The sequence below is a fragment of the Sphingobium sp. WR1 genome (genome assembly GCF_059693745.1).
Map to the genome: position 1 here is coordinate 1 of NZ_JCATID010000003.1, position 109,889 is coordinate 109,889.

Sequence of the window (109,889 nt, forward strand, 5' to 3'; positions counted from 1 at the left end):
GCGGGCGGCCTGGAACAAGCACACTGCTCTGTAATCTTTCCTATCGAAGGACACTCTGGAAACATGACCTAACATGGCGGTGCGGGTGATATTCTCGTCGAGGCTGATCTCGGCCGGGTCGTTCTCGGTATCGAGCCAGCAGCGCACAGGGTGACTTTTCTTGATCTGCCGGCGCTTGGCCCGCAGCAGCATCGCTTGCCTGCGGCCCTCGCCAGCGGTGACGAGATAGTAGCCGGTCGGCGCGCCGTCCTTCATCTCGGGTTCCACGACGAGGTTCTGGATCAGCCCCTTGTGATGGATGGAGGCGGCCAGCGCCTCGATGGCGGCCTCGCCATGTGGCACCTTGCGGGCATTCTTGGGCGACTTCTTGAGTCTGTTCAGGGCGACGAAGATTTCCACGCCGGTGACGGCTTCGGTCTGCACGGTGTCGGTCATGTTGCTTACTCCATGGGTTTCCGCGCAGCGGGAGCGCCGCGCTGAAACCCTGCCCGTCGGCGAGACCGGGGGTGCAACCGGAGGGGCGGCTTCGCGGGGAACCGGCTGCACGGAGCCGCAGGCGGAGGAAGCTGGGCGGAAGACGATCCGAAGGGCGCCAGGGGCAGCGCCCCAAGCATTCGCGCCGCGCCCGCGGCGCCCACGAACGACGCACCCTTGCGGCACCCGGCCGGCGCGGCGGCGTGCGCGCGGGCCTGGGGGCCAGCCGTCGCCGTGNGAACGACGCACCCTTGCGGCACCCGGCCGGCGCGGCGGCGTGCGCGCGGGCCTGGGGGCCAGCCGTCGCCGTGCCCTTCGGGCAGAGCAAGTGTGCAACGCGGCCCTATATGACGCGCGAACCCTGACCGGCTTCGCCAGAAGGCGGCAGTGTGCGCTCGTTTGATCCCGCGTTCTGATCGGGGCGTTGCGGGGGCGGAGCCCTCGCAGAAGGGGTACGGACGGACTCTGGCCGGCCGTCAGGGGAAGGCTTCCCCTCCCGACGATTGTCGACCGAGGGCGTAAGAACCAAATATGGGGATCGGCGAACATTTCCGGACGGGATAGTCGCTCTAACGTCCGTATCCCTGGAGAGTGAGCTTGAGCTATATCGACAATCTGATCGCCGACGGCACCAACTTCCGCGTCGAGCGAAAGGATGGTTCGGCCTCGTTTCGCCCCGCCGGCGGTTCCGACGCTGATCTCGATGCATTCCAATCGGTCGTGCGCTCACTCCATGCGAACGATGGCGACGGCTACAGCATCCACCTCGCCCATCCGGTGAGCGATCGTGGCCATGGCCTGATCGACCTCGTCCTAGTCACGCTCGACGATTAAGATCGTCAACTGGGGAATGGTCTCGCCGCAGCCATTTCCTTGAGCATCGCATATTGCTCCGCAGCCACACGCTTCGCAAACCGCTTGTCGGCCCCCTCGGCCCGAAGCTTCTTGGCGAAATAGGCGAGACAGATCTTTTCCCAACGTGGCCCGAAGCCGGTGTCAGGAACTTCCATGATGACCCTGGGCTGGTCGAGCGTGTTGCGGATGCGGTCGCCGTCAGCTCCGGCCTGGAGGTAAAGTCCGCCTGAGCGGAGGACGCCTTCGACGAGAATCGAATGCGCCTTATGCAGCTCGAATGCGATGGTGAAGCCGAATTCGATTGGGCGTTGAAACTTCAGCATCAGGGTGACGGTATCGTTGCGGGTGAGCAGCTTTCCCCACGTCACCAGCACGTCGCCCGGACCCGAATATTGATGGATCCGCATATATTCGACGATGTCGGGTCGGTTGCTGGTGTCGAGGATGACCACCGGGATCATCCTGCCTTCCCCGACCCCATGCATGCCGATGGCGCCATCGCCGACGATTCGTAGGGGGCTGACCCGCACCGTCTTTTGTCTGGAGATCAACATTAGCTGGGCTCGCTGGCCGGTCGCTGGATGATACGGGGTGCGATGCTCGAGACCAAGGCGTGAGTGTCGTGGAACTCGACCTCGTAGCGCTCGACCGCCTTTTCGCCGACCAGGTCGGTGAGGAGTTCAAAAGCGCACCAGCCGGTCACGATGTTGTGCGCGCCGACCTTGACCGGAACGGCGAGCGGCTCTCCGAGTTCGGTCGGAAAGGCTCCCGGTGCAACCTGGTCGATCTTCGCGACCAGCTCCATGCCATCGGCCATGCTGAAGACGACACGAAACTCGATCAGCGAGATCGCATTGTCGGTGTCCGTGGGGTTCCGAACGCGTACCTGGAAGCAGTAAAGCTTGCCGCGTGGCGACTTCATAATCTGGGAGTTCAGGAGGTCGACGCTAAGTGCGGGCTTGCGGCGGTTTTCCTGGGCCTCCGCCCGCAGATGGTTACGCCAAGTGAACCAAAGGCTGATCAGCGATGCCGTCAGGGCAACCAGCGAGATGCACAAGGTCGTGATGCTCAAGAGGGTCCAGGCTGACGGCTGCATACGGATTCGTATCATGGTCGGTATCGAGGGCAAGCGGGTGTGTTGAAGGGCGGGGCAGCAACGAATGTTCGACCCGATGGCTTTTTTGGGGGTATCGGGATTCACACCGGGCGAGGGGCGTGTTACGATTCGCCTAAGGGCGAAGGGGTGTGCGTAGGATTAGATGGCCAGAAGTGATCTCCTTGTTTCGTTGGTGAAGGCAGGGGCGTCTGGCGATCGTTCGACATTGACCACGACCGTCGAGGCGCTGGTCGCCGAAGAACGCGCCAAAAGTCACCATGTCCTTGCCGACAAGCTCCATCGGGCGCTCGCTTCGGTGCCCGTCACCGCGTCAAGCGAGTTGCGCCGTACCGGCCTGCCGGGCCGTGATTTCGTCATTGAATCTGAACCGCGCGTCGGACTCAGCAGCTTGATCCTGACGCTGCCTGCCGAGCACCTGACTCGCCAACTCGTCGAAGAGCATCACCGCGCCGATCTGCTGCGCGCGCAGGGGATGCAGCCGCGCCATCGCGTCCTGCTTTCTGGGCCGCCGGGCAATGGTAAGACCTCGCTCGCCGAGGCGATTGCCGAATCGATCGCGGTGCCGCTCCTCACCGTTCGCTATGACGCTTTGGTCGGTGCCTATCTTGGCGAAACCAATGCGCGGCTCGCTCGGCTGTTTGACTATGTCCGGGCGACGCCCTGCGTGCTGTTCTTCGACGAGTTTGATGCGGTCGGCAAAGAGCGCGGCGACATTCACGAGACCGGCGAGATCAAGCGGGTCGTATCGTTCCTGTTGATGCAGCTCGACCAGCTCCCGAGCTATGTCGTCGTCGTTGCCGCCACTAATCATGCCGAATTGCTTGATCGCGCGGTTTGGCGCCGCTTCCAGCTCCGTGTCGACATGCCGCTCCCCTCGCGCGACGCGGCGGCGGTCCTTATTGACCGCTTTTTCGATGCATGGCCCGAGCCGGCTGGGCTGTCTGCGACGCAGGTTGCGACGCAGATGGGGCCATCGAGCTTTGCCGACATCTTCGAATTTTGCCAAAATATCCGGCGGCGGCACATCTTGTCCCAGGGGGGAGAGACGCTGAAAGGTATCCTCGCGCAGGAACTACGCCTCTGGAAAACGCGCATAAAGCCGGAGAGCGATGGCCATCCCACCGAATCAGCCGCTGCTGCGCCTAGGCGCCCCCGCAGCCGTCCCAAGGCGAACAAGACGGGGACTGCCGAATCCGCGTAAGCTCACTCCGGCTGAGCAGGCCGGAACACCCGCCGGCCAGAAGCTTGCCGGCCTCGCTGGCCTCCTCGACGCCAATACCCCAGCGCTTCAGCTTCGGGCGGATCCGGAAGCGTTAGCGCCGGAGCGCTTGCTTGTTTTCGAGCTGACCGGCGGGGTGATGCAGTTCTCCGCGGCGGTTCGCCTCGTGCCCGGCCTCGAATTTCTTGGCGCCGAAGACCTCGAAGGGGATGAGGTCGACAAAGACCCGGTCGTCTACCTCATGGTCCCAAGTGAAGCGGCGCTTCGCAACATCGTTACCCTGTGGCGTGGATGGCAGCAAAACGGGACGGTGCCTCCCAATTTCAGCGCATGGAAGGCGCTGCTCGCCCAGCTGCGTGATATTCGCCCTTGGGGGCCGCAGGACCGCGTCACCGCCGCCGATCGCGCGATCCTCGCCGAGGAATATGAACGCAACGCAGCCCTCAACCGGGTCGAAGTTGAGCTGGTGTTTCGCCGCAACGGCGATGCCACCGAGGCCGAAGCGCGCGCCGCGATCCTCGCCGTTGGCGGTGCTGTCGTATCGCAGTCGCGGATCGCCGGCGCCGGTTATCACGCCTTGCTCGCCGACCTGCCAGGGCCGGCGCTCGCCGACGTGGTGGCCCGCAACCCGGCTGGCCTCGCGGGTGTCGAGGCCGTGCTCCAAATTCGACCCCAAAGCATCTTTCAGCTCGTGCCGTCCGAAGAGATCAATGGTCTGCCAGCTGGCGCGGCCCCGCCACTCGATGGCGATCCGATCGCTGCGATCTTTGATGCGGTCCCGCTCTCCCAGCACCCGCGTCTCGCCGGCACGCTCAGCATTGACGACCCGTTCGATTTGGAAGGCCAGGCGGTCGGCATGCGTAAGCATGGCACGGCGATGGCGAGCGCGGTCGTCCATGGTGACATCAATGCGACCTGGGACCGGCCGCTTGAGCGCCGCGTCCACTTCGTCAACATGCTCTACGCGCCAGCGGAAGCCGACCAGCCTGAGCGCTTCCCAGACCTACTGCCAGCCGACATGTTCGAACGCGCTATCCTCGCAATGCGTACCGGCGACGCGCCAACTGCACAGCATGTTCTGATCATCAATGCTTCCCTGGGCGATCCCAACAAGCCCTTCGCGGGCCGGCTTTCAGGCTGGGCGCGCGTCGTCGACCATCTTGCCGCTACATACGGCATCCTGTTCGTGATCAGCGCCGGCAACCATCACGCGCCGCTCGAAACGCAGGACATGACCGCAGGCGCATTCGAGGCGCTCGATCCAGCTGAGCAGGTTCGCGTCGCGCTGCGCGCTAGCGCCAAGCAAATGGCGTCCCGCCGGGTACTTGCGCCCGCCGAGGCGATGAACGCGATCACCGTCGGCGCGCTGCATGCGGACCAATTTGTCTTTCCGAACCCTTTGCCTGCCTACAATTTCGATGTTTGGGCCAATACCGGGCTCTGCTCGGTATCGAGCGGCCTCGGACCGGGTCACAATGGCGCGACCAAGCCTGAGATCCTGGCTCCCGGCGGTCGCCATCATGTCCGCTTGTCGCCGCAAGGCGACCATCATCACCTGGTCCCGCTGACCACCAACGCCGCAACCTTTGGCGGGATCGCAGTCGCCGCACCCCCGTCGCCAACCTCGCTTGGCCTCGACATCGTCGCGCGCTCGATCGGCACCAGCGTCGCCGCAGCGCTGGCGACGGGGGTAGCGGCGCGCGCGCATGAAGCGCTCGAAGCGGCATATCCAGACTTCGGGACGCTGCCTAGCGCACAGCGGGCATGTCTTTTGAAAGCCCTTCTCGTCCATGGCGCGCGTTGGGGAGATGCCCGCGATCTGCTCGTCGAGGTGCTGGGGCCACCTGAGGGCAAATTTCATGTCCGCCAGAAGGACAATGTCCGCCGCTATATCGGCTATGGTGCCTTCGATCCGGAGCTAATCATCAACTGCGCCGACGATCGCGCGACGTTATGGGCGGTGGGGACGCTCGCGGCCGATCAAGGCAAGCGCTTCCGAATCCCTTGGCCGGCGGCGATGACCGCCAAGGCGCAGCCGCACGGTTTGGCGGCAACGCTCGCATGGTTCTCGCCGCCGCGCCCTGGGGCAGTCGCCTATCGGGCGGTACGCATGAAGATCGTCGAGCCGAGCCAACTCGGCACCGCAGGGATTAAAGCAAGTGGCGTCCAGCCCGATCCCAACCAAGCCCACAAGGGCACGGTCGTGCATCGACGCTGGGACGGCGACAAGGCTGCAGCAATGGCCGCCGACGGCTTCTTCGATCTTGACGTTCAGCGTGAAGCCGATGACGGCGACGCCCCCGCCAGTTTCGCGATCGTCGTAACTCTCGAAATGCCAGGTGAGGTCGAGATTTATAATCAAGTGCTCAACCGCGTCGCCCTCAAGCCACAGGTGCCTGTCGCGATCTGACTAAGCTACCAGCTTCAACTCCGAGCGAGCAGCGGGATCGATGTCGACATCCCTCCACGCTGCGAGTGAGTCCTGAGAATAGACCACGCGTCGACCTATTTTGGTAAACTCCGGCCCGGTCCCCATCCACCGGTAGGTTTGCAGCGTTCCGACGGTTTTTCCTAGGAACGCGGCGGCCGCGCGCGTGTCGAGCCATTTGGTGCGGATCGCCTTGCCGAGAACGGGATCGGGTCGAGCTTCCGGCTCATCGGCAACCGGAGCGACGCTGAGGACGGCCACCCCTGCCGCCTCGGCCGTATCCGCATCCGGCGAGACGTCGAGATAATCGGCGATCCGGGTCGCGATGCGATCGGCGGCGGAGCGGACGGGGTGGTCGGCGAGGTGCGCGTAGCGCTGGGTCGTCTTGGTGGAGCGATGCCCAAGCAAAGCCCCGATCACCGGCAAGCTGTCGCCGTTGTTGGCACCCATCGACGCGAAGCTGTGACGCAGATCGTGAATGCGAACATTCGCCAGCTCCGCACTCCTGCTGAGCCGGCGCCAGACTTTGTCGAGATTGGTGACATGCGTGCCCTCGCCACGTCCAGGCAACAGGTGAGGGTTTCCCTCGACCGGTGCGAGAGATGCGATGAGCCTGAGGGCGGGTTCGCCGAGATGCACGACCTTGGCGCCAGTCTTGCTGTCGGGGAGGCGCAGGCATCGGTGATAGGTATCGATCCACTCCCGCTTGAGCTTGAGGATCTCGTTCTTGCGGCATCCCGTCAGGATCAGCAGACGCACGGCGGCAATCGCATAGGGATTCTCGACGCCGATCGCCTCAGCGGCCGTCAGCACCCCTCCGAGTCGGACCAGTTCCTCCGGAGACAAGAAGCGTTCCAGCTTCTTGCCCGGATATTTCTTCACCTTCATCGCCGGATTGTCGGGGCGCAGGCCATCATCGACTGCAAGCGTCAGCGCGGCGGACAGCGTGTTGACGGCGCGATTGGCAGTGCCTTTGCCTCCGCGCACTCGCGATACCGAACGCGGGCCGAGCTTCTCGACCTTCGCCGTCTTGCCTGCGGCGATATCGCGCATCATGGCTTGGATCTCGGAACGCGTCAGTCGCGTAACCAACGTCTTCCCGAGCAGCGGCTTTATATGATTCTCGATGTTAGCTTTGGCCTGCTTGACCGAGCCTTCCTTCGCGGTCGCGAGACCTTCGGTCAGATACCGATCGCAGATTCCGGCAACCGTCAGCGACGCGCGCAATTCGTCATCGACAGGGTCTTCCCCATTGGCAACCTTGCCGAGCAGGATCTTCGCTTCCGTCCGTGCGGTTTCGACGGTCCAGACGCCGTGCGATCCGATCGTCTTGCGGCGGGTCCGTTCGCCGACTCGGTATTGGATCAGGTAGCTACGCTTCCCTGACGTGAAAACGCGAACGCCGAAGCCTGAAATCTCGTCGTCCCACAGGAAAACGTCCTTCACGGAAGCGGACGCGGCCTCGACGACGCGCTTGGTGAGCCGTACCATGTTGCTACTCCACGCTTTTACGCTGCTTTCGCGGAAGCGCTACGGAAGCACGCGAACCGAAAAAGTGGCTAAAAGGAGAGTAGTAGGCTCGCGCTAAAAAGACAAGAAAATCTCTTTAGTTCCGTCACTTATGGTACAATCTACAAGGCTGGCGAATGATCGAAAAGTGCCTGCGAGTTTTTGGTAAGGCTGAGGTCGCGAGTTCAATCCTCGCCGGCAGCACCATTTCTCCCCTTTTTCGATATTTGCGGGTTTGAACCATTCCTTCGGGATGGTGATACGTGTTCGGTATAACCGAAACACACCCGCAATCCGTTCGCTTCGAGCGAAGTCGAGAAGCCAATAGCGCAATGCGTGCGTTCAGCTTTGCGGAACTTGGCTCTGTCTCGTTTCTCGACACGCTCGAAACGAACGGATGTGGCGTTAATCCGTTAAACCTACACCAGCCCCAGCCGCGTGAGTTCGCCCAGCAGTTTGGGCGGCATCGCGTCCAGATCACCGGCATCGCCGCCGTTCAGGTCCGGCGGTGCATCCTTCTCCTCCAGATAGCGCCAGCCCTGATGCGCGCGCTTGGGCATGGCGCGCACGGGGATCAGCATCGGCGCCAGCCTGATCCAGTAGCGTCCCTGTCCCGTCTCCTGAAAACCGAGCAGCGGGCTGCGTCCGACCAGCGCATGGGCGTGGATCCAGTAGAGCGACCCGCCGCTCATCTCCTCCACCCGCTTGGGCAGGTAACGGGTGGTGAGGCGCGCTTCGCCGTCATGGCTTTCGAGCCAGGCGCGCAGGGAAGCGGGGCCTTCGCTCTGGAAGGCGATCTTAGTGAGGTTCAGCGGCATGGAAGGCCCTAGATGGGCGTTCGCGTCAGCCGGTCAATCCCGCCGCCGTCGCAAGGCCGAGGAAAGCGAAGAAACCCATCGAATCGGTGATCATGGTGACGAAGATGGAGGAAGCGACCGCCGGGTCCAGGTTCATCCGGTCGAACGCCAGCGGCACGGCCGCCCCCGCGAGGCCCGCCGTCACGATATTGGTGATCATCGCGGCGGCAATCACCCCGCCCAGCGCCATATTCTGGAATACCAGCCCCACGCCGATCCCCAGCACCACCGCCACCGTCGATCCGTTGAGCAGCGCCACGCGAAGCTCGCGGATGATGGTGCGGCGGGCGTTCGACCCGGTGATCTGGTTGGTGGCGAGCGCGCGCACCGTGACCGCCATGGTCTGGCTGCCGGCATTGCCGCCCACGCCCGCGACGATCGGCATCAAGGTGGCGAGCGCGACCATCTTCTCGATCGTGCCTTCGAAAATGCCGATGATGGTGGAGGCGACCAGCGCCGTCAGCAAATTGGTGAGCAGCCAGCGCACGCGCGCGCGATAGCTGTCCATCACCGGTTCGTTGATGTCGCCTTCGCCCGCGCCCGACAGGCGCAATATATCCTCGCCCGCTTCCTCGGAAATGATGTGGACGATGTCGTCGACCGTGATCATGCCGACCAGCCGGCCCGATGCATCGATGACCGCGGCGGAGATCAGCGCATATTTCTGGAAGCGCAGCGCGACTTCCTCCTGGTCCATGTCGACCGGAATCAGCGTCTGCTCACGCTTCATCAGGTCGGCCATGGCGATGCCGCGCGGGCAGGTCAGCACCCAGCTCAGCTGGCAGGTGCCGATCGGCCTGTGCCCGGCATCGACGACGAAGATTTCCCAGAAGTCGCGGGTCAGATCCTGATTGTCGCGCAGATAGTCGATCACCTGCCCGACCGTCATATGTTCGGGCACCGCGACCAGGTCGCGCTGCATCAGGCGGCCGGCGGATTCTTCGGGGTAGGAGAGGGCGGATTCGATCGCGGCGCGATCTTCCGGCTCCATCGCCTCGAGGACGGCCTGCTGGTCGGCCTCCTCCATATCCTCGATGATCGCGACCGCGTCGTCGGTGTCCAGTTCCGACGCGAACTCGGCCACCTGCTCGGGCGCGAGCGCGCCGATCAGGTCGTCGCGGACATAATCGTTCAGCTCGGACAGCACTTCCGCGCCGACCAGGTCGCCCAGCGCGGCGGCGACGTCCGCGCGCTGGTCCGACGGGGTCAGTTCCAGCAGGTCGGCGATGTCGGCGGGGTGCAGCGGCGAAACGAGGTCGCGCGCCTTTTCGTCGTCGCCATCCTCCACCGCGTCGAGCACGGCGGTCAGATATTCGGGTTTCAGCCGGTCATCCTCGTCGTGGCTGGCCTCGGCCGCCTCGGTCAGGACGTCTTCAAATTCGTCCTCGTGCGAATAGGATTCGAAGGGGGGTTCGGCGGAATCGCCGCGCTTGCTCATGGCGCCCCCTACTGTCCGGTTCCTGTAACATTCCGCCGCTTTCGCCGATGCTCACGCTAAATGCAATGGGGAGAGAGCGCTTCCATCGTCTTCAATAGCCTTTATATGGGCAGCTCTTATTCCTTCCCCGGCAAGAGAGGATCGACCATGGCCGACGAAACCCTTACCCTCACCCTCGACAGCGGCGGCGATGTCGTCATCAAGCTGCGCCCGGACCTTGCGCCCGGTCATGTCGAACGCATCACGACGCTGGCCAAGGAAGGCTTCTATGACGGCGTGGTCTTCCACCGCGTCATCCCCGGATTCATGGCGCAGGGCGGCGATCCGACCGGCACCGGCATGGGCGGATCGAAGCTGCCCGACATCAAGGCGGAATTCAGCCGCGAGCCGCATGTCCGCGGCGTCTGCTCGATGGCGCGCGCGACGAACCCGAACAGTGCGAACAGCCAGTTCTTCATCTGCTTCGACGACGCGACCTTCCTTGACGGCCAATATACGGTGTGGGGCGAAGTGACGTCGGGCATGGAGCATGTCGACGCGCTGCCCAAGGGCGAGCCGCCGCGCACGCCCGGCAAGATCGTCAAAGCGGCCGTCGCCTGATCTGACGGCAAAAATAAGACGCCCGGCCCCTGAAAAGGCCGGGCGGTTTGCGTCAGGGCCTGCGCGCCATGCCGTCGGTCATGGAAATGGTCCTGGCCGGTTCCACGCCATTGTCCGCATTGTCCGTTTCGGGTGGCGGCACATAGGCGCCGATCGATTCGATATGCCAGCGGCGCGCTTCCTCGGTCGATCCGGGGACGTCATTGACCCGACGCAAGATGACCTGCCGCAGCGTGTAGAAGGGCTTGCCGTTGGCCGCGATCCGGCCATAGACCTGCACCGGCACCGTCACATAGACCGAACCCGCTGCGCCTTCCGGTTCGGTCGGCGTGCCGATATTGGCGTGGATCTCGCTGAAGCCGCGGAAGCGCGCCTCGAAATGCGCATCGTCCTGCGCGCCGATCGCGCCTTGCGGATTCCACAGGTCCTGGGCGTCCTCGAACCGCTTTTCCTCCAGCAGTCCATAATAGCCCTGCACCACCTGGGCGGCGCCCTGAGCGCTGTCCGGCTCGATCGATCCTTCTGCGACCGGCGCGGGATCGACCGGCAAGCCGCCGGGCGTGCCGGGGGCGGGCGGGTTCAGCGGCTCCATCAGCGCCATCGCTTCGGCGCGGACATTATTTTCGACCTGCGTCGCATTGGCGCCATTGGCCAGATTATCGATCGCGCTCTCCTCCCGCCCGTCGCAGGCGGCGACGAGCAGGAGTGGGAGCAGGGCGGAGGCTTTGATCGCTCCCCGCATCAGTCCGGGCGCACCCGTGCCGCCGGGCCGCGACCGCCGCCCGACCGCATGGGGCGATCGGCGCGGATGCCGGGGGAGGGGCGGGCGCCCCATTCGCGCTGCGGGCGCGGCTGGCTCATCTGTGGACGTCCTTCCTGCGGTGGGCGGAAATTGGGTTGCGATCCGGCTGACGGCGTCGGGCGCGCGCCGTCATTGCCGCGCCAGCGTCCGGGGCCACGATCGCCTCCGCGCGGCGCGGTCGGCCGGGTCCAGTTGCCATTCTCGTCCCGGCGCGGCGGGGCCCAGTTGCCCGTGCCCGGCCGGTTGCGATCGCGATCCCGCCAGTTGCCGTCCCGACCCTGGCCGCGCCAGCGGCCGTCATCTGGACGGGTCCCGCGCCAGCGGCCGTCATCTGGACGAGTCCCGCGCCAGCGATCGTCCCGCCGCTCGGCGCGACGGCCCTCCCAATAGCGCCGCTGGCCATCGTTCCACCGATGACGCCTGCCGCCCCGGTCATAGACATAATAGCCGTTGCCCGGATAATAAAAGCCGTCATACCAGCCATAGCCGCCGGGATAATAGCCCGAGCTGTAATAGGGGTCATAATAGCCGCCGCCATAATAGCCGCTGCCCACGCTCACCCCGCCATAGCCATAGCCGTCGTCATAGGCGCAGCCCGCCAGGGCCAGCGCACCGGCAAGGCCCATGGCGGCAAGAAACCTTCGCACGGTTCCAGTCATCGCCTGTCTCCTTCAACAGTCCTTCTGATGACGGGATAACGTCCTCAGTTTGAATTGGTTGTGAATGGTTAAAGGGGCGGCGCGCAAGCATTTATTCCCCATTCAGAAAAGTCGGTTCCCGTTCATCGGGCTGACAGAAACCGTGTTCTTTCCGTCACATAAACGGCTTTCGCGCGATTTTTCCGATCCGTTCAGGAAACCTTCGGGGGCGCTCGGTCATTTCTTCCCTGTCGCCCGGACGCTTGCAGCGCCGACCATGCGACCCGGCGGGTCCACACCGCCGCAAAATTTCCACAGACAAAAAGGGTCACACCCATGAAGACACTGCTTTTCACGGCAGCCGCTGCCGCGTCGCTGATTCCCGCCGCCGCCATGGCGCAGGACGAGGCCGGCTCCACCCGTCGCATCGAACCCTATGTGGGCGTCATGGGCGGCGTGCATAATTTCGACAGCGAAACCGGCAAGGAAGGCATCCCGCCCGCAGGCTATAAGGGCCGCATGGTGGAGGGCGTCGCCGGCGTGAACTATAATGTCGCCGGTCCGATCGTGCTGGGTGTCGAAGGCACCGCGTCCAAGGGCGTGTCGGGCGACATCGATTGGGAATATGGCGTGGCGGGCCGCGCCGGGATCAAGGCGGGCAAGGATAGTCTGATCTTTGGCAAGGTCGGCTATAAATGGGTCAATTTCGACGCGCTCGGTCCCGACAGCCCCGATTTCCACGGCACCACCTATGGCGCGGGCGTCGAATTGTCGCCGGCGGACATGGGGGGATCGGCCGAGCGCAGCAATATCCGCCTGCGCGTCCAGGCGGACACGTTGGGCAATTTCCGCTCGATCCGCCCGATGGCGGGCGTCGTCGCGAAATTCTAAAAGTTAAGGGCCGGTGCGGGTTCATAAGACCCGCTCCATCCTGAACGGTCATCTCCCGTGGCGGGAGTTGGGGTGCGGAACGGTATTTGGACTGCTGCCGTTCCGCATTCCCGCCGCCGCTCGCTGGCCGGAGCGGGTTGCCAATCCACCGTCGCCCCGCCATCAGGTCCCACATGACCTGGCATTTCTGGATCGATCGCGGCGGCACCTTCACGGACGTGGTGGCGCGCGACCCCGATGGCCGGCTGCACACCGCCAAACTCCTTTCCAGCGACCCGGAACGCTATGCCGACGCCGCCGTCGAGGCGGTCCGTCGCCTGACCGGCGTGGGCGATGGCCCGATCCCGGCCTGCTCGCTGCGCATCGGCACCACCATCGCCACCAACGCGCTGCTGGAACGCAAGGGCGAGCCGGTGCTGCTCGCGGTTACGCGCGGTTTCCGCGACGCGCTGCGCATCGGCACGCAGGAGCGGCCCGACCTGTTCGCCCGGCAGATCATCCTGCCCGACCCGCTTCATGCCGATGTGGTCGAAATCGACGAGCGGCTGATGGCCGATGGCAGCGTCCGCACCCCAATGGACGAAGCCGCCGCCCGCGCCGCGCTGCAAACCGCCTATGACAAGGGCTTGCGCGCGGTCGCGATCCTGCTGATGCACGGCTATCGCTATCCTGCGCATGAGCGGCGTCTGGTCGGGATCGCGGCCGAGATCGGCTTCACCCAGATCAGCGCCAGCCATGACGTCGCCCCGCTCATCAAGCTGGTCGGGCGCGGCGACACGACGCTGGCCGACGCCTATCTCTCCCCCGTGCTGCGCGCCTATGTCGACGGCCTGCGCGCCGCGTTGGGCGAAGACAGCGACATGCTGTTCATGCAGTCCAACGGCGGCCTGACGCCGGGCGACCTGTTCCGGGGCAAGGACGCCGTCCTGTCCGGCCCGGCCGGCGGCATCGTCGGCCTCGCCCGCACCGCGCAGCAGGCGGGTTTCCGGGAAGTCATCGGCTTCGACATGGGGGGCACCTCGACCGACGTGTCGCATTATGCCGGCGCCTATGAGCGCGACAATGAAGCGCGGGTGGCGGGCGTCCGCCTGCGCGCGCCGATGATGCGCATCCACACCATCGCGGCGGGCGGTGGCTCCATCTGCGCCTTCGTCGACGGCCGCTTCCGCGTCGGTCCCGAATCGGCGGGCGCGGTGCCGGGACCGGCCTGCTACCGGCGCGGCGGCCCGCTCACCATCACCGACTGCAATGTCATGCTGGGCAAGATCCAGCCGGATTTCTTCCCCAGCCTGTTCGGCCCCAACGGCGACCAGCCGCTCGACCGCGACGCCGTCGCGCAGCGCTTCGCCGCCCTCTGCGCGCAGGTGCAGGCGGAAACCGGCCGCAGCATGACGCCGCGGGAGGCCGCGCAGGGCTTCATTGCCGTCGCCGTCGCCAACATGGCCAATGCGATCAAGCGCATTTCGGTCGCGCGCGGCCATGATGTCGGCCGCTACACGCTGGCCAGCTTCGGCGGGGCAGGGGGGCAACATGCCTGCCTGGTCGCCGATGCGCTGGGCATGGACCGGGTGATGATCCACCCGCTGGGCGGCGTCCTCTCCGCCTATGGCATGGGCCTCGCCGATCGCCGCTCGGTGCGGGAGCGTACGCTTTCCCTGCCGCTCGGCCCGGAGGCAATGGCCGAGCTTCACGCCGCCGTCGACGCGCTAACCGCCGACGCCCGCGCCGACCTGCCGCAGGCCAACCGGACCGATACGCTGCTGCGCCTGCGCTATGACCGCACCGACAGCCTGTTCGACGTGGCGCTCGCCGACCAGCAAGCGATGCGCGCCGACTTCCTCACCCAGCATCGCGCGCGATTCGGTTTCGAGGGGCAGGGTCGTATCCTGATCGACATGGCGCGGGTCGAGGCGATCGCCGCGACGCAGGAGGCGATGGACGGCATCGTCGCGATCGCCGCGCAGGCCGCGCCCCCCATGGCGCAGGTCGATTATGCCGGCGCGCCCGCGCCCGTGCACGATCGCGCGGGCCTGTCCGCCGACAGCGAAATAGACGGTCCCGCGCTGATCATCGATCCCGTCTCCACCACCGCCGTCGAGCCGGGCTGGCGCGCGCGGATCGACGCGATCGGCAATCTGATCCTCACCCGCCACCTGCCGCGTCCCGCGCCCGCAACCGGCGAGGCCGGCGTGGTCGATCCGGTGCGGCTGGAGGTGATGGGCGGCCTGTTCATGGCGATCGCCGAGGAAATGGGCGCCGCGCTCCAGCACAGCGCCTCCTCGGTCAACATCCGGGAACGGCTCGATTTCTCCTGCGCCCTGTTCGATTGGGAGGGCAATCTGGTCGCCAACGCGCCGCATATGCCGGTGCATCTGGGCAGCATGGGCGAAAGCATCCGCGCCATCATGCGCCGACGGGGCGCGGGGCCGGACGGCTTGGCTGTAGACGGGCGCGGTATGCAGCCGGGTGACGTCTATGCGCTCAATGCCCCCTATGACGGCGGCACCCATCTGCCCGACGTCACGGTGGTCATGCCGGTCTTCGTCGACGGGCGCGAGATGCCGTCCTTCTATGTCGCCGCGCGCGGCCATCATGCCGATATCGGCGGCATCACCCCCGGCTCCATGCCGCCGGGCAGTCGGTCGGTGGAGGAGGAAGGCGTCATCCTCGACAATCTGCTGGCGGTCGACCGCGGCGATTTCCGCGAGGGCGCGATTCGCGCATTGCTCGCCTCCGGCCCTTATCCCGCGCGCAACATCGACCAGAATATCGCCGACCTCTCTGCCCAGATCGCGGCCTGCGCCCGGGGCGCCGCCGAATTATTACGGATAAGCAATGATTATGGCGTCGACACCGTCTCCGCCTATATGGCCCATGTCCAGGACCAGGCCGAAGCCGCCGTCCGCCGCCTGATCGGCCGCCTGTCCGATGGCTGTTTCTCCTATCCGATGGACAATGGTGCGATTGTCCAGGTCGTAGTCGCGATCGATGCGGTGACGCGCTCCGCCACGATCGACTTTACCGGCTCCTCCGCCCAGTTGCCCGGCAATTTCAACGCCCCCCTCTCGGTCGTCCGCGCCGCCGTCCTCTATGTCGTGCGCACCCTGATCGACGAAGCGGTGCCGATGAACGACGGCTGTTTGAAGCCCATCACCATCCTCGTGCCCGAAGGATCGATGCTGCGCCCGCGCCACCCCGCCGCCGTGGTCGCGGGCAATGTCGAAACCAGCCAGGTCGTGACCGATGCGCTGTTCGGCGCGCTCGGCGTCATGGCGGGCGCGCAGGGAACGATGAACAATTTCACCTTCGGCAACGACCGCCATCAATATTATGAGACGATCGCCGGCGGATCGGGCGCCGGTCCCGATTTCGACGGGGCGGACGTGGTCCAGACCCACATGACCAACAGCCGCCTCACCGACCCCGAAATCCTCGAAACCCGATTCCCCGTGCTGCTGGAGGAATTTTCGATCCAGCCCGATTCGGGGGGTGCGGGGCGGCATTGCGGCGGCCATGGCGGGCTACGCCGCATCCGCTTCCTGGAAGATATGACCGCCGGTATCCTCGCCAATCGTCGCATCGTCCCGCCCTTCGGCCTCCACGGCGGCGCACCGGGCGCGCCGGGCCGCAACTGGGTGGAGCGCGCCGACGGCACGGTCGAACCGCTGGGCAGCACCGCCGCGGCGGATTTGCGGGCGGGCGACGCCTTCGTCATCGAAACGCCGGGTGGGGGCGGGTTCGGAAAACCATGATCCGTTCGCTTCGAGCATGGCCGAGAAGCGGCTAGCGCATCCCTCCCGTTTCTCGACTTCGCTCGAAACGAACGGATGTCGCTCCTACCGCTGCCAGCTCGGATCGATCCGGTCGATCGCCCGCACCATCGCCTGGAAATCGGGCACGCCCGGCCCGACCGGCAATTGCATCCCCGCCAGGTCGCGCTGGTGCAACGCAATCACCTCGGGCGGGATGTCGATCGGTGTTCCCGCTGCGCCCGCCGCCACCTGGATTTCGCAGGCGCGTTGCAACGCCCAATGTTTCTGGAAGGCTTCAGGCAAAGCCGGCGCCATCACCAGCGTGCCATGGTTGCGCAGCATCATGACCCGCTTGTCGCCCAGATGCGCGATCAGCCGCTCGCCCTCCTCGGGCCGAATCGTGACGCCCTCGAAATCATGATAGGCGATCTGTCCGATGAAGGCGGCGGCGTAGAAGCTGATCGGCCGTAGCCCTTCCCTGGTCGCGCTCACCGCCATGCCCGCTGTCGTATGGGTATGAATGATGCAATGGGCGTCGGGCAGATGCCGGTGGAACACGCTATGCTGGGTGAAACCGGCGCGGTTGACCGGATAGGCACTGCCGTCCAGCACCTGACCGTCAATATCGATCTTGACCAGGTTGGACGCTGTCACTTCCTGATAGCCAAGGCCGAAGGGGTTGATGAGGAAGGCGTTGTCCTCCCCCGGCACCCGCAGCGTGATGTGGTTGTAGATGAGTTCCGACCATCCCAGATGATCGAAGATGCGATAGCAGGCGGCGAGCTGCTGGCGCGCCTCCCATTCTTCCGGTGACATGCTGGGCTTGTGCGCGGCTGTTGCCATGGCGATCCTCCTGTGTCTTTTGTCGCGCCACTATCCGCCCGCTCGTCGCAAATGTCGAGATTGGGGCCTTTAGGGTTGAATTTGCGTGGCTCGACTGGTAGGGCGCCGCCCACATGGCGCAGGGTGACCTGCGACGACTCACTGGCTTTGCTATTCGGTCGGGCCGTCGGGAAGGATTTCATGTCCCGGCGAACCGCCCGTTTTTGATTGGAGATTGACGGACTTATGCAGATCATCGTTCGCGACAATAATGTCGACCAGGCCCTCCGCGCGCTCAAGAAGAAGCTGCAGCGTGAAGGCGTGTATCGCGAAATGAAGCTGCGTCGTCACTATGAGAAGCCGTCGGAAAAGCGCGCCCGTGAAAAGGCCGCTGCGGTCCGCCGCGCGCGCAAGATGGAGCGCAAGCGCGCCGAGCGCGACGGCGTCCGTTAAGACGCTGTTCTGACGGCGGCGGCATCCGGCCGCCCCGTTTGCCGACGACTTTCCTGCCCTGAATTAGCGAGCCCACGCCCATGTCCACGACGGCCGTTCCCCTTCGTCCTATCGCCAAGGGGTCGCTGACGCGGCTCTGGATCGGCATTGCCGCGGTCGCGCTCGCCGCGGGCGGCCTTGCCTGGGCGGGGCAGCAGGGTGTTGCGGCATCGCCGGCGGCCTTCCTGTCGCAGAATGCGCATGAAGCCGGCGTGGTGACGACCGAATCGGGCCTCCAGTATAAGGTGCTGGAAGAAGGCGCGGGCGCCAGCCCGACCGTCGCGGACGTCGCGCTGGTCGGCTACAAGGGCACTTTGCTCGACGGCACGGTCTTCGACGAAAATCCGCAGGCGCCGATGCCGATCGACGGCGTCGTGCCCGGCTTTTCCGAAGGCCTGCAGAAGATGAAGAAGGGCGGCAAATATCGCCTGTGGATCCCGCCGCAGCTTGGCTATGGCGACGCCGACAACGGCCCGATCCCCGGCGGTTCGGTGCTGGTGTTCGACGTGTCGCTGCACGACTTCAAGTCGAAGGCGGAACTGATGCAGTTGCAGCAGCAGATGATGCAGCAGGGCGGTATGCCGCAGCCAGGCGCGACGCCGCCGTCGGGTCATTGACCCGAACAGCCGGATGAGTCGAGGAAGGGGCCGCCAGTCGGCCCCTTTTCTTTTGGCGGCTCAGATCTTTTGACGACTCAGATCTTTTGACGACTCAGGGCTGATCGCTGCAGGCGCTGTCCGCGGTCTTGCCGAAGGCGAGCGCGTCCGCACTGCCTATCCTCATCTCGCCCGAAAAGAGCTGGTCCAGCCGCCCCTTGATATCCTGCCGATAGGCGGCCGTCGCGACGGAACGGGGCGCCGACACCTCGATATCGCAGGCGATGGCGCCCTTGATCCGGTCGATCGCTGCCTCGTCCAATATGCCGGCGTTCTTCAACTCCAGGCAGAGTTGCAACAGGCCCACGGCGGTCGCCTGCGCGCGCATACCGACATTGGTGAGATCGAAATGCAGCTTTTTCTGCTTGTCCAGGCCGACGGTCATCGCGTGTATCCTCTCCTATGATCATTCAGACTATCATGGAGAAAAAGCACGGAACAGGCAGGACGTTCCCTTATCGCACCTGTGCTATTGTCGCGCTTCGCGCTTCGCCGCCATGGCCTTGGACCGTTCCTCCAGATAGACCTTGATCATCGCCACGATCGGATCGGCCAGGAACAGCCCCATGATCCCGAACAGCGCGCCGAACAATATCTGCGCCGCCAGCACCAGCGCCGGGGCCAGGTCGGTGGCGCGCTTGGCCACCATCGGCACGATCAGATAGCCGTCGACGATCTGCACCGCCAGATAGACGCCGAAGGCATAGAGACCCGTGTTCATCCCGCCCGAAAAGCCGACCAGGATGATGAGAACGCCGGATATGATCGACCCGATATTGGGCAGGAAGGCGAAGAGGCCGGTGAGGATGCCCAGCAATCCCGCCATCGGCACGCCGCCCGCCCAGAGCAACAGCCAGGTGCCCACGCCCTCCACCGTCATGCCGATGATCCGCCCGAACATCAGCCGCCGCAGCGTCCAGCCCATCTTGTCGGCGATGGTGTAGAAATGGGCGCGCTTCTCCATCGGCAGCATCCAGGCGACGCCGCGTTCGTAGAGCTTGGGTTCGACCGCGATGAAGATGGCGAGCACCAGCATCATCACCCCGCTGGTGATCGCGCCGACCGCCGTGCCGACCGCCGCCGTCACGCGGCCCATGCTGCTCATCGCCTGTTGCGCCAGGCTTTTCAGGTCGTCGGGCGTCGTGGTGATGCCCAGCTGCTCCATCCAGCCGCCGATCCGCGCCACCTGGGCCTCGACGATGCCGCGCATCGCCTGCGCCTGCGCGGCGAGGCTCGATCCGGTGAGGTAGAAAGTATAGGCGAGGAAGGCGACCGCCCCCAGCAGCACGATCGCCAGCCGCCAGCCGCGCCCGATGGGCAGCACGCGCCCCAGCAGCCGCGTGCCGCCGTCCATCATCGTCGCCAGCACCAGTGCGCCCATCACCAGCATCAGCGGCTGCGCCAGCAGCACGACCAGCGCGACGGCGATGGCGAGCGCGAACCACACGCCCGCGCGTTTCAATTCCTGCTGGACAAGGGGGCTGCGGACTTCGCTGGGGCCGGGTTCCTCGACATGGACATGCTTGTCGTTCAAACCCGAACCCCCTTGTGAGCCAAATTCTATTTCGGCGGTGCAACGCTTTCGGGACGCAGGCTGTTCCCCGCGCGCCCGCTGCGGAAGGCATGGACCCAGGTCATCGGGTTCCAGCTCGAATCGCCGTCGAGGCTGAAGGTGATGAATTCCGCCCGGCCGCCGATCGCCTCCCACGGCACCGGCCCGCCCAGGCCGTTTTCCTCCAGCGGCGCACGACTGTCGGCGCTGTTGTCGCGATTGTCGCCCATCAGGAAGACATGGTCCCTGGGCACCCGCACCGGCCCGTACCAGTCGAGCGCGCTCGGTCCCATGTCGATGGTGACGTAGGTCTTGCCGTTGGGCAGGATTTCCTGCCGCACCGGCAACTCGCAATAGTCGCGACCATCCTTGCCGGTGACGCGCGCGCCGGGGAATTGCAGCGGCGAGCAAGGCGCATTGCCGTCGACCGGCAGGCGGATCGGCTTCAGCACCTTCTGCGGCACCGCGACGCCGTTCAAAATCACCTGGCCGCCGCGCACCTCGATAATGTCGCCGGGCAGGCCGATGACGCGCTTGATATAATCCTCGCGCCGGTTCTGGGGCGACACGATGACGATGTCGCCGCGCTCGGGCAGGCGGCCCAGGATGCGTCCCTTCAGGAAGGGCAGAGGATGGAAGCTGGGCGAGACATAGGACCAGCCGTAGGGGAATTTGCTGACCACCAGCCGGTCGCCGGTCAGCAGCACCGGCATCATCGATTCGGACGGGATGTAGAAGGGCTTGGCCACGAAGCTGTGGAAGGCCAGCACGGCCAGGATGAGGAGCGCGATGCTCTTCACTTCATGCCACCAGTTGACCGACGAGGCCTTCTCCTCGCTTTCCTGCGTTTCGGGGGCGGGATTCTCGGGAAGGTCGATGGCCGTCACGGGCTGGCTTTCGTTGGTATCGGTGGCGTCGGGGTCGTCGGAATGGGGCGTCACAGGGGCAGGGCCTCGATGATGACGAAGGCCTGCGCCCATGGATGATCGTCGGTGAGCGTCAGATGAATGACCGGCTTGTGACCGGCGGGAACCATCGATTCCAGCCGGGCCAGCGCGCCGCCGGTCAGCTTGAGCGTTGGCGCCCCCGATGGCGCGTTGACCACGCCGATATCCTTCATGAACACCCCGGCCTTGAAGCCGGTGCCGACCGCCTTGGAAAAGGCCTCCTTGGCGGCGAAGCGCTTGGCCAGCGTTCCCGCTTTGGTGAAGGGGCGGCGATTGGCCTTGGCCTGCTCGACATCGGTGAAGACGCGGCGCTCGAACCGTGCGCCGAAGCGGTCGAGCGAAGTCTGAATCCGCTCGATATTGCAGAGGTCGGAGCCAAGGCCGATGATCACGGCTGCATCACCTTCACCGCGCCAGATCCATCTGCCGCCGCATTTCGCGGATGCTGCTTTCCAGCCCGCCGAAGATCGCCTCGCCAATCAGGAAATGGCCGATATTGAGTTCGGCGACCTGCGGGATGGCGGCGATCGGCGCGACATTGTCGAAGGTCAGGCCGTGACCGGCATGGGGTTCGATGCCGTTCTTGGCCGCGAGCGCCGCCGCGTCGGCGATCCGCCGCAGCTCGACCGCGCGCGCTTCCCCGGTCAGATGCGCATAGGCGCCGGTATGAAATTCCACGACGGGCGCGCCGAGCGTGATCGCCGCCTCGATCTGCGCCGCGTCCGCCTCGATGAACAGGCTGACGCGGATGCCCGCATCGTTCAGCGCGGAAACAACGGGCGTCAGCGCCCCGATCTGTCCGGCGGCGTCGAGTCCGCCCTCGGTCGTGCGCTCCTCGCGCTTTTCGGGGACGATGCAGGCGGCGTGCGGCTTGTGGCGCAGCGCGATGTCCAGCATCTCCTGGGTCGCAGCCATCTCCAGGTTCAGCGGCACGTCCAGCGCCGCCATCAGCATGGCGATATCCTCGTCGCGGATATGGCGGCGATCCTCGCGCAGATGCGCGGTGATGCCGTCCGCACCCGCCTTCACCGCCAGCAGCGCTGCCTTGACCGGATCGGGATGCGCGCCCCCGCGCGCGTTGCGGATGGTCGCCACATGGTCGATATTGACGCCAAGGCGAAGGGGGGCGCTCATCGCCTTACTGGTTCCGGCTGCCGGGCTTGATCGCCGGGATCGCCGCCAGTTCGGGCGGGATCGCGTCGGCTTCATAGACCGGGAAGTTGATGGAAACGAGCGGGTAGAAGGGGACGCCCAGGTCCACTTCGCCGGCCGAACGGTCGACCAGCGCGACTTCGGCGACGACGATGCCGCCTTCGGCCTCGACCGCCTCGATCGCCTGGCGCGAGGAGAGGCCCGTGGTGACGACATCTTCGACCATCAGCACCTTCTGGCCCGGCGTGATCGCGAAGCCGCGGCGCAGCTCGAACCTGCCTTCGGGACGCTCAAGGAACACGGCGTCCTTGTCCAGCGCGCGGCCGACCTCATGGCCGATGATGAGCCCACCCATGGCCGGCGACACGACGAGGTCGATCTCCTGCCGCAGTTCGCGGGGCAGTTGCTGCACCGTGGCGCGCGCCAGCCTGCCGGCCCGCTCGGCGTTCATCAATACGCGCGCGCACTGGAGATAATTGGCGCTGCGGCGGCCCGACGACAGGATGAAATGCCCTTCGAGCAGCGCCCCCGCCGCCCGGAATTCCGCCAATACTTCCTCGTCAGTCATGCCGTTCACTAATCCTGTCGCGCGGCCCCGGCGTCTGTTCGCGTTCCGGCCCGCCGCCTTATATCAAAAGGGGCGCATCAAAGCGTCCCTTCCGCGCCCCTGTGCGCGGACCTGCGAGATAGGCGGGTGGGGAGTGCGTTGCAACAGCGAAGAAAATCTGCTCCATCTGTGCTTGAGGCTGGCGGAAAGCCTGCCTATAAGCCGCGGCAGAAACGGACGGGCGAAGTCCACGCATGAAAAGTGCGGCTTCGTTGCAGCGGCGCCAAGGGGTTAGGGGTATGAAGAGGCTATGAAAAAGGTGAAGTCACTCGTTCTCGCCGGGTTATTGGCCTTTGCGCCCGCCATGGCGATGAACGGTCCTGCTCTTGCGCAAGCGAATGCCGCCGTCGCCGCACCGGCCGCGGACAATGCCGCCGCTCCCGCCGAATCGGGGGCCAACGCCAGCGCGCCGGCCGCGGAGGCCGCACCCGCCGCCAAGGTCGCGGCCCCGCCCCGGATGAAGCCGACCGAAGGCATCGGTATGCCCCGCCCCGGGGAAATCACCCTCCAGCAACAGTTCACCGACACCGGCAGGACTGCGCGCTGGCTGCATGACGTGATGCTGCTGCCGATCATCACCATCATCTCCATCTTCGTGCTGGCGCTGATGCTCTGGGTCATGTGGCGCTATCGCCGCGCCGCCAATCCGGTGCCGTCCAAGACCTCGCACAACACGCTGATCGAGGTGTTGTGGACCGTCGTTCCGGTGCTGATCCTGCTGGCGATCGCGGTGCCCTCGATCGGCCTGCTTGCCGACCAGTATAAGCCCGCGCCCAAGGATGCGCTGACCGTCAAAGTCACCGGCTATCAATGGTATTGGGGTTATGAATATCCCGACGCCGGCATCCCCGAATTCGTCTCCAACCTGCTGCCCGAAGACAAGGCGAAGGCCAATGGCGAGCCCTATCTGCTCGCGCCCGACAATCGTCTGATCCTGCCCGCCGGTCGCCCGGTCAAGCTCATCATCACCGCCGCCGACGTCATCCACAGCTTCGCCGTGCCCTCGCTCTGGGTGAAGATGGACGCCGTGCCCGGCCGCCTGAACGAGAAGAGCTTCACCATCGATAAGCCGGGCGTCTATTACGGCCAATGCTCCGAACTGTGCGGCGCGCGCCACGGCTTCATGCCGATCGCGATCGAGGCGCTGCCGCCCGAACAGTTCGACCAGTGGGTGCTCTCGCAGGGCGGTTCGCTGAAAAAGGAAGGGGCGGCAACGACCGCCCAGGCCGCTCCGGCCAGTGGCGCAGAAAAGATTTGATGCAGGGGTAGAACGCCATGACCACCATCACAGCCGATCATCATAGCGGCGCCTCTGACCATGGGGCTCACGAGCATCATGATGCCGATCACAAGCCGGCCTTCTTCCAGCGCTGGTTCATGTCCACCAACCACAAGGACATCGGCACCCTCTATCTGATCTTCGCGATCGTCGCCGGCATCATCGGCGGCGGCATTTCGGGCCTGATGCGCGCGGAACTGGCGCATCCGGGCATCCAGTATCTGCATTATTGGGCGCAGTGGAGCGATGGTCCGACGGCCACGCTGGACCAGGCCTATCACCTGTGGAACGTTCTGATCACCGCCCACGGCCTCATCATGGTCTTCTTCATGGTGATGCCCGCGATGATCGGCGGTTTCGGCAACTGGTTCGTGCCGATCATGATCGGCGCGCCGGACATGGCCTTCCCGCGGATGAACAATATCAGCTTCTGGCTGCTCATCCCCGCCTTCGCCCTGCTGCTCGGGAGCACTTTCGTCCCCGGCGGCACTGGCAATGGCGCGGGCACCGGCTGGACCGTCTACGCCCCGCTTTCGACCAGCGGGTCAGCCGGGCCTGCCGTCGACATGGCGATCCTGTCGCTCCACATTGCGGGCGCCAGCTCGATCCTGGGCGCGATCAATTTCATCACGACCATTTTGAACATGCGCGCGCCGGGCATGACCCTGCACAAGATGCCGCTGTTCGTCTGGTCGGTGCTCGTCACCGCCTTCCTGCTGCTGCTCGCGCTGCCGGTGCTGGCCGCGGCGATCACCATGTTGCTGACCGACCGCAATTTCGGCACGACCTTCTATGATGCGGCCGGCGGCGGCGATCCCGAACTTTACCAGCATCTCTTCTGGTTCTTCGGCCACCCCGAAGTCTATATCATGATCCTGCCGGGCTTCGGCATCGTCAGCCAGATCGTCTCGACCTTCAGCCGCAAGCCGGTCTTCGGCTATCTCGGCATGGCCTACGCCATGGTCGCGATCGGCGTCGTCGGCTTCGTCGTCTGGGCGCACCATATGTTCACCACCGGCATGTCGGTGAATGTGAAAATGTATTTCACCGCCGCGACGATGGTCATCGCGGTGCCCACGGGCATCAAGATCTTCTCCTGGATCGCGACCATCTGGGGTGGATCGATCAGCTTCAAGACGCCCATGATGTGGGCGCTGGGCTTCATCTTCCTCTTCACCGTGGGCGGCGTCACCGGCGTCGTGCTGGCCAATGGCGGCGTGGACGACGTGCTGCACGACACCTATTATGTCGTCGCGCACTTCCACTACGTCCTTTCGCTGGGCGCGGTTTTCGGCCTGTTCGCCGGTTTCTACTACTGGTTCCCGAAAATGTCGGGGCGGATGTATAACGAGTTCCTCGGCCACCTGCATTTCTGGGTGTTCTTCATCGGCGTGAACGTGCTGTTCTTCCCGATGCATTTCCTGGGCCTCAGCGGTATGCCGCGCCGCTATCCTGACTATCCGGAAGCCTTCGCCTATTGGAACAAGATCGCCAGCCACGGCTATGAGATCATGGCTGTCGGCATGGTCATCTTCTTCGTCAACCTGATATGGTCGCTCGTCGCGGGCAAGCGCGCGGAGGGCAATCCCTGGGGCGAAGGCGCCACGACGCTGGAATGGACCCTGTCCAGCCCGCCGCCCTTCCACCAGTTCGAAACGCTGCCGGTCGTCGACTGACGGGCCGGGGGCGAGTGTGTCCGGTTTCGGCCGGGCGCACGGCGCATCGGACAGGCTCCGGGGGTAGGACCGTCTGTCCATTGCGGGAATCGGCCCGCGCCTCTATGGCGCGCGGCTGATTGAATGAGGAGTTTATGGCAAGTTCGCCGATCATGTCCGGGACCAGTGCGTCCACGATGCCCGCCCATTGGCGGGATTTCGTGGCGCTGACCAAGCCGCGCGTCATGACCCTGGTCGTGTTCACGGGGCTGTGCGGGCTGCTCGCCGCGCCGGGGCATATCCATCCGGTGCTGGCTTTCACCGCCATCCTCTGCATCGCCTTGGGTGCGGGGGCGGCAGCCACGCTCAACCAGTGGTGGGAAGCGGATATCGACGCGAAGATGAAGCGCACGGCCAACCGGCCGCTGCCCGCCGGCCGGATGGATCGGCAGTCCGCGCTGCATTTCGGTGTCGGCCTCTCGGTCTTCTCGGTCCTGCTGATGGGTATGGCGACCAACTGGCTCGCCGCGGCGGTGCTGGCCGTTTCGATCCTCTTCTACGTCTTCATCTATACCATCTGGCTCAAGCCCCGGACGGCGCAGAATATCGTCATCGGCGGCGCGGCCGGCGCCTTCCCGCCGGTCATCGGCTGGGCGGCGGTGACAGGCGACATCGGCGCGCTGCCGGTTGCGCTGTTCATGCTGACCTTCTTCTGGACGCCGCCCCATTTCTGGTCGCTGGCCCTGTTCGTGCGCCCCGATTATGCCGCGGCGGGCATCCCGATGCTGCCGGTGGTCGCGGGCGAGCGGGCGACCCGTCGCCAGATCTGGCTCTACACCGCGATCATGGCCGCCGCCGCCCTGGCGCCGGTGCTGATGCGCCTGACCGGGGTGATCTATGGCGCCACGGCGCTGCTCGGCACGGCGCTGTTCGCATTCTTCGCCTTCCAGGTCTATCGCAGCCGGGAAACAGACCCCACGCGCATGAAGCCGGAGCGGCGGCTGTTCAAATATTCGATCTTCTATCTCTTCCTGCTGTTCGGGGCGGTGGTCGTCGACCGCTGGCTGCTGCCGTGACGCCGGACGAGCAGGATCAGATTCGCGCCCGGCAAAAGTCGCGCGCGCTTGTCACCGGGCTGATCCTGGGCTTCCTTGCCATCCTCTTCTTCGCCATCACCCTGGCGAAGATCGGCGCGAGCCATAATATCTGATGGCCTCGCTGCCCCCTTCGCCCTTCGACCGGGACCGGCGCAATCGCCGGACCATGGTGACGATGGCAGGCGTGGGCCTGGCGATGCTGGGCCTGGGCTTTGCGTCGGTACCGCTCTACCGCATCTTCTGCGAGCGCACCGGCTTCGGCGGCACGACGCAGCGAGCGGAAGCCTCGACCCATGTGCGGGTCGCGACCGGCCACACCATGTCGATCCGGTTCGATTCGAATGTCCAGCCGGGTATGCCGTGGACATTCCATCCAGAGCATCCGACCGACACCGTGACCGTCGGCGCGAAGGACATGGCGATCTTCATCGCGAAAAACATGTCGGACAGGCCCGTCACCGGCACCGCCAGCTTCAACGTCACCCCGACGCAGGCTGGCGCCTATTTCACCAAGATCCAGTGTTTCTGCTTCACCGAGCAGACGCTGCAACCGGGTGAGGAGGTGCGGATGCCCGTTCTCTATTATGTCGATCCGAAGATTCTGGACGATCCGGATAACAAGGATACGCAACAGATAACGCTCAGCTACACTTTCTACCCTGTTGAGCAGGGGAAGAAGGCAAGCTAAGAGAACGGCCAAGAACAGGAGCAGGGAAGAGAAGGTCATGGCAGGCGCGAAGAATCACGATTATCATATCCTTCCACCCAGCATCTGGCCGTTGTTCGGGTCGATGTCCGCCCTCGTCATGGCGATGGGCGCGATCATGTGGATGCACCCGGATGCGATGCCCGCCGGCGGCGGCTGGATTTTCCTGATCGGCGTGGCGGGCGTGCTTTTCACCATGTTCAGCTGGTGGGGCAACGTCATCGGCGAAGCCCATGCCGGCGACCATACGCCGGTGGTGCAACTGCACCTTCGCTACGGCATGATCCTGTTCATCGCGTCGGAAGTGATGTTCTTCGTCGGCTGGTTCTGGGCCTTTTTCGATTTCTCGCTCTTTCCCAGCCAGCTCGCGCCGATCGAGGGGCTGTTCCCGTCCAAGGGCGTGGAGGTGATGAATGCGTTCGAGCTGCCGCTGCTCAACACGCTGATCCTGCTCTGCTCGGGCACCACCGTCACCTGGGCGCATCATGCGCTGATCCATGGCGATCGTGAGGGCCTGATCAAGGGGCTGTGGTGCACGATCATCCTGGGCGCGCTGTTCAGCAGCATCCAGGCCTATGAATATGCCCATGCGCCGTTCGCCTTCGGCGGCAATCCCTATAGCTCGGCCTTCTACATGGCGACCGGCTTCCACGGCTTCCACGTTCTGGTCGGCACCATCTTCCTGATCGTGAATCTGGTCCGCGCCTATCAGGGCCATTTCACCCCGCGCCAGCATTTCGGTTTCGAAGCCGCCGCCTGGTACTGGCACTTCGTCGACGTGGTGTGGCTGTTCCTCTTCGTCGCCATCTATGTCTGGGGCGGCTGGGGCGCGCCGGTCCATGGCGGCTGAGACGCGCGCGCCGAACTGACATGATATCGGCCGGGGCGTGCACGCCCCGGCCGTTTTCCTTTGCATTGAGTCTTTTGTTATCCGTGATTTCCGAGCCGTGAAATGTTCCATTTCACTCGAAATCACTCCAGCCGACGGCTATCAAGGACCGGCCATGACCGATCAGCCCGCCAAAGCCCGCATCCCCCTGATCCCGACCATCCTCGTCGCGCTGGCGGTGCTGGTCATGATCGGCCTGGGGGTCTGGCAGCTCCAGCGGCGCGCGGAAAAGGCCGAGGCGCTGGCGCTCGCCGCCGCCAATCCCGGCCGTCCCGCCGTGTCCTTCCCGAAGCTGCCACCGGTCGAATCCGCTATTCTCTTCCGCCCCTCGTCGGTCCATTGCCTCGCCGTGGAAAGCTGGCAGGTGGAAGCTGGCCGCGCCGCCGATGGATCGACCGGCTATCGCCATATCGCCCATTGTTCGACCGGGGCCGAGGGGCCGGGCGTGCTGGTGGCGGTCGGCGTCGGCCAGAAGCCCGACGAAAAGCCGGTTTGGACCGGGGGCCAGGTCGAAGGCTGGATCAGCGAGGAACCGGACCATCGCCCATTGCTGAGCCGTCTGGGCGGCAAGGTCGCGCCGCTGCGCCCGATGCTGATCGCCCGGCAGGCGCCCGCCGGCCTCAAGCCGGTCGCGCCGCCCAGCGCGAGCGACCTGCCCAACAATCATCTGGCCTATGCCGTGCAATGGTTCTTCTTCGCGGGCGTGGCGGTCATCATCTATATTCTCGCCCTGCGCCGTCGGAACATGGGTGGGGGCGGGGGCAAAACCGCCTAAACGCTTGCTCCCCGGCGCTGCTGCCGCTACCGCGCTTTCCCATTATGCAATATCAGAGCACCAGGGGGAGCGCGCCCGCGCTCGGGTTTGAGGATGTGACGCTGGCCGGGCTGGCGTCCGATGGCGGCCTGTATCTGCCGAGCAGCTGGCCGGCCTTCACCGCGGACCAGATTCGCGCCCTTGCCGGCCTTTCCTATGTCGAAACCGCCGTCCGGGTGATGGCGCCCTTCGTCGCCGGTTCGCTTACGGAAGAGGAACTGCGCGAACTCTGCACCGCCGCCTATGGCCGCTTCAGCCATCAGGCCGTGACCCCGCTGGCCCAGCTCGATCATCAGCATTGGGTATTGGAACTGTTCCACGGTCCGACGCTCGCCTTCAAGGATGTCGCGCTCCAGTTGCTGGGCCAGCTGTTCGAGCGGTTCCTGTCGCGTCGCGACGATCATCTGACCATCGTCGGCGCCACGTCGGGCGACACCGGCTCTGCGGCGATCGACGCGGTGGCGGGCCGGTCGAAGATCGACATCTTCATGCTCCATCCCGATGGCCGCGTCTCCGACGTGCAGCGTCGGCAGATGACTACGGTGCGTGCGCCCAACGTCCACAATATCGCCATCGACGGCAGCTTCGACGATGCGCAGGCCTTGGTGAAGGCGATGTTCAACGACGCCGACTTCAAGAGCCGCTTCAACCTGTCGGCCGTGAACAGCATCAACTGGGCGCGGCTGATGGCGCAGGTCGTCTATTATTTCTACGCCGCCGTGCGCCTGGGTGCGCCGGAGCGGGACGTCGCCTTCTCGGTTCCCACCGGCAATTTCGGCGATGTCTTCGCCGGTTATGTCGCGGCGCGGATGGGCCTGCCGGTCGCCAGGCTGATCGTCGCCACCAATGTCAATGACATCCTCCACCGCGCGCTGGCCGAGGGCGATTACAGCCAGGGTCAGGTGGTGCCGACTGCGACCCCCAGCATGGACATCCAGGTCAGCTCCAACTTCGAGCGGCTGCTGTTCGACGCCGGCGGCCGCGACGGCCTGGCGCTCGCGGAACAGATGCGCGGCTTCGAAACGAGCAAGGCGATGCGCCTCACCAATGCCCAAAGGGAAGGCGCCTCGCGCCTCTTCACGTCGGCGCGGATCGATGCCGACGGCATGACCATGGCGATGCGCTGGGCCTATGACGCCGCCGGGCAGGTGATCGATCCGCACAGCGCGATCGGCCTCGCCGCCGCGCGCGAAGCGGGTGTCGATGCGTCCATCCCCGTGGTGACGCTGGCGACCGCCCATGCGGCGAAGTTCCCCGACGCGGTCGAGCGCGCCACCGGCACCCGCCCGCCGCTGCCGCCTCGGGTGGGCGATCTCTTCGCGCGCGAGGAAAGCTATGCCAAGCTACCCGGCACGTTCGAGGCGATCACCGCCTATGTCGCCGAACGCGCGACGCCGCGCGGCTAAGTAAAGGATCCGTTCGGTTCGAGCTTGTCGAGAACCGGGCGCGTGACGGTTCTCGACAAGCTCGAACCGAACGGGATTGTTATGGAACTCAAGACCCTCATCGGCGAACCCTGGTCGGATTACGGCCTGCTCGATTCGGGCGATGGCCGCAAGCTGGAGCGCTATGGCCGCTTCCGCTTCATCCGGCCCGAGCCGCAGGCGATGTGGAAGCCGGCGACGGTGGACTGGCGCGCGGACGGCGAATTCATTCCCGGTTCGGACGAGGATGGCGGTGGCCGCTGGTATTATGAAAAGCCCGTGCCGGCCGAAGGATGGCCGCTGCACTGGAAGGAAGTGACCTTCCAGTCGAGCTGCACGCCCTTTCGTCATCTCGGCTTCTTCCCCGACATGGCGCCGATCTGGGATAGTCTCCGTTCCGCGATCGCCGACAAGCCCGATGCCGAGGTCATGAACCTGTTCGGCTATACCGGTGTCGGCACGCTGGCCCTGTCGGCCGGTGGCGCGCGCATGGTGCATGTCGACGCATCGAAGAAATCGGTGGCACAGGCCCGCGCCAATGCCGCCCTGTCGGCTATGGAGGAGCGCCCGGTCCGCTGGATCGTCGAGGATGCCGCCAAATTCGTCGCCCGCGAAGTGCGGCGCGGCCGCCGCTATGACGGCATCCTGCTCGACCCGCCCAAATATGGTCGGGGTCCCGATGGCGAGGTGTGGCGGCTGGAGGAGGATCTCCCCGGTCTGATCGCCAATTGCCGCGCGCTGCTCGACGCCGACAGCCGCTTCCTGTTCCTGACCGTCTATGCCGTGCGCATGTCCGCGCTGGCGATCGGCGAATTGCTGCGCCAGGCCTTCGCCGACCTGCCGGGCACAGTCGAGGCGGGCGAACTGGCGGTGCGGGAGGAAGCGCGCGGCATCGCCTTGCCCACCGCCATCTGGGCGCGCTGGCGGCGCTGAGCATCGCCTTGCCCTTTTCGGGTTGAGCGGCCCGGCATGGTCCGGCATGACAGCGTTCATGCGTTTTCCATCCGCCCTTGCGGCTGCTTCGTCCCTGATGCTTCTTCTGGCCTCGTGCGTCGGTCCGCCGAGCCGATCGCCGGCGCCCGCCCGCCCATTGCCCGCTCGCCCCGCGCCCGCCCCGCGTCCGACGACACCCGCACCTGCGCCGCCGTCCCCTGCCACGCCTGCGCCACCCGCAGCCAATTGGGAGGATCGCGTGCTGACGCCGGGGAACTGGAGCTATCGACAGGACGCCAATGGCAGCGCCGCCCTGTTCGGCGCTTCGGTCCAGCCCCTGTTCACGCTGCGCTGCGATCGCACCGCGCGCCGCATCGTCGCCCTGCGCGCCGGCGCGGGACAGGGGGCGATGGTGATCCGCACCAGCTATGGTGCGGTCAGTTGGCCTGCGACGCCCGACGCCGCTACGCCGCCGCAAACCGTCGCCGCGCGGACGGCCACGGACACCGTGCTTGACCAGATGGCCTATAGTCGCGGCAAGATCGGCGTCGAGGTGCCGGGACTGGCCCCGATCCTCCTGCCCGCCTGGGCGGAAGTCGCGCGGGTGATCGAGGATTGCCGGACCTGACGGAGGAGTAACGGGGCGTCAGGCGCGACGCACGGACGGACAATTATGATTCCAAAAAAGAAAAATACAAGGCTTGAAGATGGAGTCCGTCTGATTCACATTTCGGTTCATGGCCGGATCAAGGTTTGTCCAGCCCCGGCCATACGGGCTCAACATAGCGAAAGGAGGTGATCCGATGTCTCATGGTTCAGCAATGGGGTCGGTCAAGTCCATTCGGGGAATGCGCCGCTGAGCGACGCCATAGCGTCGATCCTCCATCACAGACTCTGAGCGCCGATATACAGGCTCCTATCTCAGACCCAGTCTGCTGACGGGCGATAGCGCGACACACATTTCCCTTGGGCGGTGCTTCTGGCCGCTGACCATGTCAATGATGGGCCGTCGGGCTGGTCCCGGCGGCCCCTCTCATGTCGAGTTCAGGAGGCGAGGATGTTCGGAACGGCTGTGCTGTGGATGGCGTTGGCGTCGTCTCCGGCCATTCCTACCACCGCTAGGCCGGCGGACGACTGTTACGACGTGAAGGTGCTGGCGCGTGTCGTCCAGCAAATTCCCTCCGAAATTCCCGACTGCGGCGATGATTGCATCATCATGTCATGGCCATGGTTCTTGCAACTGAAAGTCAGGCGGGTGCTGGATGGTCAACTGGCCGGGGACCGGGTTGATGTGCTCACCGTGCAGCACACCTATCTGCAATCGAAATACGGCGTCTGGTTCCTACGGAGGAACGGCGCGGGCGGCTACAACGCACCCCGTTTCCCTGAAGATGGCAAGACTTCGCGTTGTGCCGCCGACGCGCCTCTCGCGCGGCCCTATCTCGGCACCGGCAATGCGCAGGAACAGGATGCACTGCGCGAAGCCGGGCGGCGGCGTTACGGGGATCATTCCAACTGAAAAATGGCGGGCCTGCGTGTGCGCGGCGCAGACCCGCCGGGCATGATGCGGTATGGGACCGGGCGAGGGGAGCGCCGGTGCCCATCTCCTACCCCCGCATCGTGCCTGTCTCGATATAGCGCTGGTGCCAGGCAAGCGCTTCGCCCGGCAGCATCGGCGATTGCAGGCCGAAGCTGCCCTTCAGCGCCCGCGCATAATAGTCCGCCAGCATCGGCCGGAAATCGGGATGGGCGCAGTTGGCGATGATGATCTCGGCACGCTGGCGCGGGGCCAGGCCGCGCAGGTCCGCAAGGCCCTGTTCGGTCACGATCACCTGCACATCCTGGTTGATATGGTCGACATGGCTGCAATGGGGCATGATCGCCGAGATCGCGCCGCCCTTCGCGGTGGACGGCGTCATGAAGACCGACAGATAGGCATTGCGGGCGAAATCGCCCGAACCGCCAATGCCGTTCTGGATGCGCGATCCCATCAAATGGGTGCTGTTGACGTTGCCGTAAATGTCCGCCTCGATCAGGCCGTTCATGGCGATGCAGCCCAGCCGCCGGATCAGTTCGGGATGGTTGCTGATTTCCTGCGGGCGCAGGATCATCCTGTCGCGAAAGCGGTCCATATCGGCATTGAGACGCGCGGCGGCTTCGGGTGACAGGGAAAAGGCGGTGGCGCTCGCCATGCGCAACTTGCCCGATTCCAGCAGGTCCAGCATTCCGTCCTGGATCACTTCGGTATAGGCGACCATATCCTCGAACGGCGCGTCGATCAGGCCGGTCAGCACCGCATTGGCGATATTGCCGACGCCCGATTGCAGGGGCAGCAGCGAGGCGGGCAGGCGGCCCTTGCGCACTTCATGGCTCAGGAAGTCGAGCAGATGGCCCGCGATCGCATGGGCGGTCGCGTCCGGCGGAGAAAAGGGGGCGTTGCGGTCCGGCGCGTCGGTCTCCACCACCGCGATCACCTTGTCCGGATCGCAGCGGAAGGTCGGCTGGCCGATGCGCTGGTCGGCGCGGACCAGCGGGATGGGCACGCGATGCGGGGGCAGCGCGGTACCATAATAAATATCGTGCATTCCCTCCAGCGCGGGGTTCTGCCAGCGATTGACCTCCAGGATAACGCCCCGGGCGCGGTCGATCCAACTTTTGTTGTTGCCGACCGAGGCGGAGGGGATGAGGTCGCCGTCGGCGGTGATGCCGGTGACTTCGATCACCGCGACGTCGAGATCGCCGAGGAAACCCTGCCACGCCATCGGTGCGACTTGGCTCAAATGCATGTCGAAATAATTCATTTCGCCGCGATTGATGCGTTCGCGGGCGACGGGATCGCTGTTGTAGGGCAGTCGGAATTCGACCCCGTCGGCCTTGGCCAATGCACCGTCCAGTTCCGGCCCGGTCGACGCGCCGGTCCAGATTTTCACGCGAAAGGGATCGCCCGCCTCATGCGCGGCGGTCATGCGCCCGGCCAGCGCCAGCGGCACCGCCTTGGGATAGCCCGAGCCGGTGAAGCCGCTCATGCCGACGGTCATTCCATCGTGAATATGGGCAGCCGCTTCCTCTGCGGAACGGCGCTTCGACGCCAGGCCGGCGTGGGCGATACGATCGGTCATGTTCCTCTCCATGCCAGCGGTCAACCGGGCCGCTACACCCTTTTCCGTCTGGCTTTTCGGGTTGCGAGACAATAGGGATTGCTCGCACAATCTTTGTGCAAGGATCGTGCAGATGTCCGATCTGTTGATCGCGATGCGGACATTCGTCCGTCTCCATGAAGTGCCCAATTTCTCGCGCGTGGCGCAGGAAATGCACGCCAGCCACACGACCATCGCCCGGCGACTGGATCAGGTGGAAGCGCATTTCGGCGTGCCGCTCTTCCATCGCACGACGCGCCGGCTGGTTCCCACGGCGGAGGCGGACCGGCTGCTAATTCACGCCCGCGCCATGCTCGACGCGCTGGAGGCGGCGGAAGCGGATTTCGGCCCGGCCAGGGACCAGCCGCGCGGACTGGTGCGGGTCGGGCTGACGACTGCGCTGGGGCTGCATTATGTCGAGCGGCTGGGGGAACTGACGGCGCGCCATCCCGGCCTCCAGATCGACTGCGCCATGACCGACTGGCAGCGCGACGTGGTGGAGGACCGGCTGGATCTGGCGCTGCGGGTCGGGCCGGTTGGCGACGACAGCCTGGTGGTCCATCCGCTGGGGCGGCTGGCGCGGCGACTGGTGGCGCATCCCGGCTATCTGGCGCGCCGGGGCGCGCCGATGTCGGCGGATGAGCTGACCGATCATCAGTGCATTGCCTATGGCTATGGCGACAGGCCCGCGCGCTGGGCGATCGACGGGCGGGAACGGCTGGTGGCGGGGGTCTTTCGCTCCGACAATAGCGAGGCGGTGCATCGCGCAGTGCTGAGCGGCCTCGGCATCGCGCTGTTGCCGGGAATCCGGGTAGCGGCGGACATGGCGGCGGGGCGTCTGACCGCGGTCCTGCCCGACAGCGTCATCGCCCCGCTCGACATTTTCGCCGCGCACCCCTCGCATCGCCGTCTGACTCCGCGTGCCCGACTGGTGCTCGACTTCATGAAGGCGCATTTTCCGGCGGATGGAAGCAAGGCGCGATAGCCTCGATTGCATCGATCGGCCGCGTTGCCGCTGCGCCGTCCGCCCTGCCTATCGCTCGATCCCCTTCGCCTTGCCCCAGGCGCGGGCGGCGGTATAGCCCAGATAGCCCGTGCCGAAGAGCGCATAAAGCGGTTCGGGCAGGGCGTTCAGATAGGCGCGCATTCCCGCTATGATCGCCGCGGCCATTTCCGGTCGCGCGCCCGCGATCAGGCCCATGGGAATCGACCAGAGCAACAGCGCATAGATGACGTAGAGAAAGGCGGGACGCGCGCGCATCGTCCAGAGGTCCGCCTCCTCCTCATTCTGCTGGGTCATGCTTCGCTTCCTTAGCCAATCCGGTTTGCCAGCCAGCCATAGAGGAATGCCTCGTTGGCCGGACGGCTTTCCGCGAGCGCGATATAGCGCTCGCCTTGCAGCGCCTCGACCGCCTTGAGCAGCACCCGGTCGCCGGCGCTCCCCCGCAGCGCCCGGAAGGCGCGGAGCGCCGATAGGGTGCGCGCGCCGAGCAGGCGATCGAGCTTGAGATCGGGATAATCCTGCTGATTGCGGTTGAGGGCGTTGAGCGCACGCTGGAGAAAGCCCGTCGCGGTGGCGACGCCCATATTGACGGCCGTGTCGAACAGTTCCGCCGCGACCGGCCAACTCATCTCCGCGACGAAGGCGTAGCCGGGCTGGTCCCAGTAAAGCCGGCGATAGATATTTTCCGCCACGCTTCGCGGCAATGCCCTCATGTCGCCGGCATAGCCATTGGCGCGGGCTACGGCCTGAGTGATGCCCATATTGGTCGGGCCGCCGCGATCGGCGGGGTGATCGCTATAGCCGCCCTCGCGGGCGATGACGTCGTCGATCAGATCCGAAATATCCATATGTCGCCTCCTTGTCGAAAGAGGCGGTCTATTTATCCCATATGGTTCGTTGTAGGACAGCGAAAAAATGGCGCGGATCCCCGAAACGAAAACCGCCGCCCCCTGCGACGCAGAAGGCGGCGGTTTTCCTTGGTCGGCCTTCGCGTTGTCCTATAGAACTTTTTGCGCGGCTCCAAGTGGCGATTTCCGGGTTCGAATGGAGGAAATCCGGCGCGATGAGCATGGCTGGCTGAAGGCAGCATGAGCTCAAGGCCACCGAAACGGAAGGCGTTGCTCGTCCGATGGCAAGAAGGAACGACACGGCAAGTGCTGGGACGAAATGCTCCAAATAATGTTGGGGCAATCTCCGCGAACCATGGCAATCCTGGTGGTGCAGCGAGATTGGCAAATGGCGTATCTCAAATTTCGGGGAGTTCGGCGGCGAACAGGATGTCGGCCTCCGGAATTGCTTCCACCCAGCCCTGCAGTGCATCGGTAAAGCCCGACAGGGCTATGGTCAGATGGTCGAGGATTACTCCGTCGAGCTTTGACAGTGGCGCACCGAAAACGGCCGCGACTTCGGCATATTGTGCGAGAAGTCCTTTGACTCGGTGCCAGCGCTCGGTGAGGGCGAGTAGTGGTTCGCCCTTGAACGCAAGACGGCGGGCGAGGGCGGATTCTGGTGCAAACTCGGCCACGCGCGCGGCAAGGAGGCTGCGCAGGGTGAAGAACATCGAAGCGGAATAAAAGAACCACAGAGGGCCGAGCAGGATGCGACCTCCCTCACTGAGCGGGGCGCCTTCGAATATGTCGTCGCGCCAGCCCCAACTGCACGCGAATAAGCGGAAACCGATAAGGTCGGCCGCCTGCTCTAGGGCTTGGTCGATGGCAAAATCGGGATTGATCGCGTGAAGGACCCGATGCGCGAGCTCGTGGGATAGTGCATAGTCCAGCGCCGAGTAGGAAAGATGGCTTTCCAATGTGTAGGGCTCGTAAGGGTTGCCGTCGGGACACAGGATTTCGCTTCGTGCCATGAGCGCATCAGTAGGATTGTCACCAGGCTCTGCGGGATGGAAGGCATGATCGGTCAGGAGGCGAGCGAAGAGTCGACGCATCGCTGGCGGCATTGATGGCGCGATGCCAGTGTCGGAGTTTGCAAGCGCGGACCATGCTTTGTCCTCGCCGCGTCCAAGCGCTTCATCGAAAGCACGGGCGGAGAGCATCAGCAGCTCTTGGTAGACATAGGGCACGATTACGAAATGAACCGGTGCGACGATGATGTGTTGAGGTGTAGCGAATCCGTAGCTTGTGCCGAAGCTTGTGCGAACTACGACGTCTTGGAGCAACGCTGCATCCTGCGGATTAACCTTCCACCAGCTGCTGAGTTGTTGCAGACATCGGGCTTGAAGCGTCGCTTCGTTGGCACGGGTCCAGAGCAGGGGGTCGGCCGCGAAGTCGTACCCGAGCGCCTGGATCGCACCGCCCATCGTTCGGTCTACCAGCCCCATATGGACGATGGCCGCCTCAATCCCCGGAGATTCGGCCTCGGGGTTGCGTAACAAGGCATCAGCCTCGGCGTCCTGATGCACTGGGTCGAGCAAATGGGCGATGGTAGCCCATGCTGCCTCGATGGATGCTCTGTCGATCAAGCGGGTAGGTTCGAGCAGAAATTGCGGGCACCAAGACGAACGACGAGGACAGCGGCAAGCGCCGCATTGAGCCCAATTCCTGCCGAACCGATGATGCTTGCGATTACCGCAGCGAGCGCGATAGCATCTCCGCTTTGCTGCGAGGTGATGAGAGCCTGCGCCCAGGGCTCTTGGAGGCGCGGGCAGATGGCTCTCTGAATACCGCCTCGGGCATTGCGAAACGCGGCACGTCCTTTTTCGATGAGGTCGCTGCCAAAGGCTTCATGGCCGGGGAGGCCCCCTGCGAGGCCGGCATAGAGCGCGTCCTCAGACGTGAGCGTTTCGTCGAGCAACGTCGCGACGAAAGCGCGCAGGGGTTCGTTGGCGTCTGGCGTTGGCGTCATCGTTTTCATCAGGCTACGTTCCAGTCAGCAAAGAGATAATATGATTCGTTGCGGAATCTGCTGATCATCGCGCGTCTAGCTAGAGACAACAAATGCGAAACAGCGGCGTCGAACCACCCGATGTAAAAAAATTCTTTGCCAAATTTCCCTGCTGAAGTGTCTTCAATGATAGGGCAGAATAGACGTCCAGATTGCTTCCGTATCGGTTCTGTGGGGCATTTCCAAATCAGTTGATCGACGGATGGCATAAACTGTAGGGGGGCTTCGATGGGAGTTTGTTCAGACCGTTCGGTTAACTACCTCAAATCGTTGAATCTAAACGTAATACTGCATCCTCTCGAAGATTTGGCGCCTCTGGCCCTGCTCGGCGAATATAAGGGTGCTCGCGGAATTATTGGGACTCTGAGCCAGCTTGCCGAAGAACAAGGTGGCAACCTTCCGCAGATTACGTCGGGCGAAGCCGCCAACATTAACGGCCAGAAGAGCAGTAAGCTGCCTATCGAGCTTGGCCTCGATATACTCGGCAACATCATTGGCGCCATGGGCGGTAATCTAGGCGTGAAAGCGGCCTATGAGCGCGCCAGCAAAGTCGAGTTCAGCTACACCGGGGTGACGCGCCACCGAGCCAATACGATCGAGATCGGCGACTACCTAGAGGCGTCCAAGGTGCGGTGGGATCACCCGATCTTGAAGAAGTATCTGTTCGGTAAGGGGCGCCTTTACATACTCACAGAGATTGTGGCTTCGAAGAAGCTGGGTGTCACGGCTTACAATCGCGATAATAGCAGCATCAAACTTGAGGTGCCCGTGATCAAGGAGTTGGTCGGTGGCTCGCTATCGGTTGGCAAGGACACAGAGACGACCACGACCGTCACATACGAAGGCGATAAGAATCTGGCCTTCGGTTTCGTGGCGATCGAGCTTTCCGCCGGCGACCGGGGTGACGATGGAGAGTTTGATCTCGTTTTCCGCCCGGTAAAAGCGGGTACGGTCAGCTTCGGCGTCGGTGCGGGGCAAGGTGTCGTGTTCGCTGATTTTGAAGGCGCGCTTGCGGAACTCAAGACGGTCGATCCAGCGGAGCTTGGCGAGGGTGAACTATTCGCCTGATTAAGCAAGAAGCGGGATAGCCAGAAAATGACTCAATTGGTGTTTGTGCACGGCGTCGCTACAAGGCAGACTCCAGCATATACAGCCGAAATTCAGCTTCGAGATGAGCGGTTCCGCAAACTTGCGATCGGAGCAGAGGCGGGCATCCACAATCCGTTCTGGGGGGATCTCGGCGCTGCCTTCGCTTTTGGGGAGCAATGCCTGCCGCGCAGCGGTGACGTGCCCACGCCATTCAGCCTCGCCGGAGGCAGTGCGTCAGTCGGCGCAACTGGCGGTGTGTCGATCTCAGAGATTGCGGCCGTGGATTTCCCTGCTGCAGTGGACACGCTCTACACGGTGCTCATCGAGACCGCAGCGACGCAGAATCGGCAGCTTGATCCTGAGGAATTTTCTGAAATGCAGGCCGCCGCCGCCTACGCCGAGGTCAATCCCGCCCCGGCTTGGATCAAGCCCGACATGACCGACGCGGCATTCATCGACGCCTTGCGAGAGCGCCTCCAACGCGAAACTCCTGCCGCCTACGGCCTGCTCGATCGCCTGAAGGCAGCCGCCGGCACCGTTCTGGATCGCGGCAGGAATCTGGTTTCGTCGGGCGTTGTCGGCCTTACCCGTGACAAGCTTAACCCGGTGGTTGCCAGGTTCGTCGGCGACGTGTTCGTTTATCTGCGCGCCGGCGCTGCACGGACTGATATTCGTCAGCGGGTGGTAACGGAGTTGCTCGCAGCACGCACCGATGCAACCGCGAAGGCTGAGCCGCTGGTTGTTGTAGGCCATAGCCTTGGCGGGGTCATCCTGTACGATCTCCTGACCGATCCCGTTGGTGCTGGATTACCGCCGGGTTTCAGCATCGACGTTCTGCTGACCGTGGGCTCGCAACCGGGTTTCTTCGAGGAACTCAAGCTGTTTGCAGCAAGCGATGAGTCGATTCCGTCGCTTGATCATCCGCTGGCAGAAAAGCCGGCGTCGGTTGCGAATTGGTGGAATGTCTATGACCCGGTCGATGTCCTGAGCTTCCGCTGCCAAGGGATATTCGAAGGCGTCGAGGATTTCATGTTCAGTTCGATGGCGGGCGTGATTGACGCCCATACCAGCTATTTCATGCGCCCCCGCTTCTTCGAGCGCCTGCGGTCGCGGCTGCAGGCGCTAGCATGACGCTTATCTATCAACGACAGGTCAACGGCGCGGCAACTCATGCCTTGATCATCGGCGTCGGTGCCTATCCAGACGCCAAGATGGACAAGTTCGTGCCAGGCACTACACCCGAATTGCTTAAAGACGTGCGCGACCTTCCCAGTGCCTCCGCAGGCGCGGCCGCTTTTTGCGATTGGCTTATCGGCGAGGCCGCGCTTGATCAGCCGCTTGCTTCCATCGCAATGCTGTCCAACGGTCCTGCACCAGCTCATGGTCAATATACTTGGCACGCTCGTGTCCAGCCAGCCCAGTTGAACGGCAACGCGCCCTCAGACCCGCGCGGAAATCCTGCGGTCGGTGTGCCGAACACGGCCAACGTAACCTCAGCAGGCACCCAATGGCTCTCGCGGCTTAATTCCGTGGCTGGAAATGTCGGGATTGTATTCATTTGCGGTCACGGCGTCGCCGTGACCTCGCAGCCCTTCGTGCTGCTGGCCGATCTTAATCAGAATCCGGTCAATCCTTGGGGGGCATTCCTCAACATGTACGACCTGGGTGTCGGCCTCAAGCAGGCACCCAATGTGTCGGCCGCGTATCTTTTCGTCGATGCCTGCGGTGAGATGGTGACGGATTTGTATGTCCAAAACCCCGGTGTCGGGGCGAAGTTTATTCGTTCCGATCCATTTGTGGGGGGAACTGAAAAAGTCACATTGATGGCGGCGGCTGCGAGCAGCTATTTCACCTACGAAGACAGTCCGACGACTGGAGGTCGCTTTACGCAGACCTTATTGCGCGCTCTTCGCGGAAAATCCGCCCGCAATCCGTCAGGAACCGCGCAATGGGGAGCATATCCTATTGCGATTCATGAGGATTTGAAGAGCCTCTATTCACTGGAGCAGCGCTGGCAGCGGCAACCGTTCGAGCCTGTGTCACCGATGCTGCCGACCACGACTGCGGCGATTGTGACCTATCCTGAGCCACCCGATGTGACTGTAAATGTCGTGCTCGATCCGACCCAGGCGCTTTCGATCGGGACAGTGAGTATCCGCGACCCGCAAGGCGCAATTCTGCACACCTGTCCTGGGATTGCTGCCGACAGTTGGCCGCAGCCGATGCGAGCGAGCATCTATCCGCATTTCGTCAGCGCGTCGTTCACAAACGGTAGCGGTTATCGCGATGTCGAGCAGGTGTTCTGCCCCAATCGGTCGCTCTATCATCATCTGGTCAATGTCCGATGAGTGGAGGCAGCGCTTGAAAACTGTGTCCTTCTTGGCCCCCCCCGACGCTGTCGCGGCCCGAATTCGGATTCTGGGACCGCAAGGTGAGATGCAACTCGAAAGACGAGGCGTTGGCTCGGAGAGTATGACCACGCCTTCGAATCGCGAGGTGATGATCCAGGACGTGGTTCCCGGCGCCTATGCCGCTGTCATCGAGCCGCTGGGTGAAGCGCCGACCTTTTATTCCTTCGTTGTCGATGACCTTACCGACAGAATAGACGCGCCAGCGCTGTCGGAATTGTCCGGATCATCGGTTTCCAAGGACTGGCTGGAGCAGTTTTCCGGCAGCGTGTGGTCGAAGCCGACGGAGGGTTTTTCTACGACAGGACCGCAAGTACGGGAGATGGGTGCGGCCTCATCCGCAAGCGATGACGATTCTGACGGCGAGGCTGGCTTCGACGACATTGACGACCATGTCGATTTGGGCCTCCCGCCCGGACATGCGAACAAGTCGGCGTTGGTGGACGACAGCGGCTCGTTTACTGGGCGTGAAGAGTTAAGTGCGCCTATTGATGCACGCCGTTTTTCGATTGGCCTCTCGGTCGATACCAGGCCCATGGGTTATGGTGGCTGGCGGCCCTATGTGGGTCCTTGGCCGACCTCCTTCTCGAAAGCGCGCGATCGCGCTGACGCTTTTGATCATGGCGCCGTGCTTGAAAATGTGAAGAGTGCGCGGCTGCACATCCAGCGCGACCACATCACGCTCATCTCCAGCAAGGGTGATGCGAGAGGAATGCCCTTGCCCGCAGACGGCGCACGGCTGAGGCTGTCCGTTTCTATCGAAGGGCTAAGGGTCGAGCGGACGCTGGTGCCACTGTTCGCCGGTGGTGTGACCGTCGAATTTGCGTTGGACCCGTCAGGAGGGTTGCTCCTCGACGTCGCGCCGGTCGATCTGGAGAAACAATCGCTATCCAGGGCCTTGTCCTCGGCGGTTGGATCCGAGGGACAGGGGATTTGGAGCGACTTTACGCGCCGCACGCCGGTCACCGACTATATTTCGGGGGACATTCCCGAAGATCCGTGGACGACGATCCTGGCGATGCTGTGTGCAGTTCGCTTCCCTGCCATCGAGGAGCGCGAGGCCCTGCAATGGGCGCCGAAGCTTGCCGGACAATTCGGTTGGATTCCCGACAGCCATGTTCTTCTGGCCCGCAGCCTTTTGATAGGAACTGCGCCGGACGACCGGGTGGCGGCGGCGGCGGAAGCTTTGCGCGCGTTGTCGATGGCGCGGAGATTGGGCGCCCCTTATTTTGCTTATACGAATACATTGCTGGGAGATATGCTGACCGCGTTACGCGATGGCGCTCCAGAGGCGGAACAAAGAGCCCAAGCCACCAAAGAAATGGGATATTGGTCCCGGCACCTACCGCATCAGCGCGCTGCCGGCTCTTCGTTTAGTTGGGTCATGTCGAGCGGTGCGCGGTCCCGCGGAGGACTGGATGAACGTTATTCGAGCATTCTCGCATTCGGCTCCGTGAATGCAACTGCTCTCACTGTCACGCCAGTCGTCAAATCCGTCGATTAGAATGCGTTGTGCGGTCCGATCCGAACCATAAGGAGAGCCGCCGCGCTTGCTATTATTGCGCCAGTCTTAAGGCGCGCTGCCGTTCAGCTTGGCGCATAAGTGCGGGATCGATTTCTGGTTTTTTCCAGCGCGCTGCAGGCCCCAGCGTCGCGAGGTCCTCTGGATAAGTCAGGAACGTAAACACTTTGTTGGTGATCTCGATCATCAACTGTTTCATCTCAGCGTCGGAGATACGAGAGAGTTGAGTCCAGGCAATCTCCCCAAAGGGCGTTACGACTTTTACGTCGCCATAGTCACCGGTGGCGCTGTCGGGCACTGTGCCAGAGTGTAGCGTTTCCAAAAAGGTGTTGCGTACACATTTCTCGACAAGCGCGAGAGTAAAACGGGTCTTTTCAGTATCGGTTAGGGTGTCATTGGACATTATCTTCTCCCGTACTGCCACGGTGCTTTCGAAAACGATTCTGCGAATGGACCGATAATGATGAGTGTATCGGAATATATCACTTCCAAATATCTTATATAAGATCAAGAGAATGCCGTTTCTCTAGCTCGGAAGAACGGCTGTCAGCTTTGTGGCACGTTTCAGGCTGGAGGTCGTTGTCGCGAGCCGTTTGACCTTTCTCCGCCATGCGGCGATGTTCTTCTGGACGCCGCCCTGACGGACTGGCCCGAATGTGGTGATCCGTGCGGGCTTGAAGCCGCAGAAACCCAGAATCTGGCCACGCCAGCGGCGCACGACCGGGTTTCCGTAGGCGAGCCAAAGAAAGAAGGCAGGCGTATCCGTGGTAATCAGGACATCCGCCGAGCGTCCCGCCAGCAGCCGGTTCCAGAAGGGATCGTCGTTGTGATATCGAAAAGCGAAGCCGGGCAGCAAAACCCGGTCGATCAACCCCTTAAGCTGCGCTGGCTCGCTGCCCCACCACATCGGAAAGCCTACCACCAGATGATCGCAGGCCGCAATGGCGGCGCCGATCCGTTCCAGATCGGGCTCCCAACCCTGAACCTCTTTATAGCCGCGCCGCAGGTTCGGTTCGAAAGCAAGATCGCGCACCGCGATACGCTCGATCTCGACCTCTTGGCCAAGCGCGGCCTGATAGGTATCGAGGAGATGGCTGACAAACCGGCCTGGGTCGGGATGGCCGTCGAGGATGAGTACGCGCATCGCAGTCTCCGTCAAAGGTCGATTTCCGCCCACAAAGCGGCATGATCCGACCCTGCATCGGCCGACCTGCCGACTTCGGGATAGGCCTCCCAGCGCCTGGGCCGCGAGCCTGGCCACATGCCGGTGCGGAACACGCCCCCAGATCGCACACGCTCAAACAGCGAAGGCGACAGCAGCATATAGTCGATCTTATTGGCCGCGTTGCACAGTCCATAGGTGCCAGGATAACCACCATCATCGAACGCAGGATGCGTGAAAATGTCCGCAAGCTCGGTGTGATGGAGCAGCGGGGCGAGTGGGGTGCTCGACGGTGTGTCGTTGAAATCGCCGATGATCGCGACATGGCGCGCACCGTTGTCGAACAGTCCTTTATAGATTTCCGCAATCCGTTCGGCCTGCGCCTTGCGCTTGGCGTCGGACGCAGCCTTGCCGCCATAACCCTTACTCTTGAGGTGGTTGACCAACACCAGCAGCGTCTCGCCGGTCGGTGTCGTCACCTCGAACTGCGGGCAGTCGCGCGAGAAGACTGGCTTGCCGTTCGGCAGCCGGTCGTCGACGCGGCTGCACATGGTTCCAATCGGAAAGCCCTCGCGGCTCATCAGTCCGACATCGATGCCCCGATCATCATTGCCGTCGATCAACATGACATGGCGAAACGGCGTGCCGCCGAGCGCTGGGAGAATCTCGGTGTTGAACGCTGACAGAACCGGGCGACTTTCCGCCTCGATGACGCCGAGCACGTCGGCCTGAAGATCCATGATAACCCGCGCGGTGTTGCGCATCGCATGTTCATTGACTGGTTCGTCGCGAAGCTCCAGCGAGCCCACCCAATCGGCGCGTCCGTCTGCCTCGATCACGACGCCACCATCCTTGGGCCGTCGCAACAAACCGCCGCGGTTACGTCGCAAGATGACGAACGGGCCGGTGTCGGATTTCTCAAGGCCGAGGTCGTGCATCAACTCGACCATCCGGGTTTTTTCGGCAGGAGAATAGGTGATCTGACCTAGAAGTCCGTTGAGTGTAGCGAACTTCTCCAGAACTGGGCGGCCTTCTTCCCAGCTATCGAGATTCATCGCCTTGGCGCGATCAAACAGGTTTTCAACGTTATAGACAGCGAGCTTCATGGGCTTTCTCCATTTTCTTCAGCTATATACCCAATTACTGTTGCGGGCCCGCGACGAACATGGGTTCCAATATTGAACAGCTATCGCTGACATGTTCGTTATCCGCGTTCCGATGCGGGAATAGCTAAATCGGCAACGGGGTTTCCCCGCCAAAAGGCGGATTGACCCAATAATAATTCGAGCCATGATCGGGTGATTAAATTCCGTTTCGACGATGCCGGGGGGCAAACAACCGAGCGGTCCGCGTCAATTTCTGCGGCGACCCGCGAAATGGGACGGAGAATATCACCCATGCAGTATCAACGCCGAATTGAATCCATGTTGGAAGAGGGCGGTCAACTGGCCGTTTTTTCGACTCTTTGTAAGTCAATCATCACAAGCAGGACGCAACTGGCGGGATTGTTTGGCTCACTCTGCTCGGACCCAGGTGGCGAGATGCTTCTTGATCTTTATTGGCGTGACAGCCAAGATCTGAAAACCTCGCTGACGAGTTTATGGCGTGCTTCAAAGGCCTCAGAAATGACAGCCCGGCACTGTCTGGCTGAAATGGAGGCACAAGCCATTGTCGAACGCTTGCCTGATCCTCTCGACAAGCGTCGCACCTATGTTCGGTTAACCAGCTCTGGCCGAGAGAAAATGGATGCCTGTTTCCGAACTCTCTTGACCGGATTTGCTCAAGCCTTCCTAGATTGCACTATTCCGTGCACAGACACCACTCGGCCCCAGGATCATTGCCCCTGGAGTGGTAGTTCGTTCGCAGCCTCATCAGCGGCTGCCCGCCACCGGTCTCGCTCCTCAGGTCAAAGAAAAACATCAAACCACGCAAATAGACGGGCCTGAAAAGACGTCCGGCGCGCGAGACATGGCCGGCGAGTACTCCATAGAATCGCAGTTTTCCGGGACAGGGATGCTTGTCGAACAACGTTGAACCGCCAGCGCGATACCAAAGAGGTCATACCGGCAACGTTTCCTTGCCTGACGAGACCCTACAATCCCATCGATGAGGTCTGGTGGGAAAAAAACGTCGGAAGAGAAGGGGGCTTTGGTTTGGGAAGCAAGCTCAAACCGGAGTGTTTCCCATGGCTCTTTCACGAACCAGCGCTGACCCTCGCCTGCATGCCGCCGCTGCGCGGATCGTCAAATCGCTCGGCAGCGAGTGGAAGCCGTCAGGCGTGATGTGCCGTTGCCCGGCGCACAACGATCACAAGCCAAGCCTGTCGGTTCGGGTCGGCGAACGTAGCGTTCTCTTCAGATGTTTTGCCGGTTGCTCGACCATTGACGTCATCCGTGCGCTTCGCGCCGGTCGACAGCCTATCCCGACTGCTGATGCCGAAGTCGAATTGGCGTATGCCCACGGCCGCGAGCGACAACTTGCTGGCCGTATTCGTTCACTTTGGAAAGAGGCGCGTCCAATTACCGACACGCCGGCGAGCCGATATGCGGCAATGCGCGGTTTCACCGGGCCACATTCGGCGTTGCGTTATCATGACGGAGTACCACTTGGCCGCGGCGCTGACGTCTGCTTCCGACCCGCGTTGCTCGCTGCGCTCGAAGCTGACGTTGGGGTGATCGCAGTGGAGCGGCTATTTGTCGATCCCCATACCGGATTGCCGGCCAACGATCTCGATCCGCCGAAGCTTCTGCTTGGTCGCCCGCTCGGCGGCTCGGTTCGTTTCGGGGCGACGACCAATATTCTGGGTCTCGCAGAAGGCTGGGAGACGGCCTGGTCTGCACACATCCTGCTCGGCATTCCGGTCTGGGCTTCACTCGGCGCGGATCGGCTACCGCTGGTGACAGTACCGGAACGGGTCGAGCATTTGATCCTGCTCCCGGATGATGACGCGGCAGGCCGTCATGGCGCGCGGCGAGCGAATGAGGTCCATGCACTGCCCGGACGAAAGATCGAGACGCTGTTTCCGGATGGAGGCTTCAACGACTGGAACGACCGTTACCGGTCAGGAGAGGGAGGGGGAAGGGGATGGGTGTCGCAAGTGGCCTGAGGGTCAGCTGCGCTCCGCACATTCTACCAGGAGATCAGCCTTGAATGCACCACAGACACGGTGGCCCACCACGCTGCCGCTCTCCAGAATCGTCAAAGGGGACAACCCTCGCCGATATTTCGACCGAAAAAAGCACGAGGAAATGGTAGCTTCGGTACGGCTGCGCGGCATAATCCAGCCGATATTGCTTCGTCCGCGGGGTGACGTCTTTGCCATTGTCGCCGGCGAGCGCCGTTACAGGGCGGGGCTGGAGGTTTACGGCGCCAGCGGCGAAGTGCCGGTCATCATCCGCGAGATGACCGACCGGGAAGCGCTCGAAGCCGCGATCGCCGAGAACGACGACCGTGACGACCCGTCCGAGACGGAGCAGGCGGATGCCGCCGTCCGCTACCTCGCGGCGTGCCAGGGCGACCGGGCCGAGGCAATACGGCGGCTCGGATGGTCGCGGGACAAGTTCGATCGACGCCTGGCGCTCGCCAATCTCTCCGAGGTGGTCAAGACCGCGCTCGACGAACGCCGGATCAAGCTCGGCCATGCCGAACTGCTCGCCGCGGTTCCCGGCGACAAGCAGGACAAGGCCCTCGAAACGATCCTGAAAGCCGGTCTCGACGTGAACAAGACGCGTGAACTGCTGATGCGTGTCACGCAGCATCTCGGCAGCGCGTGCTTCGACAAGAGTGAATGCACGACCTGCCCATTCAACTCGGCCACGCAGCGCACGCTTTTCGAAACCCATGTCGAAGACGGCTATTGCACCAACGCGGCGTGCTTCGAACTCAAGGCCGAAGCGGCTGAGGTGATCCGCTTCGAGCAGGAGGAGCGCGCCGCGAAGGCGGCAAGGGCGGCATCTCCGCCGATCGAGGCGGTCGAAGACGACGACCACGATGATGCGATCGAGGAAACCGTAGCATCGACCGACGCTCAGCCGCGCTCGGAATACACCACCTCGAACCTGGATGGCAGCGGAACGCGTGACACGACGCCCGCCGCCCCCGTAAAACCAGCAACCAGCGCCAGTACGGTGGACAAGCCAGCCGTCAACGGCAAATCCCTCGCGGCCCGCACCGCCGAGCTTCGCGAGGCGACGTGGCGAACCGCGCTTGCCCGGGCGCTCGCCGGCAATGCCGAGCACGCTCGCACGACCATCCTTGTCGCGGCGATGTCGGGCACGCTCTCACAAATCAAGTCCGATACGCTGACGTCGCGCGCCGGCCTGCTGGTCGGCCCCGCGTTTCCGGACCACGAATATAGCGCCAAGATCGCAGCGATCCGCGCGCTGCCCGACGCCAGGGCGGCGAACGTGCTGTCCGTCATCGGCGCCGCCTACGCCAAGGATGTGGTCAGTTTCGGCCATGTCGCCGATCTCGCCAAGATGTTCGAGGTCGACCTGCGCGATAGCTGGAAGGTCGATCAGGCATTCCTCGAGCGATACACCAAGGGCGAGCTCAAATTCATCGCCCAGGAATGCGGCCTGATCGCGCATGTCGGCGAGAAGCGGTTCGCGAAGATGCTTGGCTCAAAGAAGCCCGAGCTCATCACCGGCATGCTCAATCGCATCGGCTTCGATTGGGCCGGGCACCTGCCGAGCGCCATGACCCTCGACGGCACTTATGGTCCGCCCCCGGACCGCGCTGCCCGCCAGACCGAACCGCCGATCGCGGAACTTGCTGCCTGACCTGCTTCCCTACACTTCCAGATAAAGGACTACCGATATGCTTGTTACAAGCCTGCTCCCGCTGCTCGCCCGCTATTCGCTCGGCTTCGATCTGGTCGCCGGCCCCGACGAGACCGTCACCCTGACTATCATTCCGCGCAAGGCGGACCCCAAGTCTGCTGCGCTTGAATCCAGCGAGACCCGGCCGATCTCGATCACCGCGAGCGCCGCCGAGATCGATGCGGAATTGGCCCGTGGCTCGGACGGTGCGCTCGGCCAGCTCATCGCCACGCGCAGGACGCTCGCCGATCAGATCGCCGAGCAGCGGCAGGCGGACGAGGATGCCAAGGCCGCCGCCGCGGAAGCCGCGAAGGTAAAGGTAGCCAAGGCTACGGCGAGCAAGCCCCCGGCGCCGACCACTCCGCCGAAAATCCAGACGCCGACCAGCCCGCCGACCGACGCCAAGGCGGATGAGCCCGCCACCCTCTTCTGAGCGACGCCGCTCACTCCCCATCATCATTTTTCTGGAGGATTCCTATGCAGATCAGCCAACTCGCGCGCGCGTATCGCTATGACGGCATCGACCTTCCGGTGCCGCCGCATCTTGCGGGCGACCGGGATGCCCTGCGCGCCTACCACGCCACGCTGTACCCGGCGATCCTCAACGCCGAGATGATCGACGCCGGCGTCACCGGCGGCGCACATGTCACCGAATATCGCCGGGCCGTCGGCACCAAGGGCTGACCCATGCCGCACCGCAAGCGCGTGGCCATCCCGGCCGCATCCCGCAAAAGCCTCATCGAATGGATCGAGAACGATGGCAACTCGACCGATATCTCCCAGCCTGCCTGCAGCAGCCAGGCCCAGGCGCTCCATGCGCGGTTCCTCGCGGACCCCTATGACGGGAACCGCGAACCCCCCGAACCGTTTGCATCTCCCTCCGCCTTGCGCCTCCCGCCGCTCGGCTGACCTTGCGGGGCGTGCCGTCGCGATCTCGGCGGATATCCCCGTTATATTCGATGCGCCCCTGCCGCCCCATCACAAGCTGATCGGCCGCTGGGTCGCCACGCGGGAAACGTCGGCGAGGATGTTCACGCGCCCGGCTGCCCGTCGGCATATCGAAGGCGTTTTCAATGCCGCCGTGCTGGAGGTCCTCGATCCCATCGAACTCGCCGACTTCAGGGTCGCCGTCATTCTCAAGGAGGAGGACGGCACGCCGGCGATTGCCGTGATCTGCCAGAGCCTGGGCCAGATCGACCTCGGGTGGATCGAAACGGGGGATGCCCCGATTCCCTGGCGCGCCGCCGCTTACAGGGCGCTTGAACAATGCCTTGGTCGTGTCCTTCCGATTTTCGGATACGAGGATCTCTTCAACGAGATCTCGATGTATTATTGGGACGGTGAGATCGACGACCAAGCCGCGCGTCAAAGCCTGATAGCCTATCACGGCGCGGACGCGGAAGAGCTCGACGAACTCACGCTCCCGTCCGAGATGAACGCGCGCCGGCCCGATTGGATGATCAAGGAAAACGCGGCGCCATCGGCGCGGCTCCCGGCTGGTCTGCGCCGGACGCTGAAGAGATTTCACGCCGCGCACAAAGCCGTCGGCGCTCTTCAGCCAGAACGCAACGCATGGAACTTCGATTTGCAGGAAGCGTACGACTATGTCCCCGGCATCGAGGAATCCTCGTCCCTCCCTCCACTGACGCTCGTTCCCTTCGACCACTTCGCGCGCGAACTCGACGACGTTGGCCGTATCGGCATGGAGATGGGCTTCATGGAGGTCGCCGGTCTTTGCCCGCTGCCCGATGCCGATGCAGGCCGCATAGACGACTGGTTCGCGTCGCTGCGGCTCGGCGCGGAATTCCTGCTCGCGGCGCAAGAGCTGATCCAGCTTGATCCAACCCAGCTTTGAGGTGACTCATGTCCGACCATTCAACCCAGTTCGAAGCCGCTGGCGGCGGTTTGGTCCTGAGGGGCGCGATCCTGCTCTATCGCAGCGAAGGTCCGCGCAATTTCAGTTCCCATGGCCCCCATCGCGGGGACACGGCGGCATTCGCCAGCATGCACGCCGTCGAGCATGACGAGGAGGGCCGGTCGGTGATCGCTGCGGGCGTCCCGTTGTCACGCGCACACCTGCGGCAATGGACCGAAGCCCTCGGGCGAACAGTCCGGCCGGAGCTGCTCCCGGAAAACGTGCTGGTCGCTCACCCCGACATGCTCGCCTGGTGGGTGCCGGAACAGGTGCGCCCGGCCTATTTCAACCTGTCGACACGCCTGGCGGGGCTTCGGGTCCTGACGCAACGAACCGTGGTGCCCGTTCCCTATCCGGCACATCTGTTCATCGCCACCCGGTCACGTCTCGGCGTCTATGCGCTCCCTGCAAATGAGCGCCCCGTCGCCGAGACGCGCCTGCTCCACTCACCGATCCTCAATGTCTTCGTCAATGGCGCGCTTTGCTGGGGCAATATCCCGATACCGCGCGCGCTTGCCGCTTCCTCCATCCCCGAGTTCGAACGGGCGGTGTTCGACAGCTGGTCGACGCACCCCAATCCCGGCCAGGAGTTCACCGTCAGCGGCAAGGGCGGCCTTGTCCGGCTCTGGGACGATCTTGCCGCCCGCCGGGCGAGGCGCTTTCCGGTCAAGCGTCTCAAGCCGTTCGGCGCGGGCGACAGGCGACAGGGACGGCGCGCATCGACCGAGCCGATAACAGTCGGAATGCTGACAGGAGGCTCGAGATGACCGTCTCACTCGCCGACGAGCCCACGGCGGCCGCGCTGCTTGCCGATGTGCCCTGCTATCCGGTCCCGCTTCACGGAGGATCGCCCGCCCTCGATGCGCTTCGCGCCGCTCGCGTCGGACGCGGCCTCGCCGTGGGCAAGGACGGCGTCCTGCTGATCCTGCGCCGTCCGTGGCTCGCGCTCGACATCCCCGTCACGCCGCCGATCGCCGCGCACCTTCCTTATGGCAGCGTCGGCGGGCCCAAGGCAGACCTGCGCTGCGGATTCATCCCCGGCGCACATCTCGGATCGATCCTCGACCATCTGCGGGCCGCGCTGCCCAATGAGGCAGCGGCATTCGTTCTCTGGAACGAGGCTACGCGAGGGTTCGCCGTCGAGTTCCCCGTCATCGACGAAGCCACGCCCTCGCGCCTCGTCTATCGCACGCCGGTCCTGCCGCCCGATTGGCACATCGTCTGCGATATCCATAGCCATGGCACCGGAGCGGCCTTTTTCAGCGCCACCGACGATGCCGACGACGCGCACGCGACCAAGATATCGCTTGTGTTCGGCCGGTTGGATCAGCCTGACGGCCCCACGAGAGCGTCGCGTCTCTGCGCCGGCGGCATGTTTCTTCCGCTGCCGCGCAGCCCATTCGCAGGAGATCCTCATGCCCCCTGACACCAGCGACCGCCATTATCTTCCCGCCGAATTCGGCGACCGCGCACTCAAGGTTCTGCTCGTAGGCTGCGGCGGCAACGGCGCGCAGATGCTGATGGGGCTAGCTTCGCTCGACACCGCATTGCGCGCGATCTCCTCGCGATCGCTTCATGTCACCGTGGTCGACGACGATATTGTCACCGAAGCCAACCTCGGCCGCCAGCCCTTCTTTCGCTGCGACATCGGCAATTCGAAGGCGCGCACGCTGACCGAGCGGATCAACCTCGCGCACGGCCTCGCCTGGAAGGCGGTTCACGGGCGCGCGCCCGGGAAGGTCGGTGTCGAAGGCGCCGATATCCTCATCACCTGTGTCGACACGGCGTCTGCCCGCCGCGCGATCGGAGCGGCGCTGGCCGAGGAACGGAACAGTCCCGCCTACTGGATGGATCTCGGCAATCGTGCGAGCGACGGTCAGTATCTGATCGGCTGTCCCGGCAGGGCCGCGAGCAGGGATCGCCGGCGCCTCCCGACCGTGCTCGAATATTTCCCCGAACTCGCCGACGACAGCGTGCCGGACGACGATACGCCATCCTGCTCGGTCGCGGAGGCGCTCGAACGCCAGTCGCTGTTCGTCAACCGCGTCATGGCGAGCCACGCTCTTGCGCTGCTGTTCGAGCTGCTCGGTCGAGGCTCCATCGGCCACGCGGGCGGCTTCATCAATCTCGCGAGCGGCCAGTCCGTTCCGATCCCGTTGCCGCAGGGCAGCGCGAACGAACCCCTGGAAGGACAATGCGCATGACCTCGATCACCCAGAACCAGTGGACTCTTCACTATACGATTGGCCGCGTTCTCGCCGCCAAGGTCAAACCCGGCGACGTGGTTCACATGCCGGGCGGGGGCGGCGACCTGATCGTGCTGGATGGCCGCGCTCCGCTACGGGCCAACGACCGCGGCAGCATTACCGTCCGTCATGCCATTGCCGAAGACGGAAAGCAGTTCGAGACGCAGCCCGGCGCGCTGGGCATGGTCTGGATCAGTGCCGCCGGTGGCTGGTCGGAGCTGCCAGCATGAAACCGCACCTTGTCCATGTGTATACGACGATCAGGGTGAAAGTCGCGGTGACCGCTGAGGATCACGCAGGCGCCATGCGCCAGGCGGAAGCGATCGTCGGGAGCGGGATCTTCCCTGTTCACCTCCTTCCCAACACCGCCGCGGTGCTGGAAGCGGAGCCCGCCGAGGAGATCACCGGCTTTCTGGTCGACGAAGCGGACGATCCCGAGTTTGAGAATAGCTGCTCCTACGACGCGGAATGCCGACGGCACGAGGATAGCCCCGCCTGATCGCAAGAAGGGGAGGAGGAAGGGAAAGGCGCTCCGTTTGGTGGAGCAGTCTGGAGCTTCCCCATGAACATAGAACTACGGCGCGTCTCCTACAACGCCGCGCTCTCGCAGGAAACGAGCGCCTTTACCGCCGAGGTCTGGATCGATGGCGAGCTTGCTTTTCACGCTCGCAACCAGGGAACGGGCGGGGCGGACTTCTATCGTCAGGTCGGCCGCTGGACCGAGGCTGAGGTCAATGCCTGGCTCACGGCCAATAGACTCCCGCGCAGCCTTGGCGAAGACCTTGCCTGCGACCATGATCTCGAGATCGAGGTGAGCGATCTTCTTTCTCGCGCCGTCGAGGGAAAACGCCTCAAACGCCTTCTCCGCACCAATCTGATTGCGATCGAACACGATCAGATCCTGCAGTATCCGCTGCGCAAGCGTCCGCTCGCGATCATCGCTCGTGCCGTGCGTGCCACCAATCCCGATGCTGTCATCGTCAACGACGCCGGCGACGATGTGTTCGCGCGCGCCCTCGACGTGCTGCTCGCCAGCCGCTGACACTCCGGATCGGAAGTGCCCATGACCAACGACTTCGATCCCGCCGATGCGGGATGCTGGATGGCGCACGGCCGTCCGGCCCACCATGCGCATGCGCTCGCCGACGCCTGGCGCCGCTTTCCCGATCTGCCGAACGACGCGCCGCTGGACGAGCGCATGGCGCGTGGCCGCGAGCGCGTCCAGGCGCTTCGCCCGCTCAACGAGGCGATAGGGCTGGAGACCGAACGGCAGCGCCAGTCCGCGAACTTCGCCTGCGTCGAGCGCCAGATCGCCGAGGGGAGCACCGACGGCCGCAAGGCCTTCATCCTCCATGCTCGCGACGTCCATGGCTATGACTGGGACGCCGCGTATGCCTATGCGGATGGTCGCTATGCAGCCGAGGCTGGATGGGAATCGCGTCCACCGTCACCATACCGCGCAGGGGAACAGGAGGTCCGCCGCCTCGCCTACCAACAGGGGTTTCTGGATGGCGGCGGTCAGCCCGACGACATCTTCGATGCCGCACGGCGATCATTTACGGCCTCTCGGGCCGAGATCGCGCACCTTGAATGGCCGCGCGCCACGCGGCCGCTTCCCAGCCAATGGCCAAGCCCGACTGACATCCCGGCACCCGCGTCCTGGCATCGGCGCTTGCTGTTGCTCGGCACCTCGGAACGCGAGACAGGCGCGATTGGCATCCTCGCGATGCTGCACGAGCGGCCTGGCCATGAGGCTACGGCCCAGTTTATGGTCAGCGCCGACACCGGGCTGCATCGGCTATCGGGTTTGCCGGCCCCACCGCCTGGCGATGCCACCGCGCTCCGCCAGATGCTGCGCCAGGGCGACTATAGCGATATCCTGATCGTCGCGGGCGATGCGGAACTCGGCCGGCTCGATGCCGAAGCCGATATCCTGCCGCTCGCGCGAACGATGGAGCGAACCCGCAATTCGGTGCTCCAGCAGCGCGCGCAATTCCGGCTCTGGCTCGCTCGCGGTCGCGCGCCCGGTGACCAGTTCGCCGCCGGCCATATCCGGTGGAGCAAAATGGCCGCCGGGCTGTCCGGACGCCTTGGCGATTTCACCGCCCGCTACGCCGGTCCGGCACAACCGCGCGGCCACCGCATCGTCGTCATTGAGGATAGAAGCGGCGATCTCGCCCATGGCTATCGTACGCCGTTCGGTGAGGAACTCCATCCCGAGATCGTGATCGGCAACAAGGCGCATGCCCGAACCGCGATGGCCGACCTGCTGCGGAAATATGCCGCTTCGCTTCGCCTGGGCTGATCCTGGGTTACCGGCCCGGCGGAACGCGCAGATGGGCCCTGTCGAGCAGGCGCGTCTTGGGTGGGAAGGGGGAAAGGATTGGTGGAAATTCTGACGAAGGACTTCTGCCAATGAATTCTGCCCTTACCAATGAACTTGCCGCTCGGGCCGCCGAAGGCTGGCATCCGGTCACTCTCAGCCAAATCAAGCAGCAGTTGCGCGATCTGGGATACGCCCTCGACCGCACCCTCGACTGCCGCTCAAGTGCCCGCATCATGACAGGTCCTCGCGCCGGACAGACCTACCCCAGTCTTTCGACCGGCATCAAGGAAACGGACACCGGGCGTAGCGCTTTCCACGTCGATGCCCGGCGCGACACCAGGTTCCGAACACTTCAGAATCTTCGATTTGAGGTCGGCCTCTACACCGTCCTCAATGGCGCGATCCTCGACCTCTGATCGAAGGGGCTGCGCTTCATTCCATCCATGGCTTGGCGCGAAATGACCGGCCAAGCCTTTGCCGCCCGCGCACGAAACCAGCCCACCTGAACTGACGCTCGGCGTGAGGCTCCCGGATTCCTGACATCCCACCGGGCCGCCGCCGCGCTCGCAAGACCACCGAAAAGGAAGCATTCCATGCGAAACAGTGCATCCGCGCTGGCTCTCCAGCTGTGCCTCGACTTCGACCAGCTGATCGCGCCTGCCAAGCCAGTCATACCCGTCGCCCCGCAGCCGACACTCTTTACAACGACTATCGTTGATGCCGCGCAACCGCCGCGCGAGGCGCCTGTCGATTTCTCTTTCGCCGCAGGCCGGACCCTGGCGCGCTCATGGAAGGACCGCGCACGAGACAATGTTGAGGCGATCAGACTGCTGAACCTGCTCGACCGCGAGCAGCGATCCGCCTCGCCGGCAGAGCAGGACACGATTTCCAGATTCATCGGCTTCGGCGCGTCGGAACTTGCCAACACCATGTTCGTGCGACGCGGCGATGAGTTCCGCGAGGGCTGGGGCGAGTTGGGGCAAGCCCTGGTCGCGGAAACGACCGATGTCGAGCTCCAATCGCTCAAGCGCGCAACGCAATATGCCCATTACACCCCCGAATACATTGTCCGCGCCATATGGGACGCCGCCCGCATCCTCGGCTTCACCGGCGGGCAGGTTCTGGAGCCGGGATGTGGCAGCGGCCTATTCATGGGGCTCCGGCCGGAGACGCTGTCCGACGACACGCTGTTCGTCGGTATCGAAAACGATCCCATCACTGCGCGGGTCGCAAGCGCACTCTATCCCAACCAGGTCATCCGCTGCGTTGACTTCGATAAGGCGCCGCTGCCCGCCGATTTCGACCTCGCCATCGGGAACCCTCCATTTTCCAACCTCACCGTTCAAAACCGGACCGAACTCGGCAAGCTTGGCCTGTCGCTTCACGATTATTTCATCGCCAAATCGCTCGAGCATCTTCGACCCGGCGGCATCGCCTTGTTCGTGACCTCGCGTTATTCGCTAGACAAGAGCGATGCCAAGGCCCGACGCCATATCGACGGCATCGCCGACTTCCTTGGCGCCGTGCGCCTTCCCGGTAAGGCCATGCGGGAGGAGGCCGGCACCGATGTTGTCGTCGACATTCTGCTCTTCCAGAAACACGGTTCCGCCACGCTCTATCGCCCGTCGAACTGGATCGATCTCGGCGAAGTTCCCGACAGCGACGAAGGTGAGGGGCCGCTGCGGATCAACCGCTATTTCCTCGATCATCCTGACCATGTTTTGGGTCGCCACGAATGGCGAAGCAGCCAGTTCGGCATGGACTACACGTGCGCGGCCGAGCCCGGCGTTGATCTCAAGGCAGCCCTTGCGTCCACCTTGTCAGAAATCGCATCGAAGTACAAAGGCACCTGCAAGCCGATCGAGCGCATCACCTCGCTACGCGACACGCTCAATGTCGCGCTGGATGTAGAAATCGGCACAGCTGCCGACGAAGCCGAGTTCAAGGAAGGGAGCTATCTCGTCTCCGGCGGCGTTCTCCACCAGATCGTCAATGGCATTTCGACTGTCGTCGGCGTGAAATCGGGACGCGGCGGCGCCGGACTGTTCGCGAAGCACGCTGCCATAATCAAGGCGCTGATCCCGATACGCGACACGGTCCGCGCGATCCTGCGCGCGCAGCTCAATGACCGGCCCTATGCCGTCCTTCAGGAGACGCTGCTGGCGCATTACCGCCAGTTCGCGAAGAAGTACGGGCCGATCAACCGGACTATCACCAGCGTCCGCACCGATCCGGACACAGGGGCCGAGAAGGAATATCAGCGCCGCCCCAATCTCCAGCCCTTCCTCGACGATCCCGACGTCTGGCTGGTCGCTTCGATCGAGGCCTATGACGAGGCGAGCGACATCGGCACGCCGGGCCCGATCTTCACCGAACGCGTCATCAAGCCGCCTGTAGCCCATGAAATCCACTCGGCTCAGGACGCGCTGGCGGTATCGCTCCACGAGCGCGGGCAGGTCGATATCCCCCTGATCGCCGGTATGCTCGGAGTTGCCGAGGCCGAGGCGCTCGCCGATCTCGCAGGCGACGTGTATCTCGATCCCGTCCGCAGCACGCCGCATTTCGACCACTGGGTCACGGCCGATGCAGTGCTGTCGGGACCGGTCCGCACCAAGCTCGCTCTCGCGCGTGAAAAGGCCGAGACCGATCCGCGTTTCCTAGCCGTCGTCACCGCGCTCGAAGCGGTCCAGCCGGTCGATCTCAAGCCCAGTGAGATCACAGCGCGGCTGGGTGCGCCCTGGATTCCGGTGGACGTCATCGAGACCTTCATCCTCGACATCATGGAGGTCGAGACCCGGATCCTGCATACCGTGGAACTGGCGAGCTGGACCGTCGACAAGGCCCCGTTCGCGGGGCACGTCAGTTCGACCTCGACATGGGGAACCGCACGCCGCAGCGCCGCGGACCTGCTCGAAGATGCGCTCAATTCCCATATCCCCAAAATCTACGACACATACCGAGATGAAAACGGCTCCGAGCGCCGCGAACTCAATGTCACCGACACCGAGGCGGCCAAAGAGAAGCTTGCGAAGATCAAGTCGACCTTCGAGACCTGGGTCTGGCAGGATAGCGAACGCGCCGACCGGCTGGTCCGCATCTACAACGATTCCTACAACAATCTCGTACCCCGGACCTTCGACGGTAAGCATCTGAAGCTGCCCGGCGCGTCGACCACGATCCGGATGCGTGAGCACCAGAAGCGCGTCGTCTGGCGGATCATCGCTTCGGGTTCGACTTATGTCGCCCATAGTGTCGGGGCGGGCAAGACCTTCAGCCTCTGCGCCGCCGTGATGGAGCAGCGCCGTCTCGGCCTCGCCAACAAACCGATGATCACGGTGCCCAATCACTGCCTCGCGCAGATCGCACGCGAGTTCCTTATGCTCTACCCCACCGCGCGCATCCTCGTCGCCGACGACACGAACTTCGTGAAGGAAAAGCGGCAGCGGTTCCTGGCGCGGGCGACCACCGGCAACTGGGACGCGATCATCATCACCCATGACGCGTTCAAGTTCGTGCCCACGCCGTCATCGTTCGAGAAGCAACTGATCGAACATCAACTCGACAGCTACGAGGTGCTGATCACCGGCATCGACAGTCAGGACCGCGTGTCGCGCAAGCGCGTCGAACGCCTGAAAGAGGGACTCAAGCAAAGGCTGGAGAACCTCCGGTCCCGCAAGGACGACCTCGTCCATATCGGCGAGATCGGCATCGACCAGATTGTCGTTGACGAGGCCCAGCAGTTCCGCAAGCTCACCTTCGCGACCAATCTCGGCGATCTGAAGGGCGTCGATCCGGTCGGCTCGCAGCGTGCCTGGGACCTCTTCGTGAAGAGCCGATATCTCGCCGGGACCAATCCCGGACGCGAACTGATCCTCTCCTCGGGCACGCCCATCACCAACACCCTGGGCGAGATGTATACGCTACAGCGTTTCATGCAGCCCGACGAGCTACACGCCAAAGGTCTCCACGAGTTCGATGCCTGGGCCGCCGCTTTCGGCGACACGCGTACCGAACTCGAATTGCAGCCGAGCGGCAGCTACAAGCCCGTCACCCGCTTCTGCGAGTTCGTCAACGTCGCCGACCTGATGGCAATGTACCGCTCGGTCGCCGACGTCGTGCTGAAGGACGATCTGCGCCAATACGTCAAGCTGCCCACCATCAAGGGCGGGAAACGGTATATCGTCGTCGCCAAGTCCGGCGCGCCCTTCAAAGCCTATCAGCGCGTGCTAGCCCAGCGCATCAAGGCTATCGAGAACCGCGGCGGGCGACCGCAAAAGGGCGACGACATCCTCCTGTCGGTTATCACCGATGGCCGTCACTCGGCGATCGACCTGCGCTTCGTCGACCCGGACGTCGGCAACGAGGAGGGCAACAAGCTCAATCTTCTGATCGAGAACGCTTACCGCATCTGGGAAGAGACTGCCGACAATCGCTACATCGACCCCGAGACCGGGAAGCCGTATCCGCTGTCCGGCGCCGTGCAGATGATCTTCTCCGATCTAGGCACCGAAGCCGCGCTCGAGACGCGGGGGTTCTCCGCCTATGTCTGGATCCGCGATCGGCTCGTCGCGATGGGTGTTCCGCCCGAGCAGATCGCCTTCATGCAGCACTACAAGAAGAACAGCGCGAAGCAGCGCCTGTTCAACGACCTCAACCAGGGACGCAAGCGGTTCGCTCTTGGTTCGACCGCGACTATGGGCACGGGCGTCAATGCGCAGCAGCGCCTGATCGCGATGCACCACCTCGATGTTCCCTGGCTACCGTCCGATATCGAGCAGCGGGAAGGGCGCATCGAGCGGCAGGGCAACCAGAATGACGAGATCCAGCTTTACGGCTACGCGACCAGCGGCTCGATGGACGCGACCAACTGGCAGATGCTCGAACGCAAGGCCCGCTTCATCAACATGGCAATGTCAGGCGACCGCTCGATCCGGCGGATCGAGGACGTCAGCTCCAACGTCAACCAGTTCGCGCTGGCCAAGGCTCTCGCGTCCGGAGACGATCGGCTGATGAAAAAGGCCGGGCTCGACGCCGAGGTCGCACGGCTCCAGCGCCTGCGCGATGCCCATGTCGATGACCAGTATAATATTCGCAGGACCATCACGCGAACGACGCGCGAGATCGAGAGCTGCCAAAAGCAGATCGCCAGACTGGAGGCGGACATCGCGCGTCGTGCTCCCGCGAAGGTCGATGAGGTCATATTCGATTGTGACGGCACGATGGTCACCGATCGCAAAACCGCCGGGGAACGCATTCTCGGCTATGCGCACCGGATGCGGGCGGACCGCACGGGAGCCCGCTGGATACTGGGCGTATTCAACGGCATCGGCCTGGAACTCACAGGCTACGAGGCCATAGATACAGAGGGACGGCCCTATCTCTGCACTGTGATCACGGTGCAGCACAATGGAGAGCAACACGAATTCGAGGTTACCGAGAAGACGCGGCCGGGCACTGTGGTAGGCCGGGTCGAGTCCTCTATTCGCAATCTGGACATCGATCTCGCTAATGCCAGGGCGAACCTTGAAACCAACGAGCGGCGCCTTCCAGCGTTCGAGGCGCGCCTCGGTCAGGCATTTCCCGATGCTCCACTCCTGGAAGACAAGCTCCAAGAGCTCGCCGAACTTGAGGCCGAGTTGGCGAGCAGCAAGGGTGAATTCGAACCGGGGAACGACCAGGAAGCAATAATGGCTGAGTGCGGCACCATCGACAAAAAGCCGTTGCCGCAAGCAGCTTGATCAGCCTCAGACATTCAGACGCATAGGTCTGACGCACGCATATTGACTATGACCACGTCCATTCTGAGCCTCATCCTTTGTCGGCCCGGTATTGGACCAAGGGGGATTGTCGAAGGCGTCACATCATGCCGGTTGGGGTGTCTCGGCAATTTTCTTGCGTGGGCGGCGGGCAGTTGAGGTCTTGGCGGGCTTTACGGGTTCGGGGATTGCCGTCACAGCCCTAGGCTTGCGACCGAGCCCGATCGACTTCGCCAGTGTCCGGCGCTGTTCGGCATAGTTGGGCGCGACCATGGGATAGTCGGCGGCAAGGCCCCACTTGGCACGATAATCCTCGGGTGTCATCTGGTAGTGGGTCATCAGGTGGCGCTTGAGCATCTTGAGCTTTTTGCCGTCCTCCAGACAGACGATGTAGTCCGGCTTCACCGATGCCCGGATCGACACCGCCGGCTCGGGTTTTGCTTCGGGTTCTGCCTTTTGCTGACCAAGCCCGCTCAATGCTCCATGGATATTCTGAATCAGCATCGGGAGATCGCCGACCGCCACGCTGTTGTTGCCGACATGCGCCGCCACGATATCGGCGGTCAGCGTGATGAGTGTTTCGTGCATATCGGCATTTTCAGTCATGCGATGTTTCTCCTGAGCCAATGTTTGGCAATGATAACCGGTGCCTCTCAGTGGCATCGAGACAAGCCGTCTGGATAGCAGGCAATACAGAACACAGCCACAATATTGCGGGCGCTATCAGCCCTTGGTGAATGATAGCCTTATTCGCGTGTGAACGGCAGGGGAAGGGAAGGGGGAAGGAACGGAGTCGCCGGTGGTGCTGATGAGTACCGCGACTGGCTTTGCGCCTTCAACTCTTGGAGAAACTCCAATGGCATCGCTTGCCCTTAGCCCTGAGCGCGCTGTTTCCGGCGCCTATGGTGTCAATATCACGCGTGGCTCGTCCAACAGTCGCGTCTCCTCCGAATGGTTCTCGCGCCCAGCTGATGAGCGTTTCCTGTCGCTCCGCGATCTCCATAGGATCGTTCGTGCCCGTGCCGAGAAGGCGCACACCCGCATAGTCGAGAGTCGGTCGATTAAGGTTGAGGCGCGTCGCGACGAGCCTGGGCGCCTCACGCTGATCCTGCCCGACAGCGATGTGCCCGTAGAGCCCACCAATTGGTCGTTCGGGCAAATGTGCAGTCTGGTCGGTGCGCCCGCTTCCTATCTACGCGACCTGCCGGCACCGCTCGCCGGCATCAATCTCCAGCACGGCCTGCTCAACCACCGAGGCGAGCAGGTGAAGCTGCTTCAGACCGATGACGGTCGCACTGAGCTGCGCGCCGTGACCGGCCCCGATTATGGCCGCATCTGGGATTATCAACTCGTCGAGGCTGTTATGCGCTTTGCAGGCAACGGCACCGGCGACACGCGCTGGAAAGTCCCTGGGGTCCTCGACTGGCGAACGATGCAGTATAACCCCCATGTCGATGTCACGCGCGACACGACAACGCTTTATGCCTCGGATCGCGACGTGTTCTTGTTTCTGGTCGACGACACGCATCCGATCGAGGCGGGCAAGCTGCCGAACGGCGAACCCGATCTCTTCTTCCGCGGCTTTTATGCGTGGAACAGCGAGGTCGGTGCGAAAACCCTCGGCATCGCTACCTTTTACCTGCGAGCAGTGTGTGCCAACCGCATCTTATGGGGTGTCGAGCATTTCGAGGAGATCAAGATTCGTCACTCGAAATTCGCCGCAGGCCGATTCTCTCATCAGGCTGAGCCGGCCCTCGCCCATTTCGCCGACGCTTCGCCGCGGACGTTCGTTGACGGCATCCGAACCGCCCGTGAACGGATCGTAGCCCGCACGGATGAGGATCGCGATAGCTTTCTGCGCAAACGCGGCTTCTCCAAGGCCGAGACCAGCAGGGTCATCGAGGCGGTTCTGGTCGAAGAAGGGCGTCCGCCCGAGAGCATCTTCGATTTCGTGAACGGAATCACGGCCGTTGCCAGATCCAAATCGCAGCAGGACAGCCGCCTGGACCTTGAAGGTAAAGCCCGGGCCCTGCTCGAACGCCTGAACTGACACCAACCCGCCGGGGTCTCACTGGCCCCGGCGATCCATCACGCCGCATATCCGCTAGATCAGAAGGAACTGCCTCATGAGCGCAGACGCCTATGTGCAGCTTCGCACCTATGTCGTGACTGTCGAATTCTTCAGTGACGCAGAGTGCTACGCGAGCGAACTCTACACGATCGATGCGGTGAATTGGTATCGCACCGAGCAAACAGCGATCGCCATGTCCGACAGCAGCACCTATTATCATCCCGCTATCCCAGCCCTCAGCCGCGCTGCCGTCGCTCAAGCGACGGATGTGTAATTGCGCTCGGCGTCAGCAGCGGCTTGCGCCGCCTGCCATCTTTTCCTGAAAGGACCAATCTCGTGACCATGATCAGGCGCAATCACGCGCAGTTGCTCAGCCGTGCCCGTGCGGCGCTCGAAACCCCTGGCGATCTCGACGCGGATGCGCTGCTGTATCTGATCAAGGATCTGACGTCGGCTGAAGACGCCGTGAAGAGTCATATCGTACCCTGGCCAGTCGACATCCATGTCGCGGAGATCGACCATTGTCATGGCACCAATGTCTATGCCGCTTTGACACGCGAAGCCCTTATGGCTCAGGTCGCCGCATTCTGTAAGGAATGGTGGTCATCGCTCAACGACACCCGTGATCCGAACCAGCTTACAGATGAAGAAGCGGTATCGGTCTATTTCGACAACCAACTCGACGAATATCTCTCCACCGACCGAATCCCGTGCGAGCCAAGCCGGGTATTAACGGCCGATGCTACATGACGCGGCTGCATACCTGACGAGGATGCTCCTTACAATCGGCTGAATAGCGTCAGTTGAATTCGTCTTGTAAATCCGCTATATAAAACTCATTCAACTAGGAGTGCGGATATGCCCCGTCCTGCGACCACGGCCACCATCGATGTCGATCGCGTTCTGCGCGACCGGATTCTGGCGAGTGCCGACCGTATCATCAAGATGATGCCGCTTGCCGCAAAGACCGTGGCGATCAGCAGCATCGACGTTCCTGCTCTGGTTCTCAACATCGCACGAGGCATTCCGGCGATCGAAGCCGACGATCCGGAGGAAGCCGAGGAAATCGCCAACGCCATCGCCTTCAAGCGCCGGATGATCGAGCAGGCCGGCGGGGCGTTCGACGCTGAAGCGGTCCGCAAGCTTCTCGGCCATAAAACCGTTCAGGCTGTCTACAAGGCGGCCCGCGATCACAGGCTCCTGATGGTTGAGGACAATGGTGCTAAGCTTTTTCCGGCGCTTCAATTCGACGGCAATTCCGTCCGTCCGGCCATCCCGAGAGTTCTCGCAGCCGCCCCGACGGTGAGCGGCTGGGCACTGCTTCAATATCTCGTGAGTGGAGATGAGGGCTTGGGCGACGTCCGGCCGATTGACCTCATCAAAGAAGATGAAGCAAGCATCGAGCGCGTTGTGCGTTTCGCACAAAGGCTGAACGATTAGCCATGACAGTCCCCGGCGCGATGCCGGTGGCGACCGTCGCCACCGGTCAGACTCTTCATCGCCTGCACGACGCGGCCGTCGCCGCGCTTTGGTATGGGCGCAAAGATGCTACTTGGCGTTGGGACGACCCACACGGAAAATATGGTGTCCTTTATCTCGGCAAGACGTTGGTTGGCCCGTTCGCCGAGACTTTGCTGCGTATGCCGAGTGATCCCGACATCCTCTGGGGCCAAGTGCGGCAAAAGCGCGCGGCCACCTTCATGACCACGAGAACGTTGCGACTTGCAAAGCTTCATGGGCCCGGCCTTGCCTGGTTTCGCACGACTACAGCAGGCGTTGCGGCCGATTTCGATCCCGCCATCAAGCCCGGCGCCTATGATACGACCCAACGTATTTCGGCAATGGTCCACTCCGATACGAAACTCGACGGCATCCAATACCGCTCCCGTTTTGACAACGATGAGCTATGCATCGCCCTGTTCGATCGCGCGGACTCCGCCATCCGTCTTGCCACGGAAGGAATGCCTATTGAGAAGGATTGGGTCAGGAAGATCTTAAAGCCACGGGGCTACAAACTCGTAGAATTGTAAACCTTTTCTGTAGCCATCGGTCCCGCCCGTCGCCCAATTAGGTGCGGTGGAAGGGGAGGGAGAAGGGGGAGCGGTGAGGCGTTGCAACGGTCGTTCTGAACCCGCCAGCCTCGTTCCCTTCTGCAAACGAGGTCTCCCATGGAACTCATTACCGATGAAATCCGAACCGCCCTGCTCGCCAACGGCCGTCGAGCTGCGCAGGGCGAAGACATCGACCCTCTGCCTGTCGTGAAGTTGTTCACGCCCGACACCAGCGCCACCTGGCTTCTGACCGAGGCCGATGTTGATGAGCCCGACCTCTACTTCGGGCTGCGCGATCTTGGCATCGGATGCCCCGAGCTGGCCATGGTTTCGTTCGCCGAATTACAGGAATTCAGAGGCGCTACCGGCATGGTGGTCGAACGCGATCTCAGGTTCGTGGCACACTATCCGTTGAGCATCTACGCCCAGCAAGCCGTAGCCGCAGGCCACATCACAGCCTGATAGCCCTCATCGATTGCGTGGCGGCACACGCATCGGCTCAACTGGGGGCGCAGAGCCGCTTCCGCAATATCTAACCATATCGGCATCTTCCAGACCGACCGGCCATCAGCGGAAGCTGCCGTCTTGGTGGCACCGACGACGTCTTCCTATTTCTCAAACAACAAGGAATAAAACTATGCACGCTTCTCCAGATAGCCGGGATGCGCTCATCAGGCACGGCTTCCAACTCCTCACTCGCCTTTCGGACACCATCATATCCCTCACCGAAGACGAGTTCGATGCTAGTGCGATCCTGGCGTTCGATCCTGAGGCCGAGCTACCCTTTGCCATCTTCGCACGCCCTGTCCTGTCCCATGATATCACTCATCAAGTGACGGGGGGCCAATTCGATGTGACGACCTGGGAGCGTCTCGCCCGGGCGTCCATATCGGAAGCTGATACACTGGACCGCTCAACATGTCTGGCGCTCTTTCTTGCTCGGCGTGCTGTTCCGAAATCCAACGACGACGCACCAATCCAGCCGTCACTTGATCCGCAGGTTCGCATCCTCCCACGCCAGCGGATCGATGGCGATTGCTTTCATCAGCGATGAGACGGGGGTTCCGACAGAACTCCTGGATGCACTGACATTCGCCCGGGACAAGTGTTGCCGTTATCTGATCCGGGACTGTGATGCCGGTACTTCCGATCGATTGGCTTGTTTCGAGTGGTGACATTCTGGCTGGAGAGAAGGGGGAGGGGATGAGGTGGGCGTGAAGATGCGCTCTAGCCTCAGGAGAAATCCCCGTGTCCTACGACATAGCTTTTCGATACCAGCAAGCGTTGGATCCATCGGCGCTGATTACACTGCCGGCGGCCTTACACGCGCTCAATGCCGCGATCACGGATTGCCGCAACGCCGGGCAGTCCCACGAAAGCGATCCCGCCGTCATCCTGCTCGCGCGGCATCTCGGCGCCATTGCCTCGCAGATCGAGGCTCCTGATGTCGAGTTGCGACGCGCCTGCATGGATGCCATCGCCGACCTCAGGCGCAAGCCCGAACTTATCGCGCTGGCCCATAAGGGTGTCTCCTACGACGAACCCGCGAAGAAGCTGTTCCACAGCCTCGGTCGTAAGGCGTTGAAACGCCTCGCTGACGCTTTGAGGCTACCTAAAGGGCAATATGATCTGCGCTCCAACGTCGCGGGGCCGGCCGTATCGGGCGAGGTGACCCTTCACGGCGTCGAGGTCTATGTCCAGCTCAGCCTCGGCGCCATGGGGGCGGGCCGGGAAGTCATGTTCCGCAAGGTTGCTGGTCGCAAGGACTATGTCGGCGATCGCAACCATTTCGCATCGGTCCACGATCTGATGTCGCCCGACACATTCGCGGCCCGCATCCGCCGTGAGCTGCATCTTTCCGATCCCGACACCACGCCCACGCGGCTTGTCGCCTGAGGACACTTATCATGGAAATCATCGTCACCCGTTCCCGCATCGCGGGGACGCTTCCGCACTATGTCTATCGCGCGTTGGTGCCCGCCGACAAGGTATCGTCCGAGCGCCGGGAACTAACCGGCACGGTTGCCGGTCCCGCGATCGTCGGTCGTATCCCATGCGTCCGCATCGGCCCGCTGCTCGCGCCCGAGCGCTATTTCGAGATGGCACATCACGAGCGAAATGAACTGGCCCCGCGCATCGGCGCCCTTGCACGCCGGATCGAGACCCTGGTCATCAGCACCAGCTTTCCCGAGATGACCGCAGCGTCCACGCCCATCGTGTTCCAGCTCAACGCCGACCCGGGCGATGCCTGCAGCTGGACCGACATTGACGATCTGACGGCCGCGTTCGACCGCCTCAGACCCCAATCCGACCTCCTTACTGTCGCCGATCTCGGACTTCGCCACGGCGATGACCGCCGCGCCGCCTGATCTCCTCGGCCCCAGATCCTTCATCATAAGCGGAGAACATAACTTGGATATTTTTCTCGTCACCGCATCCCGCTTCTCACAAGCGTCCACGATCACCACGTATCACGCCAGCGAGCGCGAAGCGATCATCGCCGCAACCGAACGCGTGAACTCGCTTCGCGCGAATCTCGATTCCCAGACTTTGCCGCCGGTCCATAGCAGTAGCTGGCAGCTTGGACTGGTCGGGGCGCAGTTGCTCCAACTCAAATTGTTCGGCTCCAACACCGTCGAGGTCGATCACAAGCTGCTTGCCGATTCCGCCGGATTCGATGTGCGGATCGAAAAGGTTGAACTCCGGGGCATGTCGGTCCTCGCGTTCAGCGACCGGGAACTGTCGACCGTCCTTGCGGCGTTGCGCGACTATCAGCGGCGTAGCTGCCCGCCCGATCTTGCCGATGTCGCCAGCAATCTCAACCGCCACAAACCGCTGACCGCAGATGAGATCGATGATCTTTGCATGCGGATCAACGACGACACGCCGCTTCCGCTCGAAGCCAATATCGTGGTCACGCTCGACGGCGGTCTTATCCAGGGTATCGCCGCCGACCGGCCGATTACGGTGCGCGTCGTCGACCACGACGTCGAAGGCGCCGATCCCGATGACCTCGTCATGGTCCCCCAAGACCAAGGCGAACCCATACCGGCATCCGTCAGCAGTTGGGCGATGGAGAGCATCTGCATCGATCCGGAATGGATCACCAGCCTCGACGCAGCAATCGCCTTGGGAAACCAGCCCGCGGCGCTGATGACGGTGGAATGACGGCCATGAGCGTTATCGGACACAATCACATTCGCAGGGTTGAGAGCTTCGATGGCTATGAGATTCTCGCTCACCCGCTGCCGTGCCGCGACGACCGAGTGTTCCATCGCGGCGAATCCGAAACTTCGCGCGTCTCGATCACTTATGCGTCGCACGACGTTAAGATCGCCCGACCGACGGGAATTGGAAGCAAGGGTCGGATCGCCATCCTCATGCATCATGGCGCGGGGCGTCATGTCCTGGAATTCAACGAGAGCGCCTTGCCGATTGCCAGCGCGCTTCTCACGCTCCCTGAACGCGAGCAATACGCTCTTGCATATACGATCTTCGAGCAGGCAGATGAATGCTCCGGCGGCGCCCGTGCGGCCGAGGCGACGCGATGGGCCGATGCATTCGTTGACGACCGGATCCGCAAACGCCGCAGCGGTGGCCGACGCTACGTTCATATCGAAACGCCGGATGAGAAAGCGCGTCGCCGATCCTGACCGTGGCTCAGGCTCCCCTTTGCGTCGAATCGAATGATCGCCTGCCCGCCGCCAGGTGATCATGATGAACGCGTCACGGACATCGCACGCCGATAAGCAGCGTGAAGCCTATCTTCCCGAAATTTCCGGCGCAAATGGTTGGGCGCACCGGATCGTATCGCCCGCGCCGCGGGCCGTTCCCGACCACCACCCCTCCACAGTCAGGAGCACTTGCATGAAAGCCGACGATCTCGATACCGCAACAGCGGAACAGCTTGCCCCGATCCTCTATGTGGCCCTTCAGCGTCTCGGTCAGCTCGGTCGCACGGGGGCGGTTGCACTCGCCGCGCTGGTCGACGAGGAAGATGCCGATTTCGAGGAAGCTGCGTCCTGGGTCGGTGACATAGCCGCCGGAGACCTGCGCGAATAACTCTCTACCACCGACACTTCTACCCCCTCACGAAGCCCGGCCATCGCGCCGGGCTTCGTGATTCTGGGGACATGCAAATGCACCGATCCGCCCCGGCACAGGATGCCGGCGGTTGCCTGAAAGGACCATCGATGACCAGCTTCACCGCGACATACAGCCCGGAGGACAACAAGATTCGCCTCTATGCGTCCTCGCGCCTCGATGCCGAGACCTATGCCCGGGTCAAGGAGGCGGGCTTCAAATGGGCTCCGAAACAGGAACTGTTCGTGGCACCGAAATGGACGCCGCAGCGCGAGGATCTCGCGTTGGAACTCGCCGGCGAAATCGAGCCCGAAGAAATGACGCTAGCCGAGCGCGCTGCCCTCAAGGCCGAGCGGCTCGAAGGCCTTTCCCACAAGCGCCATGCCCAGGCCAACGCCTTCGCGCGCCGGGCCAACGAACTCTCGCAGGCCTTCTACATGGGCCAGCCCATCCTTGTTGGTCATCATAGCGAGCACAGCGCCCGCAGGACGCAGGAGCGGATGCATTCGGCCTCGAGTGCCGCAGTGAGCGCCGGAAAGGCCGCTACTTACTGGCTGGATCGCGCGAGCGGCGTCGAGCATTTTGCCAGCATGAAGAACAGCCCGCGCACGCGGGCGAACCGTATCAAGACGCTGCTGGCCGAACTGCGCGACCTCCAGCGCGGCATCAACAGGGCCCATGCGGCGCTCGCGATCTGGGAGAAACTCACGACCGACCAACAGATCCTTCATGCCCTCGGTCACATGGATTCCCGGATACTCTGGTCGAACTACGATCTCTACTACAAGGTCGATCGCGGCGAAGTCACGCCGGCCGATGCCCGGCAATCGTGCATCGAGGGCGCAACTCTCGCCGTGGGCGGCCCCAACCGCCGCCGCTGGATCGAGCACATCCTGCACCGGCTCGCGTTCGAGCGGTCGATGCTGGGTGACGTGCCACGCTATGATGGCGAGTTGACCCCGGTCATCATCCAGGCCTTCGCCCGCGAACATGGCACCGAAAGTCCTAAATGCACCGTGACGGATGCGGGCCGTCTCCGGCTCGAAAGCCCGGTTCCGCTCCCGGCGCATATCGCTTCCGATGCCTCCCTCGAACTCGGCGAGGACGGTTGGCGCGACCTGATGGAGGCGTGCGGCTACACCGTGCCGGAGAAGAAGGCGCGCCGGGCCTCGGGAAGGCCGGACACCGTACCGCTGATCAATCTGTCGCGGGAACAGGCCGAGCAGCTCCAGACGATATGGAACCTGCGCATGGTCGCGGCCTGCAAGGATAAGCAGGCCAAAGCCAAGGCCGCCGAGATCTACCCGACGACGCAGGCCACCTACTCGGCCAATTCGAAGGGCAGCTATGACGTTTTCAATACGATAGAGATCGCCGCCGATGGCCGCCGCGTGCGGATGGGATGGCAAGGAAATGAGCGTGTGCAATCCGGCGAACCGATAGCCCGCATCCGCGTCTCCGGGATCGGCCGCGACTTCTACCAGCCGGACTCGATAGTTTTCATCACCGACAAACCGAGCAAGCCTCTGCCGATCGACCTCGATGTCCTTGAAACGGAAGCGCGCACGGCCGCAACCGAGGAAGTCGCAGCATGAAAACCGGCATCTATCAACAGCCCGCACCGCCATTGCCCATTGCCGTCCCGCCGCGCGATGATTTCGAGAAAGTCGAGATCGCGTCCGCTGCTCGAAACCACAGCAGCGCCGTGCGGACGGAAACTCTCGAATCCGCGCTCGAGACCGCCGCCTGCCTCTGGGAGGCGGTGCTGACATTGCGCGACCATCCAGCCACCAACCAGGACGCCATCGCCCTGGCCCTGGCCATCCGTGAGACGTGCAATGCCGTCGGCACCGCGGACCTGCGCTTGACTGTCATAGGATGGACCGGCGCCGTAGAGGCGGCCTGGAGCGTCGTCGCCGACAGCTACGACCTTTGTTTCGACTGGGATTTCGTGCCGGGCTGGATCATCGACCACATCGACTGGTCCGATCCGACCCATCCCACGATCAGGCCCGAACCCTTGCTGCCGGATCCCGATCCGCCCGCGAACGCCGGGCCCGTTGCCACGCCATCGCCGGACATACGCCTACCTGCTGCAGAGGGGAGATGACCATGGGGCGCTCGGTATCCTATCCCAGCGAGGCGTATGTCGCCTTCTCGCAATGGGAGGCAGGCTGGATCGAAGACGACGACGATCCCGACACCCGCCATTTCGACCAACTCGCGGCCCAGGACGATTGGGACTTCATCGTCGAGGATTTCCGCGAGCAAGTGCTCGCCCTCTATCCTTCGGCATGGACCGCGAACGGCTGGATCGGTCGCGAAGAGCGTATTGTCGCCATGAACCGCTTTGCCCGCTTCGGCATCTCGGAATATTGCGGTTGCATCGCTTACTGGGTGGTCCTGCGCGATGACATCGATGCCGGTCAGGAAGGGCTGGCGCAACGCTGGCTCGATCAAATCGCAGTCGGCTTCAGGAAGCGGTTCGCGACCCTCGTCCGCCTGGGTGTGTTCTCCAACGGCGAGGCAGTTTTCGAACGGATTGCTGCCTGACTGCGCCGCTCCCCGATCGCGTCCCTCGTAACATCTGACCAACGCATGACCCTGCCGAGCGGCCACCGCTCGGCGGCGCGGCCCCGGCCGTGGAGCGAAGGGAGAGTGGTTGGGGGTGCGGCGATGAAGTCGCGGCAACTCAGGAGGCTCACATGACATTTCCCACCACGATCCACGCCAGGGTCAGTCAGTCGATCATCCACAAGGCGACGAGACTTTTTGCTGGCTGCGTCGCCGACGCTCTCCACGAACTCCTCCAGAATGCACGCAGAGGCGGTGCCACCCGCGTCGACATCCACCGGCTCGACCGGGACCACAGAACGATCCTGCGCGTCCGCGACGATGGCCGAGGCATTACCGATCCGACGAAGCTTCTCGCGCTCGGCGACTCTGGTTGGGAAAGCGACATTGTCAGCAACGAGGATCCAGCGGGCATGGGCATCTTCAGCCTTGCCGGTCGTCACGTCGTCATCCGTTCGCGCATCGCCGACGCTGAGGACGGATGGCAAGTGACGATCCCACCGCAGGCGTGGGAGAGTGGGGAGCCGCTCGATCTTGTCCCGGCGGCGATCGCCAAGGGGACCGAAATCGAAATCGAATTGTCCAAGACGTGGGCTGACGAGCTTGAACAGGCCGTGAAAAGCGCCGCGAAATTCTATCCGCTTCCGGTCTTTTATGGCGAGGAGCGCCAGCTCAGCGAAGGTTTTCTAAAAGAGGCCGCGCGCGTCGAAAACTGGAACGGGTGCCGCATTGGCGTTTTTCTCGACAAGTACGCGCCCCATCGCGAACAGGCCCGGATCAACTTCCATGGCCTCACCGTCCCGTGCCGCCTTCCGCATGTCCATGACGCCGATGGCGGGTGCGGTTGGTATGCCAAGGTCGATATCGTCGACGCGAAAAATCTTCAGTTCGTGCTTCCGGCGCGCAAGGAAATGGTCCAGAATCCGGCGCTCGACGCCCTGCGCGAAGCTTGCGAAGCGGCGATTTTCCGCACCATCGCCCGTGAGGGCCATCATCGACTTTCCTACGCGCAATGGCTGCGCGCGCGCGAGCTAGGGATCTCGCTGCCCGAAGCGGCGCCCTACCTGCATCTCTGGGCACCCCGTATAGCCGAGACAAACGACGTCTTTCCGGGTGAGCGGATCGCGGGAGAACCGATGGTCATCATGCCCACACAACCCGCGCACATCGAGCAATGTATCGACCGCGTACTGAAACCCGGCGATGGTCTCGGCGGCTCGCCCGTTCGCGCCATGCCCGAGTTTGCCGGATATGCCTGGTACAATGCGCTCACTCACGTCCTCGGCGTCTCCTTTCAGGTCGAGACCGGCGACGAAACCCTCTACTATCACGAAGACGCAGTGCTTCCGGAGAAACTCGTTTCCGGGCGGGTCGACACGATCACTCTTATGCTTGCATTGCGGGGTACAAACGATTCCGATGGACCGGCAGAGATCATCGTGCTTCCTGCCGATGTCCTGATCGTCCCGACTGACTGTTCCAGTAACCTCGACGACATTGCCATCCTTCTCCGCACCGACTGCGCGATCATGCCCGGCGAACTCGCCTCTTTGCTCGAAGCCTCCTGCTTCTGGCCTAATGAGGATTGCGACGCTGACAGCCATTACACCCAACAGGCAGCTTTCGAGATGCAAGCCCGCTTTGCAGCGAACATGCTGCTGCTCGGCGAGGATGCCGCGGTCCTCGAACGAGTCCGCGAGGCGATTCGTGAGCATGTCTCCTGGCTGATCCCCAAGGATCGGGCAATCAGGACGCACCTGGTCAACCATCTGGTCGAGGCGAACTTCGCGGACAATGACGACGCGCCTTCGAAGGACGCCGCCGAGTAGCCGACCCGGCTGCAACCCCAACCGTCACGTTCCGCTGATCTCAGGAGAAGACCATGGCGAACAACTATCTGAAACTGTCGTTCACGATCTCGCCGGCCCCGCAAGAGGTCGAACTGCTCGATGAGTGTTACGACTTGTCCACCGAGCTGGCCGACCTGGATGAGAAAGAACAGGGCGCGCGTTACGATAGCATGTCGGATGCTTTCAAAGCAGCGTTTCCAAAGAAGCCGCGTGAGACGGTGTCCCCTCATAATATCGGCCGCGGCGAAATTGGGCCCGAACATGCGGTCGAGGAGGAAGGCGACCCGTTCGCGTCCTTTCGCGACATGTTCAGCGACGGTGATTTTCCTACGTTCGACGTCGAGCATTTCGGTTTCACGAACGAGGCCGACAACTATCTGATCGCGGGTTCCCAGGCCGATCCGTACGCCATCGCCAGCGTGATCCAAAAATGTGCTCCGAGCGTCCTGCCGTTAGCCTTCGAATGGGCACAGACTTGTGACCGGCTCCGTCCCGGCGAGTTCGGCGGTGGCTATTATGTGGTGACGTCCGACGACATCATGGGCGGCGGCACGAATTGGCTCATGCGCGGCGAGTTGAACGGACTGAAGGGTGAGTCCAAGCCGACCGCCATTCTCCCCGACACGGACGTAGTGTTCGACAGCAAGCCAGGAGAGCATGTCTGGATCACGGTCGGCGAGGCCACCATCAGGGTGAAGCATGAGGACGAAGGCGTTGTCCTCGACGTCTATGCCGTGGACCATGAGGATATCGAAGCATCTGCCAGCCTGTCGGCGCCCTTCGCGGAACTTGAACGAAGGGAGGTCTGCTAATGCCCAAAACTGAAGACCAATTTCCGATCGTTCCTGGCATATGGATACGCACCGAAGAAGGCGAAAAGCTCTTCTTCCGGCGATATTCGTCCACCAGCCACTGGGGGTTTTTCTCCGACAGCAACCACCATGCCGCCGCAGAACACAAGCTTCCGCTCGCCGGCCTCAAGCGGTGGTATCGATCATGAAAGCGCAAGCACTTGCCGCCGGCCTGCGGCTCACATTGTCGAAAACCGAACTGGAAACGTTGCTGATCCTTGCTCGCTACGGCGCGGATCGGCTCCGCGACGATGGTCGCAGCCTCTTTCTCCTGACCAGAAAACAGGAGAACATTGCCGTCGATCTCGTTCATGGCCTCGAAACGGGCCTGACATCAGTCCGCTGGAAGCAAGCCGAAGCCAAGGCGAGGCGTGACGAACCCAAGCGCGAGGCCGAACGGCGTGCGGCTCGCGAGCATCACGCGCAAATCGACGGTTATACCATATTGGGCCTGCTCGGTGATTGGGCTGACGTCTCCCCCGATCCCGATCGACGCCAATGGGCTGATCTATACCATTCGGACACGCGGCCTCGCGACCAGGGAGAGCTTCGGCGCAACGTCTGGCGCATCTACATCACAAAAGGCAGCGCCAGTTCCGACGGCTTTGTGGTGCTACCGGGCGACTGCACCATGACCGCCGACCGTGACGAGATCGCGGTCCTCGCACGGCGCATAATCGCGGATACGTCGCACTGATCATCGCGCTTCACACTCGCATTCGCCTTCCACTTCTTCACCAAGGAGTTTCCCATGACCACTCTGTCCCCCTTACGTGCACGACTTGCGTCGTTCGAGAATGCATACAGTCTCGCAATCCAACGCCGGAAGGCTACAGGCCGCAACCAGTTCGTCGTACGAACGGGGAATTCGTGCCAGCCGTTCCGCGTCACGGAGACGCGACCGGTTAACGATAAACATCTACTCGTCCGGGTCGCCTGACCAACCGATCACCAACCCGCCAACGCCTATCTCCCAACCTTGAACGCTAACCTCACTTGCGTGGTCCGCTAGCCGCGCGAGCCGATTTGCGCGTCTGGCTGACAAGGAAGCATCCATGTCCAGATATACCGACGACGGGCAGGCTCTGCCCGAACCGCTGCTGCGCGCGACGCATCGCTATAGCTTTTACCAGTCGAACGAAGGCCGTCATGTGAACGTGGAGGTTTCCGAAGCCCATGAAAAAGCCTTCTTAACGCTGACACTTGTTGCCGTTACCGAAGGCTGGGAAGCTCTCGGCAAAAGATATCTTTACGGGATCGTGGCTCTTCGCCTGTCTGAAGGCTGGTCCATCCTGTCATCAGGCGAACGCTACTATGTGCTCGCTCCGCCCAAATCTGTCCGTCGTCAGAACATTTGGCGCAGGTTGCTGCGTAAATTGACTGGAGATTGATGTTAGGCGGCGATCAAACCGCTTCTCGCGGTGGTGGCCGAGGATGGCAAGGAGGGTGGCGCCCGGCTTTGACATCGGCGGCAAGCGAGGCTGCCGACGATGAAGGCCCTGACTTTGGCGGTTCGCGCGACCGATCGCGTTCTAGGGGGCCGGGGCTCAACGTGCCTGACAGCGGACGCTATACCCAGACAATGCGAAGGCCGGCGGGATCGGGATGCGGACCCGTTGGCAGTCGCAAGAAGACGGCGAAATCATAACCGATCTGCTGCTTGATCTGCTGAAGCTTGGCGATGTCCAGGTCGTCGTCGACGGGATTGGTGGTTTTCTTCACTTCGACGACAAGAAGATTTGCGTCGTCATGGCCTGGTTTGTGAACGATGATGTCAGGAAAGATGCGCTTCTCGGTGAGTTCACCGGCCCCATCGGGCAGTTCGATCTCCTTCGGATAAATCCCGTGGCGATTATATTCGACATGGACTGCGTGATGATCGAAGGTGCGCTTCAGGATGGCAGCCAGGCACGCGCAGATTGTCCGTTCACCGACATCGAATTGCAGGATCGTCGCTTCCTCCTGTTGAAGCGTCGCGATCGCGGCCAGCATTGTATTTTCGATGGTCTGTTGATCCATGCCAGTCTTCTCTATGGTTCGCGCGGCTCGACGTAGTCGACATAGAAGGTGCCTCCATGCCGGTCATGGATCACGCCGGCCTCCGCAGCTTCCTCATATTTTGCCTTCGAGAAATAGCGCAGTTCGCCGTCGACCTCGATCTTGACCGCAAGGTTCTTTCCTTCCGGTTCGTCATCCGACAGGGCGATGACGCGGCGCTCCAGCATGATGGCGCCATCGTTGAGGCGTCCGCCCCGAACCGGATGCACGGCGATCGGCGGCACGTCGCGACCATAGGTGACGGCTTCGGGATAGAAGCCGATGACGACGTGCACCTCCGGCAGCTCCGAGGGCACGTCGAACGCGCGCGCCAGCACGCGCCGGGCGGTCAGCTTTCCCCACTCGCGCATATCACCGTAACGCTCGAAACCGTGGCGCTGCCAATAGCTCCACGAGCTGCGCGGCGAACATTCGATCGAGAGGAGGTTGACGTTGTCGGCAACGGCTCGTTCGAGCGAGGCGGCGAACAGCATGTCGCCCAGTCCTTGGCGCCGCCAGTCCTTGCGGACATTGGCGATGGCGGGGGCATAGCTTCCGACCTGGAAGGCGACGGCTTCGCCGCCGCGCCGAATGACCCAGAGAGTTTCATATTCGAGCGCATCCGTGATTGTGCCGCGGTTGCTCCAGAAGCCTTCGCCATCCTCCTGATATTCGCGTTCGAGCCAGTCGAGCACGGCAGCAAGGTCCGCCGGGTCAGCCCTGGCGACGTCGGGGGCGCTAGGCATAGAACGCCGCCTTGCGCGGCCCAGGCCACGACTCCTGTTCCATTTCGTCCGCGAAGTCCTGATCGCCCAGTCTCCTCGCGGCGGACGCCGCGAGGAACTGCGCGCCGAGCGCGAGCTTCACAACCGCGAGCCTGGTCAGCCCCGCCGATTTGTAGCGGCTGTCGACATAGTCGGGGAGGGCTGTCGCAACCGCCGCGACGATCGGATCGTCACGATGCGGATGCCTGGCTGCAAGCCGGCGTGCGAGTTCTTCGTGATTGTGCCCGACGTCGCGTCTGGCCAGCGCCTTGGAATCGTCGCCGAGATCGACCAGCGCCGCTTTCATCGACAACTCGGCCGTGAGGCAGATCGGTTGCAGAACGGAATCGACGCTGAAACCCGTGGGAAGGATATTCGCCACGTCTTCCAGGTTGGACAGCGCCATCCTCCACAATTCGGCGGAGGCCGCGCCGGCGGGCGGATTGACCCCATAGGCGAGGTCATAGGTGTCGGCGAACGCAAGGGCGCTGCAAGCAGCGATGGCCGGGTCTCCCCGGCACCACTGCACCCAGTCTTCATGGGTCTCGAAGCCCAGGCCCTTGTGGACCGAAATCGCGCATGTCCCAAAAATCACGGCGACGGTCACTTTGCGCACCGTGTCCACGGACGCGGCGAGGCCGATGCCTTTGCCGGGCCAAGCCTGATGCGTTTGCGGGAACAGCCGCAGATAGGCTTCGGTGATCCGGTCGACTTCCGGGTTCCCGAGCACGCCGATCACGAAACCGCTTCCGAGAATGGACATCGCGGCGCGCATCGGCCGTGCGTGCATAGCGACGCCTTCCTGCGCGAACTCGGCGTCGAGCCGCAGAAGATCCTGGTCGGTCCATCTGCTCACGACGGATCGGCCTCCGAGGTCAGCGAAATCATCGGGCCTTCGACCGGGCCAATCGCCGTGAGGACGTTGCGCACCAAGGACGTCCTGCCGTCCTCCTCCTTCTGCACGATGTAAGGATTTTCAACCTCGTCGTGGACGAGCTGCACATTCTTGATCCCGTGAAGCTCGCAGGCTTCCAGTTCCGCCGCGCCGATGTCGAACAAGACGATGTTGGTTCGGCCTTCACCAAAGGCGCTGCCATAGGCGATGCCGTCATAGCCGTGGTTCCGAAACGCCTCGGCAATGATCTGTGTCGGCGCATATCCGGCACGATTGTCCTCGCGCAGAACAGGCTCGCGGAACGCGCGGGCGACATGGCTCCAAACCGCTGCCTCGCGCTGATCCGGCGAGGGCTCTCCTTCGAGATAGAGCGGGGTGCGACCGCTATCGTCGCGCACGTCGACGAGCCTTTGGTCTGTCAGGGTCCGCATGATCGCGACCGAGACCAGCGACCCGATCCACGGCCGCACCTCGGCGATCGCCGTGTGCCGATCATCGGCCATGTAGAGGCACGGGATGCCGCGCGGATTGGCGCGGCCATCCGAGGCCGAATATGGCAAGGGAACCATGCGCGCCGGCAGGGCGGGACGTGGAAGGGGTCCGGCATCGGGGTCGTCATACTCGCCGTGAGCAACCTGCGCCCGGCAGAGCCGGTGGCCGGCGGGCAATCGGCTCTGCCGCTTTTCGGACGTCCGGATCAGTTCGTCGAGAAACGCCCGGCTGGGCGGCGATAGGAGGTAGCGGTGTTCATGGGAGACCTCGCGCGCAAAATCCCAATAGCTTCTCCAAGATGCAAAGGCGGACTCGTCACTCATCTGTTCTGATTCTCAGCACGTTACGACGCTGTCCATCGTGAACTGCTCCACAGACAGGCGCAAGGCGCTCAAGTACTTCCACGAGGCGAACAATCAACGCAGGATCAAATCCCAGACTCCCTCACTCATCAACTAAGACTCCGATTTGCAAGTGTCCGCCTCCCGAGGGGCTGCCGGATAGTCTGCGCGACCACGACACTCGCCAGGGCGATGCCGCCGCCGAAGATATGGAATAGCCTAACTGGTTTGCCGAGCAGGATGATCGCACCCACAGCAGTTAAAACGGGGAGCAGGTTCATGAATGCGGACGCCCGGCGAGGACCTGGGAGCTCCATGCCACGGATCCAGAAATATGGTAGGACGATTGATACCAGCCCCTAGTGGTAAGGTCTGGGCGTTAAGCGCTCGCATCGGAGCAGGCGCCGCGAGCACCGCCGGAAACATGATGTCAGCGCACAGAGCGCTTGGACCAAGGTCGACTGCCAGCCGGGTATGGGCAGGCTCCGTCGCCTCTCCGATTCCGGAGAGACTGCCATCTCTCAGGATGTTTCTAGCAACCGGCTCCTCGCCAGATCCAGTGCGTGCGACAACCGCATCGCCACGACCTGGTCTTTTGGGTCGATGAGGATCGCGAGTGCCTCCTCCATTAACTCGATGGCCTTCTTCAGTCCTGACTTGTCTTCAGTCATGTCCGCCTCTTTCCGCTAAACCCAACTCAGTCGGCGGGCACCCTCCGAAGGAGGATGCCGGCCCCTGAGCCGGACGATCGAAAAACGCGACGATAGACGCGCGCCTGCACCTTTAGCCGAACAGCCTGGACATGCGCACAGGCCATCCGGCCGCAAAAGCCTTGCAGCCGACTCTATCGTTCAGAGTTTCGACACTCCGGTTCGCCATCGGCGAACGCGGTTCCTCTAGCCCCATCGGCATCTACTGCCAATCGGTTACTAACTTCACCTGAATTCGCTGGAATTCGGAGGCCCGCAGAAACGCCTTAGCGAATGGACAAGCGCGCGGCGGCCACCGGCCGATACATATCGGTGCGGTCTCGCATCAGGCCCGTAAGCCAGACAAGATGACTCGCCGCGTCCGCCAACGACAGGGTAGCCACCGCATCAAACAGGCAGCGCTGGTAGGGGGAGTTGCGATCAAGGATGTCCACCAGTCGATCGCGCGCCGGGCTATGGGGATCGTTGATCTCGGCATTGGCTTCGTGAGCCGCCTCGAGGAAGGCTTCCGCCAACTCCTGCGCCTCATAGTAACCGCCTTCCAGGCTTTCGCTTATGGCCAGGGCCGCGAGCTGGCTGCGCACAGCAGGCAAATCAGGATCATTGACCGCGTCAACCAGAGGCAGGTTGAAATCGAAACCGGCAAGATAGCTGGCGATCATGGAAATATCCTTTTACGCAACGCCGAAACATATAGGGAACATATTTGCAAATTGCAAGTGTTTCGTGCATGATAAGGCGATGTCTATAGGCTCCCGCTTCAACCTCTTTCGTGCCTCCACCGCAGGGGCGCCCGCCTGCAGCGGTCGAGCTTCGGTGTAATCATGGCAGTCGTGCCTCTGCGCCTGCGTGGTGTCTTGCACACCAGCGACCGCGGGTTCCTTCTCGAAACAGAGGATGGTCATGTCTGGCGCCTATCCGGAGCTGAAGATTTGACGCCGCTCGAATATTCCGATGTCATTGTCGAGGCACGCAAGGTCAGCAACAGTCTGCTCGATGTGCTCTGGATAGGGTCAGCCTAGCGAGCAAGCGGGGCGAATGCCCGCCAGGGGCGGGCACCGGGCTCTATCTCCGCTTCGCTCCGACCAAGCCCCCTGCGGGGTCTTGTCCGCTTCGCGGTAACGATCCCTTTCGCGAGCAAGCTTCAAGGTGCCGCATCTCCCAAGCGTCCCGCATTGGGCAGCGCTGCTGCGGCCCTCGGCGGGGCGCCTCGGTCCGCAATCACCGTCGGGCGAGGTCGTTCATCGCATCCGGAGCCGCCCTCGCAGTGTCTCGGCGTGCCGCGGGTGGTCCGGGGATACAAGGGCTGCCTCCGGTCAAGAAGTTCTAGGAGATAAGGGGCCTGCCGACAAAAGTGCCTGTTTCAAAGGGGTCGGCAGGCCCCTTATCTCCAAGAACTTCTAAAGACCGCAGCGCGACGTCCCTTGCATCCCCGGACCACCCGCAGCCCTTGAGCCCCGGCGAAGGCGGCTCCGGATGCGATGAACGACAGGCACCGTCTCACCCTCCGTCGATCAGGAAGGAATGCTTCGCATACTTTGTGATTGGGCCGCTACCGCGACCGTTTTACTGGCTCAGGCTCACCAGATACGATGAAATTCTGTCAAGAAAACAATGATATATCTAAAATAAAGGGGAGGGGGTAAAGTAATTGTGCGGCTGGGGATTGTCTCGGTTGCACTTTTACTAGGAGTATAGGTGATGAATATTGGTGAGTTTAACTTGAAGAATGGCCGTCTCCTTGGTTGGATCGCCACGCGCAACATTGATATGCCCAAACTTGGCTTGCGCCCAGTCGAAAGCCAGCACGATCAGGCCCCCAATTACGAAATCGTAGAACTCAACGTGGGCAATCGCTGGGTTCAGGTCGGCGCGCTTTGGGAAGCCATCGCAAAAAAGACCGGCGAGGTATTCTTGCAAGGAAACATCGACGATCCGAGCATGGCCGAGCCGCTCCCCATCGCACTTTTCGGCTCGGTTGAGGAAGGCTATCGCGTAGCGTGGCGCAGGCCGGAACGCCGTGACGATTTCGGCTCGGCTGTTCGCACGTCCCGCGAAAACACGCCTTCCCGCAGCGGCGATGACTATGGTTTCGGAGGCAGCACCGCCGACGATAACGGCGCATTGGCCGACAACACCGCCGCCGAACTTGACGATGAAATCGCGTTCTAACGGCTAGGCCAAGACGGGCCGGGGGAGCGCAGCCACGCTTCCCCGGACCCTGACCGATCATCCAGTCATCAGGAGTCAGACTCATGAGCAAGAAATCAGCTAACAAGACCGTTAGCACCTTCACGGACATTGCGGAACTTTATGCCGAAGAAACCGCCACCCCGGACTTTCAGGCATCCTTTGGTGACCCGCTCCCCCTTTCGATCATCGAACCGGGGGACGAACCGGGCGAACACACCATGCCCGAACCCTTCGCGGCGCAGAAGGTTTGCGGCGAGCTTATCACGTCACTTCATAACCTGTTGAAGGATACCCGCCTTGACGCGCTGGCCCCTCAAATCGCGTGGGGCATCGTCAACAGCTTCCATTTTGTCGCTGGAACGCTGGAACGCCAAGAGGACCGGCTTGCCGACAAGATACGCGAAATGACGCGGCGCATGGAGCCGGGCGAGGTGTTCAACAAGGAACTGGAGGACTTGCAGCTTCAATGCCAGTCGCTTGCCGAGCAGCGCGCCAATGTCGAAACAATGCGAGACTATGCAGCAGCCCTCTATAAGGCTTGCTGGCGTCGGGCATGGGTGCAGGCCAAGGGCAGCAAAGCGTCATCCGTCACGACCGCAAGCTATATCAACGCACTGGACTTCCTACGCGAACGCGCCCTTGCCAAGCGCGAGAAGCACCAGCCGCAAGGCCCTATTGTCATCTTTTCCGGCCCCGCCATTTGGGAGCAATGGGAACCCCTTTGGACCAAGCTAGGCGAAATCAAAGCCCGCATCCCCCATATGACGCTTGTTACCACCGGCCAGCGCAAGGGAGCAGACGCCATTGCAGCAGCATGGGCCGCGCGGGAAGGCGTCCCCGTCGTCGCCTATGGCCTCTATGGGGGAGGCAAGAAACCGGCTTTCACCCGCAACAAGAAGCTGGCCGAGCTTGAGCCGGTCGAAGCCATCTTGTGCGAAGGTTCAGGCATACAGGCCAATCTTTATCAAACCATGCGGCAACAGGGCGTTCCTATTCATGCCTTCCACTGGCCCAAGGATAAGCCCAAGCCGACCCCGAAGCAGGCAACCGGCCCGATAGAGCCGCGAGACACATTCAGCCGCGCCAGACGCTACGCCTGACCTGATATAGCGCGGCGCTTCATTGGCGCCGCGCTACCCATCATCATCATAGACCCGCCAACCCGCCAAGGCTGGCGCGCTTTCCAGCGCGCTGGCCTTTTTTCGTGCCGCCGGTCGCCGCCGCGCCTGACGGCGCGGCGGCGAAAGAGAAAAAAAAGGGGGCAGGGCGACAAACTCATGCCCCTACGGAGGCACCCGAAGCCGCACCGTCATTCCCCTTTTGAGGGGGAGTCGCCGGCGATGGCTTCCCCGAACGGGGGGCATCGGATGCCGCTAAAGCCCCCTTGAGCGCGACCAACGCCGCAGCGCCGCCCAGCCGCAGCACATGGCCCAGCACGTCGCGGAACTCTCGTTCCGTCATTTGCTCGACAGGCAGCGCCGTAACTATCGCAGCATAGCGATCCCGTAGCTTCTGGCGCATCGCTACAATCTCGCCAGCAATCTTCTTTTCCCGCTCGACCAGATCGGCGAGCCTATCGCGTTCCGACATTTTCGGCATGACCAGTTTCCTTCTCTCAAGGCTGGTCCGCTCGTCACGCGATCCTTGTCGCATAGGCGCAACCGCACCACAAGCGACACCGCCGCGCAGCGCGGCCCATCCCCCCACATAGACCCAGCCGCCAAGGGTGCGCCCGGCAGCGGTGGAGCAGACGCAGCGACGCCGTCGCTGCGGGCAAGCGACGCACGCGCTTCGCGGTTTGTAATGCACCGTACGCACGGGTGCTAAGGCCAGAAATAGCATTAAAAACAACAACATATTCTGTCTGACACGTCGGACAAAATCGACATTCTGTGTCCGACACCAGTGACAACTCAGTATCGAACCGCCAAAAAGCCCAGCATTACTGCGGCTTTGCGCTGTCTGACGCGTCGGACATGCTGAATTTCTTGAGGTTTCCTCGAAGGCCGGCTATAGTGCCAGTCGCTTCAAGACCGCCTTGGCGAAGCTCCATCAGGAGCTACCGCCTTGGCGCGTATCACCATCCGTATCGATGACGATCTGCTCGACCGTCTGAGCCGCCGTGCGCGGCGCGTCGGCGTCACCGTCTCCGAACTCGTCAGACCCGCACTCGAGCACGCTGCCGACAGCCGCGCGGGCTATGTCTTCACCTCGCAGGACGAGATCCTCGCCGGCGTTCTGCAGACGATGTCCATCGTCGCGGCGGCGGTACGGAAGCGTTCGCCCGAGACGCTCGAACAGGGCATGGCGGATGCTCGTGCCCTCCTCCACGAAAAGGGGTTGCTCGCCCCAGGAGAACAGCCGTGAAGCGGGGTAGGCCAACCCCCGCCGACATGGTGCTGGCGCTACGCCTGGCCCCCAGCATGGGGACCATATGGCCCACGATCATGCCTCTCGGCGGGAGGCGCGCGCGATGAGCATCTTCCGCAACGACACCCTGGGGAGCTGGACCCGCGGCGGTCAGGCGATCGTCCACAATGTCCGGATGACCACCCAGGTCTTCTTCCAGACCTTTGTCGCCGGGCTGGTCCTCTGGGTGATGGGCACCTGTTGGTATGCCTTCGAGAAGTCGAATGAGTATCAGCGGTTCGTCCTGGTCAAGCTGGTCGAAGCGACCTTCAAGGTGGATGCCGCGCCGGGGACCAATGACCCGGTCCTGTTCCGCACTCCGGAGGGGCGCCAATACTGGACCTCGGCCGACGCACTGGTCGAGTCCGGCGTCGTCAAGCAGGCGCTCCACAAGCTCGAAACCGATCTCATCCACGGGGCGCTACTGGCGGGTCTGTTCGCCCTCGCGGCGCTGGCCTGGGCCTGGTTCTATTTCACCAGAACCGGGAAAGGCCTTGGCTCCAACGAGTATCTGCGGGGCGCCCGTTTCGGAACCGTGGCGCAGGTCCGTCGGGCGCTCTGGCGTCAGAAAAAAGGGTGCCTCGTTATCGGGGGGGTGGCCGTACCGGACGCCTTCGAGCCGGAACATATCCTCATCTGCGGTGCTCCGGGGACGGGCAAGACCAACTCCATTACCACCATGCTCACGGGGATCCGCAAACAGGGCAAGCGTGCGATCGTCTATGACACCGCCGGTTCCTTCGTCGAGAAATTCTATCGGCCGGGGCGCGACATATTGTTGAACCCGCTCGATGAGCGGACCGCCATCTGGAGTCCCTGGGTCGATGTGCCCAAGGAGTATCATTACGATCAGATCGCTGAATCCACGATCCCCGACAAGCATGGCGACCCCTTCTGGTCGAAGGCTGCCCGTGGGACGCTGGTCGCCGTGCTGCGGAAACTGGCTCGGCAGCAGCACACCCTGATCTCGGTCCTTCTCGACCGGGTATTGCGTTCCCCGCTCGCCGACCTCGCTGCCTTTGTGAAAGGGACGGATGCAGCAGCGTTCATCTCCTCCGAAGGGGAACGCACGTCGGCAGGCATCCAGGCCGAGCTCGCTTCGGTCATGCGAAGCTTCTCCTATCTCGACGATACCGAAGATGGATTCTCGATCCGGCGCTGGGTGGAAAATGAGGAGGACGACAGCTGGCTCTTCATCACCGTGAAGGCCGACCAGCTTCCCTCGCTGCGGCCCCTCATCACGGTCTGGCTCGATATCGCGATCAGCGCGATCATGAGCCTCACCCCCGACCGTAACCGTCGCCTCTATTGCGTTATCGACGAGTTGCCGACGCTCCAGAAACTTCCCAGCTTGTCCGACTTTCTCGCCCGCGCGCGCAAGTATGGCGGCTGCGGGGTTCTCGGTTTCCAGTCCTATCCCCAACTCGAAGCGACCTACGGGATTCAGGATGCTGCGGCCATCACCGGCTATTGCTCGACCTGGGTGGCGCTCCGGGCAAACGACACCACCACCGCCAAGCACGTCTCGGAAAATCTCGGCCAGGTCGAACAGGTCGAGGCCAATGAGGGTATGTCCTACGGCGTCAACGATATGCGCGATGGAGTCAACCTCTCGCGCATGCAAGTGACCCGCCCACTGGTAATGCACACGGAGGTCACCAACCTTCCCAACCTTTCCGGCTATCTCCGGTTCGGCCGCAACTTGCCGGTCGTGCGCTTCACCGACCGCTACAATGCACTGCCTACGGTAGCTGAAGCTTTCATCGAACGCACCGAAGCCCCCAAACGCCTTCCCCAGGGCAAGACCATCATCGCCCACGCGCGCGCCGTGCGCCGCGCGGCAGAAGCCGCGGCGGAGCAGGCGAGGGGAGGCGACAACGGACCGGCGCCCCATGCTGCACCGCCATCGCCCCCTCTGGCCCAAGGTGATTTGTTTGGGAAGGAGAAAACCCCACCCATCGTCGAGCCTGTCGTAACGCCGCCGCCCGAAGATGCAGCAGCAGATGATGAGGCCTTTGTACCTGCCGCACCCGATAGTCCCGAGACGGATGACGACCTCGCCGCTGCGGGAGTTGCCCCTGATAACGAGCCCAGGACCGCAACGCCCGTCATCCTGCTTGGGGCGTCTCGCGGCAGCGTTCGGGTGGCGCTCGCCAGCCATGACCGTGCCGACGGCGCCCGCGAGCAGGCGAAACCGGCATGATCCATCCTCGCCGCCTCAAAGGCACCGCCGCCAATATCAGTCGATACTATACGGTAGGCGATTATTACACGAAGGGTGGGGATGAACCATCCGAATGGGGCGGGCGGATCGCGGCTGACCTTGGTCTCTCGGGGCGGGTCGATCCCAAGCAGTTTGAGGAACTCCTTGCCGGTAAGGTCGGTGACCAGCAACTTGGCCGTCGTCGCAAGGAGGGTATCCAGCATCATCCCGGTTGGGACTTCAACGTCAGCGCCCCCAAATCGGTCTCTATCCTGGCGCTGGTAACGGGTGATGAGCGGATTATCGCCGCTCATGAAAAGGCGGTCAGCGCGGCGCTTTCCTATCTTGAGGAACATGCCGAACTCCGCCGACGGGTCGAAGGAGAGGTGGTCCACGAGACAACCGGGCGCTTACTCTTCGCTCGGTTCACCGAGCATGCAAGCCGCGAACTCGACCCGCATCTCCACACCCACGTCGTCACTCTCAATATGACCAACCATGCGAACGGCGAGCGCATGTCGAGCCTTGAGACGCGTTCGATGTTCGCTGAACAGATCGTTGCCGGACAAATCTATCGAAACGACCTGGCCCATAGCCTTCGCGAAATTGGTCATGAGATCCGCTTCGATCCACGAAAGGGACTGTTCGAAATCGAAGGCGTCCCCGGCCAGCTTATTCGCGATTTTTCACAGCGCGCCGAGCAGATCAATGCCCATGCGGAGGAACACGGCCACACCGGACAAGCAGCACGGCGTATCTCTTTCTTCGAGACCCGAAAAGCGAAAGAGAAGATCGGGATCGACGAACTGCATGCGCAATGGCGCACACGCGCCGAACCTTATCGTGAACATCTCGACAAGGTCCTGGCGGCGGCCGAAGAGCGCGGCGAAAGAACGATCGAAACCAACCCGAGCGTCGCTCGCCGCGCGACATTGTTCGGCATTCGTCAGAGCGAAACGCGCGAGGCGGTCAACAATGTCGGACGCCTCTATCGCACGGCACTTGCTTCCCATGTCGGCGAGGTCCGGTTTACAGACATACGTCCGTTGTTCGACGCGCAGGAAGAGAGCCGCAAGCTCCTCAAGACCGTGCGGCAGACCGGCGATCAGCCGCTCCCGCGGGGACGTACTTCACGACGGACAGCGAAACTCGAATTGGCTCTGTCCGAACACCTCTCATTGGCAATGGGCGACGTGTCTCCTGCAGCTGATCGCAGGCGCTTGAGCGAAGCCGCGATTGCGATCGGCCTGACCCAGGCGCAGGCCGTGGCGCTCGAAGCCATCGGCAGCGGCCGGGATCGGCTTGTCGCAGTCCATGGCGTGGGAGGCGCGGGCAAGTCGACCCTTGTGCGCGGCCTGGTCGAGGCAACACGTACCGATCATATCACCCTGGCGTTGGCCCCAACCTCTTCCGCAGCAGCGGATCTCGGCGAAAAGGCCGGCATTGAATCCCGGACCGTCGCATCGCTTCTGGCAAGCGGCGGCTTCGGGATCACCGACAAACATATCCTGGCGCTTGACGAGGCGGGCCAGCTTTCCAACCGACAGGCCCTTCGCATGCTGGAGATCAGCAGGGAAACCGGGGCCCGCCTGATTTTTCTCGGCGACAATAAGCAAACGGGGGCGATCGAACAGGGTAAGGCATTCTGGCTGATGCAGCGCCTTGGCCTTCCGACCAGTCAACTGACCGAGTCCATCCGCCAGAAAACGGATGAGATGAAGGAGGCCGTCACTCTCGCGCGTAAAGGCGATTATGCCGGCTCAGTCGCAAAGCTGGACCGGGTCACAACAGGTGAGAGCGCTGAGAAGCTCGCCAAGGACATGGTCGCTGAATGGACGCAGCTCAAACCGGCCACGCGCGCCAGCACCAACATTCTGGTCCTCGACAACGCCACCCGACTGATCGTCAATAGCCACATACGCGAAGCGCTGAAACGCGAGGGAGCGGTTGCCGCCCAGGACCACCGGCTTGAAGTCCTGACCCCTGCGGGTATGTCCGATCAGGAGAAGCAGGTCGCCCGCTTCTATACCGCCGGACAGGTTCTGAAGTTCGCGCGGGACAACGCTGGACTTGGGATTGCGCACGATACTGAATATCGCGTTGTTTCGATCGGCCGGAACGGACAAGGCCGTCAGATCGTACGCCTAGTCGACGAGAATGGGCGGCAGATCGACTGGAATCCGCGCCTCGGCAAGGCAGCGCACGTCAACGTATTCGTGAACGATGAACGCCAGCTCGCACAGGGCGACCGTATCCAGTGGCGTCTCGTGAACAAGGACATCCAGGTCAAGAACGCTGAGCGAGGCACCGTCCTCGCGCTCGAGGGCACCATGGCCACGATCCAATGGGATCGCGGTGCACGGGTCCAGACCGTCGACCTTTCCGTCCATCGCACCTGGGATCACGGCTACGCCGAAACAGTCTATTCGGCGCAGTCCAAGACCTATGCTCGGGTCTATGTGCTAGCGCCCGTCGAGTCCGGCCTGGTCAATGGCCAGAACTATTACACTGCAATCACGCGAGCCGAATTTGGTGTAAAGCTTTGGACGGAGAACGTCGCCCGTCTCGCCGAAAAGCTCGCCGCGCATTCAGGCGAAAAAACCTCGTCACTCGAAGCGCTCAATCGGCTGAGGCTCGACAGCCACAAGGTTCGTGGCGCGCGCCACAAGGACCGGCATGATCGCTCCCGCGAGGAGAACGCGCGTACTCGTGAAGCTCGCAAGGCCGAGAGTGCGGATGAACAACAGCGGCGCGAGGGTGCAGACCGTGGCCATCGCGGCATAGGCGATACCCTTGCGGGCCGCGCTCAGGAGAGTGCCGCCCTCGTCGATCGCTTCCTGCGCGGCACGATCGAGCGCGATCGCGCTCGCACGGCGATGGAGCATGAGCGCGGCGGCGCTACCGAGCATGCCCCCCAATCCCAATCCCAACCCCAGCCTCAACCCGATCATGGCCATGGCGGCCATGGCGGCGGACATGATCGATAGGAGAACCACATGGATATTCTGCTGCTGCCGACGCTTTTCGCTATGCTATTGGTGTTCCTGCTCAGGCGCTACCATATCCCAATCAAACACCGTTGGCGTCGTCGTCAGGCACGAGCGATGTGTGAACAATTGCGCGGTCCGGATCGCGACCAGCCTGCGGGACTACATTACGCACGGCTTCGGGCGATGGACCCGCTGGCATTTGAAGAATTGCTGCTCGAAGCTTTCGAGCAGCGGGGGCATCGCGTGATCCGCAATCGGCGCTACACAGGCGATGGCGGCGTCGACGGCGAGGTCGTCATTGATGGCGAGCGCTGGCTGATTCAGGCGAAGCGCTATCGCGACGCGATCCGGCCCGAGCATGTCCGTGACTTCGCCATGCTCTGTGCGACCCGAAAGCGCCGAGGCATGTTCATCCATACCGGCCGCACTGGAGGGATGAGCCGCACGGTGGTTCTCAGCGCGGACGGTATCGAAATCGTCTCCGGGCAGCGATTGCTCGCCCTGCTGACAGGCGCGCCATTCCACCCCGGCGGTTTTCCCCCTCTTGCCAGCGTTGGCTCTGGCCGTTCCGGCTTTCGCGATCGAGCGCCGCTGTGAGCGAGTGGAATTTCCAGACCGCCTGTTTTCGGCATTTCAGAATCGCGTGCGCGACACTGGCGATCTTGTCGGCGGTCTGCACATCGAATCCAGCACTGGCAAAGCGGGGGGCTTCAGGCGAGGCATCGGAAATTGCCCGTTGTATCCGTATTGCCGCGCGCGGCCATGGATGGCTTGAGAAAACTCTTTGGGGGCTGCGTGAGCAGGAAGCCGGCTGGCTGGGTGCGGAAGTTGCGAACACCAACGGCACCCACGATCTAGGACCGCTCCAAATCAACAGCTGGTGGGTGCCGCGCATTGCCCGCCTGGTCGGCAAGCCCGAACCACTGGTCCGACACTGGTTGCGGCATGATGCCTGCTTCAACGCCGAAGCGGCCCGCTGGATCTTCCTGTCCGGACTGAGGACGACCGGCGACTATTGGAAGGCGGTCGGCGTCTATCACAGTCCAACGGTCTCACGCCAACTGGCCTATGCTGAAAAGGTAGCTACGCATATGCGCGCAAGGTTCGGTCCGAACGTTTTTGGGACGGAAAGCGCGGGGGGCGGGAGGTAGGTGAAAGGGAGGTGCGGTGGCGGGGGAGCCGAGCAATCTCTCGCTTCAGCAAATTCACTCCCAAGACCGAGAATATTCATGGTCGCGGAATAGCTCGGGTAAGCCTGAAATCTGTTTGAAGCGGACGACTTCGTCGGTGTCCATGCCAAGATTGCGTTCGACATCTTTGTCGCTCCACCCGGAACGCAGCAAGGCCACGACAATATCCGTCATGGGCGGAACCGCATGGACCCCGCGAGCGCGATTGTGTCGGATGGTGGCGGCGATGCGCTCAGCTCTTCCCGTTTGCGCTGTCCGGATCGCAACGATCGGCAAATAGCCATGGATACGTTCACGGATGCGTTTGGATTTCTTGCCGACAGCCTGGCGGTGAAAGCCGTCCACGACGATGTGGCGATCATCTTCTTCATGGGAAACGATAGGCTGCGTAAAGCCATCGGCGTCGATCGAACGCTCCAGCAGCGACATTTCTGGTGGCGCCACCGTATTCGGGTTATAGTCGTTGCCTTCGACCTTTTCGGCCGGAACCCATTGCACGCAATCGACGGGTTGGTCGGCGAACGGGCTATGCGAGTGGAGCTGACGCCGCAGCTGGTTGAGTGCTTCCACCCGTCGGGCGAGGGGAAGCTTGTCCAATTCGCAAAACAGGGCTTCAGCCTGCTGCACGATCTGCGCGACCTGCGGCATGAGCGTTCCTTTTCAACGTTACCCAGGATCCCCGGGTGGAATGGGTGATGAAACCATATGGCGCGAGTGGTTGCACGCATGTTTCCGGCACACTCGCCCAGCTTTCGGCGCCAAGATCATCAATGTAGGCCAGGACCGCCATGCGTAATGCACGAAACAGGCCATTGCCGCGTATCTCGGGGCACACATAGCCGTAGCGGATTCTGAATATATCCGCCTGCCGTTCGACACCAACGAAGCCAAGAACCTCTGCTTTTGGCGTGCAGCGCGCAACGAACCAGCGATAGCCGGCCCCGTCGTTAAGCGGATATCCGCCGCAGTCCCTCCGGACAGCTGCGCTGGCGAAGAACCGGCCCATGACAGAAAAGAAGGCGGCCTCACCGTCGGCAGAGCGCATCTGGGTAATTTCGAAGCTGTCGGGAATGTTCATCCGTTACCGCGATGTGTCAGGGCCAGGGTGTCGATATCGCGCCGGGCAAATCCAAATGAGAGGGAGCGCGCCATGTCCTGCTTGAGCAGCGATAGGGCAACGCGACGCCAGGACGGTTGCTGCTTGCGATTTTCCAGTTTCGGATCGCCTGCATCCGGCCAGGATGACAGCGGATAACCGTGAACAGCCCACCAGTCGATGAAGCGCTGGATGCGGCGTTCATATACGGTGCGTAAGGCTCCCGGCATGCTCTTGAGCAGGAATTCACTATACTGCCGCCACGTCGTGAATGTCGGGGGCAGTCCGAGGCCGCCGCGGTAACCCAGAAAACGCTGGCGGCTGTAGCGGGCAGCGTAGTTTGCACCGGCAACGCGTTTGACGACGCGAAACCAGGTCTCCGGCTCCAGTCGATGAAAAAGATCAAGGCCCTTGCGCTGATCGTCACCATAGGGTTGGCATATCCGCATCTGGGAAAAGGGCAGGCCAGCCTTGTACATTTGATCGTAGAGGCGATTGTAGGCGCAACCGTGTTCCGAGATATATCGCCAGAGATCTTCGAATTTCCAATCGTAGATCGGAAAGAAGGTGACGGCGTCACCGCCAGCAAGATCGCGGGCGCTCCATTGTACAGGAACGCCGGTCCGAGGGGAGCGCCACGCGCTTTTCTTGACACGCGCGCGCCGCTTGACCGCCAGGTAACGGTTCAGGGACTCATCCGAGCGGATGCCTACCAGGAAAGCCGTCGGCGTCCCGTCCGCCAGCCACTCGTTGAATGCGGGTATGAACTCTTCGAACTCCATGCGGTATTCGTAGAAGGGGAAATAGCCTTGATCACAGATGACAGAGCGATGCTCAGGCAGCGGACGAATCCAGTCAGCCTCGCGCTCCGGTTCCCAGGAACACCAATAGGGCTCTTCCAGGCTGGAGGCGTTGCGCAGGTTGATCGGCAGGCAAATCCACCACGGCCGGACATCGTCCCGGTCGAACATCTCGATCACATGATCGATTGTGAACTGATACTGCCCCTCGAGGTCTACGAAGAGGACGTCGACAGGAACGCGTCCGAGCTCGTGAGCGACTTCCAGAGCCAGATGAAGCGTGACCGAACTGTCTTTCCCACCGGAAAAGGCCACGCATACGCGCTCGAAATGCCTGAACACGAGACGCATCCGTGCCTTTGCGGCTTCGTAGACATTCGCCTCATGGTAGCTTTTTCCAGCCATGCGTGTCGTTCGTCTCCTGCCGGATCCGCGCTACACAGAATGGCGATGAATACCGTATGCGTCGCGTTCCTCACAGACCACCCAGTGTGGTGAGTGCAGTATATTCTAGATCGCCGGGGCTTCATCGGCACTAGGAGAATCCCTAACACGTCCTGTGCCTTCCGGACATGGTGACGAAGTGGCTGTCATGGGCTGAGAAAAGGCTTCAATTGACTGGCTGGAGGCGATTGGGCTCCATCGTAAGCTGGGTTGCGTCTTTCAGCCCGGCCCATGTTAATGAGCCGTAGCTACGAACGAATCCGAATAGCGACGCGATAACAGCGTCAACGCGACCTGCGCGGATTGCGAGAGCTCTTGCCCTGCTGTCGGGTTCCGCCCTCGCGTTGTCCCAGCAGGAAATCCCGCACATAGACCACGCGGGGATGGCGCAGCGCGGGCTTGTTCCAGGCGAGATAGAGCGTGTTTTCCGGTATAGTGCCCGGCGTCGGCAGCACGGCGATCTGACCGGCCGTGACCGCATCCGCGCAGAGATAGTCGGGAAGCACTGTCCAGCCCGCACCGGCCTTCGCCATCTCCAGCAGCAGGCGCAGGTCCGGCGCGGTCGCCACGGCCTGCATGTCGGGGGTCTTGTCGAATATCCGCTCAAAGAACTCGCGCACCAGCGGCAGGGTCTCGCCATAGGCGATGCACGGCAGGGCGCACAGGAAGTCGGCCGTCACGCTTCTGGCCTTCGCCCGATCGGCAAGGCTGGGGGCCGCCACCGGCAGCAAGCGTTCACGCCCCAATTCCGCGAACCCATGCGCCTTGCCTTCGGGTGGCGAAGCGGTGACGGCCAGATCGGCATGGCCCTCGTCGAGCGCGGCATAGATGCGCGCGCGATCCCCGGTCTGGATGCGCAGCCGCAAGCCTTCGCCGGTCAGCGGCGCCAGCCTCGGCGCAATCCGCAGCGACAGATATTCGGCCGGGCCGACGATATGCACCGTGCCGCTCAGATGCGAAGAGCGCGCCTGCGCCGCGCCCATCGTCGCCTCGATCCCGTCGAGATGGGCGGCGACCGAACGCGCGAGATCGTCGGCCGCCGGCGTCGGGGCGACACCGCGCGCCTGCCGCACGAACAGCGGCTTGCCCAACATGGTTTCCAGCGCGGCGATATGCGCCGAGGCGGCAGGCTGGGTGATGCCGAGCCGCTGGGCCGCCCGCGTCAGCGAGCCGGCGCGATAGGCGTCAAGGAATGTGCGCAGATAGATGAGGTGGTTCATGTCAGATCAGCCATAAGAATATCTATAGCTGATAGCATAAGGAACGATTTCTGTCATGGCTTCGGATCGGGCAGGCTCGCGCGACCCAACCACGGAGCCGCCCCATGACCGAACTTATTTCCCAGATCAAAATCCTCTTCATCCTCACCTCTGCCAGCACCATGGGCGTCAGCGACAAGCCGACCGGCCTCTGGTTCGAGGAACTGGCGACGCCTTATTATGCCTTCCTCGACACCGGCGCATCGGTGACGCTCGCCTCCATTACGGGAGGACCAGCCCCCATTGACCCGCGCTCGGTCAAACCGAAAGGCGAGAACGAGGACAGCGTGGATCGCTTCCTCGGCGATGAGGCAGCTTCCAGCGCGCTGAATGCGACGCTCGCACTCTCCGCCATCGACATCTCCGAATATGACGCGGTGTTTCTGCCGGGCGGCCACGGCACCATGTGGGATTTGCCCGAAAGCGCCGAACTGGCCGCGCTGCTCGGCAAAGCCTGGGCGGACGGCAAGGTCGTCGCCGCTGTCTGCCACGGCCCGGCCGGGCTGGTGAACGTCAAGGACGAGACCGGCGCTCCGCTGGTAAGCGGCCGCCGCGTCACCGGATTCTCCGACAGCGAGGAACGCGCGGCCGGACTGGACGAAGCCGTGCCCTTCCTGCTGGAAACGCGGCTGCGCGAGCTGGGCGGCCGCTACGAAAGCGTGGCGGACTTCCAGCCCTTCGCCATTGCCGATGGCCGGCTGGTGACGGGTCAGAACCCGGCATCCTCGGCCCTGACCGCCAGACTGACTCTGGAGGCGCTGAACAGCGAGAAGACCCAATGAGCGCCCCGGCCATGGAAACAAGGTCGCAGGCCGGTCGCATCCCGCTGGTCATCTATGTCTTCGCGCTTTCGGCCTTTGCCCTCGGCTTCACCGAGTTCGTCACCATCGGGCTGGTGTCGGACATAGCCGCTGACCTGAATGTCGGTGTCGATCGTGTCGGCGCGGCGGTCGCCGCCTACGCCATCGGGGCCACCATCGGCGCACCGATCCTGACCGCGCTCGCGGCGAGCTGGAGCCGCAAGCATCTGCTGCTGGCGGCGATGATCGTCTTCACGATCGGCAATTTCCTCGTCGGCCTGTCCGGCGATCTTCATTCCCTGCTTGCGGCTCGCTTCGGTTCCGGACTGGGCCATGGCGTCTTCCTCGCCGTCGCGTCCAGCGCCGCCACCCGACTGGTCGCGCCCGAACGCGCGGGCAGCGCCGTGGCCGTCGTCTTCGGTGGTCTGACGCTGGCACTAGCCTTCGGCGTGCCGATCGGCACCTTTCTCGGCGGGATCTGGAGCTGGCAGACCATCTTCATGGGCGTCGCGATCTGCGGCGCGATTGGTGTCGCCGGTCTGGCGCTGCTGATGCCCGATGCGAAGGACGGCGGCGCGGCGAAGGACGCACTGCACAATCTGCTGGCGCTGATCGACCGACGCCTGCTCGGCGCGGCGTTCATCACCGTGCTGGCCTATACCGGCTCCTTCTGCCTGTTCTCCTACATCTCGCCGCTGCTGATCGAGGTGACGGGCATGAATGCTGCCTGGGTCAGCACGATGATGCTGGTCTATGGCGTGGCGGCGGCTATCGGCAATGTCGTCGGCGGGCGCATGACCGACAAGCTCGGCCCGGACAGGGCGGTGATAATCGTTCTCGTTGGTCTGGCCCTCGTGCTGGCGGCGATGTGGCCTGCCGTGCATTCCGTCCCGGCCATGGCCGTGCTGATCGCGGCGCTCGGCGCGCTGACCTATGCGGCGGTCCCCGCGATGCAGGCCCGCGTCATCGGCATCGCCGAGCGGCAGGCCCCCAAGGCGCTCGCCGCTGCCGCCGGCCTCAACATCGCCGGGTTCAACTCCGGCATCGCCCTAGGTTCGCTGCTCGGTGGCGGCGTGATCAGCGCGTTCGGCCTGACCGCGACGGCCATCGTGGGGGCAGTCGCTGCCATCGCCGGAATCATAGTGCTGGCGGTTCAGCGGCACGCAGCCGGGAGATGATGATGGGCAGGCGGACCATGGCTATCTCAGTCTCGCGCCACCGGCGGCGAGGCAGCTTGAAACAGTAAAGAGGTAGGGATGCGGAGGCGTCCGCAACAACATCGGCCACCGGATGCTCCGCTGACGCTTTCCAGCGCACGCATACCGATGGTCGCGTTGGTCCAGAGTCATAGCGCGTCGCCGCCGGAATCCTTCGATTGGCCCGGTCGACCCAATAGTGAGGCGATGCCAATGTATTCCCGCAACCGTGCCTCTGGATTGCATTATCGTGAGGACCAGCAGCTCGAACACATCGCGTCCAATGACATCGAGGTCGTTTGCCGGTCAGGCCCGTGGTCAAGATTCATCGTCCGGCTTCTTGCTCCGAGCCTGATTCACAACTGCCGCCTCCCAGTCGACAGGATCTGGCCCTGGTTCGAGCCTGTGCGTTTTCGGTGAAAGCCCATTTTCGACAGTAGCACGATCCCAAAGGAATGGCCTGTCTCCAATACCGGTTCGCCTTTCCCCAAGATCAAGGCCGAGCACATGATGGAGCATGATACGCGTAGAGCGCAGAGCGACCCGGAGCGGTCCTGTCAGGCCCGGTCGCGAGGCGTGGATAGCAGCAGGTGGGGCCGCAGTCTCCAGCAACCCTAGAAGCACTTGCTCGTCGTTGGTGAGAACCGCGGCGCTTTCATCCCCCGCTCGAAAACGGCGCCCGGACCAAGCTTCGAGAATTGACAGGAGTGCTGCGATGGCGGGGGCCAGAAAGCCAGCGTCGCGTACTTCGAGCCGCGCGAACAAGGTCGGCAGAATGGGGCGATGCCGGTCTACCGTTTCTCGCCAGCAGCGCGCCGCATCGACGATGATCGCTTCCGGGGTAAGAGGGTCAGGAAAGGCAGCGGCAACACAGGACAAGGTGGTTTCCTCTCATACAACACCCCTGTTTCTGGTTGACCATCAGGTGTTTAGGGGAGCGATGTTGCACGGACAAGACGATCAGCATCAAGCACCCTTCGCTGGCTATCTGCCACAGCACACGCTGTCCTCTGAAAACGGGGTTGAAATGAGGCTTCTAGCCGGAATTGTTCAAAGTGCGGGATGATTGGGCGATTTTGACCTTCGGCCAATCCTCACCAAGCGTCACGAACTTGATCGCCCGGCCTTTACGCAGTTCCTCGACCGGGAAGACGAGCGTCTCCTGATCTGCCGCGCCGACAATGATCGCCGACAGCGCGCCGGATTCCGAAATGACGGGCGCACCCAATGCCTGCGGCTCAGCAAGGGGGCGATTGCGGCCACGGGTCACGAGGCCGCAGTAGGAATAGTAGAGTGTCGCACCGAGGTCGGGAATGCGCACCTCGTCCAGGTCTCCAGCAACCCGTCCCTTGCGATTGATGACCGGGCTCGACAATTGGCGGTTCGTTCGAATTGAGCCGCTACGACGGAAATCACCATAGTCGGGATCCGTCCATGTGGGATCATTTAGGCGCCGAACGTGGAACAGGCCATCACTCCAGATTCCCTCCCGGAAGTTTCGGACCGTCGCAAGGGGTTTTGCGTTCTCCCGCTGGCTTTCGAACAACGGGGTCGCCCCGAGGCGAATGACGTGGAAGCCCAGATTGGAGCTCTCTGGACCCAGGACCTCCTCAGGAGGGACCAGCGTACCCAATGCGAGGCGTTGCTTTCCAGGCCCCCGGATCAAAGTGCAGGAGACCTCCTCGGCGCTCGGCAGCAGATGCGAATGCGCGGTCAACAGAAGATAGAGATTGTCATCCTCGCAGTCTTCACGTGTGATGATGGCGGAAATCATCATGCGAGCGTCGCCGTCGCCGACAATGCCGATCTTGATGATGGTCCCGAGCCGGAGGGCGTTGTTGGCAACCCGGCTGGGTTCTGAAAGACCGCTACGCTTCGTCATTTGGGGGCCTGTTGCGATGAATGTTGACGGATGCGACCTGAACGGACGCCGGGCCTACACGGAGAGGAAACAGGCGCAGCTGTTCGGCTTTGCGCCTATCCTCCGCATCGAGGACAACCTTGATCGGTCGACCGTTGGTGAAACAGTCATCCACTATGATCGTGGTTTGAAAATCGAGCCCATAGGCTCGACCGATATGGAGGAGCGTCTTGCGCACCGTTCGCGGTAGAGTTTCGAGCGAAACGCCCGATTTTCCCATGCCGTCGTTCGTCCAGCGAAACACCTCCCTGTCATAGTCGCTCACATCGGCTGCGGCGGAATGTTCGACGGCCTTTTCCCGTAGGCCGACGAGTTCTGTCGCGCTCAACAGGTCCGCCGCGGCCGGCTCAGCGCCATGCCGGATGATGACGCGATCGAACTCCGATGGAGGGTCGAGCGGCGCGCCGTCGTCGTTGTCGGGTATCATCCTGTGCTGATCCTCCTCGACTTCGAGCACCCCTTTGACGGCCGTCACATATCGCCTCGTTCCGTTGCTGAAGAAGGCGAGCAGCAGCTTGTTGATAGGGGCGGCAGTGAATGAATAAGGACTGGTCGACCGGTGCAGAAGCGTGATCTTACGATTGGTGAGGCGATCGTCCGCGCCCGCAAACGAGGACAGCTTTCCTTGTGTCTCCTGGCTGAAGACCACCCTACGGTAAAAGTCGCACGGATCAGTGCTGTCGCCAGTTCCCGGAATCCTATGCAACGCTCGCTCTGCCTCGACCTCCAGGACATCATGCTTAACTTCGCTGTCCGTCAACGCGACAGCCAGCATATGGGCAGCACGCGTGACCTTGGCGCCGAGAATGGGTGAGAGCACGTCGATGAGGCCGCCATCGCCCGTGCCGCTGACGAGAACCGCCTGGGCTTCATCAGCTATGGCGTTGGGCGACCAGTAGCTCGGTGATGTGAGCGCGCCCAAACCGCGCTCCGGCTTGAAGCCGGTGGCGAGGACGACAATGTCCGCCTCGATACTGGTGCCGCTCTGAAGTTCAAGCAAAACGCCGCTGGCATCGTGCTGTAGCCGAACGACCTGATCATGGACGAGATCGACCTTCGGGCCAAAGCCGCGTTGCCATTCATCGAGAATATCCTCGATCACCATGTCCGCCTGGGACTGCGCCCAGTTAAGGAAGGGCAGGGCCGTGGCCGGCATCGGCTGCTGCTTAGGCCAGAATATGATATTGGGGTGAAGCTCCCGATGGGTCGCATCCCGATATCGCTCAAACGGTGTTGCCCGGGCTTCGATCAGCCTGACACTTGCTCCGACACTGGCAAAGCCGGCTGCGAGCATTCTACCCGCAACACCGGCGCCCACGATGCAGATGTTTCGCCGACCGGGTAGGAGCCGTTTCCTGGCGATAACGGACACCAGAGCAAGTGCGCGTAGCTGTTGCGCGTAGAAATTTTGCTGCGTGAGAAAGGGATTCATCGCGTAGAGCGTGTCGGAAATCCGGCAAGCGCAATAAACCGCCCACGCCCGCTTATCGTGCTCGTTGTCCCCCATGTATGTCCTTGCACTTGAAGGGCGTGGCGCCCAAAGACGTCAGGCCCCCAGCTAAGTGCTCGCAGGCCTCTTTTAGTAGGACACGCGCCGAAGCAATCTTGGCAAAGAAATACGGTTCGGATTGCCTGCGATGGGCAAAAAGATTTTTAAGTTTCATGCTTTGGGCTCAGGCCCCGGCAATTTGGTAGGCGAGCCAGACGGTGAAACCTGCCAGCGCCAGACAGGCGCCGAATGGCAATCGCCGGCTTGAGAGCGGCTCTTGCCCATCCCTGAGGACAGCGACGGCCATGACCAGGCCGATCAGGCTTGCGCCAAGCAATATGTGGGGCAACGCCTGCCAACCAAGCCAGCATCCGATTCCCCCGAATAACTTAGGATCTCCGCCTCCCAGTCCGTCTCGACCGCGCAGCCGACGATAGCCATGCTTCACCAGCCAAAGGGATAGGAAACCGACAAGGCCGCCGGCGATGCTGTCGCTCGGGCCAATACCGGCACTGCTGAGGCTTGCCGCAAGGCCGGTGATGGCAAGTGCCGTCGTCAGGAGATTTGGCAGGATGAAATGGCGCGCGTCCAATGCGCCGAGTGCGAGAAGCTGCCATCCAAATATGGCGCCCGCGATTGCGGTTATGCCGGGGGTGGCCATCCCGGCGAAGACACCGACGAGGCAAGCAGTGGCCTCGATTTGCCAATGCAAGGCATCGATCGGCGCTTTGCACGTCCGGCATCGGAAGCGTGAGATGATTGCGCTGATTAGGGGAATGAGTTCGACGGGTGCCAACACCCGTGCGCAGTCGTCGCATCGCGAGCGCCCGATAACAATCGGACGTCCGGTGCCCCATCGTACCACAGCCGTCGCGATGAAACTCCCAACGAGGACGCCAACAAGACCAAGTGCGGCGATCAGTCGCAAGTCTGGTAAAGGATTAAGCATGAATGGGAGGGTCAGGTTCGGCTAGCTCCTCTCCCATATGGCGGACTCTATATTACAGGAAAGTGACAATAATGTTCGCGATGCCCGCTCTTCGTTGATTTTGTTCAGAAGTGATTGACTTCGGTCAATGCATCGGCTGCATCTCATGATGAGGGTGGGGCCGGCCAACTGGGAATGGTGTGTGCGTATGTGCATAAGCGAGACAGGCATCCTCGTTGTGTCCGCGCCGGGGATGGCCGCGCCTTTGGAGGCAGGCCGACATTTGGTGCCGACCATACACCTGTCGTCGGCCGAGGGTGGCGACTCGCTCTCTAAGGTCGCGCCAGGTTGTGGTTGTCCCGATGCCGGGCGTTTCCAGGGTAGCGATTCGCACAGTATTCCGATTTTGGTTTCGGGGAGTCTCGCCATACCGGCGCTCGCCTCGACTTCCGGTGCCGGGTCTGTGCGAACCGATGGAGACCTTCACGTCCGCTTGCTCTCGGAGCCTGCGGAGGTAGCAGACGAAATGCCGCTGTTGGTTACACGGTCCGTTTCCGCAAGGGAGCCCGATCGGATGCACACAGCTTCTGAAATTGAAGCGATGATCGTGCGGGATATCCAGTTCATATTGCGCATGCGGCGGGCGCGGGCCGAGTTCTTTGACGAAAACCTGTTCGCGGATCCGGCTTGGGACATGATGCTCGATCTCATGGAAGCCCGTCTGCGCGGGACGGAGATTCTGACATCAAGCCTGTGCATGGCTGCGTCTGTTCCGGCCACAACCGCGCTTCGCTGGATCAAGAACCTGACGGAGAAGGGGATTCTTGTCCGCCGAGCAGATGATGCCGACAAGCGTCGCGTATATGTGGCGTTGTCGGACGCTGCGGCCTCAGCGATGATGGACTGGTTCGAACTTGTCCATCGGCAGAAGCCGGCAATAGGCCTTTGAAAATCGCCCTCCGCGATCTCCCGGCACTGGCGCAGAACCCGCGAGAACATTCCATAAATGACTGTGGATTCTCCTAGCGTGATGGGTTCGATGTTCGATTAGCGTACCTTGTGGCTATCAAGCTTGCGTGTGCCTGGTGGAGCAGAAGGAACGTGCGATCATGACCGTGACCGGCGCGATGGAGGCAAATTCATCCTCCATCCTTGCCATTGGCCGTCAGGCCATAGCGACGGAGGCGGAAGCGCTCTGGTCACTTTGTGACGTCGACGATGCCTTCGTAGAAGCGGTCAAGCTGATCCATGATGCGAGGGGCCGACTGCTCGTGCTTGGCGCAGGACAGTCTGCCAATATCGGACCCAAGCTGGCCACAACATTCTCGGCAACGGGTACGCCATCATGTTATCTGAATGCGCTCGAAGCTCTGCATGGGGGTATCGGCGTCATGGTGCCGGGCGATGTCATTTTGATGCTATCGCGAACCGGAGAGGCTCAGGGGTGCGGAGCTATCGTCAGGTGGGCGCAGATGCTGGGCGTCCCCATCATCGCGATCACGGCAAACCAGGACTCGCTTCTTGCCAGAAGCGCGGATGTTCATCTTCTTCTCCCTGTACAGCCTGAGATTTGTCCGTTTGGCCGAACTCCGACCACGTCTGTTACGATGATGCTCGTGCTGGGCGATGCAATCGCGATCACGCTCTTGCGGCTAAAGAACATCACGGCGACCGACCTTCATCGGCGTATTCCAGGAGCAAGCCATGGGCTTGACCTTCTCGCCGTGGACGAATTCATGCATCGCGGTGATGCACTGCCGCTGGCTCGCGCCGATGCGTCGCTCGAAGCCGTTCTGGACCTGATGAACGAAAAGGGCTTTGGCGTCGTAGGACTCGTCAACGACACCAAGCGTCTGCTTGGCGTGATCACCGATGGGGATGTGCGCCGGAATGCGACGAAGCTGGCATCGCTGCGTCCCGAGGAAATCATGACAAAGCGGCCGCGCACACTTGTGTCCGGGGCTCTGGCGCGCGATGCACTCGGGACCATGTCGCAATCCCGGATCACATCCTTGTTCGTGCTGGCCGACATGATTGGCGGGCAGGTAATCGGGCTTGTTCACATTCACGATGTCTTGCGTCACGGGGTCGCCTGAATGCTTCGCGTAGTCGGGGGCAAGGAATTCTCCTGCGAGGATCACGGTGTAGCCATCATCATACCCGCACGTTTCGGATCCACGCGGTTTCCCGGTAAATCCCTTGTGGAACTACGAGGGGTTTCGGGCGCGGCGAAGAGCTTGCTGCTTCGGAGCTGGGAGGCGGCGAACCTCGTGAACGGCGTCGATGAAGTGTGGATCGCGACCGATGATGCTCGAATTCAGGAAGTCGCCGAGCGGTTTGGCGCGCGTGTCATTATGACGTCCTCCAATTGCCGCAACGGGACTGAGCGGTGTACGGAGGCTCTCGTAGCGGCCGGCATCAAAGCCGATCTCATTGTAAACTTCCAGGGCGATGCGCCGCTTACTCCACCGCTTGCCGTCGAGGCTCTGATCCAAAGCATGCGCGAAGCGCCTGGTGTGGAAGTGGCGACCGCCATGGTTCGTTGCTCGCCGGTTGCAGCGGATTGCCTTCGCGCGGATGAGAGAGCAGGGCGCTCGCGCGCGATCACGGTTGTCTTCGACAGAAACTATGATGCGCTTTATTTTTCCCGGAGCATCATTCCGTTCGTTCCCGAGCGAGTGGCCCGTCCGCCGGTCTATCTCCACCTGGGCGTTTTCGGCTATCGCCGTGATGCTCTCATGCACTATCCGGGTCTCGAACCATCCATCTTCGAGGAAACCGAGGATTTGGAACAGCTACGTTTCCTCGACGCAGGAGTGCCGATCCGTATGATCGAGGTCGGGGCGCCGCCAGGAGGCATCTGGGAGGTCAATTGTCCAACCGACCTTGTGTCGGTGGAAGCTGGCTTGGTGGAGCGTCATATTCACTGACGCTCACAAGTGCCTTTCCATGGTTTGTTCACCCAATGAGGGACGACTTTCAAAATGTCGCAAGACCATGGGCGAAGGCGAGGACGACAGCCCGCAGCTTGGACGAAGCCCCCAATTTGTCAGACGCGTTCCGTAAATGATAATCCACGGCCTTCTCCGAAAGGCCGAGCGCCTCGCCGCTTTGGGCATAGGTGTACCCCATCGAAGCCAGTCGCAGAACCTGCAGTTCACGGGTTGAGAGGCGAGGAACCCAATCGGCGAGAGGCACGAACTGCTTCGCCTTCGCATGAAAATGCGCTGCGGCGAATGCCAGGTCCGCACCACAGCGTTCGGCCATCTCTCGCGATCCCGTCTCATCATTTCCGAAGAGGCTGATATAGGCGGCCCCGTGGATGCTGTCCTGGATGGGAACAATGACGCCAGCGGACACGCCGCGCATTCGTTCGTTCTCCAACCAGATACGTTGAATGGGATCAAGTCCCCCCTTCGTTCGTGTCGAATAAGCGAAAGGCACGAAAGCCGTGCGCGCCTGTGTCGCGCATGGATCGCGGACAAGCCAGTCGTCCACATCATCCGCGTCCCGAGGTGAGGTCGACAGGAAGCGCAGGGGATGGTGTGGGCTGGCATCAGGTTCGTTAGACCAGAAATTTCCGGCATGAATATAGCGAGCGCCGTAAAATCCGAGGAGGCGCGCATAATCCAGCAGCCAGTCTCGCAAACCCGAGAGAGATCTGCTGGCTTTCAAAGTCGCAAGGATATTCGGGTGGTTAGCGTTCCCAGGGCGCAGGAACAGCGTGCTCGCTTCGACCACGGTCTTTGCATCGTGGCCGCGATTGCTGGCCAGCTTGTTGGTGAACATCAAAGACCCCCGGGGAGCTGCTCCTATTTAGAGGACACGCCGGGAAAGAAATCTGGCAAGAAAAATATGTTACATTTCAATGACTCAATGTAATGAAATAGAAATATTGTGCCTCCTTCAACTCAGAACGACCACGTCGCCCGGCAGGCGCGTCACCTTGGCACCGACTGCCAATTCGGCCTGATCGATAAACTCGTCCAGTCGATCAATGTTGTAGGTCCCGCTGAGCCGGCGTCCGCTTAAGGCGTTGTTCGCCAATATGATCCGGCCCTCGCGGTAGCGGTTAATTTCCAGGATCACCTGTCGCATGGGGATGTCCTGGAAAATCAGCGTGCCGTTTCGCCAGGCGGTGAGCACGGCCGTGTTCGCCTGCGCGGTTACAGCACCGATACCGCGATCATCATATCGTACCTCCTGCGAGGGCGCCAACTGGCGATGCTCGCCGTTCCAGGCTACCTCGACCTCGCCGGACAGGCAGGTGATGCAAATCTCGTCTTCCGTGCGCCGCGCGCTGAATTGGCCATGCTTGCCGATGCTGGTGCCATTGCCAGCGACAAGCGCCGCAGTTCCAGATCGACCACTGGTGACGACCGCCTCGCCACTGATGAGCTCGACCGCCGGCATCGCGAGATCGTCGCGCAGATTGATGCTGGTGCGGGTGTTGAGTTCGACGGTGCCGCCGTCGCCGAGACGCACCACAAGGCGTTCGCCGGTTCCGGTCCGATACTTGGCATTCAGTGCGGCGAGCGACGGCACCATGTCGAGCGAGCGTCCGACGAACAGCAGTCCGCCAGCAACAGATGCCGCCATCGCGCCACCGAGAAAGGCGCGCCTTGAGTGCTTCTTTGTCCTTTGGGCATCCAGGCTTGCGACGTTACCGACGATCCCGATCGTTTCGGGACGTTCGACACCTTCGACAACGCGCACCAGCTGACGCAACCTCACGGCCGATCGAAACGCCAACTCGTGAGCGGGGCTTTCGGCACGCCATGCAATAAGCTTGGCTGCATCCGCCTCCGTGGCTTCGCCGGAGAGCAGATGATTGAGATGCTCGAGCCCCTCAAGCCTGAGGCGCGCCAGCTCTTCATCAGTCCATGTCGTCCTTCCACTCATTCTGAAAAGCCAACCAGTTGCTCGCCTATGAGCGCTTTGCATCGAAGCATGCTCGCGCTCCCTTATTTAGAGGACACTCTGGCGAGCTGTTCTTGCAAAGCTGCCACCGAAAAATCTTCTGTCACCCTGTGGAGATGCCTGCTCGCCAGAAGCAGTTCGTGCCGAATTGAGCGTTCTGACAAGCCGTATTCCAAAGCCAGTTCCTTGTATGTTGCGGATTCGACCCAGAATCGCCTGAAAATGGCCTGGCGGCGGGGGGGCAGTTCCTGCAATGCCCGCTCGACGGCTGCAAGTTCCGACCGGCCCTGGGCCGTGCGGTCCTGGTCGGGACTTTCGTCCTGAATATCAATGAGGCGATCAATATCTGCCGCCGAGAGGTGCTTCATTTCTGCCCGCTGGCTATTCCTCGCCGTGTTCAGCGCCATAGTCAGTAGATACGAAGTCGGGTTTCGCACTTCATCCGCGATCTCGGCTCGATGCAATCGCAAATAGGTGTCGTGTAGTGCTTCCTGTGCCTTATCCGGTGAACCAAGCCGACCCGTCAGTAGGCGCTTGAGTTCCGGATATGCTGAAACGAACAACGACAAGAGAGCCTCGCGCGGGGACGAGGTCACGGAATACATCCTCGATGCAAGGCCTTGAGTTGAAAGAAAATGGCTGCCCCCTTCAATTTGTCGTCCGCAAGGCGATCTGCTGCAGCGACGAGTCGATCTCGATCACGAAATCCATGCGGGCAGGCAGCGAGGCGGGGATGGGAGGAAGGGGGCGCGATCGCTCCAGGGCAGCCAGCGCGGCGTTGTCGAGCATGGCGGAGCCTGAACTGCGTTGTATCCAGCTCTCCAGGACATTCCCATTCCTGTCGAGCCGGAACGCCAGATAGGTGATTCCTGCCAGACGAAGCTGCTTGGCCTCTCCAGGGTAGCGGCTGTGACGCGCAACGATCTCGTAGAGAAGGCGCTGGTATTCATCGAGTTCCGCCGCTGCGAAAGCGGTGCCGCCGCCATCCTCCGGCAGAGACGCTATCTGATCGCCACTTGAAGGCGCCGATCGGGCGGAGGCTCTTAACGCGGATCCGTCGAGCGCGGCAGCAGCCGTTGGCGTTCGCACGTCGTGGCCCGTCGGTGACTTGGATGGACTCGATGCGGAGTGACTGGTTGATCGATCAGATTCGTCGTCTCCGCTCAACTCGATGAAATCGACCATCATTGCCGTTTCACGTTGCGCAGCCGGTCTCGAGGGCTTAGTCGAATTTGAATTGGCGGCGATGAGGCCGCCCAGCACGGCAGCATGTCCCAGGCATGAAACCAGGATACCCAGGACATCGATTCGAGCGGGGCTGGACATGGGGGACTCGCATAAATTGAATGGCGGGTTGGCGGCTTCATAGACGTCTTTTTCCGTCTGCAATATGACATGCCTCATGAGTGTCGGAATCCCGCTAGGGATTCCCCTAGCAAATGTGCCGAGCGGCTGGGGTAAAGGGCTGCCTATAGTCCTCGGGGCAAAGGCAGCTCATCTATGCTGGCAGCAGAAATCGGTCGATCTGGAAAAGATTTCGTCAAAAATCCGACCGATAATCTTGTCGGAATTGGCGAACATACTTTCAGCCTGAAACAAGAAATTCTGTCTCTATGCCGGAGGAAACTCGTTTCGTCTGAGGGGCAACTGTGCCTTGGAAAGCGATTCGTGCTAAGCGAATCACGCCTTTGCGTTGTCTGAGCAGGCTTCGTCATGGCAAAAATTCTCCCATTCGAGCAGCCCGGCGGCCCATCCCAGCTTAAAGCCAGCATCGCCACGTCGCTCCTGAATCTGGCCGATGCCTACGGGTTGTACAGCGGCCTCTATCTGCATTTTGGACATGCAAAGGGCAGTGCGGTTCGAGCCATCGCATCGACACCGATCGCGCAACGCAAATATGTAGACCTCATTGCCGGTAGCAGTTTGGTCATCAAGGCCTTGGTGGCTCACCGCCCTTTTGCCTGGTCCAGCAGCGACCTTCGGTTCGCGAGCGATCTTGAATCGGATCCTGTCGGGATCGCAGTCCCGGTACAGGATTATTCCAATGGTCCAGGTCTCGTCGCGCTTGTCGGCGTCGATATTTATGCGGCGCGCAAGGTAGTGAAAGAGCATGGCCCTTCATTATCCTGGGCCGCGACCGATATTCATGTAGCTGCACTCGACCTGCTGCGCGACGCGCGCCCGGAGGCGCCGACGCGCCGGGAGATGGAATGCCTCCGGATGGCGGCCGAAGGCATGACCGTACCAATGATGGCGGAAATGCTCGATATTTCCACGCGAACCGTTGAGGTCTACTTGCACAGAGTCGTGAACAAACTGGGTGGGACCAACAAGGTCAATGCCGTCGCAATCGCCGTGAGCCAGGGACTCCTTCGCTGCGATCCCTCGGGCTATGGGCAAGTGGAACCGGCTAGCTGACGAGATGTCGTCGCCTGCCAAATCGACACGATCTGCTCAGCGACTCCGTGTGGCCCCTGTCTTTCCCCGCCGCTTTTCATTTGTCTCCATCTTCCGACCCATGCCGGCAAAGCGTGACTTCCGGCTATGAACAGAGATGAGTTGGTCGAGCGGGTTGCCGCGAGAAGCTATCTGACCCGTGCTGAAGCCCATCGCGCTGTCGAAGCAGTCTTCACCATAATCGCAGACTCAGCAATTCGTGGCGAGACCGCTTCGGTCAATCGGTTCGGAACCTTCTCTGTGAAGTTGGCTCCCGCAAGGGAAGGGCGTAACCCACGCACCGGCGACAGGATCTGGATCTGCGCAAAGCGGAAGCTGATCTTCCGTCCCAGCAAGGCTATCAAGGACCTGCTTCGGGAAGGCGGCGAAGCGAGTTCCCTTGCCCACACATACAGTAGCTGACCCTTCTCGCCGATAGGCCCAGTACGGTCGAGCCAGCGAACGCAGTCCACATCGACCGAAAAGTGCCTGGTTCCAAAGGCCGGCACACGGTTCTCATGACTATCGAGAGCGCTGGCTACTCCGGGTTCCGCGCAGCACGATCGCCAGGGGCTGCTGGAGTCCATGGGGTGGGGGGGACACGACAGCCTGGAAAAGGGTTTCCACAACGAGCATGTCGGTTTTGCTGCTTCCGCTGCTGCGGTGAACAACGATTTCGCTCAATTTGCCGTCCGCGCTAATGCTGAGGTGGACGATCAGGCTGAACCTGAGACGGTCCGTATGTTCGCTGGCCTGGAGGCAGGCATACAGTTCTTCCTCAAGCAGCCCGTAGTAGGCGAGCCGCTCGACCGACTGCAGCCTTGCTGGAGCGACCTCTTCCCTGACGACAACGCGCCCGAGAGGAACCAGGGAGGATTGGCTGTCGCCGCTCTGCGTCGTGATGATGGCCGCGTCCGTCCCACTGTAGCGAACGACGAGCCCTGTGCCACTCAGGAGTCGGCGAAGTGCTTCACGTGGTGTGAATCTGCCTTTTACGCGCGTGGAGCGC

The 109,889-nt window shown here is 62.5% G+C and carries 121 protein-coding genes (1 of these 121 running past the window's edge); 75 read left to right on the forward strand and 46 right to left on the reverse strand.

The features are described 5' to 3' along the window. The coding region (locus AC58EF_RS04775; protein ID WP_497274995.1) for a ParB/Srx family N-terminal domain-containing protein at positions 1 to 435 on the reverse strand (435 nt) is incomplete at its 3' end. 636 nt (positions 436 to 1,071) lie between these two features. Between AC58EF_RS04775 and AC58EF_RS04780 the strand changes: the two genes are divergently transcribed. Beyond that, positions 1,072 to 1,308, forward strand: coding sequence for a hypothetical protein (locus AC58EF_RS04780; protein ID WP_497274997.1), 237 nt, complete (start codon positions 1,072 to 1,074; stop codon positions 1,306 to 1,308). A 5-nt stretch (positions 1,309 to 1,313) separates the two neighbouring features. On the opposite strand, the gene AC58EF_RS04785 is transcribed toward AC58EF_RS04780, so the two are convergent. Further along, on the reverse strand, positions 1,314 to 1,790 hold the full coding sequence (locus AC58EF_RS04785; protein ID WP_497274999.1) for a hypothetical protein: 477 nt from the start codon (positions 1,788 to 1,790) through the stop codon (positions 1,314 to 1,316). Between the two features lie 92 nt (positions 1,791 to 1,882). Then, positions 1,883 to 2,401, reverse strand: coding sequence for a hypothetical protein (locus AC58EF_RS04790; protein WP_497275000.1), 519 nt, complete (start codon positions 2,399 to 2,401; stop codon positions 1,883 to 1,885). A 250-nt stretch (positions 2,402 to 2,651) separates the two neighbouring features. On the opposite strand from AC58EF_RS04790, the gene AC58EF_RS04795 reads away from it, so the two are divergent. Both AC58EF_RS04795 and AC58EF_RS04800 read left to right on the forward strand, forming a co-directional pair. After that, a complete protein-coding gene (locus tag AC58EF_RS04795) occupies positions 2,652 to 3,647 on the forward strand; it encodes an AAA family ATPase (protein ID WP_497275002.1) in 996 nt (331 codons plus the stop codon). Next, the gene (locus AC58EF_RS04800; RefSeq protein ID WP_497275004.1) at positions 3,556 to 6,075 is read left to right on the forward strand and encodes a S8 family serine peptidase; all 2,520 of its coding nucleotides are present in this window, start codon (positions 3,556 to 3,558) and stop codon (positions 6,073 to 6,075) included. The genes AC58EF_RS04795 and AC58EF_RS04800 overlap by 92 nt, the downstream gene beginning before the upstream one ends. Here the strand turns inward: AC58EF_RS04800 and AC58EF_RS04805 are convergent, their stop codons facing one another. From AC58EF_RS04805 to mgtE, 3 genes are all read right to left on the reverse strand, one after another. After that, positions 6,076 to 7,584, reverse strand: coding sequence for a tyrosine-type recombinase/integrase (locus AC58EF_RS04805; protein ID WP_497275006.1), 1,509 nt, complete (start codon positions 7,582 to 7,584; stop codon positions 6,076 to 6,078). Positions 7,585 to 8,021: 437 nt separating this feature from the next. Continuing rightward, on the reverse strand, positions 8,022 to 8,420 hold the full coding sequence (locus tag AC58EF_RS04810; protein WP_497275008.1) for a DUF1489 family protein: 399 nt from the start codon (positions 8,418 to 8,420) through the stop codon (positions 8,022 to 8,024). Between the two features lie 25 nt (positions 8,421 to 8,445). Beyond that, the gene (mgtE, locus tag AC58EF_RS04815) at positions 8,446 to 9,897 is read right to left on the reverse strand and encodes a magnesium transporter (RefSeq protein ID WP_497275010.1); all 1,452 of its coding nucleotides are present in this window, start codon (positions 9,895 to 9,897) and stop codon (positions 8,446 to 8,448) included. 147 nt (positions 9,898 to 10,044) lie between these two features. On the opposite strand from mgtE, the gene AC58EF_RS04820 reads away from it, so the two are divergent. After that, entirely contained in the window at positions 10,045 to 10,497 is a 453-nt protein-coding gene (locus AC58EF_RS04820) for a peptidylprolyl isomerase (protein ID WP_497275012.1), read from the forward strand. A 52-nt stretch (positions 10,498 to 10,549) separates the two neighbouring features. Here the strand turns inward: AC58EF_RS04820 and AC58EF_RS04825 are convergent, their stop codons facing one another. Then, complete coding sequence (locus AC58EF_RS04825; RefSeq protein WP_497275014.1) at positions 10,550 to 11,239, reverse strand: hypothetical protein; 690 nt, start codon at positions 11,237 to 11,239, stop codon at positions 10,550 to 10,552. Then, positions 11,239 to 11,958 carry a peptidase gene (locus tag AC58EF_RS04830; RefSeq protein ID WP_497275016.1) on the reverse strand — a complete coding sequence of 240 codons (720 nt, stop codon included), beginning with the start codon at positions 11,956 to 11,958 and terminating at the stop codon, positions 11,239 to 11,241. The genes AC58EF_RS04825 and AC58EF_RS04830 overlap by 1 nt, the downstream gene beginning before the upstream one ends. Before the next feature lie 315 nt (positions 11,959 to 12,273). On the opposite strand from AC58EF_RS04830, the gene AC58EF_RS04835 reads away from it, so the two are divergent. Continuing rightward, positions 12,274 to 12,828, forward strand: a complete 555-nt coding sequence (locus tag AC58EF_RS04835) for an outer membrane protein (protein ID WP_497275018.1) — start codon at positions 12,274 to 12,276, stop codon at positions 12,826 to 12,828. Between the two features lie 173 nt (positions 12,829 to 13,001). After that, positions 13,002 to 16,580 (forward strand): hydantoinase B/oxoprolinase family protein, encoded by a 3,579-nt coding sequence (locus AC58EF_RS04840; protein ID WP_497275020.1) that lies wholly within the window; start codon positions 13,002 to 13,004, stop codon positions 16,578 to 16,580. An 84-nt stretch (positions 16,581 to 16,664) separates the two neighbouring features. Here AC58EF_RS04840 and AC58EF_RS04845 read toward each other — a convergent pair whose 3' ends face one another. Then, positions 16,665 to 17,423, reverse strand: coding sequence for a class II aldolase/adducin family protein (locus AC58EF_RS04845; RefSeq protein WP_497275022.1), 759 nt, complete (start codon positions 17,421 to 17,423; stop codon positions 16,665 to 16,667). 225 nt (positions 17,424 to 17,648) lie between these two features. On the opposite strand from AC58EF_RS04845, the gene rpsU reads away from it, so the two are divergent. Then, a complete protein-coding gene (gene rpsU / locus AC58EF_RS04850; RefSeq protein WP_021226581.1) occupies positions 17,649 to 17,855 on the forward strand; it encodes a 30S ribosomal protein S21 in 207 nt (68 codons plus the stop codon). A gap of 80 nt (positions 17,856 to 17,935) precedes the next feature. Further along, complete coding sequence (locus AC58EF_RS04855; RefSeq protein ID WP_497275024.1) at positions 17,936 to 18,511, forward strand: FKBP-type peptidyl-prolyl cis-trans isomerase; 576 nt, start codon at positions 17,936 to 17,938, stop codon at positions 18,509 to 18,511. A gap of 94 nt (positions 18,512 to 18,605) precedes the next feature. Here AC58EF_RS04855 and AC58EF_RS04860 read toward each other — a convergent pair whose 3' ends face one another. The 6 genes from AC58EF_RS04860 to pyrE form a co-directional block, all read right to left on the reverse strand. Continuing rightward, a complete protein-coding gene (locus AC58EF_RS04860) occupies positions 18,606 to 18,935 on the reverse strand; it encodes a hypothetical protein (protein ID WP_497275026.1) in 330 nt (109 codons plus the stop codon). An 84-nt stretch (positions 18,936 to 19,019) separates the two neighbouring features. Continuing rightward, the gene (locus tag AC58EF_RS04865) at positions 19,020 to 20,084 is read right to left on the reverse strand and encodes an AI-2E family transporter (protein ID WP_497275028.1); all 1,065 of its coding nucleotides are present in this window, start codon (positions 20,082 to 20,084) and stop codon (positions 19,020 to 19,022) included. A 26-nt stretch (positions 20,085 to 20,110) separates the two neighbouring features. Continuing rightward, positions 20,111 to 20,989: a signal peptidase I gene (gene lepB / locus AC58EF_RS04870; RefSeq protein ID WP_497275420.1), complete on the reverse strand. Its 879-nt coding sequence runs from the start codon at positions 20,987 to 20,989 to the stop codon at positions 20,111 to 20,113. A gap of 50 nt (positions 20,990 to 21,039) precedes the next feature. Further along, positions 21,040 to 21,441: a holo-ACP synthase gene (gene acpS / locus AC58EF_RS04875; protein WP_497275030.1), complete on the reverse strand. Its 402-nt coding sequence runs from the start codon at positions 21,439 to 21,441 to the stop codon at positions 21,040 to 21,042. A 13-nt stretch (positions 21,442 to 21,454) separates the two neighbouring features. Next, positions 21,455 to 22,183 carry a pyridoxine 5'-phosphate synthase gene (locus AC58EF_RS04880; protein ID WP_497275032.1) on the reverse strand — a complete coding sequence of 243 codons (729 nt, stop codon included), beginning with the start codon at positions 22,181 to 22,183 and terminating at the stop codon, positions 21,455 to 21,457. 4 nt (positions 22,184 to 22,187) lie between these two features. After that, the gene (gene pyrE, locus AC58EF_RS04885) at positions 22,188 to 22,769 is read right to left on the reverse strand and encodes an orotate phosphoribosyltransferase (protein WP_497275034.1); all 582 of its coding nucleotides are present in this window, start codon (positions 22,767 to 22,769) and stop codon (positions 22,188 to 22,190) included. A gap of 289 nt (positions 22,770 to 23,058) precedes the next feature. Here pyrE and coxB point away from each other — a divergent pair, with 289 nt between their 5' ends. The 11 genes from coxB to AC58EF_RS04940 all read left to right on the forward strand — a co-directional run bounded on the left by coxB (position 23,059) and on the right by AC58EF_RS04940 (position 33,124). After that, complete coding sequence (gene coxB / locus AC58EF_RS04890; RefSeq protein WP_497275036.1) at positions 23,059 to 24,066, forward strand: cytochrome c oxidase subunit II; 1,008 nt, start codon at positions 23,059 to 23,061, stop codon at positions 24,064 to 24,066. A gap of 17 nt (positions 24,067 to 24,083) precedes the next feature. After that, positions 24,084 to 25,763 (forward strand): cytochrome c oxidase subunit I, encoded by a 1,680-nt coding sequence (gene ctaD / locus AC58EF_RS04895; protein WP_497275037.1) that lies wholly within the window; start codon positions 24,084 to 24,086, stop codon positions 25,761 to 25,763. A 134-nt stretch (positions 25,764 to 25,897) separates the two neighbouring features. Further along, positions 25,898 to 26,818: a heme o synthase gene (locus AC58EF_RS04900; RefSeq protein WP_497275039.1), complete on the forward strand. Its 921-nt coding sequence runs from the start codon at positions 25,898 to 25,900 to the stop codon at positions 26,816 to 26,818. Next, the gene (locus AC58EF_RS04905) at positions 26,815 to 26,952 is read left to right on the forward strand and encodes a cytochrome c oxidase system small membrane protein (protein ID WP_497275041.1); all 138 of its coding nucleotides are present in this window, start codon (positions 26,815 to 26,817) and stop codon (positions 26,950 to 26,952) included. The genes AC58EF_RS04900 and AC58EF_RS04905 overlap by 4 nt, the downstream gene beginning before the upstream one ends. Continuing rightward, positions 26,952 to 27,527, forward strand: a complete 576-nt coding sequence (locus AC58EF_RS04910) for a cytochrome c oxidase assembly protein (protein WP_497275043.1) — start codon at positions 26,952 to 26,954, stop codon at positions 27,525 to 27,527. Before AC58EF_RS04905 ends, AC58EF_RS04910 begins: the two co-directional genes overlap by 1 nt. 37 nt (positions 27,528 to 27,564) lie before the next feature. Then, positions 27,565 to 28,395 carry a cytochrome c oxidase subunit 3 gene (locus tag AC58EF_RS04915; RefSeq protein WP_497275045.1) on the forward strand — a complete coding sequence of 277 codons (831 nt, stop codon included), beginning with the start codon at positions 27,565 to 27,567 and terminating at the stop codon, positions 28,393 to 28,395. Positions 28,396 to 28,549: 154 nt separating this feature from the next. Further along, positions 28,550 to 29,209, forward strand: coding sequence for an SURF1 family cytochrome oxidase biogenesis protein (locus AC58EF_RS04920; RefSeq protein ID WP_497275047.1), 660 nt, complete (start codon positions 28,550 to 28,552; stop codon positions 29,207 to 29,209). A 44-nt stretch (positions 29,210 to 29,253) separates the two neighbouring features. Continuing rightward, on the forward strand, positions 29,254 to 30,654 hold the full coding sequence (gene thrC / locus AC58EF_RS04925) for a threonine synthase (protein ID WP_497275048.1): 1,401 nt from the start codon (positions 29,254 to 29,256) through the stop codon (positions 30,652 to 30,654). A gap of 81 nt (positions 30,655 to 30,735) precedes the next feature. After that, on the forward strand, positions 30,736 to 31,605 hold the full coding sequence (locus AC58EF_RS04930; RefSeq protein WP_497275050.1) for an RsmD family RNA methyltransferase: 870 nt from the start codon (positions 30,736 to 30,738) through the stop codon (positions 31,603 to 31,605). A gap of 259 nt (positions 31,606 to 31,864) precedes the next feature. Beyond that, positions 31,865 to 32,233, forward strand: a complete 369-nt coding sequence (locus tag AC58EF_RS04935) for a hypothetical protein (protein WP_497275052.1) — start codon at positions 31,865 to 31,867, stop codon at positions 32,231 to 32,233. A gap of 429 nt (positions 32,234 to 32,662) precedes the next feature. Then, on the forward strand, positions 32,663 to 33,124 hold the full coding sequence (locus AC58EF_RS04940; RefSeq protein ID WP_497275054.1) for a hypothetical protein: 462 nt from the start codon (positions 32,663 to 32,665) through the stop codon (positions 33,122 to 33,124). 88 nt (positions 33,125 to 33,212) lie between these two features. Here the strand turns inward: AC58EF_RS04940 and scpC are convergent, their stop codons facing one another. Then, positions 33,213 to 34,724 (reverse strand): succinyl-CoA:acetate CoA-transferase ScpC, encoded by a 1,512-nt coding sequence (gene scpC, locus AC58EF_RS04945; protein WP_497275056.1) that lies wholly within the window; start codon positions 34,722 to 34,724, stop codon positions 33,213 to 33,215. A 112-nt stretch (positions 34,725 to 34,836) separates the two neighbouring features. Between scpC and AC58EF_RS04950 the strand changes: the two genes are divergently transcribed. Continuing rightward, entirely contained in the window at positions 34,837 to 35,727 is an 891-nt protein-coding gene (locus tag AC58EF_RS04950; protein WP_497275058.1) for a LysR family transcriptional regulator, read from the forward strand. Between the two features lie 48 nt (positions 35,728 to 35,775). On the opposite strand, the gene AC58EF_RS04955 is transcribed toward AC58EF_RS04950, so the two are convergent. The 4 genes from AC58EF_RS04955 to AC58EF_RS04970 form a co-directional block, all read right to left on the reverse strand. Then, positions 35,776 to 36,042, reverse strand: coding sequence for a 3TM-type holin (locus AC58EF_RS04955; RefSeq protein WP_497275060.1), 267 nt, complete (start codon positions 36,040 to 36,042; stop codon positions 35,776 to 35,778). A gap of 11 nt (positions 36,043 to 36,053) precedes the next feature. Then, positions 36,054 to 36,593 carry a glycoside hydrolase family 108 protein gene (locus tag AC58EF_RS04960; RefSeq protein WP_497275062.1) on the reverse strand — a complete coding sequence of 180 codons (540 nt, stop codon included), beginning with the start codon at positions 36,591 to 36,593 and terminating at the stop codon, positions 36,054 to 36,056. Positions 36,594 to 36,991: 398 nt separating this feature from the next. Beyond that, positions 36,992 to 38,221 carry a hypothetical protein gene (locus AC58EF_RS04965; RefSeq protein ID WP_497275064.1) on the reverse strand — a complete coding sequence of 410 codons (1,230 nt, stop codon included), beginning with the start codon at positions 38,219 to 38,221 and terminating at the stop codon, positions 36,992 to 36,994. Beyond that, positions 38,218 to 38,613: a hypothetical protein gene (locus tag AC58EF_RS04970; RefSeq protein ID WP_497275066.1), complete on the reverse strand. Its 396-nt coding sequence runs from the start codon at positions 38,611 to 38,613 to the stop codon at positions 38,218 to 38,220. The genes AC58EF_RS04965 and AC58EF_RS04970 overlap by 4 nt, the downstream gene beginning before the upstream one ends. 258 nt (positions 38,614 to 38,871) lie before the next feature. Between AC58EF_RS04970 and AC58EF_RS04975 the strand changes: the two genes are divergently transcribed. From AC58EF_RS04975 to AC58EF_RS04990, 4 genes are all read left to right on the forward strand, one after another. Further along, positions 38,872 to 39,711 carry a gasdermin gene (locus AC58EF_RS04975; protein WP_257554789.1) on the forward strand — a complete coding sequence of 280 codons (840 nt, stop codon included), beginning with the start codon at positions 38,872 to 38,874 and terminating at the stop codon, positions 39,709 to 39,711. Between the two features lie 27 nt (positions 39,712 to 39,738). Continuing rightward, entirely contained in the window at positions 39,739 to 40,863 is a 1,125-nt protein-coding gene (locus AC58EF_RS04980; RefSeq protein ID WP_257554788.1) for a hypothetical protein, read from the forward strand. Next, the gene (locus AC58EF_RS04985; protein WP_257554787.1) at positions 40,860 to 42,080 is read left to right on the forward strand and encodes a hypothetical protein; all 1,221 of its coding nucleotides are present in this window, start codon (positions 40,860 to 40,862) and stop codon (positions 42,078 to 42,080) included. The genes AC58EF_RS04980 and AC58EF_RS04985 overlap by 4 nt, the downstream gene beginning before the upstream one ends. 124 nt (positions 42,081 to 42,204) lie before the next feature. Then, a complete protein-coding gene (locus tag AC58EF_RS04990; protein ID WP_257554786.1) occupies positions 42,205 to 43,644 on the forward strand; it encodes a hypothetical protein in 1,440 nt (479 codons plus the stop codon). A 52-nt stretch (positions 43,645 to 43,696) separates the two neighbouring features. On the opposite strand, the gene AC58EF_RS04995 is transcribed toward AC58EF_RS04990, so the two are convergent. The 3 genes from AC58EF_RS04995 to AC58EF_RS05005 all read right to left on the reverse strand — a co-directional run bounded on the left by AC58EF_RS04995 (position 43,697) and on the right by AC58EF_RS05005 (position 45,930). Further along, the gene (locus tag AC58EF_RS04995) at positions 43,697 to 44,065 is read right to left on the reverse strand and encodes a hypothetical protein (protein WP_497275069.1); all 369 of its coding nucleotides are present in this window, start codon (positions 44,063 to 44,065) and stop codon (positions 43,697 to 43,699) included. Positions 44,066 to 44,188: 123 nt separating this feature from the next. Next, positions 44,189 to 44,821 carry an NAD(P)H-dependent oxidoreductase gene (locus AC58EF_RS05000; protein WP_497275070.1) on the reverse strand — a complete coding sequence of 211 codons (633 nt, stop codon included), beginning with the start codon at positions 44,819 to 44,821 and terminating at the stop codon, positions 44,189 to 44,191. Next, complete coding sequence (locus AC58EF_RS05005; RefSeq protein ID WP_497275072.1) at positions 44,818 to 45,930, reverse strand: endonuclease/exonuclease/phosphatase family protein; 1,113 nt, start codon at positions 45,928 to 45,930, stop codon at positions 44,818 to 44,820. The genes AC58EF_RS05000 and AC58EF_RS05005 overlap by 4 nt, the downstream gene beginning before the upstream one ends. 1,079 nt (positions 45,931 to 47,009) lie before the next feature. Here AC58EF_RS05005 and AC58EF_RS05010 point away from each other — a divergent pair. From AC58EF_RS05010 to AC58EF_RS05075, 14 genes are all read left to right on the forward strand, one after another. Continuing rightward, positions 47,010 to 47,930 (forward strand): DUF7146 domain-containing protein, encoded by a 921-nt coding sequence (locus AC58EF_RS05010; protein WP_497275074.1) that lies wholly within the window; start codon positions 47,010 to 47,012, stop codon positions 47,928 to 47,930. A 40-nt stretch (positions 47,931 to 47,970) separates the two neighbouring features. Further along, positions 47,971 to 49,605 carry a PRTRC system ParB family protein gene (locus AC58EF_RS05015; protein ID WP_497275075.1) on the forward strand — a complete coding sequence of 545 codons (1,635 nt, stop codon included), beginning with the start codon at positions 47,971 to 47,973 and terminating at the stop codon, positions 49,603 to 49,605. A 37-nt stretch (positions 49,606 to 49,642) separates the two neighbouring features. Next, a complete protein-coding gene (locus tag AC58EF_RS05020; RefSeq protein WP_497275076.1) occupies positions 49,643 to 50,077 on the forward strand; it encodes a PRTRC system protein E in 435 nt (144 codons plus the stop codon). A gap of 44 nt (positions 50,078 to 50,121) precedes the next feature. Further along, the gene (locus AC58EF_RS05025) at positions 50,122 to 50,328 is read left to right on the forward strand and encodes a PRTRC system protein C (RefSeq protein WP_497275078.1); all 207 of its coding nucleotides are present in this window, start codon (positions 50,122 to 50,124) and stop codon (positions 50,326 to 50,328) included. 3 nt (positions 50,329 to 50,331) lie between these two features. Continuing rightward, positions 50,332 to 50,553: a hypothetical protein gene (locus AC58EF_RS05030; protein WP_497275080.1), complete on the forward strand. Its 222-nt coding sequence runs from the start codon at positions 50,332 to 50,334 to the stop codon at positions 50,551 to 50,553. 118 nt (positions 50,554 to 50,671) lie between these two features. Continuing rightward, positions 50,672 to 51,499, forward strand: a complete 828-nt coding sequence (locus tag AC58EF_RS05035) for a hypothetical protein (protein ID WP_497275081.1) — start codon at positions 50,672 to 50,674, stop codon at positions 51,497 to 51,499. 8 nt (positions 51,500 to 51,507) lie between these two features. Next, on the forward strand, positions 51,508 to 52,326 hold the full coding sequence (locus AC58EF_RS05040; RefSeq protein WP_497275083.1) for a PRTRC system protein B: 819 nt from the start codon (positions 51,508 to 51,510) through the stop codon (positions 52,324 to 52,326). Beyond that, positions 52,323 to 52,985, forward strand: coding sequence for a PRTRC system protein A (locus AC58EF_RS05045; protein WP_497275085.1), 663 nt, complete (start codon positions 52,323 to 52,325; stop codon positions 52,983 to 52,985). The genes AC58EF_RS05040 and AC58EF_RS05045 overlap by 4 nt, the downstream gene beginning before the upstream one ends. After that, positions 52,975 to 53,763 (forward strand): PRTRC system ThiF family protein, encoded by a 789-nt coding sequence (locus AC58EF_RS05050; protein WP_257554769.1) that lies wholly within the window; start codon positions 52,975 to 52,977, stop codon positions 53,761 to 53,763. The genes AC58EF_RS05045 and AC58EF_RS05050 overlap by 11 nt, the downstream gene beginning before the upstream one ends. After that, complete coding sequence (locus tag AC58EF_RS05055; protein ID WP_257554767.1) at positions 53,760 to 54,035, forward strand: hypothetical protein; 276 nt, start codon at positions 53,760 to 53,762, stop codon at positions 54,033 to 54,035. Before AC58EF_RS05050 ends, AC58EF_RS05055 begins: the two co-directional genes overlap by 4 nt. Beyond that, entirely contained in the window at positions 54,032 to 54,304 is a 273-nt protein-coding gene (locus AC58EF_RS05060; protein WP_497275087.1) for a hypothetical protein, read from the forward strand. Before AC58EF_RS05055 ends, AC58EF_RS05060 begins: the two co-directional genes overlap by 4 nt. Positions 54,305 to 54,367: 63 nt before the next feature. Further along, entirely contained in the window at positions 54,368 to 54,847 is a 480-nt protein-coding gene (locus tag AC58EF_RS05065) for a hypothetical protein (RefSeq protein WP_257554763.1), read from the forward strand. A 21-nt stretch (positions 54,848 to 54,868) separates the two neighbouring features. Next, entirely contained in the window at positions 54,869 to 56,110 is a 1,242-nt protein-coding gene (locus AC58EF_RS05070; protein WP_497275088.1) for a hypothetical protein, read from the forward strand. Between the two features lie 110 nt (positions 56,111 to 56,220). Continuing rightward, entirely contained in the window at positions 56,221 to 56,547 is a 327-nt protein-coding gene (locus AC58EF_RS05075; RefSeq protein ID WP_257554759.1) for a hypothetical protein, read from the forward strand. A 369-nt stretch (positions 56,548 to 56,916) separates the two neighbouring features. Here AC58EF_RS05075 and AC58EF_RS05080 read toward each other — a convergent pair whose 3' ends face one another. After that, on the reverse strand, positions 56,917 to 57,180 hold the full coding sequence (locus AC58EF_RS05080; protein ID WP_497275090.1) for a hypothetical protein: 264 nt from the start codon (positions 57,178 to 57,180) through the stop codon (positions 56,917 to 56,919). Between the two features lie 96 nt (positions 57,181 to 57,276). Beyond that, on the reverse strand, positions 57,277 to 57,546 hold the full coding sequence (locus AC58EF_RS05085; RefSeq protein WP_497275092.1) for a hypothetical protein: 270 nt from the start codon (positions 57,544 to 57,546) through the stop codon (positions 57,277 to 57,279). Between the two features lie 129 nt (positions 57,547 to 57,675). Here AC58EF_RS05085 and AC58EF_RS05090 point away from each other — a divergent pair, with 129 nt between their 5' ends. Further along, entirely contained in the window at positions 57,676 to 61,869 is a 4,194-nt protein-coding gene (locus AC58EF_RS05090) for a helicase-like domain-containing protein (RefSeq protein ID WP_497275093.1), read from the forward strand. A 123-nt stretch (positions 61,870 to 61,992) separates the two neighbouring features. Here AC58EF_RS05090 and AC58EF_RS05095 read toward each other — a convergent pair whose 3' ends face one another. Next, a complete protein-coding gene (locus tag AC58EF_RS05095) occupies positions 61,993 to 62,493 on the reverse strand; it encodes a Ros/MucR family transcriptional regulator (protein WP_257554751.1) in 501 nt (166 codons plus the stop codon). Positions 62,494 to 62,743: 250 nt separating this feature from the next. Here AC58EF_RS05095 and AC58EF_RS05100 point away from each other — a divergent pair, with 250 nt between their 5' ends. From AC58EF_RS05100 to AC58EF_RS05200, 21 genes are all read left to right on the forward strand, one after another. Next, complete coding sequence (locus tag AC58EF_RS05100; protein ID WP_257554750.1) at positions 62,744 to 63,937, forward strand: DUF932 domain-containing protein; 1,194 nt, start codon at positions 62,744 to 62,746, stop codon at positions 63,935 to 63,937. A 76-nt stretch (positions 63,938 to 64,013) separates the two neighbouring features. Then, the gene (locus AC58EF_RS05105; protein ID WP_497275095.1) at positions 64,014 to 64,232 is read left to right on the forward strand and encodes a hypothetical protein; all 219 of its coding nucleotides are present in this window, start codon (positions 64,014 to 64,016) and stop codon (positions 64,230 to 64,232) included. Positions 64,233 to 64,300: 68 nt separating this feature from the next. Continuing rightward, complete coding sequence (locus AC58EF_RS05110; RefSeq protein WP_497275097.1) at positions 64,301 to 64,708, forward strand: hypothetical protein; 408 nt, start codon at positions 64,301 to 64,303, stop codon at positions 64,706 to 64,708. Between the two features lie 108 nt (positions 64,709 to 64,816). Next, positions 64,817 to 65,398, forward strand: coding sequence for a hypothetical protein (locus AC58EF_RS05115; RefSeq protein ID WP_489009286.1), 582 nt, complete (start codon positions 64,817 to 64,819; stop codon positions 65,396 to 65,398). A 2-nt stretch (positions 65,399 to 65,400) separates the two neighbouring features. Further along, complete coding sequence (locus AC58EF_RS05120; RefSeq protein ID WP_497275099.1) at positions 65,401 to 65,988, forward strand: RES family NAD+ phosphorylase; 588 nt, start codon at positions 65,401 to 65,403, stop codon at positions 65,986 to 65,988. A 138-nt stretch (positions 65,989 to 66,126) separates the two neighbouring features. Next, a complete protein-coding gene (locus AC58EF_RS05125) occupies positions 66,127 to 66,471 on the forward strand; it encodes a DUF2958 domain-containing protein (protein WP_497275101.1) in 345 nt (114 codons plus the stop codon). A 175-nt stretch (positions 66,472 to 66,646) separates the two neighbouring features. Beyond that, positions 66,647 to 67,063, forward strand: coding sequence for a hypothetical protein (locus tag AC58EF_RS05130; protein WP_489009283.1), 417 nt, complete (start codon positions 66,647 to 66,649; stop codon positions 67,061 to 67,063). After that, positions 67,038 to 67,184 carry a DUF5983 family protein gene (locus AC58EF_RS05135; RefSeq protein ID WP_489009282.1) on the forward strand — a complete coding sequence of 49 codons (147 nt, stop codon included), beginning with the start codon at positions 67,038 to 67,040 and terminating at the stop codon, positions 67,182 to 67,184. The genes AC58EF_RS05130 and AC58EF_RS05135 overlap by 26 nt, the downstream gene beginning before the upstream one ends. Positions 67,185 to 67,257: 73 nt before the next feature. After that, positions 67,258 to 67,905 carry a hypothetical protein gene (locus AC58EF_RS05140; RefSeq protein WP_489009281.1) on the forward strand — a complete coding sequence of 216 codons (648 nt, stop codon included), beginning with the start codon at positions 67,258 to 67,260 and terminating at the stop codon, positions 67,903 to 67,905. A gap of 11 nt (positions 67,906 to 67,916) precedes the next feature. Next, entirely contained in the window at positions 67,917 to 68,378 is a 462-nt protein-coding gene (locus AC58EF_RS05145; protein WP_489009280.1) for a hypothetical protein, read from the forward strand. Continuing rightward, entirely contained in the window at positions 68,359 to 69,177 is an 819-nt protein-coding gene (locus AC58EF_RS05150; RefSeq protein ID WP_497275103.1) for a hypothetical protein, read from the forward strand. The genes AC58EF_RS05145 and AC58EF_RS05150 overlap by 20 nt, the downstream gene beginning before the upstream one ends. A 5-nt stretch (positions 69,178 to 69,182) precedes the next feature. Beyond that, positions 69,183 to 69,662 carry a hypothetical protein gene (locus AC58EF_RS05155; protein ID WP_489009278.1) on the forward strand — a complete coding sequence of 160 codons (480 nt, stop codon included), beginning with the start codon at positions 69,183 to 69,185 and terminating at the stop codon, positions 69,660 to 69,662. Between the two features lie 214 nt (positions 69,663 to 69,876). Then, on the forward strand, positions 69,877 to 70,071 hold the full coding sequence (locus AC58EF_RS05160; RefSeq protein WP_257554735.1) for a hypothetical protein: 195 nt from the start codon (positions 69,877 to 69,879) through the stop codon (positions 70,069 to 70,071). Positions 70,072 to 70,202: 131 nt separating this feature from the next. Beyond that, positions 70,203 to 71,687: a DUF3560 domain-containing protein gene (locus tag AC58EF_RS05165; protein WP_257554733.1), complete on the forward strand. Its 1,485-nt coding sequence runs from the start codon at positions 70,203 to 70,205 to the stop codon at positions 71,685 to 71,687. Then, complete coding sequence (locus tag AC58EF_RS05170; RefSeq protein WP_497275105.1) at positions 71,684 to 72,202, forward strand: hypothetical protein; 519 nt, start codon at positions 71,684 to 71,686, stop codon at positions 72,200 to 72,202. The genes AC58EF_RS05165 and AC58EF_RS05170 overlap by 4 nt, the downstream gene beginning before the upstream one ends. A gap of 2 nt (positions 72,203 to 72,204) precedes the next feature. Continuing rightward, a complete protein-coding gene (locus AC58EF_RS05175) occupies positions 72,205 to 72,645 on the forward strand; it encodes a hypothetical protein (RefSeq protein WP_497275106.1) in 441 nt (146 codons plus the stop codon). Between the two features lie 89 nt (positions 72,646 to 72,734). After that, entirely contained in the window at positions 72,735 to 74,495 is a 1,761-nt protein-coding gene (locus tag AC58EF_RS05180) for an ATP-binding protein (protein ID WP_497275108.1), read from the forward strand. Between the two features lie 53 nt (positions 74,496 to 74,548). Beyond that, positions 74,549 to 75,328 (forward strand): hypothetical protein, encoded by a 780-nt coding sequence (locus AC58EF_RS05185; RefSeq protein WP_497275109.1) that lies wholly within the window; start codon positions 74,549 to 74,551, stop codon positions 75,326 to 75,328. Next, the gene (locus AC58EF_RS05190) at positions 75,328 to 75,516 is read left to right on the forward strand and encodes a hypothetical protein (RefSeq protein WP_497275111.1); all 189 of its coding nucleotides are present in this window, start codon (positions 75,328 to 75,330) and stop codon (positions 75,514 to 75,516) included. Before AC58EF_RS05185 ends, AC58EF_RS05190 begins: the two co-directional genes overlap by 1 nt. Continuing rightward, a complete protein-coding gene (locus tag AC58EF_RS05195) occupies positions 75,513 to 76,064 on the forward strand; it encodes a hypothetical protein (protein ID WP_275489334.1) in 552 nt (183 codons plus the stop codon). The genes AC58EF_RS05190 and AC58EF_RS05195 overlap by 4 nt, the downstream gene beginning before the upstream one ends. A gap of 358 nt (positions 76,065 to 76,422) precedes the next feature. Beyond that, positions 76,423 to 76,758, forward strand: a complete 336-nt coding sequence (locus AC58EF_RS05200; RefSeq protein ID WP_257554721.1) for a hypothetical protein — start codon at positions 76,423 to 76,425, stop codon at positions 76,756 to 76,758. A gap of 178 nt (positions 76,759 to 76,936) precedes the next feature. On the opposite strand, the gene AC58EF_RS05205 is transcribed toward AC58EF_RS05200, so the two are convergent. The 7 genes from AC58EF_RS05205 to AC58EF_RS05235 form a co-directional block, all read right to left on the reverse strand. Continuing rightward, on the reverse strand, positions 76,937 to 77,386 hold the full coding sequence (locus AC58EF_RS05205) for a hypothetical protein (protein WP_257554720.1): 450 nt from the start codon (positions 77,384 to 77,386) through the stop codon (positions 76,937 to 76,939). Between the two features lie 11 nt (positions 77,387 to 77,397). After that, positions 77,398 to 78,150: a GNAT family N-acetyltransferase gene (locus AC58EF_RS05210; protein ID WP_257554718.1), complete on the reverse strand. Its 753-nt coding sequence runs from the start codon at positions 78,148 to 78,150 to the stop codon at positions 77,398 to 77,400. Beyond that, on the reverse strand, positions 78,143 to 79,024 hold the full coding sequence (locus AC58EF_RS05215; RefSeq protein ID WP_497275114.1) for a hypothetical protein: 882 nt from the start codon (positions 79,022 to 79,024) through the stop codon (positions 78,143 to 78,145). The genes AC58EF_RS05210 and AC58EF_RS05215 overlap by 8 nt, the downstream gene beginning before the upstream one ends. Further along, entirely contained in the window at positions 79,021 to 79,878 is an 858-nt protein-coding gene (locus AC58EF_RS05220; RefSeq protein ID WP_497275116.1) for an RES family NAD+ phosphorylase, read from the reverse strand. The genes AC58EF_RS05215 and AC58EF_RS05220 overlap by 4 nt, the downstream gene beginning before the upstream one ends. Positions 79,879 to 80,006: 128 nt before the next feature. Then, on the reverse strand, positions 80,007 to 80,252 hold the full coding sequence (locus AC58EF_RS05225) for an EamA family transporter (protein ID WP_497275422.1): 246 nt from the start codon (positions 80,250 to 80,252) through the stop codon (positions 80,007 to 80,009). 165 nt (positions 80,253 to 80,417) lie between these two features. Continuing rightward, on the reverse strand, positions 80,418 to 80,567 hold the full coding sequence (locus AC58EF_RS05230; protein WP_257554712.1) for a hypothetical protein: 150 nt from the start codon (positions 80,565 to 80,567) through the stop codon (positions 80,418 to 80,420). Between the two features lie 305 nt (positions 80,568 to 80,872). Continuing rightward, on the reverse strand, positions 80,873 to 81,268 hold the full coding sequence (locus AC58EF_RS05235) for a hypothetical protein (RefSeq protein ID WP_257554711.1): 396 nt from the start codon (positions 81,266 to 81,268) through the stop codon (positions 80,873 to 80,875). A 162-nt stretch (positions 81,269 to 81,430) separates the two neighbouring features. Between AC58EF_RS05235 and AC58EF_RS05240 the strand changes: the two genes are divergently transcribed. From AC58EF_RS05240 to AC58EF_RS05250, 3 genes are all read left to right on the forward strand, one after another. Further along, the gene (locus AC58EF_RS05240) at positions 81,431 to 81,628 is read left to right on the forward strand and encodes a DUF5818 domain-containing protein (RefSeq protein WP_275489330.1); all 198 of its coding nucleotides are present in this window, start codon (positions 81,431 to 81,433) and stop codon (positions 81,626 to 81,628) included. Between the two features lie 679 nt (positions 81,629 to 82,307). Continuing rightward, complete coding sequence (locus tag AC58EF_RS05245) at positions 82,308 to 82,778, forward strand: DUF736 domain-containing protein (RefSeq protein ID WP_497275118.1); 471 nt, start codon at positions 82,308 to 82,310, stop codon at positions 82,776 to 82,778. A gap of 83 nt (positions 82,779 to 82,861) precedes the next feature. Beyond that, positions 82,862 to 83,899 (forward strand): SLOG family protein, encoded by a 1,038-nt coding sequence (locus AC58EF_RS05250; RefSeq protein WP_497275120.1) that lies wholly within the window; start codon positions 82,862 to 82,864, stop codon positions 83,897 to 83,899. A 175-nt stretch (positions 83,900 to 84,074) separates the two neighbouring features. Here the strand turns inward: AC58EF_RS05250 and AC58EF_RS05255 are convergent, their stop codons facing one another. Further along, positions 84,075 to 84,398, reverse strand: coding sequence for a hypothetical protein (locus tag AC58EF_RS05255; RefSeq protein ID WP_497275122.1), 324 nt, complete (start codon positions 84,396 to 84,398; stop codon positions 84,075 to 84,077). Between the two features lie 468 nt (positions 84,399 to 84,866). Between AC58EF_RS05255 and AC58EF_RS05260 the strand changes: the two genes are divergently transcribed. The 5 genes from AC58EF_RS05260 (at position 84,867) to AC58EF_RS05280 (ending at position 91,552) form a co-directional block, all read left to right on the forward strand. After that, on the forward strand, positions 84,867 to 85,166 hold the full coding sequence (locus AC58EF_RS05260; RefSeq protein WP_257554704.1) for a ribbon-helix-helix domain-containing protein: 300 nt from the start codon (positions 84,867 to 84,869) through the stop codon (positions 85,164 to 85,166). Between the two features lie 106 nt (positions 85,167 to 85,272). After that, positions 85,273 to 87,411: a type IV secretion system DNA-binding domain-containing protein gene (locus tag AC58EF_RS05265; RefSeq protein ID WP_497275124.1), complete on the forward strand. Its 2,139-nt coding sequence runs from the start codon at positions 85,273 to 85,275 to the stop codon at positions 87,409 to 87,411. Next, complete coding sequence (mobF, locus tag AC58EF_RS05270) at positions 87,408 to 90,398, forward strand: MobF family relaxase (protein ID WP_497275126.1); 2,991 nt, start codon at positions 87,408 to 87,410, stop codon at positions 90,396 to 90,398. The genes AC58EF_RS05265 and mobF overlap by 4 nt, the downstream gene beginning before the upstream one ends. A gap of 9 nt (positions 90,399 to 90,407) precedes the next feature. Next, the gene (locus tag AC58EF_RS05275) at positions 90,408 to 90,998 is read left to right on the forward strand and encodes a restriction endonuclease (protein WP_497275128.1); all 591 of its coding nucleotides are present in this window, start codon (positions 90,408 to 90,410) and stop codon (positions 90,996 to 90,998) included. Beyond that, entirely contained in the window at positions 90,995 to 91,552 is a 558-nt protein-coding gene (locus tag AC58EF_RS05280) for a lytic transglycosylase domain-containing protein (protein ID WP_497275129.1), read from the forward strand. Before AC58EF_RS05275 ends, AC58EF_RS05280 begins: the two co-directional genes overlap by 4 nt. 54 nt (positions 91,553 to 91,606) lie before the next feature. Here the strand turns inward: AC58EF_RS05280 and AC58EF_RS05285 are convergent, their stop codons facing one another. From AC58EF_RS05285 to AC58EF_RS05300, 4 genes are all read right to left on the reverse strand, one after another. Then, a complete protein-coding gene (locus AC58EF_RS05285) occupies positions 91,607 to 92,239 on the reverse strand; it encodes an IbrB-like domain-containing protein (protein WP_497275131.1) in 633 nt (210 codons plus the stop codon). Beyond that, complete coding sequence (locus AC58EF_RS05290) at positions 92,205 to 92,669, reverse strand: hypothetical protein (protein WP_497275133.1); 465 nt, start codon at positions 92,667 to 92,669, stop codon at positions 92,205 to 92,207. The genes AC58EF_RS05285 and AC58EF_RS05290 overlap by 35 nt, the downstream gene beginning before the upstream one ends. After that, complete coding sequence (locus AC58EF_RS05295) at positions 92,666 to 93,892, reverse strand: phosphoadenosine phosphosulfate reductase (protein WP_497275135.1); 1,227 nt, start codon at positions 93,890 to 93,892, stop codon at positions 92,666 to 92,668. Before AC58EF_RS05295 ends, AC58EF_RS05290 begins: the two co-directional genes overlap by 4 nt. A gap of 323 nt (positions 93,893 to 94,215) precedes the next feature. Beyond that, positions 94,216 to 95,151 carry a LysR family transcriptional regulator gene (locus AC58EF_RS05300; protein WP_497275137.1) on the reverse strand — a complete coding sequence of 312 codons (936 nt, stop codon included), beginning with the start codon at positions 95,149 to 95,151 and terminating at the stop codon, positions 94,216 to 94,218. 104 nt (positions 95,152 to 95,255) lie between these two features. Here AC58EF_RS05300 and AC58EF_RS05305 point away from each other — a divergent pair, with 104 nt between their 5' ends. Then, on the forward strand, positions 95,256 to 95,972 hold the full coding sequence (locus tag AC58EF_RS05305) for a type 1 glutamine amidotransferase domain-containing protein (protein WP_497275139.1): 717 nt from the start codon (positions 95,256 to 95,258) through the stop codon (positions 95,970 to 95,972). 11 nt (positions 95,973 to 95,983) lie between these two features. Continuing rightward, positions 95,984 to 97,168, forward strand: a complete 1,185-nt coding sequence (locus AC58EF_RS05310) for an MFS transporter (protein ID WP_497275140.1) — start codon at positions 95,984 to 95,986, stop codon at positions 97,166 to 97,168. Positions 97,169 to 98,222: 1,054 nt separating this feature from the next. Here AC58EF_RS05310 and AC58EF_RS05315 read toward each other — a convergent pair. The 3 genes from AC58EF_RS05315 to AC58EF_RS05325 all read right to left on the reverse strand — a co-directional run bounded on the left by AC58EF_RS05315 (position 98,223) and on the right by AC58EF_RS05325 (position 101,524). Beyond that, positions 98,223 to 99,068: a hypothetical protein gene (locus AC58EF_RS05315; RefSeq protein WP_497275141.1), complete on the reverse strand. Its 846-nt coding sequence runs from the start codon at positions 99,066 to 99,068 to the stop codon at positions 98,223 to 98,225. Beyond that, on the reverse strand, positions 99,055 to 100,614 hold the full coding sequence (locus AC58EF_RS05320; RefSeq protein WP_497275143.1) for an FAD/NAD(P)-binding protein: 1,560 nt from the start codon (positions 100,612 to 100,614) through the stop codon (positions 99,055 to 99,057). The genes AC58EF_RS05315 and AC58EF_RS05320 overlap by 14 nt, the downstream gene beginning before the upstream one ends. A 166-nt stretch (positions 100,615 to 100,780) precedes the next feature. Beyond that, positions 100,781 to 101,524: a prepilin peptidase gene (locus tag AC58EF_RS05325; protein ID WP_497275144.1), complete on the reverse strand. Its 744-nt coding sequence runs from the start codon at positions 101,522 to 101,524 to the stop codon at positions 100,781 to 100,783. Positions 101,525 to 102,098: 574 nt separating this feature from the next. Between AC58EF_RS05325 and AC58EF_RS05330 the strand changes: the two genes are divergently transcribed. The 3 genes from AC58EF_RS05330 (at position 102,099) to AC58EF_RS05340 (ending at position 104,454) form a co-directional block, all read left to right on the forward strand. Further along, on the forward strand, positions 102,099 to 102,473 hold the full coding sequence (locus tag AC58EF_RS05330) for a winged helix DNA-binding protein (protein WP_497275146.1): 375 nt from the start codon (positions 102,099 to 102,101) through the stop codon (positions 102,471 to 102,473). Between the two features lie 160 nt (positions 102,474 to 102,633). Beyond that, the gene (locus AC58EF_RS05335) at positions 102,634 to 103,620 is read left to right on the forward strand and encodes a KpsF/GutQ family sugar-phosphate isomerase (RefSeq protein ID WP_497275147.1); all 987 of its coding nucleotides are present in this window, start codon (positions 102,634 to 102,636) and stop codon (positions 103,618 to 103,620) included. Then, positions 103,621 to 104,454, forward strand: coding sequence for a 3-deoxy-manno-octulosonate cytidylyltransferase (locus AC58EF_RS05340; protein ID WP_497275149.1), 834 nt, complete (start codon positions 103,621 to 103,623; stop codon positions 104,452 to 104,454). Between the two features lie 49 nt (positions 104,455 to 104,503). Here the strand turns inward: AC58EF_RS05340 and AC58EF_RS05345 are convergent, their stop codons facing one another. The 4 genes from AC58EF_RS05345 to AC58EF_RS05360 all read right to left on the reverse strand — a co-directional run bounded on the left by AC58EF_RS05345 (position 104,504) and on the right by AC58EF_RS05360 (position 107,848). After that, complete coding sequence (locus tag AC58EF_RS05345) at positions 104,504 to 105,313, reverse strand: helix-turn-helix transcriptional regulator (RefSeq protein WP_489009392.1); 810 nt, start codon at positions 105,311 to 105,313, stop codon at positions 104,504 to 104,506. A gap of 117 nt (positions 105,314 to 105,430) precedes the next feature. Further along, complete coding sequence (locus AC58EF_RS05350; RefSeq protein ID WP_489009393.1) at positions 105,431 to 106,426, reverse strand: FecR family protein; 996 nt, start codon at positions 106,424 to 106,426, stop codon at positions 105,431 to 105,433. A 62-nt stretch (positions 106,427 to 106,488) separates the two neighbouring features. Further along, entirely contained in the window at positions 106,489 to 107,040 is a 552-nt protein-coding gene (locus tag AC58EF_RS05355) for an RNA polymerase sigma factor (RefSeq protein WP_497275150.1), read from the reverse strand. A 52-nt stretch (positions 107,041 to 107,092) separates the two neighbouring features. Beyond that, complete coding sequence (locus AC58EF_RS05360) at positions 107,093 to 107,848, reverse strand: cell envelope integrity TolA family protein (RefSeq protein ID WP_497275151.1); 756 nt, start codon at positions 107,846 to 107,848, stop codon at positions 107,093 to 107,095. A 309-nt stretch (positions 107,849 to 108,157) separates the two neighbouring features. On the opposite strand from AC58EF_RS05360, the gene AC58EF_RS05365 reads away from it, so the two are divergent. Together AC58EF_RS05365 and AC58EF_RS05370 are read left to right on the forward strand one after the other, a co-directional pair. Continuing rightward, positions 108,158 to 108,862, forward strand: a complete 705-nt coding sequence (locus AC58EF_RS05365) for a helix-turn-helix transcriptional regulator (RefSeq protein WP_497275153.1) — start codon at positions 108,158 to 108,160, stop codon at positions 108,860 to 108,862. 126 nt (positions 108,863 to 108,988) lie between these two features. Further along, the gene (locus AC58EF_RS05370; RefSeq protein WP_497275155.1) at positions 108,989 to 109,303 is read left to right on the forward strand and encodes an HU family DNA-binding protein; all 315 of its coding nucleotides are present in this window, start codon (positions 108,989 to 108,991) and stop codon (positions 109,301 to 109,303) included. Positions 109,304 to 109,402: 99 nt separating this feature from the next. Here the strand turns inward: AC58EF_RS05370 and AC58EF_RS05375 are convergent, their stop codons facing one another. Continuing rightward, on the reverse strand, positions 109,403 to 109,889 hold the 3' portion of the coding sequence (locus tag AC58EF_RS05375; protein WP_497275157.1) for a secretin and TonB N-terminal domain-containing protein. 344 nt of this gene lie beyond the right edge of the window; 487 of the gene's 831 nt are visible here — the last part of the coding sequence; its start codon lies off the right edge, out of view; it ends in the stop codon at positions 109,403 to 109,405.

What these genes read in the sequence shown, in the direction of transcription:
- AC58EF_RS05160 (WP_257554735.1), top strand. Translation starts at nt 69,877, where the DNA reads ATGAAAGCCGACGATCTCGATACCGCAACAGCGGAACAGCTTGCCCCG.
- AC58EF_RS05155 (WP_489009278.1), top strand. Translation starts at nt 69,183, where the DNA reads ATGAGCGTTATCGGACACAATCACATTCGCAGGGTTGAGAGCTTCGAT.
- AC58EF_RS05275 (WP_497275128.1), top strand. Translation starts at nt 90,408, where the DNA reads ATGGATATTCTGCTGCTGCCGACGCTTTTCGCTATGCTATTGGTGTTC.
- AC58EF_RS04920 (WP_497275047.1), top strand. Translation starts at nt 28,550, where the DNA reads ATGACCGATCAGCCCGCCAAAGCCCGCATCCCCCTGATCCCGACCATC.
- AC58EF_RS04940 (WP_497275054.1), top strand. Translation starts at nt 32,663, where the DNA reads ATGTTCGGAACGGCTGTGCTGTGGATGGCGTTGGCGTCGTCTCCGGCC.
- AC58EF_RS04845 (WP_497275022.1), bottom strand. Translation starts at nt 17,423, where the DNA reads ATGGCAACAGCCGCGCACAAGCCCAGCATGTCACCGGAAGAATGGGAG.
- AC58EF_RS05135 (WP_489009282.1), top strand. Translation starts at nt 67,038, where the DNA reads ATGGCGATTGCTTTCATCAGCGATGAGACGGGGGTTCCGACAGAACTC.
- AC58EF_RS05320 (WP_497275143.1), bottom strand. Translation starts at nt 100,614, where the DNA reads ATGGGGGACAACGAGCACGATAAGCGGGCGTGGGCGGTTTATTGCGCT.
- AC58EF_RS04835 (WP_497275018.1), top strand. Translation starts at nt 12,274, where the DNA reads ATGAAGACACTGCTTTTCACGGCAGCCGCTGCCGCGTCGCTGATTCCC.
- AC58EF_RS05365 (WP_497275153.1), top strand. Translation starts at nt 108,158, where the DNA reads ATGGCAAAAATTCTCCCATTCGAGCAGCCCGGCGGCCCATCCCAGCTT.
- AC58EF_RS05085 (WP_497275092.1), bottom strand. Translation starts at nt 57,546, where the DNA reads ATGCTCGAGCGATTTGGCGATGAAATAATCGTGAAGCGACAGGCCAAG.
- AC58EF_RS04985 (WP_257554787.1), top strand. Translation starts at nt 40,860, where the DNA reads ATGACGCTTATCTATCAACGACAGGTCAACGGCGCGGCAACTCATGCC.
- AC58EF_RS04825 (WP_497275014.1), bottom strand. Translation starts at nt 11,239, where the DNA reads ATGCGGGGAGCGATCAAAGCCTCCGCCCTGCTCCCACTCCTGCTCGTC.
- AC58EF_RS04800 (WP_497275004.1), top strand. Translation starts at nt 3,556, where the DNA reads ATGGCCATCCCACCGAATCAGCCGCTGCTGCGCCTAGGCGCCCCCGCA.
- AC58EF_RS05330 (WP_497275146.1), top strand. Translation starts at nt 102,099, where the DNA reads ATGCACACAGCTTCTGAAATTGAAGCGATGATCGTGCGGGATATCCAG.
- AC58EF_RS04900 (WP_497275039.1), top strand. Translation starts at nt 25,898, where the DNA reads ATGGCAAGTTCGCCGATCATGTCCGGGACCAGTGCGTCCACGATGCCC.
- AC58EF_RS05125 (WP_497275101.1), top strand. Translation starts at nt 66,127, where the DNA reads ATGGAACTCATTACCGATGAAATCCGAACCGCCCTGCTCGCCAACGGC.
- rpsU (WP_021226581.1), top strand. Translation starts at nt 17,649, where the DNA reads ATGCAGATCATCGTTCGCGACAATAATGTCGACCAGGCCCTCCGCGCG.
- AC58EF_RS05205 (WP_257554720.1), bottom strand. Translation starts at nt 77,386, where the DNA reads ATGGATCAACAGACCATCGAAAATACAATGCTGGCCGCGATCGCGACG.
- AC58EF_RS05045 (WP_497275085.1), top strand. Translation starts at nt 52,323, where the DNA reads ATGACCGTCTCACTCGCCGACGAGCCCACGGCGGCCGCGCTGCTTGCC.
- AC58EF_RS05290 (WP_497275133.1), bottom strand. Translation starts at nt 92,669, where the DNA reads ATGAACATTCCCGACAGCTTCGAAATTACCCAGATGCGCTCTGCCGAC.
- AC58EF_RS05095 (WP_257554751.1), bottom strand. Translation starts at nt 62,493, where the DNA reads ATGACTGAAAATGCCGATATGCACGAAACACTCATCACGCTGACCGCC.
- AC58EF_RS05025 (WP_497275078.1), top strand. Translation starts at nt 50,122, where the DNA reads ATGCAGATCAGCCAACTCGCGCGCGCGTATCGCTATGACGGCATCGAC.
- AC58EF_RS05065 (WP_257554763.1), top strand. Translation starts at nt 54,368, where the DNA reads ATGAACATAGAACTACGGCGCGTCTCCTACAACGCCGCGCTCTCGCAG.
- AC58EF_RS04995 (WP_497275069.1), bottom strand. Translation starts at nt 44,065, where the DNA reads ATGTCCAATGACACCCTAACCGATACTGAAAAGACCCGTTTTACTCTC.
- AC58EF_RS05100 (WP_257554750.1), top strand. Translation starts at nt 62,744, where the DNA reads ATGGCATCGCTTGCCCTTAGCCCTGAGCGCGCTGTTTCCGGCGCCTAT.
- AC58EF_RS05075 (WP_257554759.1), top strand. Translation starts at nt 56,221, where the DNA reads ATGAATTCTGCCCTTACCAATGAACTTGCCGCTCGGGCCGCCGAAGGC.
- AC58EF_RS04960 (WP_497275062.1), bottom strand. Translation starts at nt 36,593, where the DNA reads ATGGATATTTCGGATCTGATCGACGACGTCATCGCCCGCGAGGGCGGC.
- AC58EF_RS05030 (WP_497275080.1), top strand. Translation starts at nt 50,332, where the DNA reads ATGCCGCACCGCAAGCGCGTGGCCATCCCGGCCGCATCCCGCAAAAGC.
- AC58EF_RS05120 (WP_497275099.1), top strand. Translation starts at nt 65,401, where the DNA reads ATGACAGTCCCCGGCGCGATGCCGGTGGCGACCGTCGCCACCGGTCAG.
- ctaD (WP_497275037.1), top strand. Translation starts at nt 24,084, where the DNA reads ATGACCACCATCACAGCCGATCATCATAGCGGCGCCTCTGACCATGGG.
- AC58EF_RS04880 (WP_497275032.1), bottom strand. Translation starts at nt 22,183, where the DNA reads ATGAGCGCCCCCCTTCGCCTTGGCGTCAATATCGACCATGTGGCGACC.
- scpC (WP_497275056.1), bottom strand. Translation starts at nt 34,724, where the DNA reads ATGACCGATCGTATCGCCCACGCCGGCCTGGCGTCGAAGCGCCGTTCC.
- mgtE (WP_497275010.1), bottom strand. Translation starts at nt 9,897, where the DNA reads ATGAGCAAGCGCGGCGATTCCGCCGAACCCCCCTTCGAATCCTATTCG.
- AC58EF_RS05220 (WP_497275116.1), bottom strand. Translation starts at nt 79,878, where the DNA reads ATGAGTGACGAGTCCGCCTTTGCATCTTGGAGAAGCTATTGGGATTTT.
- AC58EF_RS05200 (WP_257554721.1), top strand. Translation starts at nt 76,423, where the DNA reads ATGTCCAGATATACCGACGACGGGCAGGCTCTGCCCGAACCGCTGCTG.
- thrC (WP_497275048.1), top strand. Translation starts at nt 29,254, where the DNA reads ATGCAATATCAGAGCACCAGGGGGAGCGCGCCCGCGCTCGGGTTTGAG.
- AC58EF_RS04910 (WP_497275043.1), top strand. Translation starts at nt 26,952, where the DNA reads ATGGCCTCGCTGCCCCCTTCGCCCTTCGACCGGGACCGGCGCAATCGC.
- AC58EF_RS05285 (WP_497275131.1), bottom strand. Translation starts at nt 92,239, where the DNA reads ATGCCGCAGGTCGCGCAGATCGTGCAGCAGGCTGAAGCCCTGTTTTGC.
- AC58EF_RS04860 (WP_497275026.1), bottom strand. Translation starts at nt 18,935, where the DNA reads ATGACCGTCGGCCTGGACAAGCAGAAAAAGCTGCATTTCGATCTCACC.
- AC58EF_RS04840 (WP_497275020.1), top strand. Translation starts at nt 13,002, where the DNA reads ATGACCTGGCATTTCTGGATCGATCGCGGCGGCACCTTCACGGACGTG.
- AC58EF_RS05145 (WP_489009280.1), top strand. Translation starts at nt 67,917, where the DNA reads ATGGAAATCATCGTCACCCGTTCCCGCATCGCGGGGACGCTTCCGCAC.
- AC58EF_RS05240 (WP_275489330.1), top strand. Translation starts at nt 81,431, where the DNA reads ATGGCAGTCGTGCCTCTGCGCCTGCGTGGTGTCTTGCACACCAGCGAC.
- coxB (WP_497275036.1), top strand. Translation starts at nt 23,059, where the DNA reads ATGAAAAAGGTGAAGTCACTCGTTCTCGCCGGGTTATTGGCCTTTGCG.
- AC58EF_RS05265 (WP_497275124.1), top strand. Translation starts at nt 85,273, where the DNA reads ATGAGCATCTTCCGCAACGACACCCTGGGGAGCTGGACCCGCGGCGGT.
- AC58EF_RS05210 (WP_257554718.1), bottom strand. Translation starts at nt 78,150, where the DNA reads ATGCCTAGCGCCCCCGACGTCGCCAGGGCTGACCCGGCGGACCTTGCT.
- AC58EF_RS04915 (WP_497275045.1), top strand. Translation starts at nt 27,565, where the DNA reads ATGGCAGGCGCGAAGAATCACGATTATCATATCCTTCCACCCAGCATC.
- AC58EF_RS05310 (WP_497275140.1), top strand. Translation starts at nt 95,984, where the DNA reads ATGGAAACAAGGTCGCAGGCCGGTCGCATCCCGCTGGTCATCTATGTC.
- AC58EF_RS05345 (WP_489009392.1), bottom strand. Translation starts at nt 105,313, where the DNA reads ATGTTCACCAACAAGCTGGCCAGCAATCGCGGCCACGATGCAAAGACC.
- AC58EF_RS04955 (WP_497275060.1), bottom strand. Translation starts at nt 36,042, where the DNA reads ATGACCCAGCAGAATGAGGAGGAGGCGGACCTCTGGACGATGCGCGCG.
- AC58EF_RS05295 (WP_497275135.1), bottom strand. Translation starts at nt 93,892, where the DNA reads ATGGCTGGAAAAAGCTACCATGAGGCGAATGTCTACGAAGCCGCAAAG.
- AC58EF_RS04805 (WP_497275006.1), bottom strand. Translation starts at nt 7,584, where the DNA reads ATGGTACGGCTCACCAAGCGCGTCGTCGAGGCCGCGTCCGCTTCCGTG.
- AC58EF_RS04930 (WP_497275050.1), top strand. Translation starts at nt 30,736, where the DNA reads ATGGAACTCAAGACCCTCATCGGCGAACCCTGGTCGGATTACGGCCTG.
- AC58EF_RS05080 (WP_497275090.1), bottom strand. Translation starts at nt 57,180, where the DNA reads ATGGGCATATTGCGTTGCGCGCTTGAGCGATTGGAGCTCGACATCGGT.
- AC58EF_RS05255 (WP_497275122.1), bottom strand. Translation starts at nt 84,398, where the DNA reads ATGCCGAAAATGTCGGAACGCGATAGGCTCGCCGATCTGGTCGAGCGG.
- AC58EF_RS04855 (WP_497275024.1), top strand. Translation starts at nt 17,936, where the DNA reads ATGTCCACGACGGCCGTTCCCCTTCGTCCTATCGCCAAGGGGTCGCTG.
- AC58EF_RS05010 (WP_497275074.1), top strand. Translation starts at nt 47,010, where the DNA reads ATGGCTCTTTCACGAACCAGCGCTGACCCTCGCCTGCATGCCGCCGCT.
- AC58EF_RS05175 (WP_497275106.1), top strand. Translation starts at nt 72,205, where the DNA reads ATGGGGCGCTCGGTATCCTATCCCAGCGAGGCGTATGTCGCCTTCTCG.
- AC58EF_RS05055 (WP_257554767.1), top strand. Translation starts at nt 53,760, where the DNA reads ATGACCTCGATCACCCAGAACCAGTGGACTCTTCACTATACGATTGGC.
- AC58EF_RS05040 (WP_497275083.1), top strand. Translation starts at nt 51,508, where the DNA reads ATGTCCGACCATTCAACCCAGTTCGAAGCCGCTGGCGGCGGTTTGGTC.
- AC58EF_RS05020 (WP_497275076.1), top strand. Translation starts at nt 49,643, where the DNA reads ATGCTTGTTACAAGCCTGCTCCCGCTGCTCGCCCGCTATTCGCTCGGC.
- AC58EF_RS05245 (WP_497275118.1), top strand. Translation starts at nt 82,308, where the DNA reads ATGAATATTGGTGAGTTTAACTTGAAGAATGGCCGTCTCCTTGGTTGG.
- AC58EF_RS05110 (WP_497275097.1), top strand. Translation starts at nt 64,301, where the DNA reads ATGATCAGGCGCAATCACGCGCAGTTGCTCAGCCGTGCCCGTGCGGCG.
- AC58EF_RS04975 (WP_257554789.1), top strand. Translation starts at nt 38,872, where the DNA reads ATGGGAGTTTGTTCAGACCGTTCGGTTAACTACCTCAAATCGTTGAAT.
- AC58EF_RS05150 (WP_497275103.1), top strand. Translation starts at nt 68,359, where the DNA reads ATGACCGCCGCGCCGCCTGATCTCCTCGGCCCCAGATCCTTCATCATA.
- AC58EF_RS04785 (WP_497274999.1), bottom strand. Translation starts at nt 1,790, where the DNA reads ATGATCCCGGTGGTCATCCTCGACACCAGCAACCGACCCGACATCGTC.
- AC58EF_RS05060 (WP_497275087.1), top strand. Translation starts at nt 54,032, where the DNA reads ATGAAACCGCACCTTGTCCATGTGTATACGACGATCAGGGTGAAAGTC.
- AC58EF_RS05235 (WP_257554711.1), bottom strand. Translation starts at nt 81,268, where the DNA reads ATGATCGCCAGCTATCTTGCCGGTTTCGATTTCAACCTGCCTCTGGTT.
- AC58EF_RS05190 (WP_497275111.1), top strand. Translation starts at nt 75,328, where the DNA reads ATGCCCAAAACTGAAGACCAATTTCCGATCGTTCCTGGCATATGGATA.
- AC58EF_RS04820 (WP_497275012.1), top strand. Translation starts at nt 10,045, where the DNA reads ATGGCCGACGAAACCCTTACCCTCACCCTCGACAGCGGCGGCGATGTC.
- AC58EF_RS05090 (WP_497275093.1), top strand. Translation starts at nt 57,676, where the DNA reads ATGCGGGAGGAGGCCGGCACCGATGTTGTCGTCGACATTCTGCTCTTC.
- AC58EF_RS05350 (WP_489009393.1), bottom strand. Translation starts at nt 106,426, where the DNA reads ATGAGTGGAAGGACGACATGGACTGATGAAGAGCTGGCGCGCCTCAGG.
- AC58EF_RS04990 (WP_257554786.1), top strand. Translation starts at nt 42,205, where the DNA reads ATGACCACGCCTTCGAATCGCGAGGTGATGATCCAGGACGTGGTTCCC.
- AC58EF_RS04950 (WP_497275058.1), top strand. Translation starts at nt 34,837, where the DNA reads ATGTCCGATCTGTTGATCGCGATGCGGACATTCGTCCGTCTCCATGAA.
- AC58EF_RS05035 (WP_497275081.1), top strand. Translation starts at nt 50,672, where the DNA reads ATGTTCACGCGCCCGGCTGCCCGTCGGCATATCGAAGGCGTTTTCAAT.
- AC58EF_RS05170 (WP_497275105.1), top strand. Translation starts at nt 71,684, where the DNA reads ATGAAAACCGGCATCTATCAACAGCCCGCACCGCCATTGCCCATTGCC.
- AC58EF_RS05250 (WP_497275120.1), top strand. Translation starts at nt 82,862, where the DNA reads ATGAGCAAGAAATCAGCTAACAAGACCGTTAGCACCTTCACGGACATT.
- AC58EF_RS05185 (WP_497275109.1), top strand. Translation starts at nt 74,549, where the DNA reads ATGGCGAACAACTATCTGAAACTGTCGTTCACGATCTCGCCGGCCCCG.
- AC58EF_RS04810 (WP_497275008.1), bottom strand. Translation starts at nt 8,420, where the DNA reads ATGCCGCTGAACCTCACTAAGATCGCCTTCCAGAGCGAAGGCCCCGCT.
- AC58EF_RS05050 (WP_257554769.1), top strand. Translation starts at nt 52,975, where the DNA reads ATGCCCCCTGACACCAGCGACCGCCATTATCTTCCCGCCGAATTCGGC.
- AC58EF_RS05315 (WP_497275141.1), bottom strand. Translation starts at nt 99,068, where the DNA reads ATGACGAAGCGTAGCGGTCTTTCAGAACCCAGCCGGGTTGCCAACAAC.
- mobF (WP_497275126.1), top strand. Translation starts at nt 87,408, where the DNA reads ATGATCCATCCTCGCCGCCTCAAAGGCACCGCCGCCAATATCAGTCGA.
- AC58EF_RS05115 (WP_489009286.1), top strand. Translation starts at nt 64,817, where the DNA reads ATGCCCCGTCCTGCGACCACGGCCACCATCGATGTCGATCGCGTTCTG.
- AC58EF_RS05130 (WP_489009283.1), top strand. Translation starts at nt 66,647, where the DNA reads ATGCACGCTTCTCCAGATAGCCGGGATGCGCTCATCAGGCACGGCTTC.
- AC58EF_RS05005 (WP_497275072.1), bottom strand. Translation starts at nt 45,930, where the DNA reads ATGAAGCTCGCTGTCTATAACGTTGAAAACCTGTTTGATCGCGCCAAG.
- AC58EF_RS05195 (WP_275489334.1), top strand. Translation starts at nt 75,513, where the DNA reads ATGAAAGCGCAAGCACTTGCCGCCGGCCTGCGGCTCACATTGTCGAAA.
- AC58EF_RS05300 (WP_497275137.1), bottom strand. Translation starts at nt 95,151, where the DNA reads ATGAACCACCTCATCTATCTGCGCACATTCCTTGACGCCTATCGCGCC.
- AC58EF_RS05165 (WP_257554733.1), top strand. Translation starts at nt 70,203, where the DNA reads ATGACCAGCTTCACCGCGACATACAGCCCGGAGGACAACAAGATTCGC.
- AC58EF_RS05370 (WP_497275155.1), top strand. Translation starts at nt 108,989, where the DNA reads ATGAACAGAGATGAGTTGGTCGAGCGGGTTGCCGCGAGAAGCTATCTG.
- AC58EF_RS05335 (WP_497275147.1), top strand. Translation starts at nt 102,634, where the DNA reads ATGACCGTGACCGGCGCGATGGAGGCAAATTCATCCTCCATCCTTGCC.
- AC58EF_RS05230 (WP_257554712.1), bottom strand. Translation starts at nt 80,567, where the DNA reads ATGACTGAAGACAAGTCAGGACTGAAGAAGGCCATCGAGTTAATGGAG.
- AC58EF_RS04830 (WP_497275016.1), bottom strand. Translation starts at nt 11,958, where the DNA reads ATGACTGGAACCGTGCGAAGGTTTCTTGCCGCCATGGGCCTTGCCGGT.
- AC58EF_RS05340 (WP_497275149.1), top strand. Translation starts at nt 103,621, where the DNA reads ATGCTTCGCGTAGTCGGGGGCAAGGAATTCTCCTGCGAGGATCACGGT.
- AC58EF_RS05360 (WP_497275151.1), bottom strand. Translation starts at nt 107,848, where the DNA reads ATGAGGCATGTCATATTGCAGACGGAAAAAGACGTCTATGAAGCCGCC.
- pyrE (WP_497275034.1), bottom strand. Translation starts at nt 22,769, where the DNA reads ATGACTGACGAGGAAGTATTGGCGGAATTCCGGGCGGCGGGGGCGCTG.
- AC58EF_RS05305 (WP_497275139.1), top strand. Translation starts at nt 95,256, where the DNA reads ATGACCGAACTTATTTCCCAGATCAAAATCCTCTTCATCCTCACCTCT.
- AC58EF_RS04980 (WP_257554788.1), top strand. Translation starts at nt 39,739, where the DNA reads ATGACTCAATTGGTGTTTGTGCACGGCGTCGCTACAAGGCAGACTCCA.
- AC58EF_RS04970 (WP_497275066.1), bottom strand. Translation starts at nt 38,613, where the DNA reads ATGAAAACGATGACGCCAACGCCAGACGCCAACGAACCCCTGCGCGCT.
- AC58EF_RS05070 (WP_497275088.1), top strand. Translation starts at nt 54,869, where the DNA reads ATGACCAACGACTTCGATCCCGCCGATGCGGGATGCTGGATGGCGCAC.
- AC58EF_RS05105 (WP_497275095.1), top strand. Translation starts at nt 64,014, where the DNA reads ATGAGCGCAGACGCCTATGTGCAGCTTCGCACCTATGTCGTGACTGTC.